This window comes from Mesorhizobium sp. M0618, assembly GCF_040320765.1.
In the GTDB taxonomy this organism is placed as follows: domain Bacteria; phylum Pseudomonadota; class Alphaproteobacteria; order Rhizobiales; family Rhizobiaceae; genus Mesorhizobium.
This window is the reverse complement of sequence record NZ_JAMYQH010000006.1, coordinates 55,830-168,565: the sequence shown is the minus strand read 5'-3', so window position 1 is coordinate 168,565 and position 112,736 is coordinate 55,830. Positions and strand designations below refer to the sequence as shown.

Genomic DNA, 112,736 nt, shown 5'->3' with positions numbered 1-112,736 from the left:
TGCTTGGCGCCTTCTGGAAGATCTGGCGCGGCGTGCGCCAGGCTTCCGCCGTCATCGGCAGGATCAAGCCGGATGCGGTCGTCGGCTTTGGCGGCTATCCGACCTTGCCGCCGCTCTACGCGGCGACACGGCGCAAGGTGCCGACGCTGATCCATGAGCAGAACGCGGTGATGGGGCGCGCCAACCGGGCGCTGGCCGGCCGTGTCGATGCCATCGCCGGCGGCTTCCTGCCGCAGGACACCAGTGCTGCCGGGGTCAAGACGGTGACGACAGGCAATCCGGTCAGGCCGGCCGTGCTGGAAGCGGCCAGGACGAATTATGCGGCATCGACCGGGGAACAGCCGTTCCGCCTGCTGGTGTTCGGCGGCAGCCAGGGCGCTCAGTTCTTTTCCGATGCCGTGCCGGGGGCGATCGCGCTGCTTTCCGATGCTCAGCGCAAGCGGCTGGTCATTACCCAACAAGCTCGCGCCGATGATGTGGCGCGGGTCAAGGCGGCCTATGCGGCACTGGGCGTTGCTGCCGAGGTCTCACCCTTCTTCACCGACATGGCGCAGCGTATGGCGGCTGCTCATCTGGTGATCTCGCGTTCCGGCGCCTCGACCGTTTCGGAGATCGCCGTCATCGGCCGGCCGGCGCTGCTGGTGCCTTACCCCTATGCGCTCGATCACGACCAGGCGGCGAACGCGGCGGCCCTTGCCGCGGCCGGCGGCGGTGAAGTGCATCCGCAATCCTCGCTCTCGCCCGAACGCATCGCAGCGCTCATTGGCGAGCTGATGGACGACCCCGATCGGCTTGTGGCGATGGCGGCGGGCGCGAAATCGGCCGGCCGGCCGAACGCGGCACGGTTGCTCGCTGATCTTACAGAGGCTATTGCGTCCAAAAAAACCATTTCGGATTTCAGGAAGGGGACGCAAGCATGAAGATGCCGCAGACCATCGGCCTTGTGCATTTCATCGGCATTGGCGGCATCGGCATGAGCGGCATTGCCGAAGTGCTGCACAATCTCGGCTACAAGGTGCAAGGGTCCGACCAGGCCGAAAGCGCCAATGTGCAGCGGCTGCGCGACAAGGGCATCGAATGCTTCGTCGGCCACAGGGCCGAGAATCTCGGCGATGCCGAGGTGGTGGTCGTCTCGACGGCGATCAAGAAATCCAACCCGGAGCTGAAGGCCGCGCGCGAAAAGCTGCTGCCGATCGTGCGCCGGGCCGAAATGCTGGCCGAGCTGATGCGCTTTCGCCAGGCGGTGGCGATCGGCGGCACGCATGGCAAGACGACGACGACCTCGATGGTGGCGACGTTGCTCGATGCCGGCGGGCTCGATCCGACCGTCATCAATGGCGGCATCATCAATGCCTATGGCACCAACGCGCGCATGGGCGACGGCGAATGGATGGTGGTCGAGGCCGACGAGAGCGACGGCACTTTCCTGAAACTGCCGGCCGAGATCGCGGTCGTCACCAACATCGATCCCGAGCATCTCGATCACTATGGCAGCTTCGACAAGGTGCGCGAGGCGTTTCGCCAGTTCGTCGAGAACGTGCCGTTCTATGGTTTTGGCGTGATGTGCACCGATCACCCCGAGGTGCAGGCGCTGGTCAGCCGCATCGAGGACCGCCGGGTCATCACCTATGGCGAGAATGCGCAGGCCGACGTGCGCTTTACCAATCACCGCATGGCAGGTGCCATTTCTGAATTCGACGTGGTGATACGCGACCGCAAGACAGGCGGCCAGACTGTCATAGCAGGCCTGCGCCTGCCGATGCCCGGCCGCCACAACGTCTCCAACGCGACGGCAGCGATCGCGGTCGCGCATGAGCTCGGCCTGTCGGCCGAGGCGATCAAGAAGGGCCTGTCGTCCTTCGCCGGCGTCAAGCGCCGCTTCACCCATACCGGTTCGTGGGACGGCGTCGAAATATTCGACGACTACGGCCACCATCCGGTCGAGATCTCGGCGGTGCTGAAGGCGGCGCGCAGCGCCACCCAGGGTCGCGTCATCGCCATTGCCCAGCCGCATCGCTTCACCCGGCTGCATGATCTGTTCAACGAGTTTTCCACCTGCTTCAACGACGCCGACACAGTGATGGTGGCGCCGGTCTACGCGGCCGGCGAAGAGCCGATCGACGGCGTCAGCTCGGACGCGCTGGTCTCGCGCATCCGCGCCGGCGGCCATCGCGACGCGCGCTACATCGAGGGTCCGGCGGCGATCGCGCCCGTCATCCGTGATCTGGCCAAGCCGGGTGACTTCGTCGTCTTCCTGGGCGCCGGCAACATCACCCAATGGGCCTATGCGTTGCCCAAGGAGCTTGGCGGGACCGTCTCATGATGCACGGCCAGGCCCTGATCGACAGACTTGGCGACCGGCTTGCCGGCCTGCGCGGCCGCCTCACGCCGAACGCCGAGATGGACAAGATCACCTGGTTCCGTGCCGGGGGCCTGGCTGAAGCGTTGTTTCAGCCGGCTGATGAGGAGGATCTTGCGGTGTTCCTCAAAGCCGTTCCTGAAGAAATACCTCTTACCGTCGTTGGCGTCGGCTCCAACCTGCTGGTCCGCGACGGCGGCATCGAGGGCTTTGTCATCCGCCTTTCGGCCAAGGGCTTCGGCGAGGCCGAGGTGATTTCGCCGATCAGGATCAAGGCGGGAGCCGCGACCCCCGACAAGCGCGTCGCAGCGGTGGCGCTCGAGGCCGGCATTGGCGGCTTTCATTTCTACCACGGCATTCCGGGTGCAATCGGCGGTGCGCTGCGGATGAATGCCGGCGCCAATGGTGTCGAGACGCGCGAGCGCGTCGTCGAAGTGCGGGCGCTCGACCGCAAGGGCAATGTGCAGACGCTGAGCAATGCCGATATGGGATACGCCTATCGCCATTCAGCGGCGCCCTCAGGGCTGATCTTCACCTCGGCCGTGTTCGAAGGCTTTGCCGAGGACAAAACGGCGATCAAGGCGGCGATGGAGGCCGTGCAGAACCATCGCGAGACCGTGCAGCCGATCCGCGAGAAGACCGGTGGCTCGACCTTCAAGAATCCGGAAGGCACGTCGGCCTGGAAGGAGATCGACAGAGCGGGCTGCCGCGGCCTGATGATCGGCGGGGCCCAGATGTCGCCGATGCATTGCAACTTCATGATCAACACGGGAACCGCGACCGGCTACGACCTTGAATATCTCGGCGAGACGGTGCGCACGCGGGTGCTGGAGAATTCCGGTATCCGGTTGCAATGGGAAATCAAGCGAATCGGCAATTTCCGGCCGGGGCATGCCGTGCAGGAGTTTCTCGGGCAGCTCCTTTAAGGTGCACTTTGGCGCGCGTTGAAGTTCATGTGATGCATGAACTTCAACGAGGCCGAAACGGTCCGCGACCGTTGCCGCAAAGACTCAACGACACGCTTTTCGCATCCATTTTCTCAGAAAGTGAATCTCTCGGAATCGTAAGCACTTGCCAGTGAATCAACTCTCTGATTCTCTGCTCGAAAGCGTTTCCTGATTTGAGTCGTTCGACGCGTTTTCAGCGTTTTCCGTCTGGGGGGCAACCTGCCGGGAGACTCTGACTCAATGTTGCGGAAAATCTGGTTTTGGTCCGCCGTGAGAGAGGGGATGCCGGGGAATGAAAAACAAGCATGTGGCCGTCCTGCTGGGTGGTTTTTCGTCCGAGCGGCCCGTGTCTCTTTCGTCGGGAAAGGCTTGTGCCGATGAACTCGAGAAGGAAGGCTACCAGGTCACCCGTGTCGATGTCGGGCGCGATGTCGGCTCCGTGCTTGCTGGGCTCAAGCCCGATGTCGCCTTCAATGCGCTGCATGGCCCTTTTGGCGAAGACGGCACCATTCAGGGCATCCTTGAGTATCTCGGCATTCCCTACACCCATTCCGGCGTGCTCGCCTCGGCCTTGGCCATGAACAAGGAGCAGGCCAAGCGGGTTGCCAAGTCGGTCGGCATCGTGGTCGCCGAATCGAAGGTCGCCAGCCGCTTCGCCATCCAGAACAAGCATCCAATGAAGCCGCCTTATGTGGTCAAGCCGGTCAATGAGGGTTCGAGCTTCGGTGTCGTCATCGTGCATGAAGGCCAGTCGCATCCGCCGCAGGTTCTTGGCTCGTCGGAGTGGAAATATGGCGATACCGTCATGGTCGAGCGCTACATCCACGGCAGGGAGCTGACCTGCGCGGTGATGGGCGATGTGGCGCTGGGGGTCTGCGAGATCATCCCGACCGGCCATTCCTTCTACGACTATGATTCAAAATATGTCGCCGGGGGATCAAAGCACGAATGCCCCGCAAAAGTTTCACCGAATATTTACCAAAAAATACAAACACTGGCGCTCAAGGCTCACCAAGCGATCGGCTGTCGAGGCGTTTCCCGTTCGGACTTCCGTTATGACGATCGTCATTCCGAAAACGGCGAGATTGTCTGGCTCGAGGTCAACACCCAGCCGGGTATGACGCCGACGTCTTTGGTACCTGAAATCGCCGCCCATGCCGGGCACTCGTTTGGCGATTTGTTAAGTTGGATGGTGGAGGACGCTTCGTGTCTGCGTTGAAATGGGGACAGGGTAGGGAGAGGGGCGCGGCCGGGCCGGCGCTGTTCGGCCTGTCATTGTCGTTGGACCATTTCGTACTGCCGCGCATGCTTCGCCGCCCGGTGCGCATTCTGGCGCGCCTGGGCGTTGGGGAATTCCAGGCGCCGCGCTTTTCCGCGGCCATGATGTCGGCCGTGCTGATTTTCTCGAGCAGTGCCTATGGCGCCTATCTCGGTGGTCATGTCGACGGTATCGTGCAGAGCATCACCGCCCGCACCGGCTTTGCCGTCGATCAGGTCAAGGTGGTCGGCAATCGCCAGACCTCCGAAATCGATATACTCGACAGGCTTGAACTTGATGGCTGGACGTCGCTGATCGGCTTTAATGCCGAGGCAGCGCGCGAACGGATCTCCGGTCTGCCGTGGATCGAGGTTGCGGCGGTGCGCAAGGTCTACCCGCACACGCTGGAAGTACGTGTCGAGGAGCGCGAGGCTTTCGCGCTCTGGCAGCAGGGCGACGAGCTTTCGGTCATCGAGAGGAATGGTGCCATGATCGCGCCGTTCTCGGGCGGCAAGCAGGTGCTTCTGCCGCTGCTGATCGGCACCGGCGCGCCGGCGAGCGCGCCCGATTTCCTGGCCAAGGTCGAAAAATATCCCGAGCTCGCGAGCCGGATCAAAGGTTATATCCGCGTCGGCGAGCGGCGCTGGGACCTGAAGCTGGACAATGGCATCACCGTCAAGCTTCCCGAGGACGACGAGGATCAGGCGCTCGCCGAACTCGTGAAGATGGATCATGACAGCGGCTTGCTGTCGCGTGACATCGCCGCCGTCGACATGCGCCTGACGGACCGGCTGGTCGTGCAGTTGACGGCGGAAGCGGCGACGCAGCGCGAAGCCGCCCTCAACGAGAAACCCAAGAGCCTGAAGCGCAAGCCGGAGACGAAGATATGAACTGGCTTGGCGGTCCTGGCGATGCCGCGTCGCGCCGGTCCGGCACCCTGACGGTGCTGGATGTCGGTTCGAGCAAGGTCTGCTGCATGGTGGCCAAGCTCAAGCCGTGCGATGACGGCAAGCTGCTGCGCGGCCGCTCGCACCGGATCCAGGTGATCGGCATCGGCCATCAGAAATCGCAAGGCGTGAAGTCTGGTGTCGTGGTCGATCTCGATAGGGCGGAACATGCCATCCGCCTTTCCGTCGACGCAGCCGAGCGCATGGCCGGGCTGACGGTCGATTCTCTCATCGTCAACATGACGGCCGGCCGGCTGAAGAGCGAAGCCTTCTCGGCCACCATCAATCTTGGCGGCCACGAGGCCGACGAGGCTGACATCAAGCGCGTTCTCGGTGCTGGCGCCAAGCAGGCGCTGAAGGCCGAGCGCGAGGTGATCCATTCGCTTCCCGTCGGTTTCTCGCTGGATGCCGAACGCGGCGTGCGCGATCCGCGCGGCATGGTCGGCGACGCACTCGGCGTCGACATGCATGTGCTGACCGGCGACGCCGCGCCGATGCGCAATCTGGAGCTGTCCATCAACCGTTCGCATCTGTCGGTCGAGCGCATGGTGGCGACGCCCTATGCCAGCGGCTTGGCGGCCCTGGTCGACGACGAGCTGGAAATGGGCGCGGCCTGCATCGACATGGGCGGCGGCACGACGACGATTTCGGTGTTTTCGGAAGGCAAGTTCGTCCATGGCGACGCCATCGCCATCGGCGGCAACCATGTCACGCTGGACATGGCCAAGGGGCTGTCGACCTCGCTCGATGCCGCCGAACGGCTGAAGGTGATGCATGGCTCGGCGCTGCCGGGCAGCGCAGACGACCGCGACCTGGTTTCGATCCAGCCGATCGGCGACGATGGCGACGTGCCCTTGCAGATCCCGCGCTCGGTGATGACGCGCATCGTGCGCGCCCGCATCGACGAGACGCTCGAACTGCTGCGCGACCGGCTGAACAGGTCCGGCTATGGCAATGCAGTGGGCAAGCGTGTGGTTCTTACCGGCGGTGCCAGCCAGCTTGCCGGCCTGCCGGAGGCGGCGCGCCGCATCCTGGGACGCAATGTGCGCATCGGCCGACCGCTCGGCGTGGCCGGCCTGCCGGAAGCGGCGAAGGGGCCGGCCTTCTCGGCCGCGGTGGGGCTTCTGATCTATCCGCAGATGGCGAGCTTCGAGAGCCATCCTGCGAAAGGAATTTCCGGTCTCAAAATGACCGGAACGGGCGGAAAACTGCATCGCATGAGTCAGTGGTTGAGAGACAGTTTCTAAAATTGACGGGGACAGCCCCATAGGCGGCCGCGGCGGCGAAGCGGCGTGAAAGGCAAAGGACGGAGACAATGACCATCAATCTGCAGAAGCCGGACATCACCGAGCTTAAGCCGCGCATCACCGTGTTCGGTGTCGGCGGCGGCGGCGGCAATGCCGTCAACAACATGATCACCGCCGGTCTGCGCGGTGTCGAGTTCGTGGTGGCCAACACCGACGCGCAGGCGCTGACCATGTCGAAGGCCGGCCGCCTGATCCAGCTCGGCGCGCATGTCACCGAGGGCCTCGGCGCCGGCTCGCAGCCGGAAGTCGGCCGTGCGGCGGCGGAAGAGTGCATCGACGAGATTCTCGATCACCTGACCAACACCCATATGTGCTTCGTCACCGCCGGCATGGGCGGCGGCACCGGCACCGGTGCTGCTCCCGTCGTTGCCCGCGCGGCGCGCGAAAAGGGCATCCTCACCGTCGGCGTCGTCACCAAGCCGTTCCACTTCGAAGGCCAGCGCCGCATGAAGACCGCGGATTTCGGCATCGAGGAATTGCAGAAATGCGTCGATACGCTGATCGTCATCCCCAACCAGAACCTGTTCCGGCTGGCCAATGACAAGACCACCTTCGCCGATGCCTTCGCCATGGCCGACCAGGTGCTCTATTCCGGTGTCGCCTGCATCACCGACCTGATGGTCAAGGAAGGCCTGATCAATCTCGACTTCGCCGACGTCCGTTCCGTCATGCGCGAGATGGGCAAAGCGATGATGGGCACCGGCGAGGCTTCCGGCGAGGGCCGCGCGATGGCCGCCGCCGAAGCGGCGATCGCCAACCCGCTGCTCGACGAGACCTCGATGAAGGGGGCCAAGGGCCTGCTGATCTCGATCACCGGCGGCCGCGACCTGACGCTGTTCGAAGTCGACGAAGCCGCGACCCGTATCCGCGAGGAAGTCGACCAGGACGCCAACATCATCCTGGGCGCCACCTTCGACGAGGAACTCGAAGGCGTCATTCGCGTCTCGGTAGTTGCCACCGGCATCGACAAGTCGGCGGCTGAAATCGCCGCCGCGCCGATCTCGATCCGCACGGCGCCTCCGAAGCCGGCCAACCGCCCGGCGGCTCAGATCGCGGAGGTTCGTCCGGCGCCTGTCCAGCAGGCGGCATACGAGCCACGCGCTGTCGACCCGGTCGCGGAAGCCATCCATCTGGCCGAAGCTAATGCCGCGGCCATGGCGCAGGCGCGCCCGGCCCCGGTCGCCCACGCTGAAGATTTCCGCCCGCAGAGCAAGATCTTCCAGGCACCGCCCGCCCAGCCGATGCCGCAGCCGGTGGTCCAGCAGATGCAGCCGGCCCCGCAGCCGCGCGAGATGCTGCGCGAAGCCCCGCAGCCGGTTGCGATGGCGCCGCAGCGTATGCCGCGCGTCGAGGACTTTCCGCCGGTCGTCAAGGCCGAGGTGGATGCCAAGAGCCGCCCGGTCGATCACGAGAACAACAGCGGACCGATGGGCCTGCTGAAGCGCCTGACCAATGGCCTGACCCGTCGCGAGGAGGAACCCGCACGACTGCAGCCGGCGCAGCCGCGCGAGCCCAAGCTGCGCCAGGCAGCGCCCGAAGTGCGCCGTCTTGCCAGTCAGGATGCGCAGCTGTATGCGCCGCGCCGTGGCCAGCTCGATGATCAGGGCCGCCTGACGCCGCAGGTGAGGACGACTCAGGAAGACGATCAGCTGGAGATTCCGGCGTTCCTGCGCCGCCAGGCCAACTGATTGGTAAACGGACTGTAACATTTGTTAACAGGTAAGCGAGGAATCGCTTGCCTGTTAACGTTTTAAATGATGGGATTTCAACGACTTACCAATTCGCACTCATTCCATTTCGCGGTTACACAGAGTAAGAAACCGTGATTTGGAGTCTCCCTGACGGGACATTATCTTCGCTGCCTACCATCATCGGTTTGCCGGGATTTCGGGGGAAGTCGCCCTGCCAGCCGATTCACACAAGAGCCGCGCCCTCGGGCTGGAGAAGCGGACCTAGGCATTACGGGCTTATGGGGATTGTCTTGCACGACTATCAGACGACATTGAAGACGCGCGCGTCGCTTACCGGCACCGGCGTCCACAGCGGCAAGGAAGTGTCCATCAGCTTCGTGCCCGCGGATGCCGACACCGGCATCGTTTTCCAGCTTTTCAACGGTGCGGAGCAGGGCCGCGAGTTTCGTGCCCTGGTCTCGGAAGTCGGCGCTACCGACCTGTGCACCATGCTTGGTGATCCCGCTGGCGAGCACATCGCCACGGTCGAGCACATCATGGCGGCGCTGTTTGGGCTCGGCATCGACAATGTCGCCATTGAGATCGATGGTTCCGAGGTTCCTATCTTCGATGGCAGCGCCATGGCGTTCGTCGAAGCCATCGACCAGGCGGGTATCGAGACGCTCTCGGTCAAGCGGCGCTATATCAGGGTCATCAAGCCGGTCCGTATCGAGAACGGCGCCTCGTGGGCGGAGTTTCGCCCCTATGACGGGACCCGTTTCGAGATCGAGATCGACTTCGAAAGTCCGGCGATCGGCCGTCAGCTGTTTGCCTCCGACCTCAATGCCGATATTTTCCGTCGCGACATCGCGCGCGCCCGCACCTTCGGCTTCATGAAGGATGTCGAGCGGCTGTGGGCTGCAGGCTATGCGCTCGGCTCCTCGCTGGAGAACTCGCTGGTCATCGGCGACGACAACCGCGTCATCAATATGGGCGGCCTGCGCTATCCCAACGAATTCGTGCGCCATAAAACGCTGGACGCCATGGGCGACCTGGCGCTGGCCGGCGCCCGCTTCATCGGCTGCTTCCGCTCCTATCGCGGCGGCCACAGGATGAATGCCGCGGCCCTGCGCCGTCTGCTCTCGGACCGCACGGCATTCGAAATCGTCGAGACGACACGCCGCGAGCGTGGCCGCAGCGCCGAGATGAACGCCGTCAATGCGCCACTCTACGCGCCCTGGATGATCTGATTTCCCGGGTTTTTCGGGTTCCATGGGCGATAGCGCATGTGGCAGGAATGCACCACTCGCCAGTGAAATTGCATTGACGTCCAAGCTGCGTCCGGCCGCCACAAAAATGTGCGATTGGCCGGAGATAGCGTTGTCGGGCAAGGCGGTTATGGTTTATGGCTGCTGCCGTCGATTAATGCATGTCGTTCAAAAGTGGGGACCAGTTTTGAAACAATGGCATGCAACTGGCATTGAAATGGCGCCGAAAGGGCGAGATCCAATCATGTTCTTCAAGCGAGTTGGTCAATTGAAAGCACCGCAGAGGGCTGTTTTCCTGGCGCTTTCAGTAGTTGTTCCATCGCTCTTTCTGTCGGCCTGCATGTCGTCGGAGAAAGATATCGACCTGTCGACCTATGTCGACCAGACCGAGCCGGCCGATGTTCTCTACAATCAGGGCCTTGCCAATCTCAATGCCGGGCGCCTGCAGGAGGCGAGCAAGAAGTTCGACGCCGTCGACCGCCAGCATCCCTATTCAGAATGGGCCCGCAAATCGATGGTGATGGGCGCTTTCGCCGACTATCGCCAGGGCAATTACGATGAGGCGATCGGCTCGGCCAAGCGCTATCTCACGCTTTACCCGTCGACCGATGACGCCGCCTATGCGCAGTACATCATCGGCTTGAGCTACTACCGTCAGATCAAGGACGTGACGCAGGACCAGAAGGAAGCGCGTCAGACCGTCCAGACGATGCAGGATCTGGTCACGCGCTGGCCGACATCGGAATATGTCGACGACGCCAAGGAAAAGATCCGCTTCGCCAACGACCAGTTGGCCGGCAAGGAAATGCAGATCGGCCGCTACTATCTTGAGCGGCGTGAATACATCGCTGCCGTGAAGCGCTTCCGCACCGTGGTCGAGAACTATTCCAACACCCGCCATGTCGAGGAGGCGCTCGCCCGCCTGACCGAAAGCTATTACGCGATGGGCCTGACTTCGGAGGCGCAGACCGCCGCCGCCGTGCTCGGCACCAATTACCCTGACAGTTCATGGTACAGGGATTCATACAAGCTCTTGCAGAGCAATGGGCTTGCACCGCGCGAAAATGCCGGGTCGTGGATATCCAAGGCCGGAAAGATGATCACCGGCGCCTGATCCCAAGCAGACGTTGCAGGCTTCACCAACGCGCCGTCTGCCTGGTTTTGTTGCTTGTCGCGGGTTCTAGCCGCAAAACCGCACGACACTTTTGTGGAACCTGCCTGGAGCACTCGGATCGAAGCGTGCGCTTTTTCGGATTGATCCGGTGCTCAAACAAAAAGATAGTGCGGCGCTGCGACTCCAAACCGTCGCGTGCCGTTCTAGATTTGGGTTCTGATGCTTTCCAGACTGTCGATCCGCGATATCGTCCTGATCGAGAAGCTGGATATCGACTTCCAGCCGGGTCTTTCGGTGCTGACCGGCGAAACCGGTGCCGGAAAATCCATCCTGCTCGATGCCTTGTCGCTGGCGCTCGGAGCGCGCGGCGATGCTTCGCTGGTGCGCCATGGCGCGGCGCAGGGGCAGGTCATCGCCGTCTTCGACGTGCCGCGTAACCATCCGGCGCGTACGCTGCTTGCCGACAATGCGATCGAGGATGACGGCGACATCATCCTGCGCCGCCTGCAGACGGCGGACGGCCGCACCCGCGTCTTCGTCAACGATCAGCCTTCAAGCGTCACCCTGATGCGCGATGTCGGGCGCGCGCTGGTCGAGATCCACGGCCAGCATGACGAGCGCGCGCTGGTCGATCCCGGAGCGCACCGCGAGGTGCTCGACGCTTTCGGTGGCCATCTCGGCGCCGTCCGCTCGACCGGCGAGGCATGGCGGCACTGGCGCGCCTGCGAGCAGGAGCTGTCGCGACACCGCGCCAAGGTGGCGGCGGCGGCGCGCGAGGCTGATTATTTGCGCGCGGCGGTGGCGGAACTGACGAAGCTCGATCCGCAGCCGGGCGAGGAGACCGATCTCGCCGAACTGCGGGCGTCGATGATGCGAGCGGAGAAGATCGCTTCCGAAATCCATGATGCGCAGGATGTGCTGTCCGGCCCGTCCTCGCCCTTGCCGCAACTTGCCAGCCTGCTGCGGCGGCTGCAGCGCAAAGTGACGGAGGCGCCCGGCCTGCTCGACGATGTCGTCAAATCGCTCGATGAGGCGATGCTTTCGCTCGACGCGGCGCAATCGGGGGTCGAGGCTGCACTGCGCGCCACCGAATATGATCCGCAGCGGTTGGAGAAGGCGGAGGAGCGGCTGTTTTCGCTGCGTGCGGCCTCGCGCAAGCACAGCGTCGCCGTCGACGATTTGGCGCAGCTGCGCGACACGATGTCGGCCGATCTCGCCGATCTCGATGCCGGCGAGGAGCGCCTGCACGGGTTGGAAAAGCAGGCCACTGCCGCGCGCGAGACCTATGACATTGCCGCCGCGCAGCTGTCCTCGCTTCGTCATGCGGCGGCGGTCGGCCTGACCAAGGCGGTGATGGCGGAATTGCCGGCTCTGAAGCTCGAACGCGCCGCCTTTATCGTGGAAATGAAGAGCGAGGTCGAAAGCCGCATGGAAGAGGGGATCGATCAGATCGAATTCTGGGTGCGGACCAATCCAGGCACGCGGCCCGGGCCGATGATGAAAGTGGCCTCCGGCGGGGAGCTTTCGCGCTTCCTTCTGGCGCTGAAGGTGGCGCTGGCTGACCGCGGCTCGGCACCGACGCTGGTGTTCGACGAAATCGACACCGGTGTGGGCGGCGCTGTCGCCGACGCTATCGGCCAGCGGCTGGCGCGGCTGTCGAAGCGGGTCCAGGTGCTGTCGGTGACGCACGCACCACAGGTGGCGGCGCGCGCGGCGACGCATTTCCTGATCTCCAAATCCGGCACCACCGACCGTGTCGCCACAGGCATTGCCGAAATGGATCGGCCGGCGCGGCAGGAAGAGATCGCGCGCATGCTGGCCGGCGCCACCATCACCGACGAGGCGCGCGCCGCCGCCGAGCGATTGCTGCGCGAGAATACCGCCGTTTCCTGATGGCGCTGCTTCCCGATCGGGGGTGCCTCTAACTGGTGAAATTCGACGCACGAACAGAGTCAGCATATGGCTCCATCCTGCTGTTTCGGCGTGGTTTTGTCAGAATTCAGCTCCCTTCCATCCGAATCCTGATCTATTGTCCCGGGCCAACAGCAGCCAGGTGCAAAACCATGTCCGAAAAACCAGTCGATGCCCTGACCGAAAGCGAGGCCGAAGCCGAGCTGAAGCGCCTCGCGGAAGAGATCGCCGAGCACGATCGGCGCTACCATACCGAAGACGCGCCAGTTATCACCGATGCAGAATATGATGCGCTGGCACGGCGCAACCTTGCCATCGAGGAGCGCTTTCCAGCGCTGGTTCGCGAGGACTCGCCATCGCTGAGGGTTGGTGCAGCACCCGCAGAAGGCTTTACCAAGGTGCGCCACGCCGTGCCGATGCTCAGCCTTGCCAAGGCCTATACCGACGATGACGTCACGGATTTCATCGAACGCGGGCGGCGGTTCTTCGATCGCGACAAGGAGCTCGACATCGCCTTCACCGCCGAACCGAAGATCGACGGGCTGTCGGCTTCGCTGCGCTACGAGAACGGTGTGTTCGTGCAGGGCGCGACGCGTGGCAACGGCGCCGTCGGCGAAGACATCACCGCCAATTTGAAGACTATCGCCGACATCCCTGCGAAGTTGAAAGGCTCGGGCTGGCCCGAAACCATCGAGATCCGCGGCGAGGTTTATATGACCTATGCGGAATTCGAGGCGCTGAAGCAACGCTCGGCAGCGGCCGGCGGCCAGGACTATGTCAATCCGCGCAATACGGCGGCCGGGTCGCTGCGCCAGAAGGATCCGTCCGTCACCGCCAGCCGCAACCTCAAATTCTTCGCCTATGCCTGGGGCTACACCTCGGCGGATCCCGCTCCGACCCAATATGATTCGGTACAGAAATTCGCCGAGTGGGGGTTCAAGATCAGTCCGCTGATGGTGCGGGCGAAATCGGCCGAGGAGTTGATCGCGCATTATCATCGGATCGAGGAGCAGCGCTCGGCGCTCGGCTACGATATCGACGGTGTCGTCTACAAGGTCGACCAGCTGGAATTGCAACGCCGATGGGGCTTCGTCACCGGCGAACCGCGCTGGGCGGTCGCGCACAAATTCCCGGCCGAACAGGCGATGACGACCGTGCAGAAGATCGACATCCAGGTCGGTCGTACCGGTACGCTGGCGCCGGTTGCGCGGCTGGCGCCGGTCACTGTCGGCGGCGTCGTGGTCGAGAACGTCACGCTGCACAATGAGGACTACATCAAGGGCCTGGACAGCACCGGCGAGCCGATCCGAGATGGCATCGATGTGCGCATCGGCGATACGGTCGTGATCCAGCGGGCAGGCGATGTCATTCCGCAGATCGTCAGCGTCGTCATCGACAAGCGGCCTGCTGATGCGGTGCCTTACGAGTTCCCTCACACTTGCCCGATCTGCGGCTCGCCGGCGACGCGCGAGATCAACGAAAAGACCGGCAAGGAAGATTCCCGCCGGCGCTGCACCGGCGAACTGATCTGCCCGGCGCAGGCGGTGGAGGGATTGCGCCACTTCGTGTCACGCGGTGCCCTGGACATCGAAGGGCTCGGCGCGGAAAACATAGACACGTTCTTCAATGCGGGATTGATCAAGACCGCCGCCGATATCTTCACGCTCAGGGACCGCCGTCCGGCTGTCACCAGGGCGCTGGCCGAGCGCCGTGAGGAGCAGGCAAGGCAGCGCGAGGCCGCATCGGGCAAGACACGCAAGAATGTGCGCAGCGTCGAGGATCGCAACTATGAGGGCCTCGACAAGCTGTTCGCCGCCATCGATTCGCGCCGCGAGCCGGAGCTGGACCGCTTCATCTTCGCGCTCGGCATCCGCCATATCGGTGAAACGACGGCCGCCGTGCTTGCCCGCACCTTCTCGACCATCGAGGAGCTGATCCGCGTCGGTAAGGAGACAGCGGCAGCGGAGAATCCACATACGGTTTTCCCCTCGGTCAACGGCATCGGCGATACCGTGATCGATGCTTTGCGCGACTTCTTCGGCAATGAGCGCAATGACGACGTGCTTGACGCGTTGCTCCGCCAAGTCAAGCCGAAGCCATATATCGTCAACGTCTCGGCCGACAGCGAGGTCGCCGGCAAGACGGTCGTGTTCACGGGCTCGCTGGAGAAGATGACACGCTCCGAAGCCAAGGCGATGGCGGAGCGCCTCGGCGCCAAGGTCGCGGGCTCGGTTTCGGCGAAGACCGATCTTGTCGTGGCCGGGCCAGGTGCCGGCTCCAAGCTGAAGCTCGCCAGCGAACTCGGCATCGAGGTGATCGACGAGGATGCCTGGCTGGTGCGGATCGGCAAGGCATGACCGGACCGTTCAGCGGCTTCGGCCCCAAAGCCATTCCGTTCCTCAAGGCGCTGGATTTCCACCAGAGCCGCGAGTGGTTCCTGGAGAATCGCGACCTCTTCGAACACGAGTTGCGCGATCCGCTCAGTGATCTCGTCGAGACGCTGACCGAGCGCTTCGCGGAGGCAGGTCTCGGCCTGCGCGGCGACCGCAAGAAGTCGCTGTTCCGGATCAATCGCGACGTGCGTTTCGCTAGGGATAAGCGGCCCTACAACAGGCATTTGTCGGCCATCCTGTCGCCCGACGGCACCAAGATGGAGCAGGGCGTGTTCTACGTCCATATCGGGCTTGAACGCTGCTTTGCCGACATTGCCTGGTGGCAGCCGGAGCCGGCGCTGCTGCTGGCGATGCGCAAGGCTATTGCGACGAAGCCGGACAATTTTCGCGGCCTCGTGGCGGCGTTGAAGAAGAACCGGCTTGAACTCGAGACCGAAGGTCGTATGAAGCGTACGCCACGCGGCTTCGAGGAAATCAGCGATCCCGATCTGGTCGCCGCCATCCGCCACCGGCATTTCTATGTCCAGCATGTCATCGATCCGGCCGGAATCCATACGGCTGATCTGGTCGACGAACTCGTCGATTTCACCTTGCGCGCCAAGCCGCTGCTCGACTGGGGCAGGGCGATCGAGGGCAAGGTTCTCGCCTTCTAGCCCTTCGACAAGGCGCCTTGTCGATCATTTCCGCTGATCATTTGGCTCAAGCGAATTCGTGTGACAGCGCAGGCCGCGCCACCTACATACCGCCATTCCCTTGTTGTTGTCGTTATCCCACTTTTGGGCGACATGCATCAGGAGTGGTTGATGGCGACCGACGTAATTTCCGAGAGCGGCGATAGAAGCGATTTCTGGCAGGGCGTGCGGCTGTCGATGCCAGTCGTGGTGGCGTCGGCGCCGTTTGCGGTGCTGTTCGGTGCGCTCGCCGTCGACAATGGTTTCTCGGTCCTGGAAGCCTTCCTGATGAGCGCGCTGGTCTATGGCGGCGCCAGCCAGATGGTCGGCATCCAGCTGTTCGGCCAGCATGTGGCGCCGTGGCTGATCGTGCTGTCGATCTTCGCCGTCAATTTCCGCCACGTGCTCTATTCCGCAGGCATCGGCCGGCGCATCGCGCACTGGCCTGTCATCCAGCAGGCACTTGGTTATTTCATCCTCACCGATCCGCAATTCGCGGTAGCCGAAGCGCGGGCGCAATCGGGCCAGACGGTCGGCTTTGCCTGGTATCTGGGGCTTGGCTTGCCGGTCTATCTGTTCTGGATCGTCGAAAGCGCGCTTGGCGCACTGTTCGGCAAGCTGATCCCCGACACGCATGCGCTCGGCATCGATTTCCTGCTGCCGATCTATTTCCTCGGTCTCGTGCTGGGCTTTCGCAAGCGGCCGCTGTGGCTGCCGGTGGTCGTCGCCAGCGCCGCCGCCTCGATCATCGCCTACAAGACGGTGGGCTCGCCTTGGCATGTCTCGATTGGCGCTGTTGCCGGTGTGCTGCTGGCGGTCATCCTGCCTCCCCATCACAGCGGCGTAAAGGCACGGCCATGAGCACGACCTTCTGGATCATCATCGCCGGCGCAATCGCGACCTATCTGACGCGAATCGGCGGGCATCTGGTCATCTCCCGCTTCGAAACCATCCATCCGCGCGTCGAGGCCGGTCTCAACGCCGTGCCGGCGGCGGTGCTGACGACGCTGGTGGCGCCGGAACTGTTGAATGCCGGGCCGGCGGAATGGGCGGCTCTGGTGGTCACCGCGGTCGTCTCGCTGCGCGGTGGGTTGATGGCGATGTTTCTGGCGGGTGCGGCGATGTTGATCGTGGCGCGGCAGTTCGTCGGGTAGGGCGTGTCGAGATTCAGGTGATGACGGCCTGCAAACGGCGGCTTCCTGCGCTTCCGGTGCTCACGTACCCAAAAGTACGCTCCGCTCCGGTTCTCGGAACCCATCGTTTTCGGCTCGTCCTGACCTGAATCTCGACACGCCCTCGGCGCCTCAGAAAATCAAATCTTCGCGTCGTGCGGCAGCGGCGCTGTCGCCTTCTCCAGCCAGGCCAGCGTTTCGCCGTCGAGCATCGGGCCGATCTCGGTCAGCACGCGCGCATGGTACGTGTCCAGCCAGTGTAACTCGTCGCGCGTCAGGAGGTCCGACTGCACCAGTCTTGTGTCGATCGGCGCCAGCGTCAGCGTCTCGAAGCCGTGCATGGCGATGTCGCCGCCCTCGATCTCTTGCGCCGGCGTCACCAGGATCAGGTTCTCGATGCGGATGCCGTAGGCGCCTTCCTTGTAGTAGCCCGGCTCGTTGGACAGCATCATACCTTCGAGCAGCTTTTCGGTGCCGGTGCGGGCGATACGCTGCGGCCCTTCATGCACGGCCAGATACGAGCCGACGCCATGGCCGGTGCCGTGGGCGAAGTCGCAACCGTGCTTCCACAGCGCCATGCGCGCGACGGCATCGATCTCGGAGCCGCGCGTGCCGGCGGGAAAGCGCAAGGTGGAAATGCCGATCATGCCTTTCAGCACCAGGGTGAAGCGTTCGCGCATCTCCTGCGTCGGCTGTCCGATCGGCACGGTGCGCGTGATGTCGGTAGTGCCGTCCTGATACTGCGCGCCGGAATCGAGCAGGAACAACTCGCCGGCTTGCAGCTTGCGGCTGGTGGCGCGCGATACGCGATAATGCATGATGGCGCCGTTCGGGCCGGCGCCCGAAATGGTGTCGAAGGAGACATCGCGCAGCGGCATCTGCGTTTCCTCGCCGGTCTGCCGGCGCTGTTCCTCCAGCCGGGTGACCACCGATATCTCATCGAGCGATCCGGGTTTTTGCCGCTCCAGCCAGCACAGAAGCTTCGCCACGGCCGCACCGTCACGCCGATGCGCGGCGCGCGAGCCGTTGATCTCGGCCTGGTTCTTGGTGGCGCGCGGGATGCGGGCGGGGTCCGCTGCTGCAACGACGACGCCTCCATTGGCCTCGACCAGCATGCGCAGCCTGTCGGCCGCCAGCACCGGGTCAAGCGCGATTTTCGCGCCACTCTTGGCAAGCGATGTGATCGCCGCTTCGAATTCGCCGGACCCATGCGGCTCGGCGAGTTGGGTGAGATAGGCCGCGACCTGGCGCGAGAATTTGCGCTTATCCATGAAAAGCTGGTGCGACCCATCGGCGGCAAGAATGGCGAAGCCGAGCGCCAGCGGCGTGTGCGGCACGTCGCCGCCGCGGATGTTGAAGGCCCAGGCGATGGAGGAGGAGTCGGTCAGCACGGCATGGGTGGCGCCGTCCTTTGCGATCGCCGCCGCCAGCCGCGCCAGCTTGTCCTTGGCGAGCTCGCCGGCAAAGCCGATCGGGTGAAGCTCGACGGGAGCCACCGGCGCGTCGGGCTGATCCTTCCAGATGATGTCGATCGGGTTCTTGTCGAGCGGCACCAGCACCGCACCTGATTTGTCGGCCGAGGCCTGCAGCGCCTTGACCTCGCTGATCGTGTGCAGCCATGGATCGAAGCCGAGCCGTGCGCCCTTGCCAAGATTGTCTTTCAGCCAGACAGCCGGGGGATTGTCGACCAGGCTTTCGATCGAAAAGACGTCGAGGTCGACCTCGCTGCGCACCTGCAGCGTGTAGCGCCCGTCGACAAAGACGAAGGCGCGGTCGCGCAGGACGATGGCGACACCGGCCGAGCCGCTGAAGCCGGTCAGCCATTTCAGCCGCGCCGAGCGGTCGGCGACATATTCGCCCTGATGCTCGTCGGCACGCGGCACGATGAAGCCGTCCAGCCCGTTGGCTTCAAGCCATTGGCGCAGCAACGCCACACGCGGTTTGCCGACGGCCGGGTCGCCCGCGGAATCGAAGGTCTGGAACATTGTGGGCCTCCTGCGGTCAGCGCAACCGTAGCGTAAGGTCGCGGAAATCGGAATCGATTTCCGGCTGGGCGCAACCTGCTACAGCATCGCTTGGCTGACAACCGGTGGAACTTGGTCCAAGCTCGGTCGTTGCCGGCCTGCATGCCTCAATGCTTCAGATGGATCGTCACCCAGCCTTCGCGGTGCAAGGTGCGCACGTGGCGAAAATTCTGGCCGACATAGGCCGAGATGACGGCGTCCCGCTGGCGCTCGAGGATACCCGACAGCACGATCGAACCACCAAGTGCGATGTGACCAGCCATTTGCGGCGCCAGCCGCATCAGCGGCCGTGCCAATATGTTGGCGACGATGAGATCGAAGGGCGCGCGCTTGCCGAAGATCGGATGGTGAAAACCAGGCGCGGTTGCTGTTTCCACCAGTGCCTTGACGTGGTTGAGCCGCGCATTGGCGGCAGCCACCCGCACCGCCACCGGATCGATGTCGGTGGCCAGCACAGGAATATGCGCCAGCTTGGCGACGGCGATCGCCAGCACCGCACTGCCGGTGCCGAGGTCGAGCGCATTGCGCGGATGCTCGCGCCGAACCACTCTTTCCAGCATTTCCAAGCAGCCGACTGTGGTGCCGTGGTGACCGGTGCCGAAGGCGAGGCCGGCCTCGATCTCGATGGCGAGTTCGCCGCTGTGGCGTTTCCTGCGGTCATGCGCGCCGTGGACGAAGAAACGGCCGGCACGCACCGGCTTCAGCTCTTCCAGAGAATGCGCCACCCAGTCGATGTCGGGCAGGGCCTCGCGCTCGATCGGGTTCGACAGGGAAAGGCCGGCAAGGATGTCCTTCAAGCGGGTCTCGACCGCATCGACGTCGCCATCGGCATAGAGCGACACTTCGTGGATGTCCTTGTCCTCGTCGACCTCCAGGACGGCGATAGGCAGCCCTTCTTCCTCGAAGGCCGCCTCGAGCGCCGCGAAAATGCTGACGGACTCGGTCTTTCCGGTGGTGAAGTAAAGGCGCGTCTGGGTCATGAAATGGTAATCAGCCTTTCGCCGCCAGCCGCTTCAGCTTGGCGATGGCCGTATCGGCGCTTTCGCCGTAGGCGATGGTGCCGGCAAAGTCGCCATTGGCGTTGAGCAGCAGCACCGAGGCGGTGTGGTCCATCGTGTAGTCGCCGTCGCCGGTGTCGACCTTCTTCCAGTAGATGCCGAACGACTTGGCCATGGCATGGACCTTGTCCGGAGCGCCCGTGATGCCGACGATGCGGTCGGAGAAATTGCTGACATAGGCGTTCATCACTTCCGGCGTGTCGCGCTCGGGATCGACCGAGACGAAATAGGCGTGCAGGTTCTTGCCGTCGTCGCCGAGCGTCTTCAGCCAGCCGGCCAGTTCGAACAGCGTGGTCGGGCAGACCTCGGGGCAATGGGTGAAGCCGAAGAAGACGACGCTGGGCTGCCCCCTGAAGGCGGCTTCGGTGATCGGCGTGCCTTTCTGGTCGACCAGGGTGAAGGCGGCACCGAAAGGTTCGCCGCCATAGTGGCCGCGGTACCAGTCGAAGGTCAGCCAGCCGATGCCGGCCGCCATCAGGACGAGAATGCCGACCAGGATAGAACGCATCATCATCAAAGTCCGTCTGCAGAAATCGCCGCGCCGGCTCAATGCCGCGCCTGTGCGACAGTCTTAGCGGTTCGGCCTCGCACAGGCAAAGTGCCGCGTTGCCGCAACCGCAGTGGTGTTGACCTATCTGCTTGCAAAGCCGGGCTGCTCGCCCCACCTGTGACCGGCAACTCGAACCGCAGGAGGCTAGTTTGCGACGACTGATTGGGCGACGACTGATTGGGCGAAAACTGATCGGCGGCGCGTTGGCCGCGTGCGTTGTCCTAGGCGCCGGTGCTGCTGTCGCCGAGGAAGTCGGCAAGGTCGGCGTCGACTGGCTTGGCAACGACATCATCGTCGAGGCGATCAAGGATCTGAAAGTGGAGGGCGTGACCTGCCATGTCTCCTATTTCGATCGCGGCATCATCGATCGCCTGCACAAGGGCAACTGGTTCGAGGATCCGTCCGATTCCTCGATCTCCTGCCGCCAGACCGGTCCGATCACCATCGGTGACATCGACATGAGCGAGGGCGGCGAGGAGGTGTTCAAGCAAGGCATCAGCCTGATCTGGAAGAAGCAGGTGGTGAACCGCATCTACGACAAGCCCAATGAGACGCTGATCTATCTCTCGCATTCGCGCCAGGTGCAGAACGGCTCGGCCAAAATGTCGGTCACCACCGTGCCGCTCTACGGCCAGAACGTGGTGTGGAGCAAAGGCAAGCCGTAACAGGCGGCCCAGTTCCTTCCCGGAACTGGCCGGACGGACGAATGGTCCCGCTTGCGGGACCATTCGCTCGGCGAATCCTTGCTGGAAAGGATCTGACGGACGATTGGCCCCGCTTGCGGGACCAATCGCCTGGGGGTAAAGCCGCCGGCATGGACCGTTCCGAAAACCTCGTCCCGAAAGACCCCGAGCCACGCATCCATCCGACCGCGGAGCTGAAGGCGTGCAAGCTCGGTCGCTATGCCTCGATCGGCGAGCGAGTGGTGCTGCGCGAGGTGAATGTCGGCGACTTCTCTTATTTTGAACGCCACTGTGAAGCGATCTACACGACGATCGGGAAATTCTGCTCGATCGCCGCCAACAGCCGCATCAATGCGCTGGAGCATCCCATAGAGCGGCTGACCCAGCACAAGCTCAGCTACCGGCCGAACGAGTATTTTCGCTGGCTGGGCGTCGATGCCGCCTTCCGCGAGCGGCGGCGGGCGAAAGCGGTGACCATCGGCCATGATGTCTGGATCGGCCACGGCGCGGTGATCATGCCCGGGGTCACCATCGGCAATGGCGCAGTGGTTGGCGCCAACGCAGTGGTGACGCGTGATGTGCCTCCCTACGCGATCGTCGCCGGCGTGCCGGAGAAGGCACTCCGGCCACGCTTCGCTCCGGATATCGCGGCGCGGATCGAAGCTCTCGCCTGGTGGGACTGGCCGGTCGAAAAGCTCGCCAGAGCGGTTCCCGACATGCAGGCAATGCCGATCGAAGCGTTCCTCGATCGCTGGGAAAACGACGCCGTCTGACCAGTTCAAGTGCGTAGCGTTGAGACGGAGTCGGGCGACGCGCTTCAAGGCCCGCCGGACTGAAACCCCTTCCGCCATGCGGGGGTGGCGCAGCGGAAGGGGCTGGAGTTAAACCGCTGTGAAGCGGAAGGAACAGGCACTCTCGCCTGCAGGGTCATTGTGACATTGAACCCATAAGGCGTGTTTTCCAGGCTATTCTCCCTATGCGTGTAGGCAATTGTACCTGAGGTATTTGCTTGCATCGGGAACCTGAAACGGTCGCTGGTTGTTTCTCATCGCGCCGCAGCGTCGAGGGATTCGATAGATGGAAAAGCATTTCACCAAGGTCGCCAACTGGGTCGCCCGCATAGCCGGCCTGCCGCCGACATTCGCCGTCTGTTGCCTGATCGTAACCGTCTGGGCGGTGAGCGGTCCGTTCTTCGGTTTTTCGGACACCTGGCAGCTCGTCATCAACACGGGCACGACCATCATCACCTTCCTGATGGTCTTCCTGATCCAGAACACTCAGAACCGCGACGGCGCGGCGATCCAGGCCAAACTCGACGAACTGATCCGGGTCGGCAAGGGCCACAACCACTTCATAGGCATCGAGCATCTGACCGAATCCGAAGTCGAGGAAATCCGCGCCAAATGCGAGCGTGCGGCAAAGCGGCATGACGAACAGATCGCCGACATGGCAGCGAAGAAGGTTGTGACGAGGAAGCGCGGGTCGAAAAAGCAGGCGGCCTGAAGATCAGTCCTTCATGAACGCCGCGAAACTGTCCTTGTGGTCCGGATGCCAGCGCGACAGGGCTGGGCGGTTCTCAATGATATCGCCGATCGCCCAGGCCATGCGCTTTTCATCCAGCGGGCGGGCCGCCTCATTGTCCGGGCACAGGATGTAGAAATCGCCTCTGGTCAGGGATTCCAGCATGAAATCCACAACCTGTTCGCCGGTCCAGGCGCCGGCCGGTTTTTCCGTCGCGCCCTCGGTCAGGCCGGTAAAGGTGAAGCCGGGGATCAGCAGATGGGCAGCGACATGGGCGCCGGGTTCGTTGCGTAACGCATGCGCCAGGCCCTCGGTGAAGGTTTTCACCCCTGCCTTGGAGACATTGTAGGCAAGGTTGCCGGGCGGCGTGGTGATGCCTTGCTTGGAGCCGGTGTTGACGATCAGACCCGGCCCGGCCGAGGCCAGCATTCGCGGCGCGAAGGCCTCCACGCCATGCACGACGCCCCAGAAATTGATGTCCAGCAGCCGTTTCCAGGCGTCGCGGTTTTCCCATGGCTTTCCGGGATTGTCGCCGACGCCGGCATTGTTCATCAGCAGCGACACGCCGTCGAAGGCGCCGAACGCCCTCTCGGCGAGGCGGTCCACCTCATCCGCCTTCGAAACGTCGGCGGCGACGGCAAGCACGGCATCGTCGCCGGCAATCGCAGAAACGGCGCGCGAGGCGTCGTCAAGCCGCGCGCCGCCAATGTCGGCCAGCACGATCTTCATGCCCATCAGTGCAAGCCGCTTGGCGGCCGCCAGACCGATGCCGCTGGCGGCGCCGGTGATCACGGCGGCATTGCCTGGGGCAAGCGCGGGCAGGGCGGTCTGGATCTCGGCGTCGGTGATCATGGGCGATGGGTTCCTTGTTCGATGGCGCCGAACTTAGCGCCGGAGCCGGCCGGTGCAAGCCTCTGCTCGCCTTGTCGGGTTGACCAGTGCGGTCGAGGCTGCGCATGTTGCCCTTTGCCTCCGCAAAAGAGATTTTGCCCTGGGGACAAAACAAACTTTAGCCCTGGGGGCAAACGGAGATTTCCTGATTGACGGACTGGGTTGCAATCCTGAAGGAACAGACCGCCATTGGCGACCAGATGGGCCGCGAGGTGCCGCAGATGCTGGCCAATCCCGACATCAGCGAAACGCAGGTGAAGACGCTCTTTTCCGCCTTGGAGAAACAAGCCGAGTTCGTCGAGAAGCTGCGTATGGCGCTGGAAAAGTTCGGCCATGATTTCTCGATCATCAAGGCCGCGGAACGGCTGGAGGAGCGCTATGCCGACCTTGCCGCATCGGTAGCGGAAAAACTGAAAGCGATGCGCAAGTAACGCAACTCTGGGAAAGACGTGCAACGCTTTGCCTTGAAAATGCGTGAAGACAGCTACTTTTCAATCACCCGCGCAAAGCGCGTATCCGGTACGAGCCATATCATCGCGACCAGCACATAGAGCGCGACGCCGATCCACTGGCTGACGAAGGTCAGCACGACGGCTGCGATGTAGACAGCCAGGGAGAGCTTCCCCTTGCGGTCAGTACCCAGCGCCTTGGCAAAAGCGGTATCATTGCCGTGAAGCCGATGCAGCGCGGCGGCGAGTATGGTGTAGGCGATGGCGCATAGCGCGAGGTCGGTGCCATAGACCGCGACCGGCACCGGCGCAAAGTGGTTCTCGCCCATGAAGGCTGTGGTCACCGGCATCAGCGACAGCCAGAACAGCAGATTGAGGTTGGCCCACAGCACGCGCCCGTCGACCCGCTGCACGGCGTGGAACATGTTGTGCAGGTTGTTCCAGTAGATGCCGACATTGATGAAGGACAGCACGTAGCAGAAGAAGATCGGCCACAACGGCACCAGGGCGGAGAAGTCCTCGCCGTGCGGCACTTTCAACTCAAGCACCATGATGGTGATGATGATGGCCACGACACCATCGGTGAATGCCTCGACCCTGCCTTTGCCCATGGATCCCACCTTTGCCCGCGATGAATTGTCGAAAGAGAGAGTAAACGCTAGCGGATGTTGGGGAGCCAATAAATGGCAACCGGGGAATTCCTCAACCATGTCCAAGGAAAATCCGGCATCAGTCCCGCTGGTCAGGACGATTACGGCCGCCCACCGTTGACTTTTCTTGGCTTGGCCGCTCCTCTTGCAGGGCAGTCTTGGCCGAAGCAGATGTACGGCTGGGATTCGAATGGAGGGGACTGATGAGATTTCGTTTTCTGCTTGTGGTCGCGACCATCCTGGCCGCGGTCTTCGGGACGTCGGCCGCGGCCTTCGCCTACAGCGCCCACACCTCGACCAACCTCAACGTCCGCAGCGGGCCGGGAGCGGGATACGCCAGGGTGGGAACGCTGCCCGCCGGCTTCAGGGTCAATGTCACCGGCTGCCAGCCGGGCTGGTGTAGAATCCACGGCGGCGGCGTGAGCGGCTGGGCCAGCGCCGGTTATCTCGAACGCTCCCAGATCGTTCGCCCGCCGATCATCATCGTGCGCCCGCCGCATCGGCCGCACTGGCAGCACAGGCCGCACCGTCCTCCGCACCATCGCCCGCCGCACAAGCCGCGCCCCGGCAAGTGCAAGATCGCGCCCGGCTTCCCCTGCAGGTGAGGCCGACCGGTTGAGCGATAGATGACGGATCGGAGCCGCTGGCCCCGATCCGAGCCTGTTCAGCCGGCAGATATCCCGCTCAAGCAATGTCCACGGTGCTGTCAGGAGCCTCCCTGTCGGCTGGAACGTCGTGGATGAAACCGCGTTAAATCCTCGATCCCCGAAATTGGTGACGAGGTTGGCCATGGCCATTCGCAATTTTGCGCATACGCACGAAGGAGCAGGTGGCGATGCTCTTGCAATCCCCACCGTCGCCGCGATGATTGCGGTGCTGTTTGCCGGCAGCACGGTGCTGACGCCGCTCTATATCGTGTACAAGCAGCAATTCGGCTTTTCACAAATCACCCTGACGCTGATCTACGCCGTGTATGTCGTCGGCAATCTGGCGGCATTGGTGATGTTCGGCGGGGTGTCCGATGTCGTCGGGCGCCGGCCCGCGAGCCTGGCGGCGATGCTTGTCGCCATCGTCAGTGCGCTTGTCTTCCTGTTTGCCGGAAACGTCGTCTCGCTCGACGTCGCCCGCATCCTGAGCGGGCTTGGCATCGGCGTCGGCGCGGGGACCGGAACTGCGTGGATTGCCGAGCTTCTTCCCGGCGCGGACAAGTCGCGCGCCAGTGTGATCGCCACCAGCACCAATTTCCTCGGCCTCGGCTTCGGCGCACTGATTTCGGGACTTCTGGCTGAATATGAGCCATGGCCGTTGCGGCTGATCTTCATCGTCTATCTGGCAGCACTTTTGGTGGTAACGATCCTGGTCTGGCGCACTCGCGAAACGGTGGCGAAGCCGGGCGGCCTGCGGCGGCTTTCCTTGCGGCCGCAACTTTCCGTCCCGGAGGAAATCCGTGCGCGCTTCGTCGCGCCGGCGGTGACCGGCTTCGGCGCGATGGCGCTGGTCGGGTTCTACGCCGCGTTGGCGCCGAGCATCCTGGCGCAGCAGCTGCATGTGACCAACCACGCCGTCGCCGGCGCGCTGTTCTTCGAACTGGCGATCGTCACCGCGATCAGCATTGTCGTTCTGATGCACATGAAGAGCAACAAAGCGATGCTGGCTGCGCTGGCATTGATGATGCCAAGCGTCTCGTTGGTGGTGGCGGCGCAGACACTGGCCTCGATGGCACTGATGGTTGCTGCGACGGCCTGTTGCGGCGTTGCGGCGGCGCTTGGTTACCGTGGCGGGCTGCAAGTGGTGAACGAGATCGCGCCGAAGGCTCGTCGCGCCGAAGTGGTGTCCAGCTTCTTCATCTGCTGCTTTGTCGGCAACGCCTTGCCCGTCATCGGCATCGGCATCGTTTCGACCTATGCAAGTCCTATAGCCGCCAGCCTGGCATTCGCCGGCGTGATCGTGGCGTTTGCGTTGGTGGCACTGGCTTTTGAGCTGAAACAACACGGGCGTTGAGCCCTGGAGCTGTCCAGCGGAACCGGGTTGGCTTCAGCCGTTCGGTGTTTCAGGCGAAAGATGCGCGCGTCCGCGCGGCACGCCAAGACCGGTGTCCGGCGGCTCGCCGGCGGCCGGCCTGTTCTCGATCATGTGCGTGGTGCGCCAGCGGCCGAAACGGTAGTAGGCAGCGGCCAGTATAAGCGAGCTGATTGAACCGGCCGGGAAACTCCACCACAGCGCTTCCTCGCCGATCACGCCACGCATGAAATAGGCAAAGCCGGTGCGCACGATCAGCACCGAAATGACCAGGATGATCAGCGGCGGCATCACGGCACCCGTGGCTCTTACGGTGGCAAACAGCACGATGGTTATGCCGAACAGAATGAACGACCACGAGGCGACATTGTTGATGTGGACGGCGATGTCGATCGCCGCGCTGTCGCTGCTCAGGAACAGGCTCAGCACCGAACGGTCGAAAACCGACAGCACGGCAACCAGCGCGCCGGTCAGGACCAGGTTGAAGCCTACACCGGAGGCGGCGATGCGGCCGATCCGGTCCCAGCGCCCGGCGCCGACATTTTGCGCCGCCATCGAGGACACCGCGGCGCCGATGGCGAGCGCCGGCATCTGGATATAGGTCCACAGCTGGGCGGCGATGCCGTAAGCGGCGGCGACCTGCGAGCCGTTGGAGTTGACCATGCCCATCACTGTCAATGCAGCCGCCGAGATGACAATCATCTGCAGACCCATCGGCACGCCCTTGAAGACGACGATGCGAAGCAAGGTGGGATCGGGCCGCAGCAGAGCGAGGTTGGCGCCGGCCAGCCGCAGCGGATGCTTGCGCACATAGAGCACGATCAGGATGGCGATCACGCTTACCGTCTGGCCGATCAGCGTCGACGTGGCGGAGCCTGCGATACCGAGCTCGGGAAACGGCCCGATGCCGGCGATGAGCAATGGGTTGAGCACGATGTCGAGGGCGACGGCCAGCGCCATGAAGAAGAAGGGCGTGCGTGAATCGCCGGCACCGCGCAGCACGGTCATGACGAAGGACAGAAGGTTCATCATCGGCACGGCGACGAAGATGATGCGCAGATAGGAGCGCGCCAGCGGCAAGGCATCGGCCGGTGTGCCGAGCGTGTTGAGAATGGCGTCGACCCAGATCCAGCCGCAGACCGCGAAGACAACCGAGACGAGGAAGAAGAACGTCGCGCTGGTGCCGACGATGCGGCGCGCCTCGGGCAGGTCGCGGGCACCGACCGACTGGGCCACCAGGATGGTGGCCGCCATGCCGATGCCGAACACAGTGCCGAGGATCAGGAACAGGACGAGGTTGGCGTTGGAGGTGGCGGTCAGCGCCGATTCGCCGAGGAAACGGCCGACCCAGACGGCGTTGATCGAACCGTTGAGCGACTGCAGCACGTTGGAGCCGAGCACCGGCAGGGCGAACAGCAGAAGCGTGCGCGGGATCGGGCCGCTGGTCAGGTCGCCGGTGCGCCGGCGCGCGGGCATTTTTTCGTCCATGGCGGGCAGCTCGGCGGATGGTGATTTGGATCCAGTCCACGATGATATCGCAGGCGGGACCGAGATGCACCCTTGCGAACGCGCCGCACGGTTGAAAGGCCGCTGCCCCGTTCATGCCCAGCCGCGAGCCCCAGCGGACGCGCCAAGCGCGCCCGCCCGGGCAGTGGTGGTTACTTCTTGGTCAGACCCGGCAGCGTGACCTGATAGACCAGGAACATGGTGTCGACATTGGCGCCGTCTTCGGCCTTGTAGGGCGCGCCGACCTGAAAACCGTCCTGGGCGAGGAAGTCGTTGTCGTTGGCGACGAACAGGAAGTAGTCGTCGGGCAGCTTCGGATCCAGAACGCTGACCACTGACATCGCCTCCCACTTCTCGGACAGGTTATCCTGGTCGTTGGGCGCGCCATTGTGCAGGCCGAAGCGGCCGAGCTCGGCACTGTCGTTGATGTCGATGAATGGCGTCAGCTTGGCCGGTGTCACCGATGGGTCGACGACGCCCTTGGGGGCGACCGGCTTGTCAGCGGCGTCGAAGGCGCCGCCGGCGATGTCGGTCGCGGCCGAGACGTCGACGACGAAGATCTGGCGCACAAGCGAGGTGTCGCCCTTCAGCCCCTGGCCGTTGCCGCTGTCGCGCGCCAGCATCAGGAAGGTCTGATCCGACAGTGCCACGATCTCGCTCTGCGCGGCGACCTTGGTCTTGCCCTTGGCATCCTTGAACACCGGCAGCGGCACGACATACTCATGCGCCAGCTTGAGATGGCCGAGGTCGGATGCGTCGTAGACCAGGGCGCGGGTGTTCTGGCGCGTGGCGGGCGAATCGCCGCCGTCCTGCCGGGGCGCCGACTGCAGCACGGCGATCAGGAACTTGCCGTCTGGCGTCATTGCCATGCCTTCGAGGCCTTGGTTGTTCTGGCGGCCGGTTTCGGGATCCTTCGGATCGGGCTCGGCGGCACCGGGTCCCGGATTGTCCGAGGCGAAGTTCGGCGTGCCGTGGCGCATCGGCACGAGGGCGGCCGGTGGCTGGGTTGCCGACAGCAGATGCCCGTCGGCGGAAAACCGATAGATGTTCGGGCCGTATTCGTCGGAGATGAACATCGAACCATCGGGCAGCCGCACGATCGCCTCGTTGTCGAGCGCCAGCTTGCCATTGTCGGCTTGCGGCAGGATCGGCATGTCGCCGCTTGCCGCGCGCACGCCGTTGAGCGGATCGAGGCCTGTGGCATCAGCCCCCTTGTCGTCGGTAAGAAGCATGGTGTCGGCGAGCGTTGCCTTGACGCCGGTCTGCCGCTGGCCGGCAGCAGGTGCCGCATCTGGTGCCACCGGGGTAAACTCGATGCCGATGGTGTTGAGGCGCGGCCGGTAGTCGGTGGTACCGACGACATTGTAGCCGCGATCCGGCAGCAGCCAGAGCGAACCTTTGTAGCCAGCGGCCTCATGCGTCCAGCCTGATGTGTCGATCGACATGCCGGAGCCCGAACCAAACGTCTCGCCGAACTTGTCGCGCTGAGCGGCCGGGATGCGACCGACGCCGACCAGCCCTTTGTTGACAAAGCTCGTGCCGCCGACGGTCGCGGTGCTGTCGGCGAGGGCCGGCGTCAAGGCGGTGAACAAGGCCAGCGCGACGCCGAGCGACGCGGTTCGATACAGGTGTTTCATGGATAATCCTCTTTGTGCCGGATGTGCCGCGGGACGAAAAAACTGAAAGAGGCGCGACATCGATGATGCCGCGCAGGCCTCCCCGAAACGCGGTCTACGGCGCGAACATGATGCTTGCGTGACAGCGCGCAGTGCATGCCGGCGGTCTTCTTCACGTGCCGATAGAAACGTGCGCCTGGCGGAAGATCATTCCGTCAGTCTCAGACCGGCAAAAAAAGCCGCGCGCGCTGGTCCTGGACACTTATGTCTAGTGGGTATATAGTCCGGCCTTCGGACCAACCGTGGAGGGGAAGCCTTGAAGTCGCACTACCGCGCAGTCGTCATCGGGGGTGGCGTGGTGGGAGCCTCGGTGCTCTACCATTTGACGCGGTTCGGCTGGAGCGATGTGGCGCTGATCGAGCGCGCCGAACTGACGGCCGGTTCGACGTGGCACGCGGCGGCGGGCTTCCATGCGCTCAACGCGGATCCCAACGTGGCGGCGCTGCAGGACTACACCATCAATCTCTACCGGGAGATCGAGGCCGAATCCGGCTGGGATATCGGCCTGCACATGACGGGCGGCGTCAACATCGCCAGCGATCCCGCGCGCTGGGAGTGGCTGAAATCAGCTTGGGCGGTGTTCCAGTCGGTAGGCATCGAGACCGCGCGCCTCGTCACGCCCGACGAGATCAAGGCGATCTGCCCGATCGTCGACGTCTCCGGCGTGCTTGGCGGTCTGCATGATTCCAACGAAGGCCATCTCGACCCGTACGGTACGACGCACGCCTATGCCGGCGCTGCAAAAAAGCGCGGCGCCGACATCATACTGCGCAACCGGGTGGTCGAGTTGAAGCCGCGCGCCGACGGTCGCTGGGATGTCGTCACGGAGCAGGGCACCATCATCGCCGAGCATGTCGTCAATGCCGGCGGGCTGTGGGCAAAGCAGCTCGGTCGCATGGCCGGCGTCGACCTGCCGGTGACGCCGATGGAGCACCATTATTTCATCACTGAGGACATTCCCGAGATCGCGGCGCTGGACAAGGAAATCGGCATCGCCGTCGATCTCGACGGCTTTTCGTATCTCCGGCAGGAGCGCAAGGGCGTGCTGCTGGGCGTTTACGAGCAGAACCCGAAGCACTGGAAAATGGATGGCGCGCCATGGGACTACGGCATCGAACTGATCCCGGAAGACATCGATCGCATCAGCCCGGAACTCGCCAAGGCGCATGAGCGCTTCCCTTGCTTGGCGACGGCCGGCATCCGCAAATGGGTCAACGGCGCCTTCACCTTCACGCCGGACGGCAATCCGATTGTCGGGCCGGTGCGCGGGCTGAAGAATTACTGGGTCGCCTGCGGCGTCATGGCCGGTTTCAGCCAGGGCGGCGGCGTCGGCAAGTCGCTGGCCGAATGGATGATTTTCGGCGAACCGCAGGCCGACATCTTTGGCATGGACATTGCCCGCTACGGCGCCTTCGCCGCCAACCGGGAATATCTCAAGCAGACGACACGCCAGTTCTATTCGCGCCGCTTCGTCATGACCTTTCCCAATGAGCGGCTGCCCGCCGGCCGGCCGCTGAAACGCCCCGGCGCCTATGACGGCATGACGGCCGCGGGATGCGAATGGACAGCGTCGTGGGGGCTGGAAATCCCGGCCTATTTCGCGCCGATGGGATTTGCCGAGAACACGACGCTGCGGCGCTCCAACGCCTTCGACATCGTCGGCGACGAGGCGCTGCAGGTGCGGCGCGCCGCCGGTCTCGTCGATATCTCGGCCTATTCGCGCTATGCGGTGGCGGGGCCAAGTGCGGAAGCCTGGCTCGACCGGCTGCTCGCCTGCAGGCTGCCGAAGCCGGGGCGGGCCGGCCTGGCGCCGATGCTCGGTCATGACGGACGGCTGAAGGGCGACCTCACCGTCTTCAACTGGGGCGGCGGCAGCTATTGGCTGATGGGCTCCTACTATCTCCGGGAATTCCACATGCGCTGGTTCGAGAGCCATGCGGCTGAAGGCGTCACCGTCGACGACCTCTCCGACACGATGAGCGGCTTTCTGCTGACGGGGCCGAACGCGCGCAAAATACTGGAGCGAACGACGCATCAGGATGTTTCCGGCGCAGCGCTGCCGTTCATGGCCTGCGGCGCATTTGATATCGGCATGGTGCAGGCACGTGTTGCGCGGCTGTCGATATCAGGCGAACTCGGCTTCGAAATCAGTTGCCCCGTGACCATGCATGCCACTCTGCGCGACACGCTGCTGGGCGCTGGCGAGGATCTGGGCCTTGCCGAAATCGGCTACTATGCGCTCAATGCGCTGCGGCTGGAGAAGAGCTTTGGCATCTGGTCGCGCGAATTCACGCAAGGCTACACGCCGGGCCAGACCGGTCTCGACCGGTTCATCGCTTTCGGCAAGAGCGACTTCATCGGCCGCGAAGCGGCGTTGAAGGAGCGCGACGCCGGTGCCTCGCAGCGGATCGTGACGCTGGAGATCGACGCTATTGATGCCGATGCCAGCGGTTTCGAGCCAGTCTGGCATGACAGTCGGCGCGTCGGTTTCGTCACCTCGGGCGGATTTGGTTACACGATCGGCAAGAGCGTCGCACTGGCGTTGGTGGACGACGATTTTGCCGAGGAGGGGACGGCGCTTTCGGTGCACATTGTAGGCGTCGAGCGGCCGGCACGCGTCATCGCGGCCTCGCCCTACGATCCCGAGGGCAAGGCGATGCGGCAATGAGGAGAATACACCATGGTCGATGACGCGGCACGGGACAGCAGGCGCGAGCGCCGGCGTGGACGCACGGGCGAGGCAGGCAGCGAAAGCAGCCGCCGGCCCAATTACCATTCGCTGAAGAATCCGTTCCTGCCGCAGCCGATCTTCTCGGATGATCAGGTCGCCGCCATCCATGACACGGCGTTGCGCGTGCTGGAAGAGCTCGGCATCAAGGTGCTGCTGCCGCAGGCGCGTGAGCTTTTCGCCAATGCCGGCGCCCTGGTCGATCCGGACACCGACATGGTGCGCATCGGTCGCGACATGGTGACGGCGGCACTGGCCTCGGCGCCGAACTCGATCCACGCCCATGCCGGTTCCCGCGCGCGCGATTTGACGCTCGAACTTGGCTCGATGGCGTTCCTGGCCGGGAGCGGAGCACCGAACGTCACCGATCTCGAGCGCGGCCGGCGGCCGGGAACACTGGCGGATTTCGAGGATCTCATGCGGCTGGTGCAGCATTTCGACGTGCTGCATATGCTGGGGCCCTGCATCGAACCGCAGGATGTCGACAACCGCTTTCGGCACTATGCCGTCAACCGCGCGCAGCTGACGCTGTCGGACAAGTTTCCATTCGTCTTCGCGCGCGGTACGCCGCAGGTCGAGGACGGGTTCGAGATGCTGCGGCTGGCGCGCGGCCTGTCGCAGGACGAGTTTCTGGCAAATGCATATTGCTACACCGTCATCAACACCAACTCGCCGCGCCAGCTCGACATCCCGATGGCGCAAGGCATCATCGATTTCGCCCGCGCGGGCCAAATCTCCGTCATCACGCCGTTCTGCCTGGCAGGCGCCATGGCGCCGATCACGGTGGCCGGCGCGTTGACGCTGCAGCACGCCGAAGCGCTGGCCGGGCTGACGCTAGCGCAGATCGTGCGGCCGGGTGCGCCGGTCGTCTATGGTTCGTTCTCCTCCAATGTCGACATGAAATCCGGCGCGCCAGCCTTCGGTACGCCCGAGCATGTCAAGGCGACGCTGGGCGCCGGTCAGCTGGCGCGCTTCACCGGGCTGCCGTGGCGGTCCGGCGGCGGCAGTGCGGCCAACATCTCCGACGCGCAGGCCGCGCACGAGACGCAGTTCGCGCTGTGGGGTTCGGTGCTGGCCGGGGCGACGATGTGCATCCATGCCGCCGGCTGGCTGGAGGGGGGCTTAAGCGTTTCCTTCGAAAAGCTGGTCACCGACATCGAGGCTTTGCAGACAGTGGCCGAGCTCTGTGCCCCGACGCCTGGCGACAGCGATTCCATCGGTTTCGAAGCGATCGCCGAGGTGCAGCCGGGCGGCCACTTCTTCTCGGCCGGCCACACCATGGCGCGCTACCGCACCGCCTTCTACGAACCGCTGGTGGCCGACTGGTCGAATTTCGGCAACTGGACGCAGAGCGGCTCGAAGACGGCGAGCGAGCGCGCCACCGGTGTCTGGAGGCGGGTGCTTTCCGATTTCGCGCCGCCGGCAACGGCTGCCGCCACCGCCGGCGTGCTGGATGAGTTTATCGCGCGGCGCACGGCAGAGGGCGGAGCGGCGCCGGTATCTTAAGACTTGCTCTCGCTGATCGCCCTCATTGTGGCGCGATCCGGAACCTGCAGCGCCTCCCGCGCATTCAAGGTTGCGGCCGGTGCACTGCGCACCGGTGTGCTGTTTGAGGGGACGACGACATCGGCGGTCCTGCTGCCACCATCAATCACTGTCGCGCGCCACCAGTTCCAGCGGCCAGACCTCGCGCATGATCCGTGGACCTTCCGGGCCGGCGAAGGCGGGAAGCGACGCCAGCAGCATTTCGGCGAGGCGTTGTCCCATTGGCTCCAGCGCCGGGCGGAAGGCGGTCAGAGCCGGGGAAAAATAGCGGCAGAGCGGCGTGTCGACGATGACGGTCACCGCCATGTCGTGGCCCGGCCTGATGCCCATCTCGGCCAGCGCCTTGCAGCCGCCCAGCGCCATTGCATCATTGTTGAAGATGATGGCGGTTGGCGGGGCCTTGGAGCGCATCACCTGAGGCGTCACCTCGTAGCCGCCGGCCTCGTTGATGAAGCCGGAGGCGATCAGCTCGGGGTCGATCTCGATGCCGTGCCGCTTTAGGGCCTTGCGGTAGCCGGCCAGGAACAAATAGCCGAAGTTGAGGTCGAGCGACGGACGGACGGCGGCGATGCGGCGGTGGCCGCGCGCCACCAGGCGGTCGACGGCGTCGGCGCCGGCCTTCTCGAAATCGAGGTCGAGGGAAGGATAGGACTTGGCCCCGGAGCGACTGCGGCCGAGCGTGGCGAAGGGAAAGCCGGCTTGCGTGAGATAGTCGATGCGCTCGTCCTCGCGCCGCGTCCAGGCCAGCAGCACCGCGTCGGCGCGGCGCGTTTCGACGACACGGCGCAGGCGCTCCTGCTGGTAGTCGCCTGGCGCCCCCATGACCACGGTCAGGTCGAGCCCGCTTTCGGCAAGCCTGGCCTGCAGCCCGATCAGGAATGGAATGAAGAACGGCTCACCATATTGCTGGTCACCGGGATGCGGCTGCAGCATGAAGGCGATCGAATGGGTGGCGCCTTGCCTCAGGCTGCGGCCGGACTGGTTCGGCGAATAGTTGAGCGTCCTGGCCGCCTCGAGCACGCGCTGGCGCGTGTCGGCATTTACATCGGCGCGACCGTTCAGCGCTCGCGACACCGTGCCGATCGATATGTTCAAGTGACGGGCAAGGTCGTGAATGCTGGATGCCAAGTGACTGTACTCCCCTTGCTTGGCTAGCACCGGTAGCCGCTCAGGCCAAGGCGACAGGACGATTTTCGCCAACGGCCAATTGACATTCTACGCCTTCGGGTGTGTTCTCGTAAACGTTTACGGAAAAACGTTTACGGTCCTGCCGTGGATGCCGTGACGATCGGTCTGGAGGGACCGAGCGGAGGAGGAGCGCTGGATGATCGATGTCGTCCTGGTCGGCTGCGGAGCGATGAGCAAGGCCTGGCTCGATGCCATCAGGCAGATCCGCGGGCTCACCCTTGTCGGCCTCGTGGATATCGATGCCGAGAGGGCACGGGCGAGGGCGCGCGAATACGATCTCACCAATGCCTTCATCGGCAGCAATCTCGACGCCGTGCTCGACCAGACCAAACCGCAAGCGGTGTTCGACGTGGTGGTTCCAGCCGCCCGGCGCGAAGTCGCTTTTTCCGCTTTTGCCCACAATTGCCATCTGCTGACGGAAAAGCCGCTCGCCGACAGTCCGGAAAATGCGCGCGCCATCGTCGAGGCCGCGCGCCGCGCCGGGTGCATTCACGCCGTCGTGCAGAACCGTCGCTATGTCGCCAATGTCAGGCGCATCCGCAGGTTCCTGGATTCCGGCGCCATTGGTACGCCGACCAGCATCCACGCCGACTTCTTCGTCGCGCCGCATTTCGGCGGCTTTCGCGAGGAGATGGCGCATGTGCTGCTGCTCGACATGGCGATCCACACCTTCGACGCCGCCCGCTACATGGTCGCCGGCGAGCCGGCCAATGTCTATTGCCAGGAATGGGAGCCGGCCAATTCCTGGTACCGGCAGGGATCGTCGGCCAGCGCCGTCTTCGATCTCGGCCGCGGCAAGGTCTTCACCTATGCCGGCAGCTGGTGCGCCGCCGGCTTCCGCACCAGTTGGGAAAGTACATGGCGCATCGTCGCCGAGCGCGGCAGCCTCATCTGGGACGGTCATGACGACCTGAGGGCAGAAGCAGTGATGCCGGGCCGCGACGGGATGTTCGACAAAACCCAGTCGATCGCGGTGCCGCCGCTCGATGCGTCCGATCGCGTCGGCGGCCATCTCGGCATTCTCCAGGATTTCGTGCACGCCATCGAGACCGGCACCGAACCGGAAACGCGCGGCGCCGACAACATCAAGAGCCTGGCCATGGTTTTCGGCGCCATCGAAAGCGCCGAGACCGGCCGCCGCGTGACAATCGCAGAGGACGCACAATGACGCCGAACCCGCTTCTCGACATCCGGATCGGCACCATGGTGCGGGCCAATCTCGACGACCCGGCGGCTTACGTCAAACAGATCCTGCCGCACGGCTTCGAGAGCATCCAGCCCTTCTTCTGGCAGACGCTTGGCGGCAAGGACCTGCCGCTTCTCGCCGGCCAGATCCGCGAGGCGATCGGCGATGCCGACGTCACCGTGTCCTCGCTCGGCGTGTTCGGCAATCCGCTGGAAGACGGCGAGGTCGATCGCGGCGTGCTCGCAGCGTGGGAAACCGTGATCGACAATGCGCATCTGTTCGGCACCTCGATGGTCAGCGGCTTCACCGGCCGTCTGCGCGGCAAGCCACTGCCGGAGAGCCTGCCGCGCTTCAAGGAAGTCTGGGGGCGGCTTGCCAAACGCGCTGCGGACAAGGGCGTGCGCATCGCCTTCGAGAACTGCGCCATGGACGGCAACTGGGCCGCCGGTGACTGGAACATCGCCCACAATCCGGACGCCTGGGAGATGATGTTCAACGAAGTGCCGGACGACAATCTGGGCCTCGAATGGGAGCCCTGCCACCAGCTCGTCTATCTGATCGATCCGATGCCGCAGATCCGCAAATGGGCGCCGCGCATCTTCCATGTGCACGGCAAGGACGCGACGGTGCGCTGGGATGTCATCCGCGAGCATGGCGTGTTCGGCCGTTTGCCGTTCGTGCAGATGCGCACGCCAGGCTTCGGCGACAGCGACTGGACGCGGGTGATCAGCGAATTGCGGCTGGCCGGGTACAAGGGTGCCATCGATATCGAAGGCTGGCACGACCCGGTCTATCGCGACGATCTCGAGATCACCGGGCAGGTGCGGGCGCTGGAATATCTGAAGCAATGCCGGGGAGGCGCCAGCTACCTGCCGAACCCGATGTGATCGGCCGGCGGGAGGAGCCGGCCGGGATGTCTGTAGCGAGCATTTCCGAAGCGAATGTCGAAACCCCTCGCTTGCGAGGACAAAAAGGGAGGATAAGTGCATGAGCATGACGATGAGAAGGACCGTTCTGCGCTCGACCGTCGTGGCCGCCGCCACGGTGCTTGCCGCTGCGATCTCCACCTTGCCCGCGCAGGCGCTCGACGCCAAATGGTGCAAGGATGTCCACATCCGCTTCTTCGTCGGCGGCGCCGAGGGCGACGCTTTCGGCACCATCGTCTATAATGGCGCCAAGCAGGCAGAGACCGATCTCGGGCCGAAGGTCGACTACATCTTCTCCCAGTGGGACATCGAAAAGATGGTGCAGCAACTGCGCGAGGCCGTCGCGGTCAAGCCCAACGGCATCGCCATGATGGGCCATCCGGGCGACGCGTCGATCATGCCGCTCGCCGAACAGGCGCACAAGGACGACATCAAGATGATGTATCAGAACGTGCCGGTGCCGAAGGTGATGGCGGCATTTGGCGGCGGCTATGTCGGCGCCCAGCAGGAACAGCAGGGCCGCGCGCTCGGCGCCGAGGCGTTCAAGCTCGGCAAGCTGAAGGCCGGCGACAAGGCGATCATGATCGGTCCGTTCGAAAACGAAAGTCGCGGCGCGCGCGAGCGCGGCACGGTGGCGGCGCTCAAGGAGGCCGGCGTCGAGGTCATCCAGTTGTCCTCACCGCCGAGCGGCGAATGGGCGTCCGATCCCAATCTGGCCATTCCGGTGATCACCGCGGCGCTGCTCAACAATCCCGACGTCAAGGCGGTCGGCTATCCCGGTGGGCAGATGCTCGGCAATGTCTCGACCTACATGCAGGCGGCGGGACGCAAGGCGGGCGAGATCTTCAATTTCGGCTTTGACACCAGTCCGCAGATCGTCGAGGGCTTCAAGGGCGGCTGGGTGCAATTGACCGCCGACCAGCAACCGTTCCTGCAGGGCTATCTGCCGATCCTCAGCCTCTGCCAGCAGGTGGTGCTGGGGCTGGCGCCGATGAATGTCGACACCGGCGCCGGCTTCGTCACGCCCGAAAATTACGAGATCGTCGCCGAGCTCGCCAAGCAGGCGCTGCGCTGACCTCCCAAGCCGCCGGCCGGGATCTCAGGCCCCGGCCGGTGGGACCGCTGGCGACGAAGCCGGCAAGCGACAATCAAAGCGAGGATCCGATGGCAGAACGCCTCATCGAACTGCGCGACATCAGCAAATCCTATGGCCAGGTCTATGCACTGGGCGGGGTCAATCTCAGCGTCGACCGCGGCGAGGTCGTCGGCCTGCTCGGCGACAATGGCGCCGGCAAGTCGACGCTGATCAAGATCCTCTCCGGCGTGGTCAAGCCGACCAGTGGCGAAATCCTCGTGCGCGGCAAGCCGGTGACCGGGTGGAGCGCCGCGCGTTCCCGCGAGGCCGGCATCGAGACGGTGTTCCAGGACCGGGCGCTGGCCGTGCAGCAGACCATCGTTCGCAACATCTTCATGGGCCGCGAGCTGACCGGATTCCTGGGCTTTCTCAGGGTCAACAAGGAGATCGAGGAGGCAAGCCGGCTGATGCGCGAGATCGGCTTCACCTCGAAAGTGTTCACGCCGCAGTCGATCGTCGGCCAGCTTTCGGGTGGCGAGCGCCAGGGCGTGGCGATCGCCCGCGCCATCTACAAGCAGGCGGAGTTGATCGTCCTCGACGAGCCGACGACGGCGTTGTCGCTGACCGAAACCGCCAAGGTGTTCCATTTCGTGCGTCAGGTGCGGGCGAGCGGCCGCTCGATTCTGTTCATCGGCCACAACATCCATCATGTCTTCGACATCGCCGACCGCTTCGTCGTGCTCGACCGTGGCAAGGTCGCACTGACGACCGACCGCAGCGAGGTCAAGTCGGCCGAAGATCTCATCAACTTCATGGAAGAGGTCGCGCATCCCGGCGGATTGGCCGGGCTGCACGATGCCGGCGACGCGGAGCAGAGAGCACGATGAGCAAGACCATGGAGCCCGACCTGCACGAGCCGTCCGCCGGCATTCCCCGCCCCAGTGCCCAGAAAGAGTGGAAACACCCATCCGATCACTGGATGCGCGGCTTCATCCTCGACAACCGTGCCGCGCTCGGCACGCTCGCCGTGTTCATCGTCATGATGACGGTGTTCCTGATCGCCAACCCGACCGTCTTCACCACCTGGTATCTCTACCGCTCGGTGCTGACGACGCTCCCCGTTGCGCTGTTCGTGGTGGTGCCGCTGGTCTTCGTCGTCACCTGCGGCGAGATCGACTTGTCGTTTCCGGCAACAATGGGTTTTGCCTCATGGGTCTTCGCGCTGGTCGTGCAGGCCGGCTACGATCCGTTTCTCGGCATCGCCGCGGCGCTCGTCACCGGCATGCTGCTCGGCTTCCTGGTAGGCTCGCTGGTCGTCTATGGCGGACTGTCGTCGCTGATCGCCACGCTCGGCATGAATTTCCTGCTGCGCGGCCTGATCCAGATCATCAACGAAGGCAAGTCGATGGCGCTGACCAGCCTCAGCGACAGCTGGGCCTACACGATCTTCTCAAGCCAGCTCCTGGGCATTCCGGTGCAGATCTTCTGGGCCATCGGCTTCGTCGTACTGTCGGCGATGCTCTATAACAGGCATCGCTTCGGCGCGCAGGTGAGGGTGGTGGGCGACAATCCCGACAGCGCCCAGCAAATGGGCATCGACGTCAAGCGCGTGCGGGTGAAAGTGTTCGTCTTCGTCGGCATCGGTGCGGCGCTCGCCGGCACCTTCTCGGTGATGATCAACTTCACCTGGTGGCCGACCGCCGGCGACGGCTATCTCCTGCCGGTGCTGGCCTCGGTGTTCGTCGGCGGCACGCCGACCTGGGGCGGCATCGGCACGGTCGTCGGCGGCGCCATCGGCGCCGTCACCGTGTCCTTCATCCAGACCGGCGTCGTCGCGGCGGGGTTGAGCGGCTTCTACGTCCAGTTCTTCAACGGCCTGATCATCATCCTGTCGCTGCTCGGGCATAAATGGAACCAGGCGCGGTATCGGTGAGGGATTGTTTCGTTGGCGGACCGCATGCCTTGACGATTGGCGGAGACATCAATCACTTCGTCATCCACGGGCGAAGCAGGAGCGCAGCTCCGTCGCGAAGACCCGAGGATCCATGCCGCGACCTTCGCCCAGGAATGCAGCGGAGCAGAATTCTGCACCGTGGTGACGCGTTTGAGTCCCGGCATGGATCCTCGGGTCTGCGCCGCGTCGCTACGCTCCTTGCTTCGCCCGTGGATGACGAAGGTGGGGCTTCCGCCGGGAAAGCGCCATCTTCACACCGCCGCGACGAACCCGTCCAGCACGCGTTTTTGGCCGGCCTTGTCGAAATCGATGGTCAGTTTGTTGCCTTCGATGGCCGAGATGTTGCCGTTGCCGAATTTCTGGTGGAAGACGCGGTCGCCGACATTGAAGGGCGATGGCGTGTCGGCGACGGATTTGGCGACCAGTTCGCCGTCGATGGTGCGGCCTTTGACCGAGGTGCGGCCGGCGCCGTAGCCGGAATCGGTCTCGCCATAGCCGATGCGCTCGACCTGGTGGCCGGAGCGCGAGCCCCAGTTGCGGTCGGTGGCTTCGGTGCGGTTGGCCTGCGCGCGCTGCCAGCCCGGCGTCGCATAGGTGTTGGAGAAGGCGCCGGATTTTTCGCTGTCGGCGCCGACATTGTCGAAGCGCGAGGCGCCATAGGGGTTCTGCCGTCCTGTGCCCTGGCCGCCGCGGCCGGAGGCAAAGGAACCGCCACCGTAGGAATTGCCGTAGCCGCCGTAGGAGTTGCCGCTTTCGGCGACCTCGACATGGGCATTCGGCAATTCTTCGAGGAAACGCGACGGGATGGTCGACTGCCACAGGCCATGGATGCGGCGGTTGGATACGAACCACAGATGCAGGTTCTTCTTGGCGCGGGTCAGGCCGACATAGGCAAGGCGGCGCTCTTCCTCCAGCCCGGAGCGGCCGCCTTCATCGAGCGCGCGCTGATGCGGGAACAGGCCTTCCTCCCAGCCGGGCAGGAAGACGGTCTCGAATTCGAGGCCCTTGGCCGAATGCAGCGTCATGATCGAGACGGCGTCGAGCCCGGCGTTCTGCTCGGCGTCCATGACGAGTGCGACATGCTCGAGGAAGGAGCGCAGCGATTCGTACTCCTCCATCGAGCGGATCAGCTCTTTCAGGTTCTCCAGCCGGCCGGGCGCTTCGACCGAGCGGTCGTTCTTCCACATGTCGGTGTAGCCGCTCTCTTCGAGAATGGTCTCGGCGAGTTCGGTATGCGGCGTGGTTTCCAGCGCCTTCTGCCAGCGCTCGAAATTGGCCGCGACCTCGCGCAGTGCCGCGCGCGGCTTCGGTTTCAACTCGTCGCTTTCGGCGAGCTTGGCGGCGGCTTCCAGCATCGGGATGCGCAGCGCGCGCGCCGTGTCGTGGATCTGGCGGATGGTGGCTTCACCAAGGCCGCGCTTGGGCACATTGACGATGCGCTCGAAGGCTAGGTCGTCGGCGCCTTGGGCGACGACGCGGAAGAAGGCGAGCGCATCGCGGATTTCCATGCGCTCGTAGAAGCGGGGGCCGCCGATGACGCGGTAGTTGAGGCCGAGCGTGACGAAGCGGTCCTCGAACTCGCGCATCTGGAAGGAGGCGCGGACCAGGATCGCCATGTCGTTGAGATTGTGCTTTTGCCGCTGGTAGGTCTCGATCGTCTCGCCGACGGCGCGGGCTTCCTCCTCGGAATCCCAAGCGGCGTGGACATGCACCTTGCCGTCCTCCGGCTCGTTGCGGTCGGTGAACAGCGTCTTGCCGAAGCGGCCCTCATTGTGGGCGATGAGGTGGGAGGCCGCGCCAAGGATGTGCGCGGTCGAGCGGTAGTTGCGCTCCAGCCGGATGATGGTGGCGCCGGGAAAATCCTTGTCGAAGCGCAGGATGTTGTCGATCTCGGCGCCGCGCCAGCCATAGATGGATTGGTCGTCGTCGCCGACGCAGCATATATTCACGCTCACGGGCTGTTCCGCGCCTGCCGGCGCGGGCCCTCCGCGGGGGCCTCGCAACGGCTCGGACGGACGGTCGTCCTTGCGGCCTTCGGCCGATTGGAGATTAGTCGCCGAAGGCTTGCGCCCGGCATCCGGCCTTTGCGCCAGGAGCCGCAGCCACATGTACTGGGCGGTGTTGGTGTCCTGGTACTCGTCGACGAGGATGTATTTGAAGCGCTTATGGTATTCCTTGAGCACGTCCGGATTGGCGCGGAAAATGCGGATCGGGTGGCAGAGCAGGTCGCCGAAATCGCAGGCGTTCAGCGTCTTCAGCCGTTCCTGATAGGCCTTGTAGAGTTCGCGGCCCTTGCCGTTGGCGAAGGCGCGCGCATCGCCCTCGGCGATGTCGGCGGGGCCTTGCCCCTTGTTCTTCCAGCCGTCGATCATCTGGGCGAACTGCTTGGCCGGCCAGCGCTTGTCGTCCAGACCTTCGGCCTGGATCAGCTGCTTGATCAGCCGCACGACGTCGTCGGTGTCGAGGATGGTGAAGTCGGAGCGCAAACCGGCGAGTTCGGCATGGCGGCGAAGCAGCTTGACGCCAATCGAGTGGAAGGTGCCGAGCCATGGCATGCCCTCGACATTGCCTTCGCCGATCAGCACGCCGATGCGGATCTTCATCTCGCGCGCAGCCTTGTTGGTGAAGGTCACCGCCAGGATCTGCGACGGGAACGCCTTGCCGGTGGCGAGGATGTGAGCGATGCGCGTGGTGAGCACGCGGGTCTTGCCGGTGCCGGCTCCGGCCAGCACCAGAACCGGGCCTTCCGTGGTTTCCACCGCCAGCCTCTGCTCGGGGTTCAGCCCCTTGAGATAGTCGGGCGCGTTGTTGTGTCCGCTGCGGGCAGCCATGGCGCGCGCGGCGATGCCCGACGGGGCCGTGGGCCGCGCATTGGGTTCGTCGAAAAAGGGCATGTCTTCGGAAAAGCCGGACATTGCCCCGAATGTAGTGATTCGGTGGGGAAAGACCAGAACTGTCTACGTTTTGTTCCGCTAAAATGCCCGATTGCTGCCCCGCGCTCCCACTGCGGTCGATGTTATCCCAAATTGCTATGGATCATTACGGCTTGCGCTTGAGGCCCGTGCTTGACAGGCGGGACCGTCAGGAGAAAGTTGTGCTTCGGGCAGCGACGCAATGCCGGGTTGCCATGGCCGCGCCGTGAAGCGCAACAGTCGAAGCCGCGAAGCGCAACAGTCGAAGGAGTATCATCTTGGCTGTCACCATCACCTCCCTCATTCTTTTCCTCATCGGCCTGGCACTCGGCGGCGGCGGCATCCGCCTGGCGATGCTGGGCGGCAGCTGGTACTATGTCATTGCCGGCCTTGCCTTCCTGATCGCCGCCTGGCTGCTCTACCGGCGCAGGTCCACCGCACTGTGGCTCTACGCGGTGATCGTGCTCGGCACGCTGGCCTGGGCGGTCTGGGAAACCGGCTTCGATTGGTGGGAACTCGGGCCGCGCGGCGGCATCATCGTGCTTCTCGCTTTGTGGCTGCTGACGCCGTGGGCGAGGCGGGGTCTTGCCGGCCCTGACGGGCGCGCACCGCTGATCCTTGCCGTGCTGGCCTCGCTGGCCGTCGCCGGTTATTCGATGACATCGGACCCGAAGGACATTGCCGGTGAACTCGGCACCGACAAGGTGGTCGCCAACGCCAATCTCGGCAATGATGTGCCGGCCGGCGAGTGGCACTATTACGGCCGCACGCAGTTCGGCCAGCGCTATTCGCCGCTCGACCAGATCACGCCTGACAATGTCGCCAAGCTGCAGCCGGCGTGGACCTACCAGACCGGCGACGTGAAGGGTCCGGACGACGTCGGCGAGACCACCTATCAGGTGACGCCGCTGAAGATCGGCGACACGCTCTACATCTGCACGCCGCACAATTTCGCCATCGCCATCGACGCCGCGAGCGGCAAGGAGAAATGGCGCTTCGACCCCAAGATCAAGCTCGACAAGGACCGCCAGCACCAGACCTGCCGCGGCGTGGCCTATTATGCCGATGCGGCCATCACTGCCGGCCAGCCGTGTGCTGCCCGCGTCTACCTGCCGACCTCGGACGCGCGGCTGATCGCGCTCGATGCCGCCAACGGGCAGGTCTGCCCGGCTTTTGCCGAAGGCGGCACGCTGAACCTTCTGACCAACATGCCTTATCCGAAGTCGGGCTATTATTACTCGACCTCGGCACCGCTGATATCAGGCGGCAAGATCATCGTCGGCGGCGCGGTCAACGACAATTATTCGACGCAGGAGCCGTCCGGCGTCATCCGCGCCTACGACGCTGCCACCGGCGCGCTGGTGTGGAACTGGGATTCCGGCAATCCGGACCAGACGACGCCGCTGGCGGCCGGCCAGACCTATACCGCCAACTCGCCCAACATGTGGTCGACGCCGAGCGCCGACGAGAAGCTCGGCCTGCTCTACGTGCCGCTCGGCAACCAGACGCCGGACCAGCTCGGCGCCGGGCGCAGTGACAATGTCGAGAAGTTCTCGTCGTCGATCACCGCGCTCGACCTCAACACCGGGCAGTTGCGCTGGGTGCGGCAGACCGTGCACCACGACCTCTGGGACATGGACGTGCCGGCGCAGCCGAGCCTGATCGACATCACCAAACCCGACGGCACGGTGGTGCCGGCGCTGGTCGGACCGACCAAGCAGGGCGACCTCTATGTGCTCGACCGGCGCACCGGCGAGCCGGTGATCGCGGTCAACGAAGTGCCGGCGCCCGGCGGTGCCATCGAGGGTGATCACACCTCGCCGACGCAGCCGGTCTCGGATCTTACCTTCATGCCGAAGCCGCTCACCGGCGCCGACATGTGGGGCCTCACCATGTTCGACCAGCTGGCCTGCCGGATCGAATTCCAGGGCCTGCGCTATGAGGGCCGCTATACACCACCTTCCGTCCAGGGCTCGCTGATCTATCCCGGCAATTTCGGCACCTTCAACTGGGGTGGCGTCGCTGTCGACCCGGTCCGGCAGGTGCTGTTCGGCATGCCGACCTATCTGGCGTTCAAGTCGCAGCTCATCCCGCGCGATCAGGTGCCGCCGCCGGACGAGGGGCGCGGCAGCGAGCAGGGACTGAACCGTAACGAGGGCGCGCCCTATGCGGTGGTGATGGGACCGTTCCTGTCGCCGCTCGGCATTCCTTGCCAGGCGCCGCCCTGGGGCTATGTCGCCGGCGCCGATCTGAGGACCGGCAAGATCGCCTACAAGCACCGCAACGGCACCGTCTACGACATGACGCCACTGCCGCTGCCGCTGAAGGTCGGGGTGCCCGGCATCGGCGGGCCGATGATCACCGCCGGCGGCGTCGCTTTCCTCGGTGCGGCGGTCGACGACTATCTGCGCGCCTATGACCTGACATCGGGCAAGCAGCTCTGGCAGGCGCGGCTGCCGGCCGGCGGACAATCGACGCCGATGACCTATACGGTCGCCGACGGCCGCCAGTTCGTGGTCATCGTCGCCGGCGGCCACGGCTCGGTCGGCACCAAGCCGGGCGATTATGTGATGGCCTACGCGCTGCCGAAGTAAGGGGGGCGCGACCTATGACCTAGCCGAGCCCCAGATGGCTCTTCAGGCTGGGCACCGAGCCGAGCACCTGGTTGGTCAGCTCGGGGCCGGCGGCGGCTTCGGCCTGCTGGACCAGCGTTTCGCCGGCCTTCTGGATCTGCGCCAAATCGAGGCCGGATGCCTTGAGCGCGGCGAGGCCGTTGACCAGCGCGCCGGCCTTTTCGCCGAGAACGCCGCCAAGCGCGCCCTGCAGCGACGACAGGAAGCCGCCACTGCCGCCGGCCGGAGGGGCGGCCATGACGTCATATTGGTGGGCGAGATCGTCGGCGCCGGGGATCTTGGCAAAAAACGACGAGGCGCTTGTGCCTTCCGCCTCGTGCTCGAGCACCGAAAAAATGGTGCCGACGACTTTTTCCGTCGTCGCCTGGTCGAGGCCCGCTTTCTGCGAGACGGTGTTGACGATATCCTGGACGTTCATGATCTGACCTCAACCCTGGGTGGATGCGGGGCGGTTTCCGGTCTACCGCGAACCCTGACCAACGATCGTCTGCCTGCATTCACAACCATCGAGCGCAGTGCCAAAGCGGTGGCCGCGGCAAGGACTAACGCGCTGGCGAGGAGCGGGGAAGGCATGGTCATCGGCATCGCTCCTTCTGGATCGGGACGTGAAGGCACGCTGGTCACGGTGCCATCGGTAGCAGGCAGCTTCCCCCACTATTGTGGCAGCGCCAGCAGGATTTATCGCCGATGACCAAAAAGTGATGACACGGGGGCCTGCGGTGCCGGCTTTACTGGCTGCCGGTGGGCGCCACGAGGCGAGCGCCGGTCGGGAAGAGGGTCGACTGGGCCATACTGGACCATACAGGCTCGGTCCCTATGTAGCTGGGTTTCCAAGCTTGAAGCCGAGGAGCACAGCCATGACGAAACCTGACGCCAACACCAAGCCTGCCATTACCCAGGCGATGATCGATGCCTATGACGAATACACGCATCTGACGCTCGATCGCCGCCGTTTCATGGAGCAACTGACCCGGCTTGCCGGATCAGGCGCGGCGGCGGCCGCAATTGCACCGCTTCTGGCGGCGAATTCCGCCCAGGCGGCAATCGTTGCCGACAACGATCCGCGGGTGAAGGGTGAGGACATCAGCTACCCCGGCAGCAGTGGCGAGATGAAGGGTTATCTCGTCAGGCCGGCGGGCCAATCGGGCAAGCTCGGCACGGTCATCGTCGTGCATGAGAACAGGGGTCTCAACCCGCATATCCGCGACGTAGCGCGACGCGTGGCGCTGGAAGGGTTCGTGGCGCTTGCGCCGGATTTTCTGTCGCCGCTCGGCGGTACGCCTGTCGATGAAGACAAGGCGCGCGACATGTTCGCCAAGCTCGATCCGGCGCAGACCATTGCCAATGGTGTAGCGACCGTCGCTTTCCTCAAGGCTGACAAGGACGGCAACGGCAAGGTCGGTGCCATCGGCTTCTGCTGGGGTGGCGGCACGGTCAACATGCTGGCCGTCAACGCGCCAGATCTCAATGCCGCCGTCGCCTATTACGGCATGCAGCCGAACGCCGCCGATATGTCCAAGATCAAGGCGGCCTTGCTGCTGCACTATGGCGGACTGGACGAGCGCATCAATGCCGGCATCGACGCCTTCAAGAAGGAACTCGACGCGGCGCATGTCGAATACACGGTCTATGTCTATGAAGGCGCCAACCATGCCTTCAACAACGATACGTCGGCGGCTCGCTACGACAAGAAGGCGGCCGATCTTGCCTGGGGACGCACGATCGCCTTCCTCAAGGAGAAGCTGGCGTAGTTTCCGGCGTCGTTTCAGCGCGCCGGTTTGTGGAAGGCGATGCCGGCGACCACCAGCGCAATGCCGAGGCAATCGGTGAGGCTTGGAATCTGGCGCAGCACGATGACGCCGATCAGCGTCGCGGTGACCGGCAACAACGACAGCATCAGCGCGAAGCTGGCGCGCGGCAGCCGCGACATGGCGAGCTGGTCGCAGATGTAAGGGATGACCGACGAGCAGATGCCGACGCCGATGGCGGCGAGCAGCAGCGGCGGCGAGAAAAAGGCCGGCAATGCGTCGGTGAGGCCGATCGGCAGCACGACGACGAAAGCGATCGCCATGGCGGCACCAAGGCTGGCGATGCCGCCGCCCGCGCCTGAAGCGGCGATGCGGTGCCCGAGCACGATGTAGCCAACAAACAGCGCGCCGTTGAGGAAGGCCCAGAACAGTCCCAGAGGATCGCTCGACCACTTGACGTCGATGAGCAGCAAGGTGCCGGTGACGGCAACGGCAAGGGCGGCGAGATTGCGCGGGCTCCTGAGCCCGATCACCGCGACGCCGATGGTGCCGACGAATTCGATCGCCGCCACCAGCGAGATCGGCAAGCGGTCGAGCGCCAGGTAGAACGAACAGTTCATCACCGCCAGACAGGCGCCGAAGGCCAGCAACAGCAGCCGGGTCGAGCGATCGGCGCGGGCGAAGGTTCGCCAGGGACGGGTCAGCGGTGCGAAGATCAGCGCGGCGGTGGCGATGCGCAGCCATGCCATGCCAAGCACGCCGACATGCGGGAAGAGCAGCACGGCGAATGCCGGCCCGAGATAGTGGAAGACGGCGCTGACGCCGAACCAGACATGCGGCGGCAGTTTTTCCGTCAGCCTGCCGAGGGTGGAACCGGAAGGGGCAGGGTCTGCCGCAGGAGCTTGCGTTTGATCATCCATCGGATCAGTATCGCAGGCGGATTTGCCTGTTTATATGGGTGATGATTGGCTCTTCTCGCCATCTTTCTCCCGGAAGCAAGGAGTTTCCCATGAAGCGCCTTCGAACTGAAAGCGCCGACCTCGATGCCGCGGATATGAAAATCCTGCGCCTGCTGGAGACGGACGCGCGCATCAGCACGGCGGAACTGGCACGCTCGGTCGGCCTGTCGGCGCCGAGCGTGGCCGAGCGCATCAAGCGGTTGCAGGAGCGTGGCGTCATCGAGGCCTATTCGGTCAGGATCAACCCCGCGGCACTCGGCCTGCCGCTATCGGCATGGCTTCGCATCCGTCCGGTACCGGGGCAACTGGCTGCCGTGGCCGAAATCATCCGCGAGCTGCCGGAGATCGCGCAATGCGACCGGGTGACCGGCGAGGACTGTTTCATCGCGCTGGCGCATGTCGGCTCGGTGGCCGAACTCGAGCGAGTGATCGACCGCATTATCCCTTATGCGATGACCAACACGGCGATCATCCAGTCGTCGCCGGTGGTGGCGCGTTCACCGCTGGCGGCGGTGAAGCGCCCGACTTGAGGGCGAGGATCGTCGATGCGAAGGTTTCAAGCGTGGCCGCGCTTCATGCGCGCCTGCTTCAGGATGGCGCGCCAGCGGATCATGTCGAACGGGATCGGCTCGTTGTTGTTGGCGATGTGGAAGATCTCGTTGTTGACGTTCTTGAGCGAGCGCCAGAAATCATAGTCGGTGATGCGCGGATCGGCGGCAAGCCTGTCCACCTCGACCTTGATGTCGGTTTTCATGCACGTCCCTCGAACCGCCTGTGCCCCGCCGCCTGCATCGCAACTCGGATCGGACCGTTTTCAAACGGCCCGCTGAGTCGTTCAATGGCTCAAATGGCTTGTTCACGTTAAAACCTCGGTAAGGTTAACGCGGACGCCAGAGAGCTTCAAGCGGTCTTGCGACGAATGCCGATCGAGCGGCCGGCGCGCTCCGGCATCGGCAGTGCCGAATGGGCGGCGCGCATGGCTTCGACCTTGGCAAGCACATCGGCTGGGAAGGGCGCCACCTTCGGCCCGGACATGTCGACATGCAGTGACAGGGTCTCGGAGGTGGCGGCGAGCCAGCCGTCGACATGGCGGATTTCCTGGTAGGCCCGCAGCCGCTTGTCGTCATGGTCGATGAGCTGGAAGGAGACCGTGACCTTGTGGTCGAGATGCAGTTCCTGGACGTAGCAGACATGGACTTCGGCGGTGTAGATGGTGAGCCGCCGCTGGCTCACGTAATCCAGCCCCATGCCCATCGCCTCGAAGGCTTCGTCCGAGCAGCGGTCGAACAGCACGTTGTAGTAGGCCATGTTGAGATGGCCGTTGTAATCGATCCAGTCCTTTTCGATGTCCATGGGTTGGGAGACGAAGGGGGCGGGGATGGGCATCGAAACTTCCTTATGCTGGCGCTGGACAGAGCGTGGGTGGGTAAGTGTCTTTCATTCTGACGCAATTCCGGACGGAAAACCGCTTCGCACTTTTCCTGGAATTGCTTTAGTCATCCATAGACGCACAACAAGCGTGGACGCTGGTCCATTCGCGGAGGAATTCATGGCTCTGAGCGACCTCAACCCGGTCGAACGCAACGAGGAAGGCATCGCTGCCGTGCTCGGCATCCTCAAGCAGCGGCTGGGCGAGCGCTTCCAGACCGGCCAGGCAATCCGCTCCCAGCACGCGCACACCACCACCTATATTCCGACGCAGGCGCCCGACGGGGTCGCTTTCCCAGAGACAACGGCCGAAGTGCAGGAGATCGTGCGCGCCTGCGCCGCACACCGCGTGCCGGTCATCGCCTTCGGTGTCGGATCGTCGCTGGAAGGCCACACCAACGCACCGGGTGGCGGCATATCGCTCGACACCTCGCGGATGAACCGCATTCTTGCGGTCAATCCGCAGGATCTCGATTGCACAGTCGAACCCGGCGTCACCCGCGAGGATCTGAACCGGCATCTGCGCGACACTGGCCTGTTCTTTCCAATCGATCCGGGCGCCAATGCCTCGCTCGGCGGCATGGCGGCGACGCGGGCATCCGGCACCAATGCGGTGCGCTACGGCACGATGCGCGAAAACGTGCTGTCGCTGACCGCCGTCATGGCCGACGGCGAAACGGTGACCACCGGCAAGCGGGCGAAAAAGAGTTCGGCCGGCTATGATCTGACGCGGCTGCTGGTCGGCTCGGAAGGCACGCTCGGCATCATCACCTCGCTGACCTTGAAGCTGCAAGGCATCCCGCAGGCGATCTCCGGCGGCGTCTGCCCGTTTCCGAGCGTCGAGGCGGCCTGCAATGCTGTCATCGCGACGATCCAGATGGGCATCCCCGTGGCGCGCATCGAACTGGTCAACGCGTTGCAGATGCGGGCGATGAAGAACTATTCGAAGCTCGACTATCCCGAAAGCCCGTGCCTGTTCGTCGAGTTTCACGGCAGCGATGCCGGCGTTGCCGAACAGGCCGAGACCTTTGGCATGATCGCGGAAGAGAATGGCGGCGGGCCGTTCCTGTGGACCAGCGTCGCCGAGGAGCGCACAAAACTGTGGAAGGCCAGGCACGACGCCTACTGGTCGTCGCTGACACTGCGGCCGGGCGCCAAGGGGCTGTCGACCGATGTCTGCGTGCCGATCTCGCGCTTTGCCGAATGCGTCATGGAAACCGAAGCCGACATAGCGGAGATGGGTCTGATCGCGCCGATCGTCGGCCACGCCGGCGACGGCAATTTTCACGTGCTGGTGCTGATGGATGTCAACGATCCCAAGGAGATCGCATTGTCGGAAAAGTTCGTCTCGCGGCTCAACATGCGGGCGATCGCCATGGACGGCACCTGCACCGGCGAGCACGGCATAGGCCAGGGAAAGATCGGCTTCCTGCGCCATGAACTCGGCCACGGCGTCGACATCATGCGCACGATCAAGCAGGCCCTGGATCCGCTTGATATCATGAACCCGGGCAAGATTTTGCCGGGGGACTAGGCGAGTCCTCCAGCGCAAGGCCGCAGGCGGCTCGTCTTGACCATGCCACCATTTTCGGGCCGAGACTTCGGCGAGCAGCGAGGCCTGAAACAGACAGGCGTGCCAGCGGAGGAAAAGTGTCATGGCGATTTCACGCAAGGAAGAGGCGCGTGCGCTGAGCGCCGACGAACAGGAACTGGTGGAGAAATCGCACCATCCTTCGGTGCAGGAGCTTTCCGACGCCGATGTTGCCGGTCTGGTCAAGCTGTTGCGGGACCGGCGCGACAAGGCGCAGACCGAGGCGCATCGGCGCCGCCGCGAAATGCGGGGCAAGGGAGCGCCGAAAGGTGCTGCGCCCTCAAAGTCCGATGGCGGTTCGCAGGTAAAGCTGGCGGTGCTAGCCATGGCGATGCGGCGGCTGAATGGCGAGGCCGAGCGGCGCCGGCAACTGGCGGCCAGCGTTTCGCTGGTTGGGAATGCGCGCAAGGTGCTGGCCATGAAGCAAAATGCGCCGGCGGACGGTCCCGCGCTCAATTCGCGGACGGCTCACAAGGGCATGCGCGCCGTGGCTAGCAAGCGGGCGCCGAAGCTGGTCCGGCCGGCGGAATTCGGCCGGCAGCGCAAGGCGGGCAAGGTGGCACAAGCGAAGCGCGACGCACGCTGATCTTCGCCGATAGAGGCCGTCAGCCGTTCTTTACCGGGCGGCGGGAAGCTTCTCCTGCGCGCCCTCGACAAGCGCCTGCAGCATGGGGCGGGTTGGCGCGAAGAACGTTGTGCCGGTCTGCGGCGTCGAGAAATCGAGCAGGCGGTCGTAGGCGCCCGGCGGGTCGCCGATATACATGCGCTGCAGCATTTTTTCGATGACCCAAAGATATCTGGAATAGCCGATGAAGTAGGTCCCGAACTCGTTTTGTCCGGGCCTGCCGAACGGCATGTTGTCGCGCAATATGTCGTACTCGTTGCCATCGGCATCCTCGATGGTGGCCAGCGACTTGTGTGATTTGCGCGGCGCGTCGTCATCGTCGATTTCGATGTTGTCGATCTTGGTGCGGCCGATGATCGCTTCCTGCTCGGGCGTCGGAATGCGCGCCCAGGCCTGCATGTCGTGCAGATATTTCTGGACGACGACATAGCTGCCGCCAGCGAAGTCGGCGTCTTCATCGCCGACGAGCGCAGAGGCGGGCAAATCGAGGCCGGTCGGGTTGGCGGTGCCGTCGATGAAGCCGAGCAGGTCGCGCGCATCGAAATAGCGAAAGCCGGAAACCTCGTCGACGACGCTCACGCCGTCGCCGAGATTGTCGAGCAGAATGCGCTCGAACTCGAAGCACATGTCGGGGCGTTCGGAGCGGATGTGGAAGAGAAGATCGCCAGCGGTCGAGGGCGCCGAATGAACGGATCCCTTGATCGGCGCAAACGGTTTCAGTTCAGCGGCCGCCGATCTGGAGAAAGACGATCCCAGAGATCGCGGCCGATGCCGGCAATGCACGAAAGCCGCCCGGAAAGATCGCGGAACCCGACGGTTTTGACGAGATCGTCGAGCCCACCAAGCACGGAGGCCACCTTGGCGAGCGCGGTCTGCTCGCCGGCGACGGTGACGACAAGAAAGACCGCCGAAAGCGACAGCGGAGCGTCGACGCTTTGCGCGTTGATCGGCACGCGATCCCAGTTCTTCCCAGACATCCGAATTCTCCGCTTTGCGAGGATTTGTTTCAGATCATCCGGGATCGCGCAACACTGGATGAATTGCCTCTTTATCGACACGCGGATGCGGGTAGAGTGCGGCAGAATTTCAATCAACCCATTCGGAGCTGATGCTCGCACGCCTGTTCGTGATCTTTGGTGGCCTGTTCGTGCTGGTGCTATGTGCGGCGCTGGTGGTGCCGTATTTTGTCGACTGGACCGGCTACCGCGCCCAATTCGAGCGCGAGGCGAGCGCCATTCTCGGCCGCAAGGTGACCGTGCAGGGCGACGCCACGGCAAGGTTGTTGCCGTTCCCCTCGGTGACCTTCTCGAACGTCGCTGTCGCCGGCGGCCCCAATGGCCAGCCGGCCATGACCGTCGAGACGTTTTCGATGGATGCGGAACTGGCGCCCTTCCTGCGCGGCGAAGTGCTGATCTTCGACATGCGGCTGGTGCGGCCGAAAGCGACCATCGACATCGCCAACAATGGCACGGTCGACTGGGCGATGCGGCCGTCCTCGCCCTTCGACCTCGATCAGATCTCGATCGAGAAGCTGACGGTGACGGAAGGGCAGATCGAACTGCGCCATGCCGCCGGCGGGCGCAGCCATTTGTTTTCCGAGATCAATTCGACCATCTCGGCCAAGTCGCTGGCCGGGCCATGGCGCATGGACGGCACGCTGCGGCTGGACGGGTTGCGCACCGCGGTCACCGCGTCCACCGGCAAGGCTGAAGGCAACGGGCAGATGCGGCTGCGGCTGAAGGCCGATCCGGACGCCTATCCGCTGGTCATCGAAGCCGACGGCAATGCTGGCATTGTCAATGGCGCTGCCGTCTATTCCGGCCAATTCAAAATCTCCGGTGCGGACAAGAACAGCGCCGAGCTGCGCAGCACCGACGGTGAGACGGTGAAGGTTTCCGCCGGCAAGCCCGATCCGGGCTTTCGGCTGAACGGCAAGTTTTCGCTCGACCACCAGAAGTTGGGCGTCGACGAATTCCGCTTCGAGACCGGGCCGCTCGACAACCCCTACACCGCCGATGGCAAGGCTTCTGTCGATCTCGGGCTGAAACCGAGTTTCGCCATCGAGGCCAATGGCGCGCAGGTGCAGTTCGACGAGGCGGTGGGCGCCGAGGCCGGCGCCGGCCTGACGCTGGACCAGCGCATCGCGGCGTTTGAGCAGGCGCTGCTCGACATGCCGAAGCCGACCATTCCCGGCACCGTCGAGGTCAAGCTGCCGGCGGTGGTGGTCGGTGACACCACGGTGCGCGACGTGCACCTTTCCGCCGAGCCGGTCGATGGCGGCTGGTCGGTGAAATCGCTTGCCGCGACCTTGCCCGGCCGCACCACGCTGGAAGCCGATGGCATGCTCGTGCTCAATTTGGAGGGTCATTTCGGCTTCAACGGTTCGCTGCTGCTGGCCGTGGCGCAACCTTCCGGCTTTGCCGCCTGGCTGTCGAAGGATGTCGACGAGGCGATCCGCCGTTTGCCCGCCGCCGGCTTCAAGGCCAAGGTCGACCTCTCGCAGAAGCGCCAGGCCTTCAGCGATCTTGAACTGATCCTGGGCAAGGCGAAGTTTTCCGGCCGCATCGATTCCAGCCAGCCCGACGATGCCAAGCCTTCGGTGCTGATGCGGCTCGAAGGCGATGACCTCGATGTCGACGGGCTGGCGGCCTTCGCCTCGATCTTCGTCAGCGACAAGGGCGCCAATCGCTTTGCCGACCGCGACCTCGATTTCCAGATCAAGGCAGGGCCGGTCAATGCGGGAGGATTGACCGCCGACACGGTCGACACGGCGCTCAGGCTGCGCGATGGGCTGCTCGAAATCGACCGGCTGTCGGTGGGCGGGCTGGCCGGCGCCTCGATCAGCGCCACCGGCCGGATCAAGGATTTCCCGGCGAGCCCGACCGGCAAGCTCGATGCGTCGGTGATTGCCGTCGACCTGAAGCCGCTGATCGACGTCGCCGCCCAGCACTATCCCGACAGTGCCGTGCTCAAGGGACTGGCGAGCCGTGCCGCCGCCTACCCCGAGCTGTTCCAGGATGCGCGCATCGACCTGGTGGCGAGTGCGGCCGACAATGGCGACGGCACCACCGGCCTGGCGGTGAGCGGGCAAGGCAAGGCGGGCGGCTCGGCCTTTTCCGCGTCGCTGTCGGGGAAGGGGGCGGTGGGCAAGCTTCTGGAAGCGCCGGTGGCGCTGACCTTCAACGCCAAGAACCCTGACGCCACCGCGCTGCTGGCGCTCTACGGCCTGCCGGCGCTGCCGCTCGGCATGCTGGGCGAGGCAAGCACCGACATTCAGGCCAAGGGCACGTTTGGCGGCGGCCTGGCGACGAATTTCAGCCTTGCCGGCAATGACTTCAAGGCCGGTTTCGAGGGAACGATCGCCGATACGCCGCAAGGCTTCGCCGCCAAGGGCAAGCTCAGCCTCGATGCCGCCGACATCGAGCCATGGCTGATGACGTCAGGCATCGGCCTGGCCGGCATGGGGGCGGGCATGTCGACGTCGCTCGCCGCGCAGGGCGACTATGGCAACGGTCTGCTGGTGCTGGACGAACTCAGCGGCGCCATCAACGAAGCGGCGGTGTCCGGCGACGTCAATATCGATGTAAAGGACGGCGTGCCGCATCTGGCCGGGGCGCTGGCGCTCGACGAACTCGACCTCGATCCGATGGCGGTGGCGCTGTTCGGCGATTCCGCCTTTCTTGCCGACAAGGAAGGGGCCGACAAGGAAGGGGCAGGTAAGGGTGGCGTGTGGCCGGCGACACCGTTCAGCCAGAAATCCAACCTGCCGTTCACCGCCGACCTAGACCTGACGACGGCAGCGCTCGCCGCCGGTCGGTTCGCCACCGCGTATGATGCCGCCTTTTCGCTCAAGCTGGACCAGGAAGGCATCCGCGTTTCGGATTTGAAGGCGAAATTGCTGGGCGGGGCGCTCACCGGCCTGTTCGAACTGAAGAACATTGACGGCACCGGCCTGTTCTCTGGCCAGATGAAACTGGCGGGCGCCGATCTGGCGACCGTGCTGCCGGATGCCGGCATCAGCGGCATCGGCGATTTCTCGACGGCACTGTCAAGCAGCGGCAAATCGGTCGAAGGGATGGTGGCCGCCTTGTCGGGCTCCGGTACGGCGGCGTTGAAGGGCGTCAAAGTTGCTGGTGTCAATCCAGATGCGTTCGGTGCGTTCCTCGCCAAGGCGGATGCGATCGGGCGCGACATCGATGTCGCCAAGACTGCCGGTTTTGCACCTGATATCGCCGCCGATGGCAGCCTTGCCGCCAAGGATACCGACGTCGCCTTCACGGTTGCCGGCGGGACGCTGCGGGCGCCGCCGATCAGCCTGGAGAATCCGGCGGCGACCTTGTCCGCCGACGTCACGGCGGATCTCAACGCGGTCACGGTGTCGGCCAAGGGTGCGATCACCTATCGGCCTGGCGACGAGGCACTGGTCGGCTCCGAGCCGGTCGTGAATTTCACCGCCGAGGGGCCGTTCGGCGCGGTAAAACGAGCATTCGACAGTGAGCCGCTGGCGCAGTTCCTGACCCAACGCGCGCTGGAAAAGGAACAGCAGCGCGTCGAGGCGATGCAGGCCGCGCTGCTTGAGAAGCAGCGGCTGCGGCGCGAGGTGCGCTACTACGCGGCGCTGCAGACCGAACGGGACAAGGCCGCCGAGGAATTGCGCAGGCAAGAGGAGGCGGCGCGGCTGAAAGCCGAGGCTGATGCCAAAGCCAAGGCCGAAGCGGATGCCCAGGCCAAGGCTGAAGCGGACGCAAAGGCCGAAGCGGACGCAAAGGCCAAGGCCGCTGCCGATGCGAAGGCGGCTGCCGAAAAGCAGGCCGCCGACGAGGCGGCCAAAGCGCAGGCCGAGCAGGAGCGGCAGAAGGCGGAAGAGGCGGTGCGCATCGCGGCGCAGGAAAAGGCAAGGCTCGAGGCCGAGCGCAAGGCCGCGCAGCAGGCTCCGAAGGTGGAGCGGGCACCGCGGCCGCAGGCCAATGACAATCCGCCGCCGGCCAAGCCGAAGTCCAATCCGTTCACGATCGACAATCTGCTGAAGTCGCTGCAGTAGTAGTCGACGGCGGTTACCCACGGTCCCGATCGAGCAGCCGGCGCAGCATCGGTTCGATACGCGACAGTTCGTCGAGATGCACCGCCGACAGTTCGGCCAGGCAATCGTCGGCGCGCTCGGTCAGTTGCAGCAGCACGCGACGGTGGTCGTCCTTGTCCTGATCCCTTGTGACCAGCCCCGCCTCGCCGAGGCGGTTGACCAGTTCGACGGCGCTGTGGTGGCGAATGCGCAGGCGTTCCGCAAGGTCGCCAACCGTCGCCGGCCCGCCGCCGGGGAATCCCTTGATCGCCAGCAGCGCCTGATGCTGGCGCGGGGTCAGGCCGGCGTCTTCCGCCTGGACCTGGCTGAATTCGAGGAAGCGGCGGATCAGGTAGCGAAACTCCGATAGCCGCTGGTAATCGGCTTGGCTGATGGCGGGGCGTGATTTTTGTGGCTGCGACATATCAGACATGTGTTCGTTTTCCGGCGAAAGCTCAAACGGATTTCGGGCGAAACCGGCTTGAATATTTATATCGTGTTACGATACATAACCACCAACAAGCCCGGCTGGCCGCTTCGACCGTGCCGCATCTCAGACATACGGCGCGCCGCCAGGAAGCAAACTGCCATGAAGACCCCTCACTCGAACCCGGAGCATCTGCGCGATTTCACCACGGATGCCAGGGTGCTGTTCGTCGCCGCCATTGCCGTGGTGGTGGCGACAGCTGGACTGGTTGCCGGCATCGCGCTTTTGAAGCTGATCCGGCTGGCCACCAACATCGCCTATTTTGGCCAGTTCACGCTCGCCGATCTGAAGCTCGAGGACACGCCGCTTGGCTATGCCTCCGTCATCGTCCCGGTGATCGGCGCGCTGATCATCGGCCTGATGGCGCGCTTCGGCAGCGAGAAGATCCGCGGTCACGGCATTCCCGAAGCCATCGAGGCAATCCTGCTCGGGCGTTCCAGGCTCGATGCCAAGGTGGCCATCCTGAAGCCGCTATCGTCGGCGATCTCGATCGGCTCCGGCGGACCGTTCGGCGCCGAGGGCCCGATCATCATGACAGGCGGCGCGATCGGCTCGCTGATCGCGCAGATGCTGCCGGTCAGCGACAACGAGCGCAAGACGCTGCTGGTGGCGGGTGCGGCAGCAGGCATGACCACGGTGTTCGGAACCCCGATCGCCGCCATCATGCTTGCGGTCGAACTGCTGCTTTTCGAATGGACCCCGCGCAGCTTCATCCCGGTGGCGGTCGCGGCTGTTATCGCCGAGGTGGAGCGCACCATGCTGCATCTGCCCGGACCGATCTTTCCGTTTCAGGGCGGCATGGAGGTGTCCTTTGTCGGCCTTGCCGGCTGGGTGGCGATCGGCGTTTGTGCAGGACTTCTGTCGGGGCTGCTGACGCAGATGGTCTATGCCTGCGAGGACGGTTTTCAGAAGCTGCCGATCCACTGGATGTGGTGGCCGATGCTTGGCGGACTGGTGGTCGGCATCGGCGGGCTGATCGAGCCGCACGCGCTCGGCGTCGGCTATGACAACATCACCGACATGCTGGACGGCCGCACCGTCGCGACGGCGGCCCTCCTGCTGCTGGTGGTCAAGGCGATCATCTGGTCGGTAGCGCTCGGCTGGGGAACGTCGGGAGGTGTGCTGGCGCCGCTGTTGATCATGGGCGGGGCCATGGGCGCTGTGCTCGCCGGCGTTCTGCCTGCCGCGGATCCGGGTTTCTGGGCGCTGCTGGCGATGGCCGCCACGATGGGCGGCACGATGCGTGCGCCGCTGACCGCCACGTTCTTCGCCGTCGAACTGACCGGCAACACACATATGCTGGTGCCGCTGATTGCTGCCTGCGCCGCCGCGCACGCCGTCACCGTGCTTCTGATGAAGCGGTCGATCCTGACCGAAAAGATCGCCAGAAGGGGACATCATCTGGTTCGCGAATACCGCGTCGACCCTTTCGCCCTGACCAGAGTGCGCGAGGTGATGACGTCACAGGTCGAAAGCGTGCCGGCGACGATGACGCTGCATGGCGCGGCAGCGTTCCTGACCGCGCCGGAAACACGGCATCCGAGTTTTCCGGTGGTGGATGAGAACGGGCATGTGCTGGGCCTCATCGATCCGCCGGCTATATTGCGCTGGAGACGCGCCGGCACGCACCGCACCACCACGCTTGGCGCGTTGCTGGCCGGCAGCAAGGTGACGCTGGCCTATCCGGATGAATATCTCGAAGGCCTCTCCGACAAACTGCTGATGGCCAACGTCTCTCATCTGCCCGTCGTCACCCGTGAGGGCTTGCAACTGGTGGGCTATGTCGGCTGGAAGGATTTGATGCGCGTGCGGTCCAGGAAACAGGCCGAGGAGCGCGAGCGTTCGACCTTGCTTGGCTTCGGCACCAGACACAGGAAAAAGGACGACGCGGTCGAAAGCCTTTAGATTCTCTCTCCTCGCTTCGCCCATTCCAGCACATAGAGTCTCAACGCCGAGGACAGGTTGGTGTCGCGGGGCCGCGTCTCGTCGACTTCGGCGACAAGAGCAGCGAGGGTCAGCTTTCTGGTCGCCGCGATCGCGACGAGGTCGTCATAGAAGGGCTTTTCAAGCGAGTAGCTGGTGCGGTGACCACGAATGGTCACCGAGCGCTTTTCGACCGCGCTCACTGGTGATAGCTCACTGGTCGTCTTCGGCGCCGGATGGCTCGCGACGGTGCCCAGCGACGAAGTTTTCGGCCTTGTCGGCGACTATGCGGTCGCGTTGCTTCTCTGCCTTGGAGCGACCGTACAGTGCCCGGTTCTGTTCGGCGACTCGCACTTTCTCGTCCCGCGCCTTCTGCTTGCGAGCCTGGCGGAGATTGACGATTTCGGCCATGCCGCAGGCCTATTTCTTGCGGAAGGCGTCGAGCGAGACCACTTCGGCGCCCTTGGTGGCGGCGTCCGCAGCTGCGGGCTTCTTCTCCGCCTCGGCGGCGGCCTTCTTCTCGGCCTTCGGCTTTTTCTCGGAGACGATGGTCAACGGCTCCGGAGTTGGCGCAGCCGGTTCCTCGGCTGCCGCGCCATCCGTCTTGACGTCGAATTCGAGCTCGAAATTGACCGACGGATCATAGAAGCCGCGTACGGCCGAAAACGGGATTTCGAGCTTTTCCGGCACATCGGAGAAGGACAGGCCAACCTCGAAGCCGGTATCGGTCACCTTCAGGTCCCAATACTGGAACTGAATGACGATGGTCATCTGCTCGGGATAGCGCTCGCGCAGCCGCGAAGACACGCGTACGCCCGGCGCGCCGGTCAGGAAGGTGATGAAGAAGTGGTGGTTGCCGGGGAGGCCGGTGCGCGCGACCTCGGCCAGGACCTTGCGCATGACGCCGCGCAACGCCTCCTGGGCCAGAATGTCGTAGCGGATGTGGTCGTCGGCCATGTGGCGGTCGGGTTCCGTTGAATCGTCCGCATAGCTGTAATCAAGCTTGAGGGCGGCGTAAACCGCATATAGATCACCCTCGCGCGGAAGCGAAGACTATTGCCAGCGATTTGATCGCTCAGGCGCTGGCGAGCGCGCTTTGCTTTTCGGACGATGCCGCGGACCGGCGCTTGCCGAAGGCGCGCAGGAATGTGCGCACGCCATTGGTCGCGGATTGCAGCACCTCGTCCTCGCGCGGCGAGCCGCCAAGCATGAAGGTGGTCTGCAGTTCGGCATTGACGAGGCCAAGGAACTGGCGTGCCGCCACATCCGGGTCCTCGATCGTGAGATAGCCGCCATAGGCGAGGCGGGCCAAGCGGGCGGCGATTGCCGGCCATGTTCTGCCCGGTCCCTGTTCGCGCCATTCGGCAAACAGTTCGGGATAGCGCTCGCCTTCGGTCTGGATCAGCTTGCGCAGGAATTTTCCGTCGCGGTTGCAGATGCAATTCTGGTTCAAGCGCACGGCAAAGCCGATCAGATCGGCTTCGAGATCCTTGGGCTGGTCGGGGAAGGTGGCAATGGTGGCGAAGATGCCGGCATTGCAGCGTTCGGTGAGGTCGCGGACCACGGCGACGAACAGTTTCTCCTTGTCGCCATGATGGTTGTAGATCGTCTGGCGCGAAACGCCGGCTTCGGCCGCGATCAGATCGATGTTGGCGCCGGCGAAACCTTCGCGGCAAAACACGGCAGCCGCGGAATCGACGATCGAGAGGCGCTTGGCCTCATGGCCGCGTGGCGGGAAAATGTCAGGAGAAACGTGCAGCTTCATAAAAAACTATATAGAGGTGATTGACGATTTAGACAAGAGTGTCTAAATTTGTGGACACAAGATAAAGAGATTTCGCGTGAGAGAGACGAAAGAATTCGCTCTCGAGGTGTCGGAAGCTCACGGGATGGAACGTCCTAGGTTAGACGTCGCCTGGCGGCGGCAACCAGATTTGAAAGAAGCCTTTATCATGAGTCCCAAATTCCTCCGCATCGCGGTCGTGCTCGGCTTGTTGTCCGCCATCGGCCCGTTCGCCATCGACATGTATCTGCCCGCGCTGCCGTCGATCGGCGCGGATCTGCATGCCAGCACCGCTGCGGTGCAGATGAGCCTGTTGATCTTCTTCCTGTCGATGGGGTTTGGCCAGATCGTCGTCGGGCCGATTTCCGACATGGTCGGCCGCAAGCTGCCGCTTTATGGCGGTCTTGCGCTGTTCATGGTTGGCGGCATCGGTTCGGCAATGGCGCCGACCATCGAATGGCTGATCGCTTTCCGTTTCCTGCAAGGGCTTGGCGCCAGCGCCGGCATGGCCGTTCCGCGCGCCATCGTGCGCGACCTGCACACCGGTAATGAGGCCGCCAAGCTGATGTCCTTGCTGATGCTGGTGTTTTCGGTGTCGCCGATCCTGGCGCCGCTGACCGGCAGCGTGATCATCGAGAATTTCGGCTGGCGCGCCGTGTTCTGGACGGTGACGGGCGCGGCTCTGCTGGCCACCATCCTTCTGGCGACATCGCTCAAGGAGACGCGGCCGGTGGAAGACCGCGCCGGGTCCTCCTTCGGCACCGCGCTGTCGGCCTACCGCTTCCTGATGGGTGACCGCAACTTCCTTGGCCTGACGGCGATCGCCGGCTTCGGCATTGCCAGCTTCTTCGTCTATCTGTCGAGTTCGTCGTTCATCCTGATCGACCATTATGGGCTGTCGCCCTCGGTCTACAGCGTGTTCTTCTCGATCAACGCGGTCGCCTTCATCGGCATGTCGCAGATGACGGGGCTGCTGGCCGAGCGCTTCGGCCTGAGGCGCGTGGTGCGCGTCGCGGTGACCGGCTATGCGACGACGATGGTGGTGCTGTTCGCGGTGATGGCGACGGGTATCGACCGGCTCGACGTGATGGCGGCACTGCTGTTCGTGGGCTACGGCTTCCTTGGCCTGGTCATTCCGACCACCTCGGTGCTGGCCATGGAAGAGCATGGCGAGATCGCCGGCACGGCGTCGGCGCTGATGGGCACGCTGCATTTCGCCATCGGCGCACTCGCCATGGGCGTCGCCGGCGTGTTCTTCGACGGTACGCCGCTGCCGATGGTGGCCGGGATCACGCTCTGTGCGGTGATTTCCTTCACGCTGGCCAAGGTCACGCTCGGCCGCTCGCGCGAGGTTGCCGAGGCACCGGCGGAATAAGCACCCAAAAACAAATGAAAAAGGCCGGGTTCATCCCGGCCTTTTCATGCCAATCCTGCCTCGATCAGCATGAAGCGCAGCCGCTCCTCGACCGTCGCCAAAGGCAGCGGGACGAGTTCATAGCCCAACTCCGTGTAGACGCCGACCAGCGCATGGTGGGTACGCTCGGCCTCCTCAAGCGTCTGCTTTCTCTCCTCATCCTGCGCGAAGATCTCCGGCCAAAGCGGGGCGACGAAGACGCGCTGATGATAGCGGAAGCGCCCGGCGGCGGCGTTGGCGTGTTCGGGTAGCGGCAGGCCGCTCAGCCTGAGGTACCCAATCGTGTCCGGAACGCCGCGATCGAAAAAAACAGGACGCCCGGTCTGTTGTCGCGCAATTTGATACGAGCGCATCTCCCATGCCAGCATCAACTCGGCGAACAGGGCGCGATCACGCCAGGGCAAAGCGGATCCGCCAATGGCGGACTGGTCGCGGATAATGCCGCGCCCGGCTTCCACCGAGGTGGCAAAGCCTGCGTGGCGCAGGGCTTCGATCAGGGTGGTCTTGCCGGATCCGGGACCACCGGTCAGCACGAAGAATCGATCGGAATCGTTTTGTTTTGTCCATAGAGACGGGCACGCGGCGGTGCGCCTTCGCGGCCCATAGCCGTTGGACGGACCGGCCAGCGGGTGTTGCCGTTGTGCGTAGCCATGTTGAGGAGGGGAGAAGTGGAGGTTTCTGTTGCCAGGTACCTCCGAACCCCGCCTAGAAGTGCGAACCTCTAGGGCTTGATTTGAAGCTATCGCACCGCTTACGCGGCGAGACGTGCTTCCGCATAGTTGTCATTTGCAACTACAGGTTTAGCCCGATGACGGTGGTACCATGCCGGGCAAAAGTACGATCTTTACACCTTCGTCGATCCTATTTCGCCCCCAGCAGAAACCGCTCTGTCATCAGCAGCGGCTTTTGGTGGAGGCGCCGGGTACCGCCCCCGGGTCCGAACGGCTTATTTCATCGCCCATTTATCGCCATAGTCGGTCAAGCCGACAAACTGAATATAGGGGGCCATCGCAAGAAATGGAAGGCCGCAATGGCACTTTGTCCCCCTGACAAAACCGCAAGTCCAAAGGGTTGACTTGGGCGCGGTCTCAACCGAAGCTTTGCCCCGGTGAGGAGTTACCGACCTAGCGCACATGTTGCAGCAGCGCGCCACAGCCCTCATCGATCGGATCCGTGGCGCCGACGAGGGGAATTTTGATGGCCGACTATCTTGCAGACGTGAAGAAATACGATGCCGGCGCCAGTGCTGATGCGGTTGAAAAGATTGTCAAGCACCTAGGCATCGCGCTCAGGAACCGCGATTCCTCGCTGGTATCCTGCACCGACCCGAAGGAACTCGGGCGTGTCAGGGACAACTGGGTCGCCAAGAAGCTCGGCATCAGCGATGCAGCGAAGGCCGATGCATCCATCGAGAAGACTTGCAAGGCAATGGCTGCCGACAACACCAAGAGCCGGGTGACTTTCTACTACCTCGTCGCGAAGGACCTGGGCAAGCTCGGCTCCCTCTGACGACCGCGCTTCAATTCGCAGGGCTGGCACGGTCCATGCGCCAGCCCTGATGTTGTTGGGGACTGGCTGGCTTCGGGCAGGGCTTGCGCTGCTTTGTGGTGTTCGATTGCCTGTCCGTAAGCTATGATGGCTGGACAACCGAATCGAGCCGGAACCGATGCGCCAGTATCTCGACCTCCTGCAGCACGTGCTGGACAACGGCGCCGATCGCGGCGACCGCACCGGTACCGGAACCCGCTCCGTCTTCGGCTACCAGATGCGTTTCGATCTGGCGCGCGGCTTTCCCGTCACCACGACCAAGAAGCTGCATCTCAAGTCGATCATCCATGAGCTTCTGTGGTTCCTGGCCGGCGATACCAACATCAAATACCTCACCGACCATGGCGTTTCGATCTGGGACGAATGGGCCGACGGGAATGGCGATCTCGGCCCGGTCTACGGCAAGCAGTGGCGTTCCTGGCCGGATGGCCATGGCGGCTCGATCGATCAGATCGCGAATCTCCTCAAGGAGATACGCAAAAACCCTCAATCGCGGCGGCTGATCGTTTCGGCATGGAATCCAGCCGAGGTGGAAGCGATGGCGCTGCCACCCTGCCACTGCCTTTTCCAGTTCTATGTTTCGGAAGGGCGGCTCTCCTGTCAGCTTTACCAGCGGTCGGCCGATATCTTTCTCGGCGTGCCGTTCAACATCGCGTCCTATGCCCTGCTGACCGTGATGGTGGCGCAGGTCACCGGGCTGAAACCCGGCGATTTCGTCCACACACTTGGCGATGCGCATCTCTACTCGAACCATTTCGAGCAGGCGCGCGAACAGCTGCGGCGCACGCCGAGGGCGCTGCCGACGATGTGGATCAACCCCGAGGTGAAGGACCTGTTCGCCTTCCGCTTCGAGGATTTCCGGCTGGAAAACTACGTCGCCGATGCATCGATCAAGGCGCCGATAGCGGTATGACGCTAGAGCGGACCGCGCTTCAAGCCATAGCCAATGCGAAGCTGCAAGACGCAGAACTTTTGTTTCAGAACGAACGCTATTCGAATGCTTACTATCTTTTCGGGTACGCTGCGGAAATTGCCATCAAGTCACGAATTTCGCGGCTTTTTCAGCCGGATACCATTCCTGATAAGAAATTCGTCCAAGACTTTTACAGCCATGACCTCAACCGGCTTGTGGCGTTGGCTGGCTTGTCTGTGGATCTTACCGAAAGCCGGACGGCGTCGCCTGTATTCGATGGCCATTGGTCGGCGGTCTCAGATTGGAATGAAGCTTCGCGTTACGATATGATAGATGTGTTCGAGGCGACGGCCATGCGAAACGCGATGGTCGACGAAGAGCAAGGAATATTCAGATGGCTTCAGGATCGTTGGTAAGGATCGACATCGACGCCGGCATCAACCTAATTCGTGCTCTTGATGAAAAGGGATTCGGAGTTGCAGCTGCACTATGGTTGTACAACAGTGACGTCGACAATTGGCGCATGATTATCGCCTATCGCGGCCCACGAAAGGATCTCGAAAAAAAATATCTCGATGCGGCAACCATTGCTGCTGACTGGCGCAAGGCACGTCCACAAGAGCCTATTTTAGATCTTAGCAAGGTGAAGATCACATCAGCGGACGACCGGCTCATCGCCGGCTTGGGTATCGCCATGCGGGTTGATGGTCTAGGTGAGGTGCGATTTTCTCACAACACCATCAATGGCATCTATGTCGAAGATGCCTTGATCCATAGGCTTGCGGCCTAAGCCCAATAAATTAGGACAGGCCCTAGTCGATGCCTACCATCACGTCCGAGGCCTTGACCACGGCATAGGCCTGCTTGCCCTTTTCGAGCTTGAGATCGGCGACGGCCTCGTTGGTGATCGAGGCGGTGACGATGGCCGCCGCCAACGCCGATCATGACATGCGAGGTGGTGGCTCCTTGACGATCTCGGCGATCGTTCCCCGGAGGGGATGTTGCGGGCACTGATCTTTCCAGGGTTTCTTTGCCGGTCTTTCCAGGACAATTGGTGTCGTACGGACGCTTTCATGGGGCGCCGGGCCTTCCCTTGTTATATTCATGCGGATATATCGGTCGGAGACTTAGGGCTGACTAGCTTTCAAACCGAGGAGAGTTCCCATGCTGCGCAAAGGTTTTGGATCAAGGGCGATCGCCATTGGCGCTTTTGCGGCGATGTTGATGGCGGCGGTGCCGGCAGCACATGCGGAAGACAAGGTGGTGGTGTTTGCCGCGGCCAGCCTCAAGGACGCGCTCGACGCCGTGAACAAGGCCTGCGAGGCCGATGTCGGCGAGGCGGCGACTGTCTCTTATGCCGCGAGCTCGGCGCTGGCCAAACAGATCGAGGGCGGGGCGCCTGCCGACGTCTTCATCTCGGCCGACGTCGACTGGATGAGATATCTCTCCGACAAGAAGCTGACCAAGCCGGACACCGAAGTGAAGCTGCTGGGCAATCAGATCGTGCTGGTGGCGCCGAAGGACTCGGCGGTCGACACCAGGATCGAGAAGGGTTTTGACCTCGCCAAGCTGATCGGCGACGGCAAGCTCGCCATGGGCGATTTCAAGGCGGTGCCGGCCGGCAAATACGGCAAGGCCGCACTTGAATCGCTCGGCGTCTGGTCCTCGGTCGAAGGCAAGGTGGCGCAGGCCGAAAACGTGCGCGCGGCGCTGAAGCTGGTTTCGACGGGCGAAGCAGCGCTTGGCATTGTCTATGCCACCGACGCGCATGCCGAAAAGGGCGTCAAGGTGGTCGGCACCTTCCCGGAGGATTCGCATCCGTCGATCATCTATCCGATTGCCCAGACCGCCGATTCGAAGGACAAGGACACGCCGGCTTTCCTGAAATGCCTGCAGTCGGCCAAGGCGGCCGCGCTGTTCAAGGATCAGGGATTTACGGTGCTCGCGCCGAGCAACTGAGTTCCAGGGGCTTCATCTGACATTATGAACTGGCTGCTGGACCTCACTCCCGACGAATGGAATGCGGTCCGGCTGTCCATCAAGGTGGCAACGGTGGCGATGCTCGCCAGCCTGCCGCCAGGCATCTTGGTTGCGCTGCTGCTTGCCCGGGGACAGTTCTGGGGCAAGACCGTTCTCAACGGGCTGGTGCATCTGCCGCTGATCCTGCCGCCCGTGGTGACCGGCTACCTGCTGCTGCTCACCTTCGGCCGGCGTGGCCCGGCCGGCGCTTTCCTGGCAGAGCATTTCGGCATTGTCTTCTCCTTCCGCTGGACAGGTGCGGCGCTGGCCTGCGGCGTCATGGGCTTTCCGCTGATGGTGCGGGCGATCCGATTGTCGATCGAGGCGGTGGACCGCAAGATGGAAGCGGCGGCGGGAACGCTCGGCGCCAATCCGCTGTGGGTGTTTGCCACCATCACGCTGCCGTTGATCCTGCCCGGGCTGATCGCCGGCGCCATCCTCGCCTTCGCCAAGGCGATGGGCGAGTTCGGCGCCACCATCACCTTCGTCTCCAACATTCCCAATGAGACGCAGACATTGCCGTCGGCGATCTACACATTCACGCAGGTGCCGGGTGGCGATGAAGGGGCGCTCCGCCTGACGCTGATCTCCATCGTCATCTCCATGGCAGCACTTGTGGCCTCGGAGGTGCTGGCGCGGCGTGTCGGCCGGCGACTGGACATCGAATGAGCGTTCTCGTCGACATCAGTCATCGGCTCGGCGGTTTCGCCATCGACGCCCGCTTCGAAAGCGCTGGGCGGCTGACGGCGCTGTTCGGAGCGTCTGGGTCGGGCAAGACGACGCTGATCGACATGATTGCCGGGCTAATCCGGCCCGACAAGGGACGCATCGAGGTCGACGGCCGTGTGCTGGTCGATACCGGTGCCGGCATTTTCGTGCCGAAGCACAAACGCCGCATCGGCATAGTGTTCCAGGACGCACGGCTGTTTCCGCATTTGAGCGTTGCCGGCAATCTTCGCTACGGCCGCTGGTTCACGCCGCCGGCGGAGCGCTACGCCGATATCGATGCCGTCGTCGACCTGCTCGGCATCGGGCCGCTCTTGAACAGGCGGCCGGCAAAGCTCTCGGGCGGCGAGAAACAGCGCGTGGCGATCGGCCGGGCACTGCTTGCCAGCCCCAGACTGCTGCTCATGGACGAACCGCTGGCCTCGCTCGACGAAGCGCGCAAGGCCGAAATTCTGCCCTATGTCGAAAGGCTGCGCGACGAGACGAAAATCCCGATCGTCTATGTCAGTCATTCAGTCGCCGAAGTGGCGAGGCTGGCCAGCGACGTGGTGATGCTGGCGCAGGGCAATGTCGTTGCCAGCGGGCCGACCGAGGCGGTGATGCAAAGGCTCGACCTGTTGCCGGCGGAGGAGCGCGGCGAGGGCGGCGCCGTGCTGGACACCAGGGTGCTGCGTCACGACGAGACTTTCGGCATGACCGTGCTCGGCTCGGCCGCGGGCGAGTTCCGGGTGCCACAGCTGGCGATGAAGACAGGTACGCCGGTGCGCATCCGTATCCGCGCCCGCGATGTGATGATCGCCACCGAAAAGCCGAGGGGTCTCAGCGCGCTCAACATCCTGCCGGGGACCATTACCGCGATGAGCCCCGGCGAAGGGCCCGCGGTCGAGGTCGGTATCGACTGCAATGGTGCAACCGTGCTTGCCCGCATCACTGAACAGTCGCGGCAGGCGCTGAAGCTCCATCTTGGCGGCAAGGTTTTCGCGGTGATCAAGACGGTGAGCTTCGATCGGGCGAACACCGGCGCCGGCCTGCCCGCCGAGGTGGATGGGTGATCCCGCTATGTCTTTTTGGAATAGCGGTTTCGCCAGGGAGCTTCTAGTATGAGGTTGGACCGCGGAGAGTAATGATGCCGTCGCTGAGCTTGCGGATAAATCTCGACCCCGACGGGCGCGTCGGGCCGGGCAAGATCGAACTCCTGGAACAGATCGCCGCCTTCGGCTCCATTTCGGCCGCCGCGCGCGGCATGGAGATGTCCTACAAGCACGCCTGGGACCTGGTCGAGGACATGAACCGGGTGTTCGGCAAGCCGCTGGTGGCGGCACAGACCGGTGGCCGCAAGGGCGGCGGCGCGCAACTGACGGCTGTGGGGCTGGCGGTGGTCAGCCGTTTTCGCGCCATCGAGCGGGCGGCGGCTTCGGCGGCAGCGACGCATATGGAGGCATTGCAGGCGGAGATTGATGCTGGGTGAGGGGGAAGGGAGTAGGGGAGTAGGGGAGTAGGGGAGTAGGGGAGTAGGACTTATTGCTTTTCACCGGGCTTGCGCAGCAAATAGCTGTCCATGATCCAGCCCTTCTGCCGACGAGCTTCTTCTCGAACCTTTTCGATCTCTGCGCCGATGTCACCGATCCTGCCGGAGAGAGTGATCTCGTCTTCCGTTCCGAGATAGGCGCCCCAATGGATGACGACATCCTTGTCTACAAGCGTGTTGAAAGCGCATTTGCCGTCCAGCAGCACGACCGCGCTGCCGGCATTGTCCGGCATGCCTTCCTCGGTCAGGCGGCGGCCTGTGGTGATGAGGACGGAATCGCCGATGCGGTTCAGCGCCATCTTGTGGCTGGCGGCAAGTGCCTGGACGGCGGTGATGCCGGGGATCACCTCAAGCTCGAACGCCACATTGCCTCGCAGGCGCACGCGCTCGAGGATGCGTAACGCGCTGTCATAGAGCGAAGGATCGCCCCAGATCAGGAAGGCGCCGCAGCCGTCGCCTGCAATCTCGTCGCGGATCAGGCCTTCGTAAATGGCGGCGATGGCTTCATGCCAGTCATCGACGGTCGAGCGGTAGGAGGGGGCCGGCCCATCTTCCATTGGCAGGTCGCGCAGCGGCACGTCGAATTCGACGCGGCGCGACTTCGGATTGGTGACGAAGCGGTCGCATATCCGGCGGCGCAGTTCGGCCAGCTCATTTTTTTTCGCGCCTTTGTCGGGAATGAACAGCACATCCGCCTGGTTCAGGCCTGATATGGCCTGAACGGTCATGTGGTCGGGATTGCCGGCGCCGATGCCGATGACGAGAAGCTTGCGCATGGGCGAACTCCTGCCCGATCGGAACCCGTTAGTCCAGACCGCGCTGGCGCGTGTCCAGACCGCGCTGGCGCGTGTCCAGACCGCTGCTGGGTGTCCAGACCGCTTGCTCCAGACCCTTTTTGGTGCGCTAGCGGATGCGGAAGGGCTTTGAAACGCCACATTGAAACGGCTAGGGTCCTGCAAGCATTCTAGCCGAGGGGGCTTCCATGTTGCGATATGTTCTGACCGCCGTGCTGGCCCTGTCGGCTGCGCCCGTATTTGCCAATGATTCGGTTGCCGAACTTGGCACTGGCGGCCTGATCCTGTCGCGCAGCGATGCCGTGGCGATGCAAAGCGAGGACCTTTTCATCTCGCCGGAAAAGGTCACGGTCGACTATGTCTTCCACAACAACACCGATCGCGATGTCGAGGCCATCGTAGCTTTCCCGATGCCCGAAATATCGGGCAATCCCGAAGAAATCCCGGCGATTCCCGAAAACCAGAGCGACAATTTCCTCGGCTTCGAGGTGACGATCGACGGTGCCGCCGTCAAGCCGCAGCTGGAGCAGAAGGTGTTGGCGCTAGGCATCGACATCAGCGCAGAGCTGAAGCCGCAAAACGTGCCGTTCTACCCATTCGGCGATGCGGCGAAGGCGGCGCTGGCCATGTTGCCGCAAGCGGTTGTCGATAACTGGGTCAGCCGCGGCATCATCATCGAGGACACCGGCAGCGACGGCACCGAGACGACCAAGGTCTACACGCCGTTCTGGCAATTGCGTTCGACCTACTGGTGGCGCTCGACCTTTCCGGCCAACAAGGACGTCCATGTTTCCCACCACTACAAGCCGAGCGTCGGCGGCACGTCTTCAGTCAGCTTCTTCTACGACGGCAAATTCCAGGGTCAGTATGCGGCCTACAAGGCCCGCTATTGCATGGACGACACATTCGAAAATGCGGTGCGCAAGGCGGCCAAGGACGACCCTGACGGCTACCCCAAATATGTCGAGAACCGCATCGCCTATATCCTGACCACCGGCGGCAACTGGGCCACCGGCACGATCGGCAAGTTCAAGCTGACGATCGACAAGGGCAATCCGAAAGCCCTGGTCTCGTTCTGCGGCGACAATGTCAAAAAGACCGGACCGACGACCTTCGAGATGACGGCGGGTGATTTCTACCCTGAGCGCGACATCGACATCCTGATCCTCGAGCCAACGGACGACAATTGATGCATGTCGCAATTTACGTTGCCATCGCCGAGAACGGCGTGATCGGGCGGGACGGCGGGCTCCCGTGGCGGCTCTCCACCGATCTCAAGCGCTTCAAGGCCGATACGATGGGCAAGCCCATCATCATGGGCCGCAAGACCTATGAGGGCATCGGCCGGCCGCTGCCGGGCAGGTTGAACATCATCGTCACCCGCGACAAGACCTGGCGCGCCGAGGGCGTAGAGGTGGCACATTCGCTCGAAGCCGCGATCCAACTGGCGACGGAGCGCGGGCGCCGCATGGTCGGTGTGGACGAGGTGTGCGTCATCGGTGGCGGCGAAATCTATGCCCAGGCCATGCTTCTGGCCGATCGGCTGCATGTCACCCATGTGCTGGCAGCGGTCGAAGGGGACGCGCATTTCCCGCCGATCGATCCCGATTCCTGGCGTATTGTCAGCTCGCACGACGTCCCGGCCGGGGAAAAGGACAGCCACCCGACGCGCTATTCGGTTTACGAGCGGCGTCGAGAGAGACATTGACTGAAAAAAGGGGCATTGAAGGGGCATTGAAGGAAGACAAAGGGTCGCGACCGGACAAATCGGACGAAGTCGGCAGCGCATCGCGTTGAAAGCGCCTCGTGGCGTCCCTATAGAAGAACAATACTGGATTTTGCGCCGTAATACCGGCGCTTGAGGGAATTCCAAGCGAAAGGACATTCATGCCCTGGAACGACAAAAGCGGCGGTGGCGGCGGCCCATGGGGTGGCGGCGGCAACAATCAGGGACCCTGGGGGCAGGGTCCAAAGGGACCCAGCGGGCCACAGGGCTCGCCTCCAGATCTCGAAGACATCATCCGCCGCGGCCAGGACCGGCTGCGGCGCGCTCTTCCGGGTGGCGGCGGCGCGAGCCCGGCTATCTTCGCCCTGATCGCGGCTGCACTTGTGGTGCTGTGGGCGTTCAAGGCGGTTTATACCGTGCAGCCCGACGAGGTCGCGGTCGAATTGCGCTTCGGCAAGCCGAAGACCGAACTGTCGCAGCCTGGCCTGCATTTCCATTGGTGGCCGCTCGAAACCGTCGAAACGGCCAAGATTTCCGAGCAGCTCGTCGACATCGGCGGCGGCGGCGCGACGAGCGGCAACACGTCCGGGCTGATGCTTACCGGCGACCAGAACATCGTCAACGTCCAGTTCTCGGTGGCCTATCAGGTCTCCGACCCGAGCGCGTATCTCTTCGATGTGTCCGATCCCGACGGCATGCTGCGGCAGGTTGCCGAAAGCGCCATGCGTGAAGCCGTCGGCCGCCGGCCGGCGCAGGACATCTTCCGCGACGACCGCCAGGGCATTGCCGCCTCGGTGCGTGAAATCATCCAGACGACGCTGGACGGCTACAAGGCCGGTCTCAACGTCAACGCCGTCTCGATCGAGGATGCGGCACCGCCACGTGAAGTGGCCGATGCGTTCGACGAGGTGCAGCGCGCCGAGCAGGACGAGGACAAGTTCGTCGAGCAGGCCAACCAGTACTCCAACCAGAAGCTCGGGCAGGCGCGCGGCGAGGCCGCACAGATCCGCGAAGACGCGGCCGCCTACAAGAACCGGGTCGTGCAGGAAGCCGAGGGTGAGGCGCAGCGCTTCATCTCGGTCTATGACGAATATGCCAAGGCGCCCGATGTAACGCGCAAGCGCCTCTACCTGGAAACCATGGAGAAGGTTCTGAAGGATTCGAGCAAGGTCATCGTCGAGCAGGGCAACGGGCAAGGGGTCGTTCCCTATCTGCCGCTGCCGGCATTGCAGCCGAAAGCGCCGGCACCCGCTGCGCCCAGTGGCGTTACGGGAGGTAACCAGTGATGGCCAACCGTCTTCCCATCATCGTCGTCGCAGCAGCGGTTATCCTGTTCCTGCTCTATTCGTCGGTCTTCGTGGTCAATGCGCGTCAGCAGGCGCTGGTGCTCAGGTTCGGCGAGATCGTCGACGTCAAGAGCGAACCCGGCATCTACTTCAAGGCGCCGTTCTCGTTCTTCGACGCCGATACGGTGCAGCTGATCGAGAACCGGGTGCTGCGCTTCGACCTCGACAACATCCGCGTCCAGGTCTCGGGCGGCAAGTTCTATGAGGTCGATGCCTTCATCGCCTACCGCATCTCGGATCCGCGGGTCTTCCGCTCCGCCGTGTCCGGTCAGATCGAATTGGCCGAGGCCCGGCTCAGGACGCGTCTCGACGCTGCCTTGCGCCGTGTCTATGGTCTGCGTGATTTCGAGGCAGCACTCTCCGAAGAGCGCGGCGTGATGATGCGCGAAGTCCGCGACCAGCTCAGGCCCGATGCCACATCGCTCGGCCTGCAGATCGAGGATGTCCGCATTCGCCGCACGGATCTCACGGCCGAAGTCTCGCAGCAGACCTTCGACCGCATGAAGGCGGAACGCCTGGCGGAAGCTGCCCGGCTGAGGGCACGCGGCAACGAAGCGGCGCAGCGCATCACGGCCCGCGCCGATCGCGAAGTGGTCGAGATTGTCGCCGAAGCGCAAAAAGAGTCGGAAATCCTGCGCGGCGAGGGCGAAGCCCAGCGCAGCGCCACCTTCGCGGGAGCCTATCAGCGCGATCCGGCCTTCTTCGACTTCTACCGGTCGATGAATGCCTATGGCACGGCGCTGGACAACACCGGAACGACGATGGTGCTGTCGCCGAACTCGGAGTTCTTCCGTTTCTTCCGCAATCCCGACGGCAGCGAGGGGCCGGCAAAGCCGGCTTCGCCTGCGCCAAACGCTCCGGCGACGGCACCCGCCGCGCCGGCGGCACAGCCCAGCACCGGCCAGTAGCGGCCGGTGCAGGATTTTCTTGCCGCCATGGGCCTGGTCCTTGTCATAGAGGGTCTGGTCTATGGCGGTTTTCCCGGCCTGGCCAGGAAACTTGCCACCGAAGTGCTGTCGCTGCCCGAGAACGCGCTGCGGATCGCCGGGCTGGCGGCGATCGTGATCGGCGTCGGCATCGTTTGGCTGGTGCGGGGCGCATGACGGCGGCGATGATTTATCCTCTGCCGATAGTCATAGCCGCAAACGTGCCGTATTTTTTGCCAACATGGCGTGACGCGGCGTTTTCGTCGAAGCGCTTTTCTTTTCAAGGATACCGGGAGGCTTCTCGATGACATCCAATACAATTCTGTGCGCGGCTCGGCGGACATTCATCGCCGGCGCGGCGGCACTTCTTGTCAGCGCCGTCGCTGTCCCGTCCTTCGTGACGCCGACATTTGCCGCCGATGGACCCGCTTCGGTCGCCGATCTGGCGCAAGGCCTGCTCGGCGCGGTGGTCAACATATCGACCTCGCAGACGGTCAAGGGCACCGAAGGCCCGGGCGCCGTGCCGATGCCCCAATTGCCCGAGGGGTCGCCCTTCCAGGATTTCTTCGACGATTTCTTCAAGAACCGCGGCGGTGACAAGGACAACGGCTCGCAGAAGGTGCAGTCGCTGGGCTCCGGCTTCGTCATCGATGCCGAGCAAGGCATCGTCGTCACCAACAACCATGTCATTGCCGATGCCGATGACATCGAGGTCAATTTCTCCGATGGTGTCACCTTGAAGGCGACGCTGGTCGGCACCGACACCAAGACCGATGTCGCCGTGCTCAAGGTCGATCCGAAAGGCCACAAGCTGACGGCGGTGAAGTTCGGCGATTCCACCAAGATGCGCGTCGGCGACTGGGTGATGGCGATCGGCAATCCGTTCGGCCTCGGCGGCACGGTGACGGTCGGCATCGTCTCTGCCCGCAACCGCGACATCAATTCCGGCCCCTATGACGACTTCATCCAGACCGATGCCGCGATCAACCGTGGCAATTCCGGCGGACCGCTGTTCAACAGCGCGGGCGAAGTCATCGGCATCAACACGGCGATCATTTCGCCTTCCGGCGGTTCGATCGGCATCGGCTTCTCCATCCCCTCGCAGCTCGCGTCCGGCGTCGTCGACCAGTTGCGCCAGTTCGGCGAGACGCGGCGCGGCTGGCTGGGCGTGCGCATCCAGCCGGTGACCGACGACATCGCCGAAAGCCTCGGCATGGCGACCGCCAAGGGCGCGCTGGTCGCCGGCGTGATCAAGGGCGGCCCGGTCGACAATGGCACCATCCAGGCGGGCGATGTCGTCATCAAGTTCGACGGCAAGGACATCCATGAGATGCGCGATCTGCCGCGCGTCGTCGCCGAAAGCCCGGTCGGCAAGGCGGTCGATGTGCTCATCGTGCGCAAGGGTGTCGAGCAGACCGTGAAAGTAACGCTCGGCCGGCTCGAGGACGGCGAAAAACTCGCCAGCGGCGAGGAGGGCAGCAACACCGATCAGGACAAGGGTGACAAGGCTCCAGCCGTTTCCACTGCTTCGGTGCTCGGCATGACGGTCGGCGAACTGAACGACGAGACACGCAAGAAGTTCAGCATTGCGGCCGATGTTTCGGGCGTCGTCATCACCGACGTCACCAAGGACTCTGCAGCCGCCGAACGCGGCATCCAGCCCGGCGAGGTGATCACCGAGATCGCACAGGAATCGGTTGCCACCCCCAAGGATGTCATGGACCGCATCGGCGCCTTGAAGGAACAGGGGCGCAAGAATGCGCTGCTGATGCTGGCCTCGAAGACCGGCGAGCTCAGGTTCGTGACGATCCGAATGGACTGAGGTCCGCCAGATCCGGCGAAATCCTCATCTTAAATGAAAAGGGCGGCTAGCAAGCCGCCCTTTCTCCTTGTTCCCAATCGGCGCGGGAGAGCCGGTAGAACACATGGCGCTTGAGCGCGGGGTGGCTGTCGGGAATGCCGGGATGATCGAAGTCGGCCGGTGGATCGGCTCTCATGCCGAGGCGCTCCATGACGGCGGTGGAGCGGCGGTTGTCCGCGACGGCGAAGGAGACGATTTCGTCAAGGCCGAGTGTTTCGAAGCCGTAGGCAAGCCATGCCTGAGCCGCCTCGGTGACGTAACCTCTGCCCCAGAATTCAGGCGCCAATCGCCAGCCGATCTCGATCATGCTGGCTGGCAGGAGGTCCATGTGATCGGTTCCGGTTATACCGACAAAACCGATACATTCCCCCGATGCGGCGATTTCTGCGGCCGCAAAGCCAATGCCGTCGCGATCGATGGCGGCGCGGAACTGATCCATCTTGGCATCCGCCTCGGCGCGGCCACGGCGGAACGGAAAGAACTCCATCACCCGGTCGTCGGAGTTGATGCGGTGGAACAGGTCGCGGTCGCGATCCTCCCAGTTGCGCAGGATCAGGCGCTCGGTGCGCATTGGTTTCATTGCACAAAGTCCTCCTGCCTGTAGCCTTGCACATAGAGCAGTGCGGTCAGGTCGCCATGATCGATGCGGACCTTGGCCTGTGCCGCCACCGTCGGCTTGGCATGGAGCGCGACACCGGTGCCGGCAAGGCGGATCATGTCGAGATCATTGGCGCCGTCGCCGACGGCGATGGCGTCGGCGGGCGTCAGGCCGAGGCGCGCTGAAATTTCGATCAGCGCGTCGGCCTTGGCGGCGCGGCCGAGGATCGGTTCGCCGACCAGCCCGATGAAGCGGCCGTCCTGCTCGAGCAGGCGATTGGCGCGGTTCTCCTGGAAGCCGAGCATGGCGGCGATGCGCGTCGTGAAGACCTCGAACCCGCCAGACACGAGTGCCGTCCAGGCGCCGTTGGCGCGCATGGTCCGGACCAGAACACGGCCGCCCGCGGCCAGCGTCAGGCGATTGGCGACGATGCGATCGACCACGGCGGCGTCGAGGCCCTTGAGCAACGCCACCCGTTCACGCAAAGCCGGTTCGAAGGCGATCTCACCATTCATGGATCGCGCGGTAATCGTGGCAACCCGATCCTTGACGCCGATCTCATCGGCCAGCTCGTCGATGCATTCCTGGTCGATCATGGTCGAATCCATGTCGGCGATCAGGATTTTCTTGCGGCGGGTTTCTGCCTCTTGGACGATCACGTCGACCGCCTCGCTGGCGAGTGCCGTGCGCAAGACGGCGCTCGTGACGGCGTCGTCGGCTGCCTCAGGCAGGACGAGATCGCAGGCAATACCTTCGGCCAGCCAGACAACAGCGCTTGCGCCGACCGACCGTGAGGCCATATTCGCAAGCGACAGCGACAAAGCGCGCTCAGTGGGACGGGAAACAAGCGTGGCGATGAGCGGCATGAAACATTCCGGCGGGCAGGCGGGCGAGGGCCGCGTGAAGAACGCGATCCTGATAGCCGGGCCGACCGCCAGCGGCAAGTCGGCGCTTGCGCTCGATCTGGCCGAGCGCAAGGGTGGTGTGATCGTCAACACCGATTCCATGCAGGGCTATTCGGTGCTCGACGTGCTGACCGCCCGGCCTGAGGCGGCCGACCTCGCCCGCGCACCGCATTATCTTTATGGCCATGTCCAACCGGCCACCGCCTATTCCACCGGCGCCTGGCTGCGCGACGTGAGGAAGTTGATCGACGACGGCACATTCTCCGAACGGCCAGTGATTTTTGTCGGCGGCACCGGGCTCTACTTTCGTGCGCTGGCCGAGGGCATTTCTGAAATGCCCGACATTCCGCAGCGGGTCCGCGACCGTTGGCGCTACGAATTGAAGGAGCAGGGCGCCGTCAAGCTGCACAGCCTGCTGCTGCGCGAGGATTCGGCGGCCGCCATGATGCTCAAGCCAACCGACAGCCAGCGCATCGTGCGGGCATTGGAGGTTCTCGATGCGTCTGGCCGTTCGATCCTGGAATGGCAGGCGGAACGCGGCCAGCCGCTCATCGACAGGGAAAGCGCGCGTTTCCTGGTGATCGATCCGGATCGGGCGGCGTTGGTCGCTCGCATCGACAAACGCTTCGACCAGATGCTGGACAAGGGCGCGCTGGACGAGGTCAAGCGGCTTGCGGCACTTGGTCTCGATCCCGAATTGCCGGCGATGAAAGCGATCGGCGTTCGCGAACTGCAGGCAGCGATGGCCGGAGAGATTGGCTTTCCCGAGGCAATCGAACGCGCCAAGATCGCGACCAGGCAATATTCCAAGCGGCAAACCACCTGGTTCAGGCATCAATTGGGGCCGGAATGGCTGAGGTTGCGCCCCGGTGATGATCTGGAAACCACGATCTCAGCGCTTGCTTCCGATGCAACCTGAAAAGTTTACCTGCAAGGAAAGGTTCCCGTTGTGGTTGTCCAAATTAACCCTCCGTAAGCCCGCCCATGCCATAAGATCAGTGGGCACTTTTCCAACGGGGAGCAGATGCGTTTCCACAAGGCGGAATCAGCATTTTTCGTCTTTATATTCGTGATCCTGGCCGCCGGCCTGGTGACGCTGCATGCTTACGGACTTCTGCAGTCCTTCGCCGACGAGTTGCATACGGCTTCGGGTCTGGACAAGGTCATCTATCTCAACAAGCTCTTGTTCGCGACCGGCGTGCTCCTGGCCACCGCGCTGTTCTTCGGCATTTTCTTCATCTATCCGCTGATCCGCAAACAGGCGACGGAGGAAGGCAAGCTGCGCGCCATGACGGTCTCGCTCAGCGCGCGCTCGGAAACACTCGAGCATGCGGCGCTGACCGACGGCCTGACCGGCATGCAGAACCGGCGCTATTTCGATGATGCGCTGAAGGAGTATCTCGAGGAGTTCCGGCGCATCGAAAAGCCCGTCGGTCTGATGATCCTCGATCTCGACCATTTCAAGCAGGTCAACGACACCCACGGCCATGACGTCGGCGACGAAGTGCTCAAGGCCGTCGCGAACTGTCTCAAGGACATGACGCGCTACCACGATGTGGTGGCGCGATTGGGCGGCGAGGAGTTCGCCGTGGTCACGCCCAATATGGACGCCGAGCTTCTGGGCAAGTTTGCCGAGCGCATCCGCAAGGCGATCGCCAACATGTCGGTGCTGTCAGGCAATGTCCGCCTCAAGATCACCACCAGCGTCGGGCTCGCCGTCTGGGACCGCAAGGAAACAGCCGAAGAGTTCTATCGCCGCGCCGACCGCCAGCTTTACGAAGCGAAGAGGCAAGGCCGCAACCGCGTCTGCGCCTAAATCCCATCACTGAATTCGTGAGGCTGACCGTCTGGCGCCGTTTTCTGCGCTTCCGATGCTCACGGACTCAAATGTCCGCTCCGCTTCGGTTCTCGAAAACAGCACCACCCGACTCAGCCTGACGAATTCCCTGACGGGATTTACCCAGGCTTTTCCAATGGATATCGGAAGCCCTGACTTGGGTGCTCAGACCCATCCGCCGATGTGCGTGACGCCCAAACTCAATCGTTTTGCGGGCGCAGGCCGAAGGTTGCGGGCTTGAGGCCGTAGCGCATGTCGAAATCGTCGTCCGATGGCGCGCGTGCGGCGGGTGGCTTGCGGTAGTCGGGATCGCCGGCCTGGCGGCCTGAATCGACGACCTCGGCGAAGGCCATCGCCTGCTGCGTTGATTTCGGCACGTTGCGCAGTCGTTCCACGATCGCCACCAGATCGACATCGTCGCCCGGCTTCGACGAGGCGGCCTCTTCGCGCTTGGCGGTGCCAGGAAGCAGGTGGCTCGGCAGTTTTTCGAACTTCAGCCGCATGGTCGTCGCTACGCCTTCGCCAAAGGCGATGGCTTCGCGCTGGCCCATGGAGGACAGGAAGGCAAGCGTCGAGGCGGAAGAATCGGCAATCGCCGAGCGGATGATCGCCTGGTCCTGCTCATTGGCAAGCCGCATGGCGAAAAAAGTCGAGCATTGCGACAGGATGGTCGAGTCGAGCTCGCCAGGGCGCTGGGTGACGACGCCGAGATAGCAGCCATATTTGCGGCCTTCCTTGGCGATGCGCGACAGCGCGTGCCTTGTCGGCGCGAAGCCGAGGCGCGGGTCGGCCGGCATATAGCGGTGCGCTTCTTCGCACAAAAACAGAAGCTGCAGCTTGCCCTCGCTCCACAGAGCGAGGTCGAAGGCCAGGCGCGCCAGCACCGAGCAGACCGAATTGACCACTTCCGACGGCATGCCGGCCATTTCGAAGCAGGTTACCGGGCGGCCATGATGCGGCACGCGGAAGATGTTGCCGATCGTCTCGTGGATGGTGTCCTCGATCAGGCGCGAGTTGAACATGAAGCGATAACGTGGATCGGCCGCCGCCGATTCGATGCGCGTCTTCAGCGATTTGAGCGTCGGGCGATCGGTCTTGCTTTCGAGCATGCCCATGCGCTCATCGATCTGCTTGAGCAGGTCGGCGATGCGGTAAGGCACCGGCGTATCGGCGGTCAGCGCATCGCTGCCGCGCCTGATATAGGAGCCCGAATTCGGGTTGCGGTAGAGATTCTTGGCGGCCGGAATGAGGTCGCGCAAGGCGTCGATTTCTTCCGGCTCGGTCTCGCGGCCCCGGAACAGCACCTCGGCGAATTCCTCCAGCGTGAACATCCAGAACGGAAGATCCAGGGTTTTGGAATCGACCCTGACGCAGTATTCGGGCAGCGATGCAGCGAACTCGTTGTGCGGATCGAGGATCAGGATGCGCAGATCCGGCCTTGCTGCGATCGACTTGCGCAGCAGCAGCGAGACGGCGGTGGATTTGCCGACGCCGGTCGTGCCGACAATGGCGAAGTGACGCGCCAGCGTATCGTCGATGGCGATGTTGGCGGCGATCGTCTCGTCCTGCGCTAGCGTGCCGATCGTGATCGAATGACGCCCCGCGAGGTCATAGACCGCCTGCAGGTCGCGGGTGCGGATGCGATGCGCAACGGCGCCGATATGCGGATAGGTGGTGATGCCGCGGTCGAAGACCGGTTTGGCGCCGGGCTCTGCTCCGTCACGGACTTCGCCGATCAATTCGATGCTGACCTCGATGGCGTTCTGGCCCTCATTGCTCCACGCGCGATCCGACTTACCGATTGCGTAGACCAGGCCGACGGTTCGCGTCGATCCGAGATTGATGGAAATCATCTTGCCGACCGTCCACAGGCCGGTCACCGCGCCGTCGGCGTCGTTCGCGTAGGCGCTGATGGTGGCGCGCGCGCCATCGCATTGCACGACATTGCCGAGGATGCGCTTGTCGTTCTGCTCTGCGTCGCGGCGCTCCTGCGATGTCGGTGCTCCAACGGAGGCTTCGCGTTCGACATACATGGACAGGCCAATCCCCATTTCCCTGGAACATCGATCCTACCCGAATGGGGTTAAGGCCCGATGAGGTCGGATGGTGTAGAGAGCATTAAGGGGCCCGTGAAAATTGTCGCAAGGCGGCTCTTCTCCGGCGTCTATTTTTCGCTATAATAGACATATGGATGATATAGCGAACGACATTTCCTCGACGATCGGCCGCAGGATACACGCCGAAAGGATCGTGCGCGACTGGTCCCTGGCCGAACTCGCGGAGCGTTCCGGCGTCTCGAAGGCCATGCTCAGCACGATCGAGCGGGGCAAGACCAGCCCGACGGCGGCGCTTCTGGTGCGCATCGCGTCGGCCTTCGGCATGACGCTGTCGACCTTGATCGCACGCGCGGAATTGCAGGGCGGCGGGATATTGCGCGAGGCCGACCAGCCGGTGTGGCGCGATCCCGACACCGGCTATGTCAGGCGGCATCTTTCGCCGGCTGGCGATATGCCGCTGGAACTGATCAAGGTGCATCTGCCGGCGGGCGCCAAAGTCAGCTTTCCGGCGGCCTCCTACGCTTTCATCAAGCAGCAGATATGGCTGATTTCCGGGCGGCTCGAATTCATCGAAGGTGAGGCGGTGCACAAGCTTGTATCAGGCGACTGCCTGGCGCTCGGGGCGCCGTCGGACTGCACCTTCCATGCCCTCGAGCCCGGCGCCGACTATCTCGTCGCGCTGGTCAGGGGCTGACACAATGGCAAGAAGACCAAAGCGCTCCCATAATGGGGGGCCGCCTCTCGATGAGTACAAGAGCCCGCCATGGGGCAAGGGCGATCCCTACATCTTTCTTGCCTGGCAGGCCGCCCATGCCAAGGCGTGGAAGGCGCCGAGCCACGAGGTCATGCTGCTGCGCATGGACAGAGCCGAGCGGCTTGGCCTGACCTATGAGGAGTACACGCTCGAGATCCTCGAGCGCGGGCGGCATCTCGGGCACGAAGACGCCGACCGCATCAGCGCCATCAAGGCGGCGCGAAAGCGACGCCGCGCGCGCCATCTGGACTGACAGCAATGCGCCCGCTTCTATCTCAATCACAGGATATCCTGCACATGAACTCGATCGAGATCGCAACCCTGAACCCGGCTGCCGAGACGCAGGACATGCTGGCCGAATTGCTGGTCGCAACGGTGGCGGCCGGCGGTTCGGTCAGCTTCATGCATCCGTTGGCGCCGCAGGCGGCAAGGACGTTCTGGGAAAAATCGCTGGCCGCGGCGGCAAGGGGCGAAAGATCGGTGCTTGGCGCCTGGGATGGCAAAAACCTGGTCGGCACCGTGACCTTGCTGCTCGACTGCCCGCCCAACCAGCCGCACCGGGCCGAGATCGCCAAACTGATGACATCAGTCGACCACCGGGGCAGGGGTGTGGGAACGCGCCTGATGCGGGCCGCCGAGAGCCTTGCGGTGGAGAAAGGCCGCACGCTGCTGGTTCTGGACACGGCAACCGAGGAGGGCGCTTCCGGCCTCTATGAGCGGCTGGGCTTCACGCTGGCCGGCGAGATACCGGACTATGCCCTGAAGCCGCATGGCGGGCTGACCGGCACGCTGATCTACTGGAAGCGGATCAGGCCAATCTCGTAACCAGTCATGCCGGCGCCGAACCGGAGAGGCGCGACAGCAGCCACTTCCGGAAATCCTGCTCGGCACCGGTCAGGCGCGCGGTCGACGCCTTGGTCAGGAAATGCCCCGATGTGCTGGAAAGTTCATAGTCGGAAAGCCTGACCAGCGTCTTGCTGTCGAGCGCCGCATCGACCAGCGGCCGCGAGCCCAAAAGCACGCCGGCGCCGGCGCTCGCCGCCTCCATGGCGGTAACGAAACTGTCGAAGCGGTGCGATCGCCTGGGATGGCCAGCCAGTCCAGCGGCGGCGAACCATTCCGCCCACATCTCGCGCGCGCCGGCGACCAGAAGCAGCGGTTGGGAAGGCCAGTCGTCGTCGCCGGCGAGCGCAGGTGCGGCCACCGGCACGAGCCGCTCGGCGGTCAGCCTGTCGGCTTCGCGGCCGGGGAAGGATCCGTTGCCGAAGCGGATGTCGAGCACCGAGCCCGGCAGATCGTAGTCAGCAGGGCGATGGATCGTCACCAGATCGAGCTGGATGCGCGGCAGTGACTTTGCCAGATCGGGCAGCGCCGGAACCAGCATGAGCAAGGCAAAGGAGATCGGCGCCCGGATGGTCACGGTCTGGACGGCACGCGGCTCGAACAGTTCCGCGGTGCTGTTGCCGATGGTGGCGAAGGCCGACTGGATGTGAGGCAGGTAGGCTGCTCCCTCCGGCGACAGTGCGACGCCCCGCGCCAGCCGCGAAAACAAACGTGTTTTGAGCCGCTCCTCGAGAAACCGGATGTGCTGGCTGACGGCTGCCTGGGTGAGACCGAGCTCGGCTGCCGCCGCGCTGAAATTCGACAGCCGCGCCGCCGCCTCGAAACTGCGCAGCCAGTCCAGAGGCGGCACCGGTGTATTTGTACGAGCCATTATTATTCTGCGGTCATTGGCTAAAAAATGATAATTTGAGTTATGTCTGTCGCGCGATCAACATGCAATAGAAACCCTGCGGATCAGGCTGCGGGGGACGCAATGGACAGGAACGGATCTCCATGCTCACCCAGGCGCGGATCGGCGACGAAGGCAGAACAATCGACCTTGGCTGGCAGGACGGGTCGCGCAGCCGTTTTCACGCCATGTGGCTGCGCGACAATGCGCTGGACGACAAGACGCGCAGCGCCGGCAATGGTCAACGGCTCATCACCATTCTCGACATTCCCGCCGACACCAGGATCGGCGCCGCGTCGATCAAAGGCGGCGCCCTGGAAGTCAGCTTCGTGCCCGAGCAGAAGACGGTCAGCTTTCCCGCGGCATGGCTGAGCGCCAATGCCTATGATCGTGACGCAGGCCGCCAGCCCGGCTGGACAGGCGAGGCCACCGTGCGATGGACCAAGGCCTCGATGCAGAATTCGGTGCCGCGCGCCGGCTATGTTGCGGCCAGCCGCGATCGCGCTGTGCTGGGGCAATGGCTGTCGGCGGTGAAAACCTGTGGCTTCGCGGTGATGGACGATCTGCCGACCGAATCCGGGGCACTGTGCAAAGTGTCCGATCTTTTCGGCTACATCAGGGAAACCAATTACGGGCGCTGGTTCGAAGTGCGCGCCGAGGTCAATCCGAACAATCTCGCCTACACGAATCTCGGCCTCCAGGCGCACACCGACAATCCCTATCGCGACCCTGTGCCGACGCTGCAGATCCTGTCCTGCATCGAGAATACGGTTGAGGGCGGCGAGTCCAGTGTCGTCGATGGGTTTGCAGTCGCGGCTGCGCTGCAGGCTGAGAACCCGGAAGGCTTCCGGCTGCTGAGCTCATGCCCGGCGCGCTTCGAGTATGCCGGCTCTTCCGGCGTGCGGCTGCACGCGAAGCGGCCGATGATCGAGCTCGGGCCCGATGGCGAGCTGATTTGCATCCGCTTCAACAACCGCTCGCTGGCGCCGACGGTCGACGTGCCGTTCAGCGATATGGAAGCGTACTACGCCGCCTATCGCCGGTTTGCGGAACTGATCGAGGATCCATCCTTCGAGGTGACGTTCAAGCTCGAAGCGGGGCAAGCGTTCATCGTCGACAACACCCGCGTCATGCATGCCCGCAAGGCGTTTTCCGGTACCGGTAAGCGCTGGCTGCAGGGTTGCTACGCAGACAAGGACGGTCTGCTGTCGACGCTCGCGGCAATCGAGCACGGGTTCAAGGAGGCCGCGGAATGAGCGGCCAGGATTTGAACGCGGACACCATCGTCGAGTTCATCGCCGACATCTTCGAGCGCCGGGGCGCCGAATCCTATCTCGGCGAACCCGTCACCATGTCGGAGCACATGCTGCAGGGTGCCTGGTTCGCTGAAAAGGACGGCGCGCCGGACGAACTGGTGGCGGCGGCGCTGCTGCACGACATCGGCCATTACACCAGCGAGTTCGGCACCTATTCGCCCGAGGATGTCGAGGACAAGCATCATGACGAGGCCGGCGGCGAGGTGCTGGCGCCGTTCTTTCCACCTGTCATCGTCGAATGCGTCAGGCTGCATGTCGCCGCCAAGCGCTATCTCTGCGCCACCGACCCGACCTATTTCGGCAGGCTTTCGCAGGCCTCGGTGCACACGCTGTCGCTGCAGGGCGGGCCGATGAATGCCGAGGAGGTCGCCGAGTTCCGCAAGAACCCCTTCCATGAGGAAGCGGTCCGGGTCCGCATCTGGGACGAGAGCGGCAAGATCGCCAACATGAAGACACGGACATTTCGCGATTACGTGCCGCTGCTGCAGCGGGTGGTGATGCAGTTCGCCGCGGGTAAGCCGGCGTAAATTCCCTAGGGAAGGAGGCAGGGTGCAAGCCGTGCCTCCTTCTTTCTTCCGGCTTCGCCGGAATGGCGCTCGCCTACCCCTTGTGGTGCACCTGCTGCAGCCCGTAGACCGGCGTCGCGATCCCTTCATGCCGCGCCTTCAATTGCAGCGACAGAAATTGCGAATAGTGACGTGACTGGTGCAGATTGCCGCCGTGGAACCACAGCGCTTCCTGTTGCGTCGGCTTCCACATGTTGCGCAGCTCACCTTCCCAGGGGCCGGGATCCTTGGTGGTGTTCGAGCCGAGGCCCCAGCATTTGCCGACCTTGTCGGCGGTTTCGCGAGATATCAGATCGGCGGCCCAACCGTTCATCGAGCCGTACCCGGTGGCGTAGACGATGAGGTCCGCAGGCAGTTCCGACCCGTCGCTGAGCAGAACAGAGTGCTGCTTGATTTCCTCGACGTCGACGCCGCTCTTCAGCTTGATCGAACCATCGATGACCAGCTGCGAGGCGCCAACATCGATATAATAGCCGGAGCCGCGCCGGAGATACTTCATGAACAGGCCGGATTCGTCGTCGCCCCAGTCGAGCATGAAGCCGGCCTTTTCCAGACCCTTGTAGAATGCCGCGTCGCGCTTCTTCATCTCGGCATAGGCCGGGATCTGGAACTCGTGCAGGATCTTGTAGGGCAGCGAAGCGAAGATGAGATCGGCCTTGGCGGTGGTGATGCCATTCTGCAGCGCCTGCTCCGAATAGAGCGAACCCAGTCCAATTTCCATCAACGTGTCGGACCTGGAGATATGGGTGCTCGAGCGCTGCACCATGGTCACGTCGGCGCCGGCTTCCCAAAGGGCCGCGGCAATGTCGTGGGCGGAATTGTTGGAGCCTATGACGACGGCCTTTTTGCCGGCATAGGCGTCGGGACCCGGATGCTTCGAGGAGTGGTGTTGGTCTCCCTTGAAGGTCTCCATGCCCTTGAATTTTGGCAGATTGGCCTTGCCGGACTGTCCGGTGGCCAACACCAGCTGCTTCGGCTTCAGCGTGATGTCCTTGCCGTCGCGGTGGACGAGAACGGTCCATTCCTTCGTCTTGTCGTCATAGGACGCGCTTTTGGCCTCGGTCGAGGACCAGTAATTCAGCTCCATCACCTTGGTATACATTTCCAGCCAGTCGCCGATCTTGTCCTTGGGCGAGAAAACCGGCCAGTTCTTCGGGAAATCGATATAGGGCAGATGGTCGTACCAGACCGGGTCATGCAGGCAGAGCGACTTGTAGCGCTTGCGCCAGCTGTCGCCGGCCCGCTCGTTCTTCTCGATGATGATGGTCGGCACGCCGAGCTGCCGCAGCCGCGCGCCGAGCGCGATGCCGCCCTGGCCGCCGCCGATGATGACCGTATAGGGCTGCGTCTTGAAGCCGAGCTCGGCGGCTTCCCTCTCGCGTTCTTCTTTCCATGTCGGACGGTTCTTGCCCGAGCCGTGCCTGGCGCCCATCGGCCGCGCAAAGCCTGCCGGCTCCTCGTGGCCTTTCAGCTCGGCCATGGTGGTCAGCAGCGTCCAGATCTTGCCGTCCTTCAGCCTGATATGACCGAAGCCGCGTGCCACTTCCGTCTCGAAGCTGATCCAGCCCTCGATCAGCCCGCCGCTCTCGGTCGCGTCCTCGCCCTTGGCGATTGAAAAATGCGATGGCCTGGTGTTCGACAACTGGCTTTTCAGCATGTCGCGGACCTGGTCGCGGCCTTCCATGGTCTTGATGTTCCAGGTGAAGGTAACAAGGTCGCGCCAGTAGCAATCCTCCTGAAAGCAATCGACCGCCTTCTCGATGTCATTGGCAGCAAGCGCGGCGCCGAATTGATCGAGCAGGTCGGACAGTTTCTTGCTAGGGGCCGTGTTCTTGCTAGAGGGCTTGTCGAGCATCAGGTTTCCTCCCGTGAAATCCAGATCGTCATGGTGGTGGCTCCGCCGGGCTCGCCGCCGGACGATCAAGTATCGTCAGAGATGGCGGCCCTCGTCACGCCCCACCATAGTTTCCAGCGATTTCAATGGTCTATCCTATAAATGAGATCGCCGGACGGTTTCGGAATCGCCCGGGCGCCGGAAACGAACGTCCCATTTGTGAATGCCGCGCCGGTCGCGCAAAATTGATGGTCAAATGCCGCAATGCGGTCACCGAGGCCGATGACAACCGATCGGTGAGAAGCCGGGAAGGGGTGGCGGGCAACAGGACGGTTCCCGGGATTTTCTGGATGCGGAACTCTGGAGCCCGTTATGATCATCATACCTTTTATCCAAGCGTCTTCATGTCGCTCCCTTGGCCGGCGTGGACGCGCAGCGGCAATGGCCGCGGTCATGGCCTTGAGCGCGACCCTGACCGGCCCGCTGGTGCTGCCCGGAACGCAGGCGCATGCGGCGGAAATTGCCGTTACCGTCCGCGAAAGGCTTTCGAACTATGGCGGATGGCGAACCTCCAGCCGCTTCGGCGATGTCTGGGTTCCCTCGGTCCGTACCGAATGGCGGCCCTACACCGAAGGCAGGTGGGTCTGGACCGACGATGGCTGGTACTGGCAGTCCACCGAGCCATTCGGCGATGTCGTCTATCACTATGGCCGCTGGGCCTACGATCCCGATTTCGGCTGGGTGTGGATCGCCGGCGATCAATGGGCGCCAGCCTGGGTGGTCTGGCGCCAGGGCGGCAATGATGTCGGCTGGGCGCCGGCACCACCCGACGTAGATGTCGCCTTCGCCGATTCCTGGTGGTGTTTCGTGCCGGTGGCGGCGATCGGCGCGGTCGATCTGGTCAGAGTGGTACGGCCTGCCACTGAGAACGTCGGCATCGTGCGCAACACGACGATCATCAACCAGACGGTCCTGGTCAACAAGGCGCCGCACGTGCGGCTTGGCAATCAGGTGGTTGCAATCAATGCCGGACCCCGGCTGCAGCAACTCCCGAAGCCCGTCATCGAGTCGATCAAGGCGGCAAAATTGGTTCCTCCGCGCAAAGGCGTGTTTGCCAGTGCACGGCTCGATGCTTCCAGGGGCGCCGAGATCAAGAGACTTGCCGGCAATACAAAGGGGAACGGGCAAATCGTGGCGGGCTCCAAGACTGCGATCGGCGGCAAGGCCATTTCCCCCGGCGCGGTGGCTGCCAGCAATCCGGCCGTCGTGAAGCCTGGCGACGCCGTGAGCAAGCGGATGGTCGCCGGCAACGGCGCGAAGGCCGATGCGCTCAAGCTGCATGTCGACAGGACCGCGGGCGACGGACGCATCGTTGTCAAATCGTCGCCCAAACCGGTTTCGCCCAAGCCGGTTTCGGGGCAGCGTCTTGCACTCGGTGGCGGGCAACAAAAGCCGCATCAGCAAGCGTTGGCAATGCACATGCCCCAGCACCATGGCCCGGCAAGGGTGGCACCCCACCATCCGCCAGAGAAGATGGAGGCCAGGAAGGCGTCCAAATGCGATCCACGCGTTTCCCGCTGCAAGGCGCCGGGCTGACACCGCAGTCGCGCCTGTACGCTGTGCGCGCCGGCGCGATTTTTCCCGTTGACAGGCTGCCTTGCCCGCCCTTAGTGTCCGCCACCATGAAAACGGCACTCATTCTCGTAGGAAAGCGCGTGGGCAAGGCGGTGTAACCGCCGGGCAAAAACCCCCCATGCGCAAGACACAGGCTCCCTCGGGGGCCTTTTTTATTGCCTGAAACACGACTAAACGACCAGCAAACGCCCAATGGCGACAGTACGGGACCAGACCGATGAGCAACGGACAGAACGAGCGGCGCGAGATGACAGGTGCCGAAATGGTGGTGCAGGCGCTGAAGGACAATGGCGTCAAGCATGTCTTCGGCTATCCCGGCGGCGCTGTCCTTCCGATCTATGACGAGATCTTCCAGCAGGACGATGTCGAGCACATACTGGTGCGCCACGAGCAGGGCGCCGGCCATGCAGCCGAAGGCTATGCGCGCTCGACCGGCAAGGCCGGCGTCATGCTGGTGACCTCCGGTCCCGGCGCCACCAATGCCGTGACGCCGCTGCAGGACGCGCTGATGGATTCGATCCCGCTGGTCTGCCTGACGGGGCAGGTGCCGACCTCGCTGATCGGCTCCGACGCTTTTCAGGAATGCGATACGGTTGGCATTACCCGCCCCTGCACCAAGCACAACTGGCTGGTGAAGGACGTGAACGAGCTCGCTGCGACCATCCACGAGGCTTTCCATGTCGCGACCACCGGCCGCCCCGGTCCGGTCGTCGTCGATATCCCGAAGGACGTGCAGTTCGCCAGGGGATTCTACGTCCCGCCGCAGATCGCGCCGCGCACCAGCTACCAGCCAAAGGTCCAGGGCGACCTGGAAAAGATCAAGGCGGCGGTCGAGCTGATGGCCGGTGCCAAGAAGCCGATCATCTACAGCGGCGGCGGCGTCATCAATTCCGGCCCGGAAGCGAGCCATCTGCTGCGCGAACTGGTCGATCTCACCGGTTTCCCGATCACCTCGACGCTGATGGGCCTCGGCGCCTATCCAGCATCGGGCAAGAACTGGATGGGCATGCTCGGCATGCACGGCACCTATGAAGCCAACATGGCCATGCATGACTGCGACGTGATGATCTGCATCGGCGCGCGTTTCGACGACCGCATCACCGGGCGGCTGACCGCCTTCTCGCCGAACTCGAAGAAGATCCACATCGACATCGATCCGTCGTCGATCAACAAGAACGTCCACACCGAGGTCCCGATCATCGGCGATGTCGGCCGGGTGCTGGAGGATATGGTGCGTTTGTGGCGTGCGAGCGCCAAGGCCGACAAGAAGGCGCTCTACCCCTGGTGGGAGCAGATCGCCAAATGGCGTGCGCGCGACTCGCTCGCCTACAAGATGAACAACGACGTGATCATGCCGCAATACGCCATCGAGCGGCTCTACGAACTGACCAAGGGTCTGGACACCTACATCACCACCGAGGTCGGCCAGCACCAGATGTGGGCGGCGCAGCACTATCATTTCGAGAAGCCGAACCGCTGGATGACGTCGGGAGGGCTGGGCACGATGGGTTACGGCCTGCCGGCGGCACTCGGCGTGCAGATCGCGCATCCAGGCGCGCTGGTAATCGACATTGCCGGCGACGCCTCCGTGCAGATGACGATGCAGGAGATGAGCGCGGCCGTGCAGCACGACGCGCCGATCAAGATCTTTATCTTGAACAACCAGTATATGGGCATGGTGCGGCAGTGGCAGCAGTTGCTGCACGGCAACCGGCTGTCGCATTCCTACACCGAGGCGATGCCGGACTTCGTCAAGCTGGCCGAGGCCTATGGCGGCCACGGCATTCGCTGCGAGAAGCCGGACGAGCTGGACGACGCGATCAAGGAGATGATCTCGGTCAGGAAGCCGGTGCTGTTCGACTGCCGCGTGGCGACGCTCGCCAACTGCTTCCCGATGATTCCGTCGGGCAAGGCGCACAATGAGATGCTGTTGCCCGACGAGGCGACCGACGAGGCGGTGGCCAATGCCATCGACGCCAAGGGCAGGGAACTGGTGTAGCCGGCAGAACCAAGGCAGGGCTGTCGCGAGAAAGCCCTGCGAAACAGAGAATTAGCTCAAGAGCTTGAAAAACGAGATTCATGTCATGAACGCACAGCTACAACCGACCGGCTCCGCCTATTTCATCGCCAAGGAGACGGAAAAGCCGGAAAACCACACGCTTTCCGTGCTGGTCGACAACGAGCCGGGCGTGCTTGCCAGGGTCATCGGCCTGTTTTCCGGGCGTGGCTACAACATCGAGAGCCTGACCGTCTCCGAGACCGAGCATGAAAAACACCTGTCGCGCATCACCATCGTGACGCGCGGCACGCCGCATGTGCTGGAGCAGATCAAGCACCAGCTCGAGCGCATCGTGCCGGTTCACCGCGTCGTCGACCTGACCGTGCGTTCGCATGAATCCGGCCAGGAGCGGCCGCTGGAGCGCGAACTGGCGCTGGTCAAAGTCGCCGGCACCGGCGAGGCCCGGGTCGAGGCGTTGCGCCTGGCCGATGCGTTCCGCGCCAGCGTCATCGACGCCAACACCGAGCATTTCATCTTCGAGATCACCGGCAAAGGCTCCAAGATCGACCAGTTCATCGCCATCATGAAACCGCTCGGCCTGGTCGAAATCTGCCGCACCGGCGTGGCAGCGTTGAACCGCGGCCCGCAGGCGATGTAGGACTTCGGCGGGGCTGGCGTCGAACGCGTCAGCCAGTTTCCATGGTGAGGCCGTCCGTAGCCTTTGCGGGGTCGCCGAGAAGAGACAAGATGCTGACTTGTCAGGGAAGATATCCATGTCGCTCGACGCATTCCTTGCCCTGCTTGTCTACGCCTTCGTGACGTCGATCACGCCGGGGCCAAACAATCTCATGCTTTTGGCATCGGGCGTGAATTTCGGCCTCGTCAGAACCGTTCCGCACATGCTGGGCATCAGCATGGGTTTCCTCGTGCTGCTGCTTGCCGTCGGTCTTGGCCTCGGCGCTGTGTTGACGGCGTTTCCGGCGCTGCATACGGCGCTCAAGATCGCTGGCGGCGCCTATCTTTTGTACCTCGCCTGGAAGATCGCCATGTCGCGCACGCTGACCGGCAAAGGCGAGACGAAAGCGCGGCCCATGCGCTTCATCGAGGCAGCCGCATTCCAGTGGGTCAATCCCAAGGCGTGGGTGATGGCGATCACCGCCATGGCCGTCTATGCCAATGCCGAGCACCCGTTCCTGTCGGTGGTGTTGATCGCCGTGGCTTTCACCATCGTCAATTTGCCGAGCGTCTCGGTGTGGGCTGGGTTCGGCACCGCACTGCGCGGTTTCCTGTCGGACCCGGTGCGGCTGAAATGGTTCAACATCGCCATGGGCGTGCTGCTGGCGGCGACGCTTTGGCCGATGCTGAGGTAGGCCCGGGGCGCATCATCTGATCTTTAAGGGACAGGATCCGGAGTCTCGGGCGTACCGCCCAGATCGGGATTGAGCCCGTGTTGCACATCCGTTGTGCAGTGCACATTAAATCTTCGTAATGCCGCCTTTTGGCCCTTTTCCGACAAAGGCGTGTCCTATCTATTCGGCGAAATCGCGGCAACGGGCCGCGTTGGAAAGAACCATCGGACCACGACGTGTCGGGTGGAGAGGGCCTTTGACCATGCGTGGAAAAGTCGTTCTTTCGTTGCTGGCCGTCGCCTGCCTGGGTGCGGCCGGGTGGCTTTATCTCTCGCCTGATGCGCTGGGCAGGGTCCAGCAGGTTATCGGCGCAAAGCAGGTTGCCGCGCCGGACAAACAGGCCACGGCTTCGGACAAGAAGGCCGACAATGCCGGGCGCTCGGCCTCGATCCTCTCGGCCGTCGCCTCGACAGCCGATTTCCCGATCCGGCGCTACGCGATCGGCTTCGTCTCCTCTCCAGCCGTCGTCAACATCAATGCGCGCGTGTCCAGCCAGATCGTGTCCATCGACGTCAAGGACGGGCAGATGGTCAAGACCGGCGATCTGCTGTTTTCGCTCGATGACCGGGCGCTGAAGGCGCAGCTTGCCAAGGATCAAGCGGCGCTGGCCAAGGATCAGGCGATGCTCGCCAGCTCGCAGTCCGATCTCCAGCGCGCCAAGGATCTGGTCGCCAAGCAGGCCGGCACGCAGCAGACCTACGACCAGGCCGTCGCCGCGCAGAAGGCTGCCGCAGCGACTGTCGATGCCGACAAGGCGACAATCGACGCCGACAATGTCCAGCTTGGCTTCGCCACGATCACGGCGCCGATTTCCGGCAGGCTGGGCGCTGTCAGCGTCGCCGTCGGCGATCTCGTCACCGTCAGCAATGGCAACAGCAGCACGGCGACCCCGCTGGTGACCGTCACCCAGATGGACCCGCTGCAGGTCAACTTCAATCTTCCCGAGAGCAATCTGGCCCTGCTGCACAAGGCGCTCGCCAACCCGCAGCAGGACGCGGTGACGCTGACCAAGGATGGCGACCCGACGCCGATCGGCAAGGGTACGCTCGATTTCGTCGATTCCAGCGTCGACACCGCGTCGGGCACGATTGCCACACGGGCAAGCATTCCCAATGCTGACCTTTCGCTATGGCCGGGCCAGTATGTGAATGTCGTGCTCGACGCCGGCATCATGCCGCAGATGACATCGGTTCCGACGGTCGCGGTGCAGCCTAGCCAGAAGGGTCCGTTCGTCTATGTGGTCAAGCCGGATAATACCGTCGAGATGCGGCCGGTACAGGTGGCGCTTACCGAAGGCGACAACAGCGCCATCAGCCAGGGGCTGAAAAGCGGTGAGAAGGTCGTCACCGAAGGCCAGACGAGGCTGAAGGACGGCGCAGCGGTGCATGAGGGCAAGGCCACGGCGAATGCTGCTCCCAAGGTGGCCGAGGCGACCAACGCCGGCGAGGCGGCCCAATGATCTCCGAATTCTGCATACGCCGGCCCGTCGCCACCCTTCTGATGTCGTTCGCTCTCGTGCTGGGCGGGCTGTTTGCCTACAAGTTCCTGCCGGTGGCGGCACTGCCCAGTGCGGAATTTCCGGTGGTCAACGTCTCGGCTTCGCTGCCCGGCGCCTCGCCGGAAACCATGGCGACATCGGTGGCGACGCCGCTGATCAAGCAGTTTGCCACCATCGCCGGCATCGATTCGATCTCGACCACGAACTCGCTTGGCCAGACCTCGATCGCCATCCAGTTCGTGCTCAACCGCGACATCGATGCGGCGGCGGCCGATGTGCAGGCGGCGATCGCGCGCACGCAGAAATCATTGCCGCCGCAGATGACGGCGCCGCCGAGCTATCGCAAGGTCAATCCGGCCGACGCGCCGATCCTTTTGATGTCGCTGGTCAGCGACACGGTTCCGCTGACCGATCTCGATGCTTTCGCGGAAAATGTCATCTCGCCGTCGCTGTCGACCATCGACGGCGTGGCGCAGGTCTCGATCTTCGGTCAACAGAAATACGCGGTGCGCATCCAGATCGACCCGACCGCGCTTGCCGCGCGCGGCATCTCGATCGATCAGCTGCAGGCGGCGGTCGCCTCGGCCAACAGCAACACGCCGCTGGGCGTGCTGCAGAACGACAAGCAGCAGCTCACCATCACCGCCAACACGCAGCTGACCGACGCCGCCGGCTTCTCCAACATCATCATCGCCACCAAAAACGGTCATCCCGTGCGGCTCGGCGAGGTGACCCGCGTGGTCGATTCGGTGCAGACCACCACCACCGCAAGTTGGTACGATGGCACCCGCGCGATCATCATGGCCGTGCAGCGCCAGCCCGATGCCAACACTGTCGACGTCGTCGACAAGGTCAAGGCGATGCTGCCGTCCTTCAAGGACCAGATGCCGGCCGCGGCCGACATCAAGCTGCTTAACGACCGCTCCAGTTCGATCCGGCAGGCGGTCAGCGACGTGCAGTTCACGCTGTTGCTCACCATTGCCCTGGTGATCATGGTGATCTTCGTGTTCCTACGCCGGGTGACGGCGACGATCATTCCGGCCGTGGCTGTGCCGATCTCGCTGATCGCCACGCTCGGCGCGATGTTCCTGTTCGGCTTTTCCATCGACAACATATCGCTGATGGGCCTGACGCTGGCGGTCGGCCTCGTCGTCGACGACGCCATCGTGATGCTTGAAAACATCTTCCGCCATATGGAGGAGGACGGGCTGTCGGCCTTCGACGCATCGCTGAAGGGCGCGCGCGAAATCGGCTTCACCATCATCTCGATCTCGATCTCGCTGGTGGCGGTGTTCATCCCCGTGCTGCTGATGGGTGGCGTCATCGGGCGCATCTTCAACGAGTTCGCCGTCGTGGTGACGGTCGCCATCCTGGCGTCGATGTTCGTGTCGCTGACGCTGACGCCGATGCTGTGCTCGCGGCTGCTGTCGGTAACCAAAGCCGACCGTGACAAGCATGGCCCCGGCCATAAGCAGGACCTCGTCACCCGCGGCTACGACAGGGTCTTGAGCTTCTGCCTGCGCCACACCTTCCTGGTGTTCCTCGTCTTCGTCGGCACCGCGGCAGCGTCGGTGTGGCTGATCCAGACTTCGCCGAAGGGTTTCTTCCCGCAGGAGGACATCGGCCAGATATCGGTGACCACCATCGCACGTCAGGACATCTCTTTCGATGCCATGTCCAGGCTGCAAGGACAGGTCGCCAGCGTCTTCTCGCATTCGCCCTATGTCGACCATGTGGCGTGGTCGGCGGGCAGCGGCAACAATGCGCTCAATCAGGGGCAGCTTTTCGTCCAGCTCAAGGGCAAGGACCAGCGCCCCGATATCGAGAAGGTGCTTTCGGATCTGCGCAAGCAACTGGCCGGCGTGGCGGGCATCGAGACCTACATGCAGCCGGTGCAGAATTTGAGGCTGGGCTCGCGGTCGTCGGCAAGCGCCTACCAGCTCGTGGTTCAGGGCCTTGATACCGGCCTGACCGATATTTGGGCGCAGAAACTGAACGACGCGATGGCTGCCGACCATGCGAACTTCACCGACGTCACCAGCGACCTGCAGAACAATGCGTTGCAGGCGACGCTGGTGGTGGATCGCGACAAGGCCGCCCAGCTCGGTATCGACACCGACACGTTGCGCTCCGCCCTCTATGGCGGGTTCGGCACCGACCAGGTTTCGACAATCTTCGGTTCGGCCGACAGCTACGAAGTCATCACCGAGCTCGATCCCAAGATCGAGTGGTCGCCCGAGCGGATGCTGGCCATCCAGATGAGAACGGCGAGCGGCAGTCTTGTTCCGCTCGGCGCCTTCGCCCGGGTCGATCGCACGGCCGGCGCCCTGACTGTCAACCAGCTCGGCCAGCTTCCAGCCGTGACCATCTCCTACAATCTGCCGCAGGGCGTGGCGCTGGGCGACAGCGTGACGCGCATCAATGCGCTGAAGGAGCAGATCGGCATGCCGACGGTGATCTCGACCACCTTCGCCGGGACGGCCAAGACCTTCCAGGATTCTCTTGCCAACCAGGGTTTTCTGGTCGGCGGCGCAATCCTGACCATCTACATCGTGCTCGGCATCCTCTACGAGAGCTTCATCCACCCGCTGACGATCCTCACCGGCCTGCCGTCGGCCGTGTTAGGAGCGGTCGTTGCGCTGCGCTTCGCCGGCATGGATCTGTCTGTCATCGCGGTGATCGGCATCCTGATGCTGATCGGCATCGTCAAGAAGAACGGCATCATGATGGTCGATGTCGCGCTTGAACTGCGACGAGACGGCATGTCGGCGACCGAGTCGATCCACAAGGCCTGCCTGATGCGGTTCAGGCCGATCATGATGACGACGCTGGCGGCACTGATGGGCACATTCCCGATTGCGCTCGGCACCGGGGCCAGCGCCGAATTGCGCCAGCCGCTGGGCGTTGCCGTTGTCGGTGGTCTGCTTGCCTCGCAGGCGCTGACCCTGTTCGTGACGCCGGTGATCTATGTCTACATGGAGAATTTCTCTGGCTGGCTGGTCGGGCTTTGGTCGAAGCGCAAGGGCGAGCCAAGCCCGGTCGAAGCGGGGGATCAGCCGTCGCTATTCGAGGCCAGGGAAGACATGCTGCCCGAACCGCAGCGGGCGGCGGCCGAATGATGTGACAGGGCCAGCGCCATGTGCCGTTGGCCCAAGCCGTTGCGCTTGCGGCGGCATCACTGGAAACGTAGTTTGCGGCCATGTCACACGATCATGACCACGACAACGAACTCGATCCGTTTGCCGCCCGGGTGCGCGCGCTGGAGACCATCCTCACTCAGAAGGGGCTGATCGATCCGGCCGCGATCGACGTCATCGTCGATACTTACGAGACGAAAATCGGGCCGCGCAACGGCGCCAGGGTGGTGGCCAAAGCCTGGAGCGATCCTGCCTTTGCCGACTGGCTGAAGCGCGACGCGACGGCGGCGATCGAATCGCTCAGCTATACCGGCCGTCAGGGCGAGCACATGCAGGCGGTGTTCAACACCGAGGAGACGCACAATCTCGTCGTCTGCACGCTGTGCTCCTGCTATCCGTGGTCGGTGCTCGGCCTGCCGCCGGTCTGGTACAAGGCGCCGCCCTATCGTTCGCGTGCCGTCATCGATCCGCGCGGCGTGCTGGAGGAGTTCGGGCTGACGCTGCCGGCGGACAAGAAAATCCGCGTCTGGGATTCGACTGCGGAGCTGCGCTATCTCGTCGTGCCGATGCGGCCCGACGGCACCGAGGGCTGGAGCGAGGAGCGGCTGGCGGAACTGGTCAGCCGTGATGCGATGATCGGGACCGGCCTGGCCCAAAGACCTGAAATGGAGGGGCAGCCGGCATGAACGGGCCGCAGGATCTCGGCGGGCAGATGGGGTTCGGTCCCGTCGCGCCCGAACAGGACGAGCCGTATTTTCATGCTGCATGGGAGAGGCGGGCGCTCGGCGTGACGCTGACTGCCGGCGCCATGGGAGCCTGGAACATCGACGAGAGCCGGCATGCGCGGGAATCACTGCATCCGGCCGACTATTATGCCTCCAGCTACTACGAGATCTGGATCAAGGCGCTGGAGGTGCTGCTCAAGCGCCATGGGTTTGTCAGCGAGCGCGACTTGGCTGAGGGCCGAGCGATTGATCCGGCTGCGACACCGAAAAGGGTGCTGAAGGCGGAAAACGTGCCTGCCGTGCTGGCCAAGGGTGGGCCTTGCGACCGGCCGGTGGCACAGCCAGCGCGGTTCAAGGCCGGCGATCCTGTACGGACCAAGAACTTCAACCCGAGCGGCCACACGCGGCTGCCGCGCTATGCGCGCGCCAAGCAGGGGGTGATTGAGGCGGTGCACGACGGTTTCGTGTTCCCCGACAGCAACGCGCATGGACACGGCGAAAATCCGCAATGGGTCTACACCGTGGTTTTCGAAGGGCCGGAAATCTGGGGCGAGGGCGCCGACCCGACGCTAAGCGTGTCGACAGACGCCTGGGAGAGCTATCTTGAGCCGGCGTGATACGGATCTGCCCGAGCTGCCGCCGGGCGTCGATGCGCGGGTGTTTGCCGAGCCATGGCAGGCCGAGGCTTTCGCCATGACGGTGGCGTTGCACGACAAGGGCCTGTTTTCGTGGAGCGAGTGGGCGCAGGCACTGTCGGAAAAAGTGAAGAGACCGGGCGCCGCAGCGGACGGCCATGATTATTACGAACATTGGCTGGCGGCGCTGGAAAGCCTGCTTGCCATCAAAGGGCTGGCCGCGAAGTCGGATGTCGACGCTATGGCTGAAGCCTGGGAGCGCGCCGCGCATGCCACGCCGCACGGCAAGCCGATCCTGCTGGAAAACGATCCCCAGCCGATTCGATAAGGTGTGGGGCGAGCTTGTATGTTCCCTTTACGTTCTTGTCTGCGCCTGATAGCCTGACCCGTCGGCGGCATTGAAGCGTCCCGGCGCATCGATGATGGTGGCCGCTGTCTTGTCTTTCCCTTGCGAATCCGGTCTCTCGCGCTGATGGAATTCTCTCCCCAACAGGACGACGCGCTGAAGGCGGTCGCCCAATGGCTGAAGACCGGCCAGCCGCAGCTGTTCCGGCTGTTCGGCTATGCCGGCACCGGCAAGACGACCTTGGCGCGGTATTTCGCCGAACATGTCGACGGCCAGGTGCAGTTCGCCGCCTTTACCGGCAAGGCGGCGCAGGTGCTGCGCTCCAAGGGTGCAGTCAATGCGCGCACCATCCATTCGCTGATCTATCGGCCGAAGGGCGAGGAATCGGTATCGGACGAGGTCACCGGCAAGACGTCGATGTCGCCGACCTTCTCGCTCAACCGCCAGAGCCCGATTACGCGGGCGAAACTGGTCGTCATCGACGAATGCTCGATGGTCGACGAGCAGCTCGGCCGCGACCTGATGAGTTTCGGCACGCCGATCCTGGTGCTGGGCGACCCCGGCCAGCTGCCGCCGATCTCGGGCGGCGGCTTCTTCACCGACCACGAGCCGGATTTTTTGCTGACCGAAATCCACCGGCAGGCGCGCGACAACCCGATCCTGCGGCTGGCGCTCGATGTGCGCGAGGGCCGTGAATTCATGCGTGGCGACTATGGCACGGCGCAGGTGATCGGCAAGGAAGACGTCACCCAGGAGCTGGTGCTGAAGGCGGACCAGGTGCTGGTCGGCACCAACCGCACGCGTCGCCGCTACAATCAGCGGCTGCGCGAGCTCAAGGGCTTCAACGCCGATTATCCGCAAGCCGGCGACAAGCTGGTCTGCCTGCGCAACGATCCGGCCAAGGGCCTGCTCAACGGCTCGCTGTGGAAGGTGATGACCTCGTCGCGCGAGACGGTGAAGCCCGGCATCAACCTTCTGGTGTCGCCGGAAGAGGACGATCCGGATCGTGGCGTCGCCAAGATCAAGCTGCTCAAGGCGGCGTTCGAGGATCCCGATGCCGATATCCCCTGGCAGCAGAAGAAGCGCTTCGACGATTTCGACTATGGCTACGCGCTGACCGTGCACAAGGCGCAGGGCTCGCAGTGGAACGAGATTGTGCTGTTCGATGAAAGCTGGGCCTTCAAGGAAACCCGCCAGCGCTGGCTCTACACCGCCATCACGCGGGCGGCCGAACGGCTGACGATCGTCAGGTAGGGGCTCCGGATGCTGTTGCCCCGATAGGCTGTGCGGCAAGCCATTGCCAGGCGGCAGCCTCGTCCTCCGCCCTGAAATGCCTGATTTCGATGGGCGGTGAGGACGGCAGAAAGCGTTGTGCGTCCGCTATCCAGTCCGGTTCGCCGATGGTTGCGCAACGGCCGACATGTTCCAATGCATGAATGGCACCCTGCTTCAGGGTCTCGTCCGCGATGTCGGCCCAGTCGACGCCATCGTGGTCGACGAGGCGCACCAGCACATCGATGCGCGGGTGCAGGGCATAGGCTGCCTCCAGCAGCCCGAAAAGATTTTCACCGTCGGCCGCGGAAACGTGCCCGACGACATCGATGGCGAAAAGGTCGTCGCGGCTGGTCTCGATACGGCGGATTGCCGGAACCTCATCGAGAAAATTCATCGGTGCGTCCTTTCCCGGGTTCGCTCATCAGGCTTGGAACACGCGAAACCCCCAGTCTGTTCCCACCAAAGGCATTACTGTTCCCGTCAAAGGCATTATAGGTGGGCGCGTTGAATGATTTCCGAGGCCACCCGCATGCCTGCAAAGCTCTCCGTCAACCTCAATGCCATCGCCATGCTGCGCAACCGGCGCGACCTGCCGTGGCCAAGCGTGACCGGCCTCGGCCGCATTGCGCTGGCGGCCGGAGCGCATGGGCTGACGGTGCATCCACGCCCCGACGAGCGGCACACAAGACACTCCGATCTGCCTGAGATTCGGTCGCTGATCGACGACGAGTTTCCGCGCGCGGAATTCAACATCGAGGGCTATCCGACCGAGGATTTCCTGGTGCTTGTGGAAAAGCACCAGCCCGAACAGGTGACTTTGGTGCCGGACGATCCGGCCCAGGCGACATCGGACCATGGCTGGAACTTCGCCACCCGGGCCGCGTTCCTCACACCGATCGTCAAGCGTCTGAAAAAGGGGGGCTTTCGCGTGTCGCTGTTTTCCGATCCGGACCCCGATTGGGTGGCGGCCGCCCGCGATGTCGGCGCCGACCGTATCGAACTCTATACGGGTCCATATGGTAGCTATCACACAGATTCCGCCAAAGCGGCCAAGGAACTGGAAAGACTGGGAAAAACCGCCGACGCCGCGCTTGCTGCCGGGCTTCAGGTCAATGCCGGGCACGATCTGGTGGTCAGCAATCTGCCCGCACTTGCCAAGCGCATTCCGGCATTGGCCGAAGTGTCGATCGGACATGGGTTGACAGCCGACGCGTTGGAGTATGGCATGGCCGGCACGGTGGGTCGGTTCCTCAAGGCCTGCGGATGGTAGCGATGGCAGCCTCGCGTGGCAGGCATGGCAGCCATTACGCGACGGCACTTGATATTGCATTGCAGCAAGCGTAGAGCACCGCGCGCTTATCGGAGTGTCGTCCATGGCCCTTACCAATACTGGTAGTGAGGCAGAACCCGTCGAACAATCGAGCCATTCGGAAGTCGAGCAGCACAGCACCAAGGTTCTGATGCTGGGCGCGCTCGGTGTCGTCTATGGGGATATCGGCACCAGCCCGATCTACGCCTTTCGCGAGGCGCTGGTGGCGTCGTCGGGCGGACAAGTCGCCCAGCGCGGCGATATTCTGGGCGTTTTGTCGCTGATCATCTGGTCGCTGACGATCATCGTCACCATCAAATACATCATGTTCGTGCTGCGGGCGAACAACCGCGGCGAGGGCGGCGTGCTGTCGCTGATGGCGCTGGCGCGCGGCAGTTTCCCCAAGCGCTCGGCGCTGATGCTCGGCATCGGCATTGTCGGGGCATCGCTTTTCTTCGGTGATGCCGTCATCACGCCGGCGATATCGGTGCTGTCGGCGGTTGAGGGCATGAATGTCGTCACGCCGACCTTCCAGCCCTATGTCGTGCCGCTGACACTGGTCATTCTTGCCATGGTGTTTGCGGTGCAGCGCTTTGGCACGGGCGGGGTGGGATTGGTCTTCGGTCCCGTGACGGCGGTGTGGTTCCTGGCGATCGGCCTTTCAGGTCTCAACCACATCATCGCCGATCCGGAAATCCTGTGGGCGGTGAGCCCGCACTACATCGTCGCCTTCCTGATCAATTCGCCCGACGTCGCTTTCGTGACCATCGGCGCCATCTTCCTCGCCGTCACCGGCGCGGAAGCACTCTATGCCGATCTCGGTCATTTCGGCCGCAAGCCGATCGTGCTCGCCTGGCTGTGGGTCGTGTTTCCGTGCCTGCTGCTCAATTATGCCGGGCAGGGCGCTTTCGTGCTGGCCAAGAACGGCGTCGTCGGCCATCCGTTCTTCGAAATGAATGAAGGCTGGACGCTGATCCCGATGGTCGTGCTGGCGACCGCCGCGACGGTCATCGCCAGCCAGGCGGTGATCTCGGGCGCCTTCTCGCTGACCAGGCAGGCGGTGCAGCTCAACATGCTGCCGCGCCTTGAAATCCTGCACACCTCGGAGAAACAGTCCGGCCAGATCTACATGCCGCGCGTCAACCTGCTGCTGGCGCTGGTGGTGATGATGCTGGTCGTCGGCTTCGGCGAATCCAGCAGGCTGGCGTCGGCATACGGCATCTCGGTGACCGGCAACATGCTGGTGACCACAGTGCTCTTGTTTGTGGTCATGACGCGGATTTGGAAATGGCGGCTGTGGGTGGCGGTCGCCATGACGGCGCTGTTCGGCTTCATCGACGTCGGCTTTTTTGCCTCCAACATCGTCAAAGTGTTCGAGGGCGGCTGGGCCTCGCTGGCCGTGGCCTTCACCATCGTGCTGGCCATGTGGACCTGGGTGCGCGGCAGCCGCTATCTGTTCGACAAGACCCGCCGCAACGAAATCCCGCTCGATTTCCTCGCCGGCAATCTCCTGAAGAAAAAGCCGCAGTTGGTGTCCGGCACCGCGGTGTTCCTGACGAGCGATCCACTCAGCGCGCCAACCGCGCTGATGCACAGCCTGAAGCACTACAAGGTGCTGCACGAGCAGAACGTCATCCTTTCGGTGGTGACCGCGCCGCAACCGGTGGTGCCCGACAGCGACCGGGTCAAGATGGAGACGGTCAACGAGCTGTTCATGCGGGTGACGCTGACCTTCGGCTACATGGAGCAGCCGAACATCCCGCGCGCGCTGGCGATCTGCCGCAAGCAGGGCTGGAAGTTCGACATCATGACGACCTCGTTCTTCCTGTCACGGCGTTCGCTCAAGGCCTCGCCCAATTCCGGCATGCCGGTGTGGCAGGATCGGCTGTTCATCGGCCTGGCGCGCACGGCGGCCGATGCGACGGAGTATTTCCAAATCCCGACCGGGCGCGTGGTCGAGATCGGCACGCAGGTGGCGATCTAGGACATGTCCTGGCGGATCGGCGAATGGACTGTGCTTCACGGCACAGTCCATGTCACTCCGCTTCAACCGGCCAGCGCGGCCTTGTTTGCCTCGAGGAACTGCTTCAGCGTCTTCGACTTTCGGCCGGAAAGCGTCTCGACCGCGTCCGTCACCATGGCGATGCGGCCGGAACGCGTGTTGGCGTCGAACGACACGATGATGCGGGCAAAGTCCTCGGGAACGCCAGCCGCCTTCACGCCCTCGGTCAGGGCTTCATCCGGAACCTGCACGACATCTAGCGGCTTGCCGGTGACCTCGCTTACCAGGGCGGCAATCTCGGCCGTCGTGTAGGCCTGCGGGCCGGTCAAGGTGTAGGTCTCGCTTTCGCTTGATGCGGCGGCGAGGCCGGCGGCGATCGCTGCCGCCATGTCGTCGCGCGCACCGTGCGCCATGCGGCCGTCGCCGGCGGACGTGTACCATTTTCCCGAAGCGATCGCGTGCGGCAGGGCCATGAACAGGTTCTCCTGGTACCAGCCGTTGCGGAAGATCGTGTAGGGGATGCCGCTCGCCTTGATCGCCTGCTCGGTGCCGTAGTGATCATTGGCAAACAGCACCGGCGAAACCGGTTCTGGATTAGGCATCGAGGTGTAGAGAAGGTGGGAAACACCGGCCTTCTTCCCGGCGGCAACCGCGTTCTCGTGCTGCCTCAGGCGCTTGCCGTGAAGCAGGTCGATCTCGCCGGTCGAGATGATCAGCACCCTGTCGGCGCCCTTGAACGCAGCCTCCAACGATAGTGTGTCGTCGAAGTCAGCCGCCCTTGTGATGACGCCTCGCGCCGCCAGGCCGGCGAGGTTTTCCGGATTGCGGGTGGCGGCGATGATCCGTGCCGCTGGAACCTTGAACGTGTCCAGCAGATGGTTGATGACGCCGCGGCCGAGCTGGCCGGAAGCGCCGGTGATGAGAAGGGTTTCGGTCATGGAAGATCCTGACATTGCGCCGCTAAGGCGGTTCGAGTGGCAGTCTCAAAAAGAGACCAGCACTAAAATAGGAATTGACCCATGGCCGTAAAGAAGGCAGTTTTTCGGGAGGTAGGCAGGCGCAGGGAACCAGCGGTGGACAGCAAGATCGTCAATCTGAGATCGAAGATGGAGGTCTACAAGGCGATCTCCGGCGGCGGCAATTTTGCAAATTGTCCAGTCCGCGATGTCATCCAGGGGGTGAGCGGGAAATGGAGCTCGCTGCTGATGATGGCGCTGGCCGAAAAGCCCTATCGGTTTGGCGAATTGCGGCGGCTGGTGCCCGATATCTCACAGCGCATGCTGACGCAGACGCTCCATGATTTGCAGCGTGACGGCTATGTGCATCGCGAAGTGTTCCCGACCAAGCCGCCGAGCGTCGAATACAGCCTGACCGATCTCGGGCATTCGATGTTCGGCGCCTTGCATCAGCTGATCCTATGGGCCGAACTCAATCATGACGCGGTGCGCGACGCGCGTTCCGGCTTTGATGCCATGCAGGCTTGAACGGCAGCTAAAACCCGCGGCTTGATTTCGTCGGGCGGCTGAAGGATTGTCCCGGCCAGTTCGGCTTGGGGGCATTGGCATTTCCTACGACATAGCAATTGCCGGCGCCGGGCCGGCGGGATTGGCCATGGCGCTCTATCTCAAGCGTGCCGGGCATCGGGTCACGGTCTTCGAGCGCTTCGATGAGCCGAAGCCGGTCGGCTCCGGGCTGATTCTGCAGCCGACAGGGCTGACGGTCCTGGCCGATCTTGGCCTGCTTGACGACATACTCGCGCTGGGCAGCCGTATCGACCGCCTGCATGGCGCCGATGCTTCCACGGGCCGTACGGTGCTCGATGTCCGCTACGATGCGCAACGCGGTGGCCGCTTCGGGCTGGCGGTGCACCGGGCGGCCTTGTTCGGCGTGCTTTTCCGCGCCGCGCAGCGCGAGGCGATCGCCATCGAGACCGGCGTCGAGATCGAGGCTCTGGAGACCGGCGAACGGGCGACGCTGATCTGTGGCAACGGGCGAAGGGTAGGGCCATTCGATCTGGTCGTCGACGCCAGCGGTTCGCGCTCGAAACTGCGCCGCGAAAGCGCCCCAGGCGAGCCGCGGCCACTCACCTATGGCGCGTTCTGGGCCTCGCTCGGCTGGCGCGGCGATGGTTTTGACGAGCACGCGCTGCTGCAACGCTACGACAAAGCGAGCGTGATGATCGGCGTGCTGCCGATCGGCCGGCCGCAGCCGGGCGCTGAAAAGATGGCGGCCTTCTTCTGGAGCCTGAAGCCATCGGATGCCGATGAGGTGCGCGTCCGCGGCCTGAACGCCTGGAAGGAAAGGGTGGTCCGGCTGTGGCCGCAGAGCGAGGCGTTCACCAGCCAGATCGACAGTTTCGACCAGCTCTCGCTGGCCCGCTACGGCCACCACACGATGAAGCTTCCGGCCGGTAGGCGATTGGCCGTCATCGGCGACGCGGCGCATTCCACCAGTCCGCAACTCGGGCAAGGGGCGAACATGGCGCTGCTCGACGCGGCGGCGCTCAGCCATGCGCTGGTGCGGACAACGAGTGTCGAGGCAGCACTGGAGGCCTATGCGAAGGCGCGGCGCTGGCATGTCCGCATCTTCCAGGCGCTGTCGCTGGCATTCACGCCGTTCTACCAGTCGGATTCGGTGGCGCTGCCCTTCATCCGCGACAGGCTGGTGGCGACGGTGGCAAAAATCCCGCCGGCGCCGCAGTTTCTCGCCTCGATGGTGGCCGGTACGGTGATCGATCCGTTCAAGCGGATTGGGCTGACCGAGGCGCGGTGGCTGGATCGTTTTGCCGGATGAGCCCTGAAAGGTGCGATCCCTTCGCTTGCAGGAAAGCATGCAGGCGCTGCGGATAGTCCGGCGCCACGGCTTGCCTGATCGACGGGCGTTCACTCAACGCCTTGCGCCAGGCTCGGACGAGCGGTTTGCCGTCCAGAATGCCGAAATCACCGATGCGGTCGAAGACATCGAGATAACGGAAGACCGGACCGTAAACGGCGTCGACCAGCGAAAAGTGCTTGCTGGCGAACCAGGGTCCGCCGGGCTCGTCCGCCAGCTCGGCTTCGAGGCGATCGAACATGGCGGACAGCGCGCTGGATTCGGCAAGGAAGCCAGCCTCGATCGAGGCTGAATAGAACCGGCCGATGGCGTTGAGGGTTGCCGAACCGAACTCGATCCAGGCGCGATGACGGGCGCGGGCATAGGGATCGACAGGGTGGAGGGGATTGGCCTGCGTCTCTTCGAGGAATTCCAGGATGACCGCTGACTCGAAGACCACCGTTTCCTCGCCATTTCGCTGCACGCGCAGCAGCGGCACCTTGCCTAGCGGCGAGATCGCCTTGAACCAGTCCGGCTTGTTGGCGAGGTCGATATCGATGCGCTCGAACGGCACGCCCTTTTCGGCCAGCGAAATCGCGGCGCGCTGCACATAGGGGCAGAGGTGATGGCTGACGAGAATGAGCTTGTCGGCGCGTGTGCAGGTTTCGTGTTTCATCGGATCGGCTTTCCAGGGTTAATGCAATTGCATCTATATAGATGCACATGCATCGACCGTCAAGCTTGATGCAATTGCATCTATCGTCTAGGAATGCGCCATGACCGAGAAAGCCACGCCTTCGCCCGAAGCCATCAAGGCCTGGGCTCGCCTGATGCGCGTTTCGCGCCAGCTGATGGAAAGCGCCGAAGAGGCGTTGAAGGCCGCCGGCCTGCCGCCGCTTGCCTGGTACGACGTGCTGCATGAGCTCGCCGAGGCGGGTGAGGGCGGGCTGCGGCCGTTCCAGCTCATCGAGCGCACGCTGTTCGCGCAATACAACATCTCTCGGCTTCTGGCCCGGCTCGAGGCCGATGGGCTCGTCGAGAAACTGCCGGTGGCCGATGACGGCCGTGGCCAGACCATCCGCATCACCGCCAGCGGGCGAGAGACACGCCGCCAGATGTGGGCTGTCTACGGACGCTCGATTGCGGAACTGGTAGGCGCCAAATTGTCGGCGGATGGGCTGACCATGGTCTCGGCATTGCTTGGACGGCTGCGTCAACCGCCGGCCGGCGACTAGGCGAGGCTTGTCGCGCGCGGCAACGCTCATCCACTTGCAGATATTTTGCTCTCGTCCTCTTGCGTGCGGCCTTGGAATGCGCAATATGCCGAACCGTAACGTACGGTACGGATTGCCGAGTGATCGGTGGCCTGCCTTTCGAGAGAAGAGCGTGTTGCACATCTTGCCCGATATGGACACCAGCGAAGCGCTGACAGAACGGCAGAAGGCCGTCCTCGACGCGGCGTTGCGGCTGCTGGTCGAGGAGGGCGATCATCTGACCATGACCGCCGTGGCGCGCCGCGCTAGCTGCTCCAAGGAAACGCTCTACAAATGGTTCGGCGACCGTGACGGGCTGCTGACGGCGACGGTGCAGTGGCAGGCCTCGAAAGTGCGGGTGGCGCCGGTTGACGGCAAGGGGCTCGATCTTGCCTCGCTGACCGCAAGCCTCGAACGCTTTGCCTCGGACTGGCTTAAGGTGATCTCCAGCGACACCTCGATCGCCCTCAACCGGGTGGCGGTCAGCCATGCGGGCTCGGGTAAGGACAATCTCGGCGCCGTCGTGCTTGAGAACGGCCGCTTCGCATTGGCCAAACGGTTGAAGCCGGTGCTTGAGGCCGGCCGACGGACCGGGCTTTTGGATTTCACGGATGCCGAGACGGCGTTCCGCACCTTTTTCGGGCTGGTCGCCCGCGACGTGCAGATCCGTCTGCTGCTTGGCGACCGGCTGGAATTGACTGAGGCGGCGATCGGCGGCGATGCCGCGCGCGCGACGCAGCAGTTTCTCGCTCTTCATGGAGCAACAACCGGCCGCAAGGCCCTCTGATTTGTAAAAACGGGAAGGAAGACAAAATGCGCGTCTATTACGATCGTGATGCCGATCTCAATCTGATCAAGGGCAAGAAGGTCGCCATCATCGGCTATGGCAGCCAAGGCAGGGCGCATGCGCTCAACCTCAAGGATTCCGGCGCCAAGGAGATCGCCATCGGCCTCAAGGCCGGCTCGGCGACCGCCAAGAAGGTCGAGGCCGACGGGCTCAAGGTGATGAGCGTGGCGGACGCCGCCAAATGGGCCGACCTGATGATGATGGCAACGCCGGACGAACTGCAGGCCGACATCTACAAAAACGAGATCGCGCCGAACATCCGCGACGGTGCCGCAATCGCCTTCGCACACGGCCTCAACGTGCATTTCGGCCTGATCGAGCCGAAGTCGACGGTCGACGTCGTCATGATCGCGCCGAAGGGCCCCGGCCACACGGTGCGCGGCGAATACCAGAAGGGCGGCGGCGTGCCGTGCCTGGTCGCCGTCAACCAGGATGCCTCGGGCAATGCGCTCGACCTGGCGCTGTCCTACGCCTGCGGCGTCGGCGGCGGCCGTTCGGGCATCATCGAGACCAATTTCCGCGAGGAATGCGAGACCGACCTGTTCGGCGAGCAGGTCGTGCTGTGCGGCGGTCTGGTCGAGCTGATCCGGGCCGGTTTCGAGACGCTGGTGGAAGCCGGCTACGCGCCTGAGATGGCCTATTTCGAGTGCCTGCACGAGGTCAAGCTGATCGTCGACCTGATCTATGAAGGCGGCATCGCCAACATGAACTACTCGATCTCGAACACCGCCGAATGGGGCGAATATGTCTCCGGTCCGCGCATCATCACCGCCGAGACCAAGGCCGAGATGAAGCGCGTGCTGAAGGACATTCAGACGGGAAAATTCACCTCGGAGTGGATGCAGGAATATCGCGCCGGCATGTCCCGCTTCAAAGGCATCCGCCGCAACAATGACAGCCACCAGATCGAGGAAGTCGGCGCCAAGCTGCGCGCGATGATGCCCTGGATTTCCAAGAACAAGCTGGTCGACAAGGCCAAGAACTGAGCGAAATCCACAAGCGCTCGAAAACAGCGGCTTCCATGAACAAAAAACGGCGCCAAGTGGCGCCGTTTTTTCATTCTGTCGGTCGGCTCAGCTACAGGTCAGCTCAATAGGGTGAGTAGCACTGCTGGCGCGGGCCGTTGTAGGGCTGGAAGGTGTTGTCGTAGGCCCGGTACGACCGGTAGCGGTTGTAGCACCATTGGACATGGGCGCTCGAAAGCCGTCCCGCGCGGTAGTAGCGGCGCGGCGCCGGCCGGTCATAGTAGTCGTAATTGTTGTACATGCTGCCGAGGCCAAGCCCCAGGCCAAGGCCCAGGATCGCGGCACTCGCGCCATCATCGTAGTAACGGCCGCCGCGATAGTGATGGCGACCATGGCGCCAACGCCAGTTGTCTCCACCATTCCAGTTACCGCCGCCGCCCTGCCAGTGTCGACGGCCGCCGTCCCAATTGCCCGACCGGCGCCATCTCCAATCGTCGTTGTTGAACTGACGGTTGTTGCCGCCGGCCCAACTGTCGCGAACCGGCGTGACATTCGGCGCCGCCGTGCTGGTTGGTATCGACAGATCCGGCTGCATGATCGGTCCGGCGGCGGACGGTGCCGTGACGCCGGACAGGATACCGAGGGCTATCAGCCCCGATTTGACCGTGGAAGAAAAGAGCGAACTCATTGCACTCTCCAAGAGTTACAGGCCCCACGCCCACCCGAGGAATGGGCAACAATGGATGTTTGCATCTGAACGGCGGATGAACGGAAAGGTTCCGTCAACCATGACGCGAACGCGCCCAGGACCAATCGATCTCAGATGGTGGTTTTGCGCGCTTGTTTTCCGAAGCACTTGCGGGCAAAGGTCATGGCATGTCGCTGCGCCTTGCCACCTTCAATGTCGAGAACCTGATGAACAGGTTCGATTTTTCCGGCTATCGCAACCAGCTCAACGAGGATCGAACGCTGGCGCTGTTCGATATCCAGAGCGAGGCGGAATACAGGATCCTGGAGCAGGCCCGCGCCATCGCCCAGTCCGACGACACGCGCCAACTGACGGCGCTGGCAATCGCTGCCACCCGGGCCGACATCATCTGCATGCAGGAGGTCGACAACATCGAAGCGCTGAAGGCCTTCGAATACGGCTATTTGTTCAAGATGGTGGGGCAGGGCTACCGGCAGAAATACACCACATCGGGCAATGATTCGCGCGGTATCGACGTTGCCGTGATGATGCGCAACGAGACCGCGCAGGGCCAGCCGATCGAATTCGTGCGCATGACCAGCCACGCCTACGTCACCTACGAGCAGTTCGGGCTGCACACGCCGGAACTCGAGGTACTGGGCAATCAGGCCAATGAGCGCATTTTCCGGCGCGACTGCCTGGAGATCGACGTCACCGTGGGCGGCGTGCCGCTGACGCTCTATCTCGTGCATTTCAAGTCGATGGGCTCGCCGCGCAACGGACTTGACGGGCGCGAGGCGACGATGCCGGTGCGCATCGCGGAGGCGCAGGCCGTGCGCCGCATCATCGAGGAGCGCTTCGGCAAGGACTATGCCGCCGACAAGAATTGGGCGATATGCGGCGACATGAATGATTATCGCCAGCGCGTGAAGGTGGCCGGCGATGCGATCGACGGCTACCGCTTCGAGGTGGTCGACGAAGCCCTGTCCTGCATCAACGTGCTGACGGCAGGCGGCTTTTGCGAAAATGTCGTCGAGCGGCGGCCGGAGATGAACCGCTGGAGTTTCTACCACACGCGAGGACCCGAAGAGCGGCATCTGTGCCAGCTCGACTACATTCTGTTGTCGAAGGGGCTCGCCGCCAGCAACGCAACGGCCGTTCCCGACATCATCCGCAACGGCCAGCCCTGGCGCACCATTTTTCCGCCCGGCCAGGAGGTCGAGCGGTTTCCGCGCGCCGGCTGGGACCGGCCGAAGGCATCGGATCATTGCCCCGTGGCGATCACGCTGGACATTGTCCGGTAAGCAGTATTGGGGCCTGATACGGTATGAGTTTCGACCTGCCGCGCAACGTCATCCTGCCGGTCGACGACATCGACGTCCGGCTCGATCCCGGTCCGCACCCTTTCGCAAGGGACAATGCAGAGGCGATCGCCGAGAACTGGCAGCACGAAATCGCCGCCAATCCGGCGCTGTTCGACGGCATGGTGGTGCTGCTGTCGCAACTTGCCTACCGCGACAGCCGTCTCGTCGGCCGCTGCCATGCGGTCAATTACTCGACGTTCATGCTGTGGCGGAAGCGGCGCGAGAATTCGGGCGCCGAGCATGCCTATGCCCATGCCATGCTGGTGGCCGGCGACAATGCGCTGGTGGCGATCCGCATGGGTCCTCACACAGTCAATGCCGGCCGCGTCTATTTCGCTGCCGGCTCGTTCGAGCCGGTCGATTTTCGCGATGGGCTGGTCGATGTCGATTTCAACATGATGCGTGAGGTGCGCGAGGAAACTGGGCTCGACCTGTCAGGTGCTGAACGCGGCAAGCGATACCACGCCATGTCGACCAGCAGCGGCACGGTGATCTTCCGCCGCTATCACGAGACGGCGCCCGCAGACGAGATCGCCAGGCGCATCTCAGCCTTCGTCGCCACCGAGACCGAGCCGGAGATCCAGGGGCCGGTGATCATCCGCCATGCGGCCGACCTGCCGGATGGGCTCTCGCCGCACATGAAG

Annotated in this window: 105 protein-coding genes, 1 other RNA gene and 2 pseudogenes (2 of these 108 cut by a window edge); 75 read left to right on the top strand and 33 right to left on the bottom strand. The window is 63.5% G+C overall.

The features are described from left to right. The 14 genes from murG to NKJ04_RS09290 form a co-directional block, all read left to right on the top strand. Window positions 1-920: the 3' portion of an undecaprenyldiphospho-muramoylpentapeptide beta-N-acetylglucosaminyltransferase gene (gene murG, locus NKJ04_RS09355; RefSeq protein ID WP_023813141.1), read on the top strand. It extends 208 nt beyond the left edge of the window; 920 of the gene's 1,128 nt are visible here — the last part of the coding sequence; the start codon falls outside the window, past its left edge; its stop codon occupies window positions 918-920. Beyond that, complete coding sequence (gene murC, locus NKJ04_RS09350) at window positions 917-2,323, top strand: UDP-N-acetylmuramate--L-alanine ligase (RefSeq protein ID WP_023813140.1); 1,407 nt, start codon at window positions 917-919, stop codon at window positions 2,321-2,323. The genes murG and murC overlap by 4 nt, the downstream gene beginning before the upstream one ends. Beyond that, window positions 2,320-3,285: a UDP-N-acetylmuramate dehydrogenase gene (gene murB, locus NKJ04_RS09345; protein ID WP_352551793.1), complete on the top strand. Its 966-nt coding sequence runs from the start codon at window positions 2,320-2,322 to the stop codon at window positions 3,283-3,285. Before murC ends, murB begins: the two co-directional genes overlap by 4 nt. A gap of 313 nt (window positions 3,286-3,598) precedes the next feature. Then, window positions 3,599-4,525: a D-alanine--D-alanine ligase gene (locus tag NKJ04_RS09340; protein ID WP_352551794.1), complete on the top strand. Its 927-nt coding sequence runs from the start codon at window positions 3,599-3,601 to the stop codon at window positions 4,523-4,525. Continuing rightward, window positions 4,513-5,454 carry a cell division protein FtsQ/DivIB gene (locus NKJ04_RS09335; RefSeq protein ID WP_023813137.1) on the top strand — a complete coding sequence of 314 codons (942 nt, stop codon included), beginning with the start codon at window positions 4,513-4,515 and terminating at the stop codon, window positions 5,452-5,454. The genes NKJ04_RS09340 and NKJ04_RS09335 overlap by 13 nt, the downstream gene beginning before the upstream one ends. Then, window positions 5,451-6,758 carry a cell division protein FtsA gene (gene ftsA / locus NKJ04_RS09330; protein WP_352674475.1) on the top strand — a complete coding sequence of 436 codons (1,308 nt, stop codon included), beginning with the start codon at window positions 5,451-5,453 and terminating at the stop codon, window positions 6,756-6,758. The genes NKJ04_RS09335 and ftsA overlap by 4 nt, the downstream gene beginning before the upstream one ends. Window positions 6,759-6,826: 68 nt before the next feature. Next, window positions 6,827-8,506: a cell division protein FtsZ gene (gene ftsZ / locus NKJ04_RS09325; RefSeq protein WP_352674473.1), complete on the top strand. Its 1,680-nt coding sequence runs from the start codon at window positions 6,827-6,829 to the stop codon at window positions 8,504-8,506. A gap of 281 nt (window positions 8,507-8,787) precedes the next feature. Then, entirely contained in the window at window positions 8,788-9,738 is a 951-nt protein-coding gene (gene lpxC, locus NKJ04_RS09320) for a UDP-3-O-acyl-N-acetylglucosamine deacetylase (RefSeq protein ID WP_352674471.1), read from the top strand. Window positions 9,739-10,000: 262 nt separating this feature from the next. Beyond that, complete coding sequence (locus NKJ04_RS09315) at window positions 10,001-10,870, top strand: outer membrane protein assembly factor BamD (RefSeq protein WP_352674469.1); 870 nt, start codon at window positions 10,001-10,003, stop codon at window positions 10,868-10,870. A 219-nt stretch (window positions 10,871-11,089) separates the two neighbouring features. Continuing rightward, the gene (gene recN / locus NKJ04_RS09310) at window positions 11,090-12,763 is read left to right on the top strand and encodes a DNA repair protein RecN (RefSeq protein ID WP_352442242.1); all 1,674 of its coding nucleotides are present in this window, start codon (window positions 11,090-11,092) and stop codon (window positions 12,761-12,763) included. 170 nt (window positions 12,764-12,933) lie between these two features. Continuing rightward, complete coding sequence (gene ligA, locus NKJ04_RS09305) at window positions 12,934-15,138, top strand: NAD-dependent DNA ligase LigA (protein WP_127296004.1); 2,205 nt, start codon at window positions 12,934-12,936, stop codon at window positions 15,136-15,138. Further along, window positions 15,135-15,827: a DUF2461 domain-containing protein gene (locus tag NKJ04_RS09300; RefSeq protein ID WP_352674466.1), complete on the top strand. Its 693-nt coding sequence runs from the start codon at window positions 15,135-15,137 to the stop codon at window positions 15,825-15,827. Before ligA ends, NKJ04_RS09300 begins: the two co-directional genes overlap by 4 nt. 150 nt (window positions 15,828-15,977) lie before the next feature. Then, on the top strand, window positions 15,978-16,706 hold the full coding sequence (locus tag NKJ04_RS09295) for an AzlC family ABC transporter permease (protein WP_352674464.1): 729 nt from the start codon (window positions 15,978-15,980) through the stop codon (window positions 16,704-16,706). Beyond that, window positions 16,703-16,999 (top strand): AzlD family protein, encoded by a 297-nt coding sequence (locus NKJ04_RS09290; protein ID WP_352442244.1) that lies wholly within the window; start codon window positions 16,703-16,705, stop codon window positions 16,997-16,999. The genes NKJ04_RS09295 and NKJ04_RS09290 overlap by 4 nt, the downstream gene beginning before the upstream one ends. 158 nt (window positions 17,000-17,157) lie before the next feature. Here NKJ04_RS09290 and NKJ04_RS09285 read toward each other — a convergent pair whose 3' ends face one another. The 3 genes from NKJ04_RS09285 to NKJ04_RS09275 all read right to left on the bottom strand — a co-directional run bounded on the left by NKJ04_RS09285 (window position 17,158) and on the right by NKJ04_RS09275 (window position 20,610). Then, window positions 17,158-19,002 carry an aminopeptidase P family protein gene (locus NKJ04_RS09285; RefSeq protein ID WP_352674462.1) on the bottom strand — a complete coding sequence of 615 codons (1,845 nt, stop codon included), beginning with the start codon at window positions 19,000-19,002 and terminating at the stop codon, window positions 17,158-17,160. Between the two features lie 146 nt (window positions 19,003-19,148). Then, complete coding sequence (locus tag NKJ04_RS09280; protein ID WP_352674460.1) at window positions 19,149-20,021, bottom strand: 50S ribosomal protein L11 methyltransferase; 873 nt, start codon at window positions 20,019-20,021, stop codon at window positions 19,149-19,151. 10 nt (window positions 20,022-20,031) lie between these two features. After that, complete coding sequence (locus NKJ04_RS09275; protein ID WP_128303538.1) at window positions 20,032-20,610, bottom strand: SCO family protein; 579 nt, start codon at window positions 20,608-20,610, stop codon at window positions 20,032-20,034. A 188-nt stretch (window positions 20,611-20,798) separates the two neighbouring features. Between NKJ04_RS09275 and NKJ04_RS09270 the strand changes: the two genes are divergently transcribed. From NKJ04_RS09270 to NKJ04_RS09260, 3 genes are all read left to right on the top strand, one after another. Continuing rightward, window positions 20,799-21,314, top strand: a complete 516-nt coding sequence (locus NKJ04_RS09270; protein WP_352674458.1) for a CreA family protein — start codon at window positions 20,799-20,801, stop codon at window positions 21,312-21,314. 149 nt (window positions 21,315-21,463) lie between these two features. Further along, on the top strand, window positions 21,464-22,105 hold the full coding sequence (locus NKJ04_RS09265) for a transferase hexapeptide repeat family protein (protein ID WP_352674456.1): 642 nt from the start codon (window positions 21,464-21,466) through the stop codon (window positions 22,103-22,105). Between the two features lie 304 nt (window positions 22,106-22,409). Next, window positions 22,410-22,835: a low affinity iron permease family protein gene (locus NKJ04_RS09260; protein WP_352674454.1), complete on the top strand. Its 426-nt coding sequence runs from the start codon at window positions 22,410-22,412 to the stop codon at window positions 22,833-22,835. Window positions 22,836-22,838: 3 nt separating this feature from the next. On the opposite strand, the gene NKJ04_RS09255 is transcribed toward NKJ04_RS09260, so the two are convergent. Beyond that, window positions 22,839-23,705, bottom strand: coding sequence for an SDR family NAD(P)-dependent oxidoreductase (locus tag NKJ04_RS09255; RefSeq protein ID WP_128303508.1), 867 nt, complete (start codon window positions 23,703-23,705; stop codon window positions 22,839-22,841). A 188-nt stretch (window positions 23,706-23,893) separates the two neighbouring features. Between NKJ04_RS09255 and NKJ04_RS09250 the strand changes: the two genes are divergently transcribed. Then, window positions 23,894-24,175 carry a hypothetical protein gene (locus NKJ04_RS09250; RefSeq protein ID WP_023813121.1) on the top strand — a complete coding sequence of 94 codons (282 nt, stop codon included), beginning with the start codon at window positions 23,894-23,896 and terminating at the stop codon, window positions 24,173-24,175. 53 nt (window positions 24,176-24,228) lie between these two features. On the opposite strand, the gene NKJ04_RS09245 is transcribed toward NKJ04_RS09250, so the two are convergent. Beyond that, window positions 24,229-24,804, bottom strand: a complete 576-nt coding sequence (locus NKJ04_RS09245) for a TMEM175 family protein (protein ID WP_127293041.1) — start codon at window positions 24,802-24,804, stop codon at window positions 24,229-24,231. Window positions 24,805-25,046: 242 nt separating this feature from the next. Here NKJ04_RS09245 and NKJ04_RS09240 point away from each other — a divergent pair, with 242 nt between their 5' ends. Beyond that, a complete protein-coding gene (locus NKJ04_RS09240) occupies window positions 25,047-25,448 on the top strand; it encodes an SH3 domain-containing protein (protein ID WP_023813119.1) in 402 nt (133 codons plus the stop codon). Window positions 25,449-25,632: 184 nt separating this feature from the next. After that, window positions 25,633-26,844 (top strand): MFS transporter, encoded by a 1,212-nt coding sequence (locus NKJ04_RS09235; protein WP_352674452.1) that lies wholly within the window; start codon window positions 25,633-25,635, stop codon window positions 26,842-26,844. Between the two features lie 33 nt (window positions 26,845-26,877). On the opposite strand, the gene NKJ04_RS09230 is transcribed toward NKJ04_RS09235, so the two are convergent. Further along, window positions 26,878-28,350, bottom strand: coding sequence for an MATE family efflux transporter (locus NKJ04_RS09230; RefSeq protein WP_502897894.1), 1,473 nt, complete (start codon window positions 28,348-28,350; stop codon window positions 26,878-26,880). A 170-nt stretch (window positions 28,351-28,520) separates the two neighbouring features. Then, a complete protein-coding gene (locus NKJ04_RS09225; RefSeq protein ID WP_352674449.1) occupies window positions 28,521-30,005 on the bottom strand; it encodes an esterase-like activity of phytase family protein in 1,485 nt (494 codons plus the stop codon). A 295-nt stretch (window positions 30,006-30,300) separates the two neighbouring features. Between NKJ04_RS09225 and NKJ04_RS09220 the strand changes: the two genes are divergently transcribed. Then, on the top strand, window positions 30,301-32,712 hold the full coding sequence (locus NKJ04_RS09220) for a GcvT family protein (protein ID WP_352674447.1): 2,412 nt from the start codon (window positions 30,301-30,303) through the stop codon (window positions 32,710-32,712). 12 nt (window positions 32,713-32,724) lie between these two features. Then, window positions 32,725-34,278 carry a trimethylamine methyltransferase family protein gene (locus tag NKJ04_RS09215; RefSeq protein ID WP_352674445.1) on the top strand — a complete coding sequence of 518 codons (1,554 nt, stop codon included), beginning with the start codon at window positions 32,725-32,727 and terminating at the stop codon, window positions 34,276-34,278. Window positions 34,279-34,419: 141 nt separating this feature from the next. On the opposite strand, the gene NKJ04_RS09210 is transcribed toward NKJ04_RS09215, so the two are convergent. Beyond that, complete coding sequence (locus NKJ04_RS09210; protein WP_023813114.1) at window positions 34,420-35,445, bottom strand: LacI family DNA-binding transcriptional regulator; 1,026 nt, start codon at window positions 35,443-35,445, stop codon at window positions 34,420-34,422. Window positions 35,446-35,641: 196 nt separating this feature from the next. Here NKJ04_RS09210 and NKJ04_RS09205 point away from each other — a divergent pair, with 196 nt between their 5' ends. From NKJ04_RS09205 to NKJ04_RS09185, 5 genes are all read left to right on the top strand, one after another. Next, window positions 35,642-36,673 carry a Gfo/Idh/MocA family protein gene (locus NKJ04_RS09205; protein ID WP_352674443.1) on the top strand — a complete coding sequence of 344 codons (1,032 nt, stop codon included), beginning with the start codon at window positions 35,642-35,644 and terminating at the stop codon, window positions 36,671-36,673. Continuing rightward, window positions 36,670-37,578, top strand: a complete 909-nt coding sequence (locus tag NKJ04_RS09200; RefSeq protein ID WP_352442257.1) for a sugar phosphate isomerase/epimerase family protein — start codon at window positions 36,670-36,672, stop codon at window positions 37,576-37,578. Before NKJ04_RS09205 ends, NKJ04_RS09200 begins: the two co-directional genes overlap by 4 nt. 100 nt (window positions 37,579-37,678) lie before the next feature. Beyond that, the gene (locus tag NKJ04_RS09195) at window positions 37,679-38,692 is read left to right on the top strand and encodes a substrate-binding domain-containing protein (RefSeq protein ID WP_352674441.1); all 1,014 of its coding nucleotides are present in this window, start codon (window positions 37,679-37,681) and stop codon (window positions 38,690-38,692) included. 89 nt (window positions 38,693-38,781) lie between these two features. After that, window positions 38,782-39,579 carry an ATP-binding cassette domain-containing protein gene (locus NKJ04_RS09190; RefSeq protein WP_023813110.1) on the top strand — a complete coding sequence of 266 codons (798 nt, stop codon included), beginning with the start codon at window positions 38,782-38,784 and terminating at the stop codon, window positions 39,577-39,579. Then, a complete protein-coding gene (locus NKJ04_RS09185; RefSeq protein ID WP_128303519.1) occupies window positions 39,576-40,625 on the top strand; it encodes an ABC transporter permease in 1,050 nt (349 codons plus the stop codon). The genes NKJ04_RS09190 and NKJ04_RS09185 overlap by 4 nt, the downstream gene beginning before the upstream one ends. Before the next feature lie 272 nt (window positions 40,626-40,897). On the opposite strand, the gene NKJ04_RS09180 is transcribed toward NKJ04_RS09185, so the two are convergent. Beyond that, on the bottom strand, window positions 40,898-43,561 hold the full coding sequence (locus NKJ04_RS09180; RefSeq protein WP_352674440.1) for an ATP-dependent helicase: 2,664 nt from the start codon (window positions 43,559-43,561) through the stop codon (window positions 40,898-40,900). Between the two features lie 275 nt (window positions 43,562-43,836). Between NKJ04_RS09180 and NKJ04_RS09175 the strand changes: the two genes are divergently transcribed. Beyond that, window positions 43,837-46,152 carry a glucose/quinate/shikimate family membrane-bound PQQ-dependent dehydrogenase gene (locus NKJ04_RS09175; protein WP_352674439.1) on the top strand — a complete coding sequence of 772 codons (2,316 nt, stop codon included), beginning with the start codon at window positions 43,837-43,839 and terminating at the stop codon, window positions 46,150-46,152. A 19-nt stretch (window positions 46,153-46,171) separates the two neighbouring features. Here the strand turns inward: NKJ04_RS09175 and NKJ04_RS09170 are convergent, their stop codons facing one another. Then, complete coding sequence (locus tag NKJ04_RS09170) at window positions 46,172-46,609, bottom strand: YbaK/EbsC family protein (protein WP_352674437.1); 438 nt, start codon at window positions 46,607-46,609, stop codon at window positions 46,172-46,174. A 439-nt stretch (window positions 46,610-47,048) separates the two neighbouring features. On the opposite strand from NKJ04_RS09170, the gene NKJ04_RS09165 reads away from it, so the two are divergent. After that, window positions 47,049-47,942, top strand: coding sequence for a dienelactone hydrolase family protein (locus NKJ04_RS09165; RefSeq protein ID WP_352674435.1), 894 nt, complete (start codon window positions 47,049-47,051; stop codon window positions 47,940-47,942). Window positions 47,943-47,956: 14 nt separating this feature from the next. Here NKJ04_RS09165 and NKJ04_RS09160 read toward each other — a convergent pair whose 3' ends face one another. Continuing rightward, window positions 47,957-48,859 (bottom strand): EamA family transporter, encoded by a 903-nt coding sequence (locus NKJ04_RS09160; RefSeq protein ID WP_352674434.1) that lies wholly within the window; start codon window positions 48,857-48,859, stop codon window positions 47,957-47,959. An 89-nt stretch (window positions 48,860-48,948) separates the two neighbouring features. On the opposite strand from NKJ04_RS09160, the gene NKJ04_RS09155 reads away from it, so the two are divergent. Next, a complete protein-coding gene (locus NKJ04_RS09155) occupies window positions 48,949-49,428 on the top strand; it encodes an Lrp/AsnC family transcriptional regulator (protein ID WP_352674433.1) in 480 nt (159 codons plus the stop codon). Between the two features lie 26 nt (window positions 49,429-49,454). Here NKJ04_RS09155 and NKJ04_RS09150 read toward each other — a convergent pair whose 3' ends face one another. Both NKJ04_RS09150 and NKJ04_RS09145 read right to left on the bottom strand, forming a co-directional pair. Then, window positions 49,455-49,652, bottom strand: coding sequence for a hypothetical protein (locus NKJ04_RS09150; protein ID WP_013531006.1), 198 nt, complete (start codon window positions 49,650-49,652; stop codon window positions 49,455-49,457). 146 nt (window positions 49,653-49,798) lie between these two features. Continuing rightward, window positions 49,799-50,284 carry a thioesterase family protein gene (locus NKJ04_RS09145; protein WP_352674432.1) on the bottom strand — a complete coding sequence of 162 codons (486 nt, stop codon included), beginning with the start codon at window positions 50,282-50,284 and terminating at the stop codon, window positions 49,799-49,801. A gap of 163 nt (window positions 50,285-50,447) precedes the next feature. Here NKJ04_RS09145 and NKJ04_RS09140 point away from each other — a divergent pair, with 163 nt between their 5' ends. Together NKJ04_RS09140 and NKJ04_RS09135 are read left to right on the top strand one after the other, a co-directional pair. Beyond that, a complete protein-coding gene (locus NKJ04_RS09140) occupies window positions 50,448-51,860 on the top strand; it encodes an FAD-binding oxidoreductase (RefSeq protein ID WP_352674430.1) in 1,413 nt (470 codons plus the stop codon). A 121-nt stretch (window positions 51,861-51,981) separates the two neighbouring features. Then, window positions 51,982-52,503, top strand: coding sequence for a hypothetical protein (locus tag NKJ04_RS09135; RefSeq protein ID WP_352674429.1), 522 nt, complete (start codon window positions 51,982-51,984; stop codon window positions 52,501-52,503). Between the two features lie 30 nt (window positions 52,504-52,533). Here NKJ04_RS09135 and NKJ04_RS09130 read toward each other — a convergent pair. Continuing rightward, a pseudogene (locus NKJ04_RS09130) lies at window positions 52,534-53,519 on the bottom strand (Dyp-type peroxidase). A gap of 131 nt (window positions 53,520-53,650) precedes the next feature. Here NKJ04_RS09130 and NKJ04_RS09125 point away from each other — a divergent pair. Then, complete coding sequence (locus tag NKJ04_RS09125; RefSeq protein WP_352674428.1) at window positions 53,651-57,583, top strand: AsmA family protein; 3,933 nt, start codon at window positions 53,651-53,653, stop codon at window positions 57,581-57,583. 13 nt (window positions 57,584-57,596) lie between these two features. Here NKJ04_RS09125 and NKJ04_RS09120 read toward each other — a convergent pair whose 3' ends face one another. Further along, entirely contained in the window at window positions 57,597-58,034 is a 438-nt protein-coding gene (locus tag NKJ04_RS09120) for a MarR family winged helix-turn-helix transcriptional regulator (RefSeq protein WP_352674427.1), read from the bottom strand. Between the two features lie 156 nt (window positions 58,035-58,190). On the opposite strand from NKJ04_RS09120, the gene NKJ04_RS09115 reads away from it, so the two are divergent. Beyond that, window positions 58,191-59,993, top strand: coding sequence for a chloride channel protein (locus tag NKJ04_RS09115; protein WP_352674426.1), 1,803 nt, complete (start codon window positions 58,191-58,193; stop codon window positions 59,991-59,993). Here the strand turns inward: NKJ04_RS09115 and NKJ04_RS09110 are convergent. From NKJ04_RS09110 to NKJ04_RS09095, 4 genes are all read right to left on the bottom strand, one after another. Next, entirely contained in the window at window positions 59,990-60,214 is a 225-nt protein-coding gene (locus NKJ04_RS09110) for a ribbon-helix-helix domain-containing protein (RefSeq protein WP_352674424.1), read from the bottom strand. The genes NKJ04_RS09115 and NKJ04_RS09110 overlap by 4 nt on opposite strands. Before the next feature lie 10 nt (window positions 60,215-60,224). Continuing rightward, window positions 60,225-60,422 carry a DUF4169 family protein gene (locus tag NKJ04_RS09105; RefSeq protein ID WP_352674423.1) on the bottom strand — a complete coding sequence of 66 codons (198 nt, stop codon included), beginning with the start codon at window positions 60,420-60,422 and terminating at the stop codon, window positions 60,225-60,227. A 9-nt stretch (window positions 60,423-60,431) separates the two neighbouring features. Next, the gene (locus NKJ04_RS09100) at window positions 60,432-60,968 is read right to left on the bottom strand and encodes an SspB family protein (RefSeq protein WP_027160604.1); all 537 of its coding nucleotides are present in this window, start codon (window positions 60,966-60,968) and stop codon (window positions 60,432-60,434) included. A 118-nt stretch (window positions 60,969-61,086) separates the two neighbouring features. Further along, the gene (locus NKJ04_RS09095; RefSeq protein ID WP_352674422.1) at window positions 61,087-61,776 is read right to left on the bottom strand and encodes a TetR/AcrR family transcriptional regulator; all 690 of its coding nucleotides are present in this window, start codon (window positions 61,774-61,776) and stop codon (window positions 61,087-61,089) included. Between the two features lie 187 nt (window positions 61,777-61,963). Here NKJ04_RS09095 and NKJ04_RS09090 point away from each other — a divergent pair, with 187 nt between their 5' ends. After that, window positions 61,964-63,169: a multidrug effflux MFS transporter gene (locus tag NKJ04_RS09090; protein ID WP_352442267.1), complete on the top strand. Its 1,206-nt coding sequence runs from the start codon at window positions 61,964-61,966 to the stop codon at window positions 63,167-63,169. A 44-nt stretch (window positions 63,170-63,213) separates the two neighbouring features. Here the strand turns inward: NKJ04_RS09090 and NKJ04_RS09085 are convergent, their stop codons facing one another. Further along, entirely contained in the window at window positions 63,214-63,741 is a 528-nt protein-coding gene (locus NKJ04_RS09085; RefSeq protein WP_352674420.1) for an AAA family ATPase, read from the bottom strand. Between the two features lie 134 nt (window positions 63,742-63,875). Beyond that, window positions 63,876-64,235, bottom strand: a transfer-messenger RNA (tmRNA) gene (ssrA, locus tag NKJ04_RS09080). 170 nt (window positions 64,236-64,405) lie between these two features. Between ssrA and NKJ04_RS09075 the strand changes: the two genes are divergently transcribed. The 4 genes from NKJ04_RS09075 (at window position 64,406) to NKJ04_RS09060 (ending at window position 66,459) form a co-directional block, all read left to right on the top strand. Next, on the top strand, window positions 64,406-64,717 hold the full coding sequence (locus NKJ04_RS09075) for a DUF2853 family protein (protein WP_023813086.1): 312 nt from the start codon (window positions 64,406-64,408) through the stop codon (window positions 64,715-64,717). Between the two features lie 157 nt (window positions 64,718-64,874). Continuing rightward, window positions 64,875-65,669, top strand: a complete 795-nt coding sequence (locus NKJ04_RS09070; protein ID WP_352674419.1) for a thymidylate synthase — start codon at window positions 64,875-64,877, stop codon at window positions 65,667-65,669. Further along, entirely contained in the window at window positions 65,666-66,085 is a 420-nt protein-coding gene (locus tag NKJ04_RS09065; RefSeq protein WP_352674417.1) for a hypothetical protein, read from the top strand. Before NKJ04_RS09070 ends, NKJ04_RS09065 begins: the two co-directional genes overlap by 4 nt. Next, window positions 66,064-66,459, top strand: coding sequence for a hypothetical protein (locus NKJ04_RS09060; RefSeq protein WP_155930600.1), 396 nt, complete (start codon window positions 66,064-66,066; stop codon window positions 66,457-66,459). Before NKJ04_RS09065 ends, NKJ04_RS09060 begins: the two co-directional genes overlap by 22 nt. Before the next feature lie 22 nt (window positions 66,460-66,481). Here the strand turns inward: NKJ04_RS09060 and NKJ04_RS09055 are convergent. After that, window positions 66,482-66,684, bottom strand: a pseudogene (locus tag NKJ04_RS09055) (TOBE domain-containing protein). Between the two features lie 149 nt (window positions 66,685-66,833). Between NKJ04_RS09055 and modA the strand changes: the two are divergent. The 4 genes from modA to NKJ04_RS09035 all read left to right on the top strand — a co-directional run bounded on the left by modA (window position 66,834) and on the right by NKJ04_RS09035 (window position 69,882). Next, entirely contained in the window at window positions 66,834-67,628 is a 795-nt protein-coding gene (gene modA, locus NKJ04_RS09050; protein ID WP_352674416.1) for a molybdate ABC transporter substrate-binding protein, read from the top strand. A 24-nt stretch (window positions 67,629-67,652) separates the two neighbouring features. Next, a complete protein-coding gene (modB, locus tag NKJ04_RS09045) occupies window positions 67,653-68,357 on the top strand; it encodes a molybdate ABC transporter permease subunit (protein ID WP_352442877.1) in 705 nt (234 codons plus the stop codon). Next, the gene (gene modC / locus NKJ04_RS09040) at window positions 68,354-69,466 is read left to right on the top strand and encodes a molybdenum ABC transporter ATP-binding protein (RefSeq protein ID WP_352674414.1); all 1,113 of its coding nucleotides are present in this window, start codon (window positions 68,354-68,356) and stop codon (window positions 69,464-69,466) included. Before modB ends, modC begins: the two co-directional genes overlap by 4 nt. Before the next feature lie 74 nt (window positions 69,467-69,540). Beyond that, complete coding sequence (locus NKJ04_RS09035) at window positions 69,541-69,882, top strand: winged helix-turn-helix domain-containing protein (protein ID WP_023813079.1); 342 nt, start codon at window positions 69,541-69,543, stop codon at window positions 69,880-69,882. Between the two features lie 50 nt (window positions 69,883-69,932). Here the strand turns inward: NKJ04_RS09035 and cobF are convergent, their stop codons facing one another. Next, the gene (gene cobF / locus NKJ04_RS09030) at window positions 69,933-70,718 is read right to left on the bottom strand and encodes a precorrin-6A synthase (deacetylating) (RefSeq protein ID WP_023813078.1); all 786 of its coding nucleotides are present in this window, start codon (window positions 70,716-70,718) and stop codon (window positions 69,933-69,935) included. Between the two features lie 206 nt (window positions 70,719-70,924). Here cobF and NKJ04_RS09025 point away from each other — a divergent pair, with 206 nt between their 5' ends. The 6 genes from NKJ04_RS09025 to NKJ04_RS09000 all read left to right on the top strand — a co-directional run bounded on the left by NKJ04_RS09025 (window position 70,925) and on the right by NKJ04_RS09000 (window position 76,556). Beyond that, window positions 70,925-71,926, top strand: coding sequence for a DUF4424 domain-containing protein (locus NKJ04_RS09025; RefSeq protein WP_352674413.1), 1,002 nt, complete (start codon window positions 70,925-70,927; stop codon window positions 71,924-71,926). After that, a complete protein-coding gene (locus NKJ04_RS09020; RefSeq protein ID WP_352674411.1) occupies window positions 71,926-72,444 on the top strand; it encodes a dihydrofolate reductase in 519 nt (172 codons plus the stop codon). Before NKJ04_RS09025 ends, NKJ04_RS09020 begins: the two co-directional genes overlap by 1 nt. Window positions 72,445-72,623: 179 nt before the next feature. After that, on the top strand, window positions 72,624-73,748 hold the full coding sequence (gene hflK, locus NKJ04_RS09015) for an FtsH protease activity modulator HflK (protein WP_023813074.1): 1,125 nt from the start codon (window positions 72,624-72,626) through the stop codon (window positions 73,746-73,748). Continuing rightward, window positions 73,748-74,716 (top strand): protease modulator HflC, encoded by a 969-nt coding sequence (gene hflC / locus NKJ04_RS09010; protein WP_023813073.1) that lies wholly within the window; start codon window positions 73,748-73,750, stop codon window positions 74,714-74,716. Before hflK ends, hflC begins: the two co-directional genes overlap by 1 nt. A gap of 6 nt (window positions 74,717-74,722) precedes the next feature. Continuing rightward, window positions 74,723-74,911: a DUF2065 domain-containing protein gene (locus NKJ04_RS09005; protein ID WP_023813072.1), complete on the top strand. Its 189-nt coding sequence runs from the start codon at window positions 74,723-74,725 to the stop codon at window positions 74,909-74,911. Between the two features lie 127 nt (window positions 74,912-75,038). Then, window positions 75,039-76,556 (top strand): DegQ family serine endoprotease, encoded by a 1,518-nt coding sequence (locus NKJ04_RS09000; RefSeq protein ID WP_352442872.1) that lies wholly within the window; start codon window positions 75,039-75,041, stop codon window positions 76,554-76,556. 46 nt (window positions 76,557-76,602) lie between these two features. Here the strand turns inward: NKJ04_RS09000 and NKJ04_RS08995 are convergent, their stop codons facing one another. Continuing rightward, on the bottom strand, window positions 76,603-77,175 hold the full coding sequence (locus tag NKJ04_RS08995) for a GNAT family N-acetyltransferase (RefSeq protein WP_352674409.1): 573 nt from the start codon (window positions 77,173-77,175) through the stop codon (window positions 76,603-76,605). Beyond that, window positions 77,172-78,059: a phosphoserine phosphatase SerB gene (gene serB, locus NKJ04_RS08990; RefSeq protein ID WP_352674407.1), complete on the bottom strand. Its 888-nt coding sequence runs from the start codon at window positions 78,057-78,059 to the stop codon at window positions 77,172-77,174. The genes NKJ04_RS08995 and serB overlap by 4 nt, the downstream gene beginning before the upstream one ends. Here serB and miaA point away from each other — a divergent pair. Then, complete coding sequence (gene miaA, locus NKJ04_RS08985; RefSeq protein WP_352674406.1) at window positions 78,049-79,017, top strand: tRNA (adenosine(37)-N6)-dimethylallyltransferase MiaA; 969 nt, start codon at window positions 78,049-78,051, stop codon at window positions 79,015-79,017. The genes serB and miaA overlap by 11 nt on opposite strands. Window positions 79,018-79,122: 105 nt before the next feature. Next, complete coding sequence (locus NKJ04_RS08980; protein WP_128305783.1) at window positions 79,123-79,914, top strand: GGDEF domain-containing protein; 792 nt, start codon at window positions 79,123-79,125, stop codon at window positions 79,912-79,914. A gap of 221 nt (window positions 79,915-80,135) precedes the next feature. Here the strand turns inward: NKJ04_RS08980 and NKJ04_RS08975 are convergent, their stop codons facing one another. Further along, window positions 80,136-81,968, bottom strand: coding sequence for an ATP-binding protein (locus NKJ04_RS08975; protein WP_352674403.1), 1,833 nt, complete (start codon window positions 81,966-81,968; stop codon window positions 80,136-80,138). A gap of 154 nt (window positions 81,969-82,122) precedes the next feature. Here NKJ04_RS08975 and NKJ04_RS08970 point away from each other — a divergent pair, with 154 nt between their 5' ends. The 3 genes from NKJ04_RS08970 to NKJ04_RS08960 are packed head-to-tail and all read left to right on the top strand — an operon-like array spanning window position 82,123 to window position 83,571. Then, window positions 82,123-82,686 (top strand): XRE family transcriptional regulator, encoded by a 564-nt coding sequence (locus NKJ04_RS08970; protein WP_127293128.1) that lies wholly within the window; start codon window positions 82,123-82,125, stop codon window positions 82,684-82,686. A 4-nt stretch (window positions 82,687-82,690) separates the two neighbouring features. After that, window positions 82,691-82,999, top strand: a complete 309-nt coding sequence (locus tag NKJ04_RS08965; RefSeq protein ID WP_352551875.1) for a hypothetical protein — start codon at window positions 82,691-82,693, stop codon at window positions 82,997-82,999. 44 nt (window positions 83,000-83,043) lie between these two features. After that, window positions 83,044-83,571, top strand: coding sequence for a GNAT family N-acetyltransferase (locus tag NKJ04_RS08960; protein ID WP_352551877.1), 528 nt, complete (start codon window positions 83,044-83,046; stop codon window positions 83,569-83,571). 4 nt (window positions 83,572-83,575) lie between these two features. Here NKJ04_RS08960 and NKJ04_RS08955 read toward each other — a convergent pair whose 3' ends face one another. Next, entirely contained in the window at window positions 83,576-84,460 is an 885-nt protein-coding gene (locus tag NKJ04_RS08955; protein WP_352674401.1) for a LysR family transcriptional regulator, read from the bottom strand. Window positions 84,461-84,582: 122 nt separating this feature from the next. On the opposite strand from NKJ04_RS08955, the gene tmpA reads away from it, so the two are divergent. After that, window positions 84,583-85,734: a 2-trimethylaminoethylphosphonate dioxygenase gene (tmpA, locus tag NKJ04_RS08950; protein ID WP_352674399.1), complete on the top strand. Its 1,152-nt coding sequence runs from the start codon at window positions 84,583-84,585 to the stop codon at window positions 85,732-85,734. Next, entirely contained in the window at window positions 85,731-86,321 is a 591-nt protein-coding gene (tmpB, locus tag NKJ04_RS08945) for a (R)-1-hydroxy-2-trimethylaminoethylphosphonate oxygenase (RefSeq protein ID WP_127293138.1), read from the top strand. The genes tmpA and tmpB overlap by 4 nt, the downstream gene beginning before the upstream one ends. 73 nt (window positions 86,322-86,394) lie before the next feature. Here the strand turns inward: tmpB and NKJ04_RS08940 are convergent, their stop codons facing one another. Both NKJ04_RS08940 and NKJ04_RS08935 read right to left on the bottom strand, forming a co-directional pair. Beyond that, window positions 86,395-88,215, bottom strand: coding sequence for an NAD(P)-binding domain-containing protein (locus NKJ04_RS08940; protein WP_352674397.1), 1,821 nt, complete (start codon window positions 88,213-88,215; stop codon window positions 86,395-86,397). Window positions 88,216-88,337: 122 nt separating this feature from the next. After that, window positions 88,338-88,577, bottom strand: a complete 240-nt coding sequence (locus NKJ04_RS08935; RefSeq protein ID WP_352674395.1) for a hypothetical protein — start codon at window positions 88,575-88,577, stop codon at window positions 88,338-88,340. A gap of 58 nt (window positions 88,578-88,635) precedes the next feature. Between NKJ04_RS08935 and NKJ04_RS08930 the strand changes: the two genes are divergently transcribed. From NKJ04_RS08930 to NKJ04_RS08885, 10 genes are all read left to right on the top strand, one after another. Then, window positions 88,636-89,790, top strand: coding sequence for a DUF6600 domain-containing protein (locus tag NKJ04_RS08930; protein WP_352442862.1), 1,155 nt, complete (start codon window positions 88,636-88,638; stop codon window positions 89,788-89,790). Window positions 89,791-90,046: 256 nt separating this feature from the next. Next, window positions 90,047-91,828, top strand: a complete 1,782-nt coding sequence (locus NKJ04_RS08925) for an acetolactate synthase 3 large subunit (RefSeq protein ID WP_081734942.1) — start codon at window positions 90,047-90,049, stop codon at window positions 91,826-91,828. 85 nt (window positions 91,829-91,913) lie between these two features. Then, window positions 91,914-92,486 carry an acetolactate synthase small subunit gene (gene ilvN, locus NKJ04_RS08920; RefSeq protein WP_023757090.1) on the top strand — a complete coding sequence of 191 codons (573 nt, stop codon included), beginning with the start codon at window positions 91,914-91,916 and terminating at the stop codon, window positions 92,484-92,486. A 115-nt stretch (window positions 92,487-92,601) separates the two neighbouring features. After that, window positions 92,602-93,198 (top strand): LysE family translocator, encoded by a 597-nt coding sequence (locus tag NKJ04_RS08915; protein WP_127293144.1) that lies wholly within the window; start codon window positions 92,602-92,604, stop codon window positions 93,196-93,198. Between the two features lie 241 nt (window positions 93,199-93,439). Beyond that, window positions 93,440-94,696, top strand: a complete 1,257-nt coding sequence (locus NKJ04_RS08910) for an efflux RND transporter periplasmic adaptor subunit (RefSeq protein ID WP_352674394.1) — start codon at window positions 93,440-93,442, stop codon at window positions 94,694-94,696. Further along, complete coding sequence (locus tag NKJ04_RS08905; protein WP_352674392.1) at window positions 94,693-97,854, top strand: efflux RND transporter permease subunit; 3,162 nt, start codon at window positions 94,693-94,695, stop codon at window positions 97,852-97,854. Before NKJ04_RS08910 ends, NKJ04_RS08905 begins: the two co-directional genes overlap by 4 nt. A gap of 80 nt (window positions 97,855-97,934) precedes the next feature. Then, window positions 97,935-98,558: a nitrile hydratase subunit alpha gene (gene nthA / locus NKJ04_RS08900; protein ID WP_023813053.1), complete on the top strand. Its 624-nt coding sequence runs from the start codon at window positions 97,935-97,937 to the stop codon at window positions 98,556-98,558. Further along, complete coding sequence (gene nthB / locus NKJ04_RS08895) at window positions 98,555-99,214, top strand: nitrile hydratase subunit beta (protein ID WP_352674390.1); 660 nt, start codon at window positions 98,555-98,557, stop codon at window positions 99,212-99,214. Before nthA ends, nthB begins: the two co-directional genes overlap by 4 nt. After that, window positions 99,201-99,560, top strand: a complete 360-nt coding sequence (locus tag NKJ04_RS08890) for a nitrile hydratase accessory protein (protein ID WP_352551890.1) — start codon at window positions 99,201-99,203, stop codon at window positions 99,558-99,560. Before nthB ends, NKJ04_RS08890 begins: the two co-directional genes overlap by 14 nt. Before the next feature lie 144 nt (window positions 99,561-99,704). Further along, window positions 99,705-100,832: an ATP-dependent DNA helicase gene (locus NKJ04_RS08885; RefSeq protein ID WP_027034850.1), complete on the top strand. Its 1,128-nt coding sequence runs from the start codon at window positions 99,705-99,707 to the stop codon at window positions 100,830-100,832. On the opposite strand, the gene NKJ04_RS08880 is transcribed toward NKJ04_RS08885, so the two are convergent. Continuing rightward, complete coding sequence (locus NKJ04_RS08880; RefSeq protein WP_352442857.1) at window positions 100,825-101,247, bottom strand: SpoIIAA family protein; 423 nt, start codon at window positions 101,245-101,247, stop codon at window positions 100,825-100,827. The genes NKJ04_RS08885 and NKJ04_RS08880 overlap by 8 nt on opposite strands. Before the next feature lie 135 nt (window positions 101,248-101,382). Between NKJ04_RS08880 and NKJ04_RS08875 the strand changes: the two genes are divergently transcribed. After that, window positions 101,383-102,123 carry a pyridoxine 5'-phosphate synthase gene (locus NKJ04_RS08875; protein ID WP_023813048.1) on the top strand — a complete coding sequence of 247 codons (741 nt, stop codon included), beginning with the start codon at window positions 101,383-101,385 and terminating at the stop codon, window positions 102,121-102,123. A 103-nt stretch (window positions 102,124-102,226) separates the two neighbouring features. Beyond that, window positions 102,227-104,146, top strand: coding sequence for a potassium transporter Kup (locus NKJ04_RS08870; RefSeq protein WP_352551893.1), 1,920 nt, complete (start codon window positions 102,227-102,229; stop codon window positions 104,144-104,146). Between the two features lie 62 nt (window positions 104,147-104,208). On the opposite strand, the gene NKJ04_RS08865 is transcribed toward NKJ04_RS08870, so the two are convergent. Further along, a complete protein-coding gene (locus NKJ04_RS08865; RefSeq protein ID WP_352612395.1) occupies window positions 104,209-105,102 on the bottom strand; it encodes an SDR family oxidoreductase in 894 nt (297 codons plus the stop codon). A gap of 135 nt (window positions 105,103-105,237) precedes the next feature. Here NKJ04_RS08865 and NKJ04_RS08860 point away from each other — a divergent pair, with 135 nt between their 5' ends. Next, the gene (locus tag NKJ04_RS08860; RefSeq protein WP_127293162.1) at window positions 105,238-105,648 is read left to right on the top strand and encodes a winged helix-turn-helix transcriptional regulator; all 411 of its coding nucleotides are present in this window, start codon (window positions 105,238-105,240) and stop codon (window positions 105,646-105,648) included. 46 nt (window positions 105,649-105,694) lie between these two features. Continuing rightward, window positions 105,695-106,957, top strand: coding sequence for an FAD-dependent oxidoreductase (locus NKJ04_RS08855; RefSeq protein ID WP_352674388.1), 1,263 nt, complete (start codon window positions 105,695-105,697; stop codon window positions 106,955-106,957). On the opposite strand, the gene NKJ04_RS08850 is transcribed toward NKJ04_RS08855, so the two are convergent. Further along, complete coding sequence (locus tag NKJ04_RS08850; RefSeq protein WP_352612396.1) at window positions 106,905-107,651, bottom strand: glutathione S-transferase family protein; 747 nt, start codon at window positions 107,649-107,651, stop codon at window positions 106,905-106,907. The two genes, NKJ04_RS08855 and NKJ04_RS08850, sit on opposite strands and share 53 nt — an antisense overlap. A 100-nt stretch (window positions 107,652-107,751) precedes the next feature. On the opposite strand from NKJ04_RS08850, the gene NKJ04_RS08845 reads away from it, so the two are divergent. From NKJ04_RS08845 to ilvC, 3 genes are all read left to right on the top strand, one after another. Continuing rightward, window positions 107,752-108,210: a MarR family winged helix-turn-helix transcriptional regulator gene (locus tag NKJ04_RS08845; RefSeq protein WP_352674386.1), complete on the top strand. Its 459-nt coding sequence runs from the start codon at window positions 107,752-107,754 to the stop codon at window positions 108,208-108,210. A gap of 151 nt (window positions 108,211-108,361) precedes the next feature. Beyond that, window positions 108,362-109,015 carry a TetR/AcrR family transcriptional regulator gene (locus tag NKJ04_RS08840; protein WP_352612397.1) on the top strand — a complete coding sequence of 218 codons (654 nt, stop codon included), beginning with the start codon at window positions 108,362-108,364 and terminating at the stop codon, window positions 109,013-109,015. A 26-nt stretch (window positions 109,016-109,041) separates the two neighbouring features. Continuing rightward, a complete protein-coding gene (ilvC, locus tag NKJ04_RS08835) occupies window positions 109,042-110,061 on the top strand; it encodes a ketol-acid reductoisomerase (RefSeq protein WP_013531065.1) in 1,020 nt (339 codons plus the stop codon). A gap of 103 nt (window positions 110,062-110,164) precedes the next feature. On the opposite strand, the gene NKJ04_RS08830 is transcribed toward ilvC, so the two are convergent. Then, window positions 110,165-110,728, bottom strand: coding sequence for a BA14K family protein (locus NKJ04_RS08830; RefSeq protein ID WP_023812414.1), 564 nt, complete (start codon window positions 110,726-110,728; stop codon window positions 110,165-110,167). Between the two features lie 188 nt (window positions 110,729-110,916). On the opposite strand from NKJ04_RS08830, the gene NKJ04_RS08825 reads away from it, so the two are divergent. Together NKJ04_RS08825 and NKJ04_RS08820 are read left to right on the top strand one after the other, a co-directional pair. Beyond that, window positions 110,917-112,032: an endonuclease/exonuclease/phosphatase family protein gene (locus NKJ04_RS08825; RefSeq protein ID WP_352674384.1), complete on the top strand. Its 1,116-nt coding sequence runs from the start codon at window positions 110,917-110,919 to the stop codon at window positions 112,030-112,032. A 23-nt stretch (window positions 112,033-112,055) separates the two neighbouring features. Further along, window positions 112,056-112,736, top strand: partial view of a hypothetical protein gene (locus NKJ04_RS08820; RefSeq protein WP_352674382.1) — the 5' portion only. 36 nt of this gene lie beyond the right edge of the window; the window shows 681 of its 717 coding nt (coding positions 1-681); its start codon is at window positions 112,056-112,058; its stop codon lies off the right edge, out of view.

Bases quoted from the DNA above. Each gene is read 5' to 3' on its own strand.
- NKJ04_RS08935 (WP_352674395.1), bottom strand. From the start codon at position 88,577: ATGATGATCATAACGGGCTCCAGAGTTCCGCATCCAGAAAATCCCGGG.
- modC (WP_352674414.1), top strand. From the start codon at position 68,354: ATGAGCGTTCTCGTCGACATCAGTCATCGGCTCGGCGGTTTCGCCATC.
- NKJ04_RS08870 (WP_352551893.1), top strand. From the start codon at position 102,227: ATGGCCCTTACCAATACTGGTAGTGAGGCAGAACCCGTCGAACAATCG.
- NKJ04_RS09060 (WP_155930600.1), top strand. From the start codon at position 66,064: ATGGCTTCAGGATCGTTGGTAAGGATCGACATCGACGCCGGCATCAAC.
- recN (WP_352442242.1), top strand. From the start codon at position 11,090: ATGCTTTCCAGACTGTCGATCCGCGATATCGTCCTGATCGAGAAGCTG.
- modB (WP_352442877.1), top strand. From the start codon at position 67,653: ATGAACTGGCTGCTGGACCTCACTCCCGACGAATGGAATGCGGTCCGG.
- NKJ04_RS08885 (WP_027034850.1), top strand. From the start codon at position 99,705: ATGGAATTCTCTCCCCAACAGGACGACGCGCTGAAGGCGGTCGCCCAA.
- modA (WP_352674416.1), top strand. From the start codon at position 66,834: ATGCTGCGCAAAGGTTTTGGATCAAGGGCGATCGCCATTGGCGCTTTT.
- hflK (WP_023813074.1), top strand. From the start codon at position 72,624: ATGCCCTGGAACGACAAAAGCGGCGGTGGCGGCGGCCCATGGGGTGGC.
- NKJ04_RS09280 (WP_352674460.1), bottom strand. From the start codon at position 20,021: ATGACCCAGACGCGCCTTTACTTCACCACCGGAAAGACCGAGTCCGTC.
- NKJ04_RS08865 (WP_352612395.1), bottom strand. From the start codon at position 105,102: ATGACCGAAACCCTTCTCATCACCGGCGCTTCCGGCCAGCTCGGCCGC.
- NKJ04_RS08995 (WP_352674409.1), bottom strand. From the start codon at position 77,175: ATGAAACCAATGCGCACCGAGCGCCTGATCCTGCGCAACTGGGAGGAT.
- NKJ04_RS08940 (WP_352674397.1), bottom strand. From the start codon at position 88,215: ATGCTCGACAAGCCCTCTAGCAAGAACACGGCCCCTAGCAAGAAACTG.
- NKJ04_RS09120 (WP_352674427.1), bottom strand. From the start codon at position 58,034: ATGTCTGATATGTCGCAGCCACAAAAATCACGCCCCGCCATCAGCCAA.
- NKJ04_RS08955 (WP_352674401.1), bottom strand. From the start codon at position 84,460: ATGGCTCGTACAAATACACCGGTGCCGCCTCTGGACTGGCTGCGCAGT.
- NKJ04_RS09140 (WP_352674430.1), top strand. From the start codon at position 50,448: ATGGCTCTGAGCGACCTCAACCCGGTCGAACGCAACGAGGAAGGCATC.
- NKJ04_RS09105 (WP_352674423.1), bottom strand. From the start codon at position 60,422: ATGGCCGAAATCGTCAATCTCCGCCAGGCTCGCAAGCAGAAGGCGCGG.
- NKJ04_RS09215 (WP_352674445.1), top strand. From the start codon at position 32,725: ATGGTCGATGACGCGGCACGGGACAGCAGGCGCGAGCGCCGGCGTGGA.
- nthA (WP_023813053.1), top strand. From the start codon at position 97,935: ATGTCACACGATCATGACCACGACAACGAACTCGATCCGTTTGCCGCC.
- NKJ04_RS09095 (WP_352674422.1), bottom strand. From the start codon at position 61,776: ATGAAGCTGCACGTTTCTCCTGACATTTTCCCGCCACGCGGCCATGAG.
- ftsZ (WP_352674473.1), top strand. From the start codon at position 6,827: ATGACCATCAATCTGCAGAAGCCGGACATCACCGAGCTTAAGCCGCGC.
- NKJ04_RS08845 (WP_352674386.1), top strand. From the start codon at position 107,752: ATGACCGAGAAAGCCACGCCTTCGCCCGAAGCCATCAAGGCCTGGGCT.
- NKJ04_RS09240 (WP_023813119.1), top strand. From the start codon at position 25,047: ATGAGATTTCGTTTTCTGCTTGTGGTCGCGACCATCCTGGCCGCGGTC.
- NKJ04_RS08975 (WP_352674403.1), bottom strand. From the start codon at position 81,968: ATGTATGTCGAACGCGAAGCCTCCGTTGGAGCACCGACATCGCAGGAG.
- miaA (WP_352674406.1), top strand. From the start codon at position 78,049: ATGAGCGGCATGAAACATTCCGGCGGGCAGGCGGGCGAGGGCCGCGTG.
- NKJ04_RS08970 (WP_127293128.1), top strand. From the start codon at position 82,123: ATGGATGATATAGCGAACGACATTTCCTCGACGATCGGCCGCAGGATA.
- NKJ04_RS09235 (WP_352674452.1), top strand. From the start codon at position 25,633: ATGGCCATTCGCAATTTTGCGCATACGCACGAAGGAGCAGGTGGCGAT.
- ftsA (WP_352674475.1), top strand. From the start codon at position 5,451: ATGAACTGGCTTGGCGGTCCTGGCGATGCCGCGTCGCGCCGGTCCGGC.
- NKJ04_RS09000 (WP_352442872.1), top strand. From the start codon at position 75,039: ATGACATCCAATACAATTCTGTGCGCGGCTCGGCGGACATTCATCGCC.
- NKJ04_RS09170 (WP_352674437.1), bottom strand. From the start codon at position 46,609: ATGAACGTCCAGGATATCGTCAACACCGTCTCGCAGAAAGCGGGCCTC.
- NKJ04_RS09125 (WP_352674428.1), top strand. From the start codon at position 53,651: ATGCTCGCACGCCTGTTCGTGATCTTTGGTGGCCTGTTCGTGCTGGTG.
- NKJ04_RS09020 (WP_352674411.1), top strand. From the start codon at position 71,926: ATGCATGTCGCAATTTACGTTGCCATCGCCGAGAACGGCGTGATCGGG.
- NKJ04_RS08915 (WP_127293144.1), top strand. From the start codon at position 92,602: ATGTCGCTCGACGCATTCCTTGCCCTGCTTGTCTACGCCTTCGTGACG.
- NKJ04_RS09180 (WP_352674440.1), bottom strand. From the start codon at position 43,561: ATGTCCGGCTTTTCCGAAGACATGCCCTTTTTCGACGAACCCAATGCG.
- NKJ04_RS09025 (WP_352674413.1), top strand. From the start codon at position 70,925: ATGTTGCGATATGTTCTGACCGCCGTGCTGGCCCTGTCGGCTGCGCCC.
- hflC (WP_023813073.1), top strand. From the start codon at position 73,748: ATGGCCAACCGTCTTCCCATCATCGTCGTCGCAGCAGCGGTTATCCTG.
- NKJ04_RS09265 (WP_352674456.1), top strand. From the start codon at position 21,464: ATGGACCGTTCCGAAAACCTCGTCCCGAAAGACCCCGAGCCACGCATC.
- NKJ04_RS08930 (WP_352442862.1), top strand. From the start codon at position 88,636: ATGGCCGCGGTCATGGCCTTGAGCGCGACCCTGACCGGCCCGCTGGTG.
- NKJ04_RS09090 (WP_352442267.1), top strand. From the start codon at position 61,964: ATGAGTCCCAAATTCCTCCGCATCGCGGTCGTGCTCGGCTTGTTGTCC.
- NKJ04_RS08850 (WP_352612396.1), bottom strand. From the start codon at position 107,651: ATGAAACACGAAACCTGCACACGCGCCGACAAGCTCATTCTCGTCAGC.
- NKJ04_RS09255 (WP_128303508.1), bottom strand. From the start codon at position 23,705: ATGATCACCGACGCCGAGATCCAGACCGCCCTGCCCGCGCTTGCCCCA.
- NKJ04_RS09230 (WP_502897894.1), bottom strand. From the start codon at position 28,350: ATGGACGAAAAAATGCCCGCGCGCCGGCGCACCGGCGACCTGACCAGC.
- ilvC (WP_013531065.1), top strand. From the start codon at position 109,042: ATGCGCGTCTATTACGATCGTGATGCCGATCTCAATCTGATCAAGGGC.
- NKJ04_RS09190 (WP_023813110.1), top strand. From the start codon at position 38,782: ATGGCAGAACGCCTCATCGAACTGCGCGACATCAGCAAATCCTATGGC.
- NKJ04_RS09245 (WP_127293041.1), bottom strand. From the start codon at position 24,804: ATGGGCAAAGGCAGGGTCGAGGCATTCACCGATGGTGTCGTGGCCATC.
- NKJ04_RS09135 (WP_352674429.1), top strand. From the start codon at position 51,982: ATGGCGATTTCACGCAAGGAAGAGGCGCGTGCGCTGAGCGCCGACGAA.
- NKJ04_RS09200 (WP_352442257.1), top strand. From the start codon at position 36,670: ATGACGCCGAACCCGCTTCTCGACATCCGGATCGGCACCATGGTGCGG.
- tmpB (WP_127293138.1), top strand. From the start codon at position 85,731: ATGAGCGGCCAGGATTTGAACGCGGACACCATCGTCGAGTTCATCGCC.
- NKJ04_RS09145 (WP_352674432.1), bottom strand. From the start codon at position 50,284: ATGCCCATCCCCGCCCCCTTCGTCTCCCAACCCATGGACATCGAAAAG.
- lpxC (WP_352674471.1), top strand. From the start codon at position 8,788: ATGGGGATTGTCTTGCACGACTATCAGACGACATTGAAGACGCGCGCG.
- NKJ04_RS08980 (WP_128305783.1), top strand. From the start codon at position 79,123: ATGCGTTTCCACAAGGCGGAATCAGCATTTTTCGTCTTTATATTCGTG.
- NKJ04_RS09340 (WP_352551794.1), top strand. From the start codon at position 3,599: ATGAAAAACAAGCATGTGGCCGTCCTGCTGGGTGGTTTTTCGTCCGAG.
- NKJ04_RS09155 (WP_352674433.1), top strand. From the start codon at position 48,949: ATGAAGCGCCTTCGAACTGAAAGCGCCGACCTCGATGCCGCGGATATG.
- NKJ04_RS08910 (WP_352674394.1), top strand. From the start codon at position 93,440: ATGCGTGGAAAAGTCGTTCTTTCGTTGCTGGCCGTCGCCTGCCTGGGT.
- NKJ04_RS09300 (WP_352674466.1), top strand. From the start codon at position 15,135: ATGACCGGACCGTTCAGCGGCTTCGGCCCCAAAGCCATTCCGTTCCTC.
- NKJ04_RS09260 (WP_352674454.1), top strand. From the start codon at position 22,410: ATGGAAAAGCATTTCACCAAGGTCGCCAACTGGGTCGCCCGCATAGCC.
- NKJ04_RS09035 (WP_023813079.1), top strand. From the start codon at position 69,541: ATGCCGTCGCTGAGCTTGCGGATAAATCTCGACCCCGACGGGCGCGTC.
- NKJ04_RS09065 (WP_352674417.1), top strand. From the start codon at position 65,666: ATGACGCTAGAGCGGACCGCGCTTCAAGCCATAGCCAATGCGAAGCTG.
- NKJ04_RS09185 (WP_128303519.1), top strand. From the start codon at position 39,576: ATGAGCAAGACCATGGAGCCCGACCTGCACGAGCCGTCCGCCGGCATT.
- NKJ04_RS08830 (WP_023812414.1), bottom strand. From the start codon at position 110,728: ATGAGTTCGCTCTTTTCTTCCACGGTCAAATCGGGGCTGATAGCCCTC.
- NKJ04_RS08905 (WP_352674392.1), top strand. From the start codon at position 94,693: ATGATCTCCGAATTCTGCATACGCCGGCCCGTCGCCACCCTTCTGATG.
- nthB (WP_352674390.1), top strand. From the start codon at position 98,555: ATGAACGGGCCGCAGGATCTCGGCGGGCAGATGGGGTTCGGTCCCGTC.
- NKJ04_RS09100 (WP_027160604.1), bottom strand. From the start codon at position 60,968: ATGGCCGACGACCACATCCGCTACGACATTCTGGCCCAGGAGGCGTTG.
- NKJ04_RS08960 (WP_352551877.1), top strand. From the start codon at position 83,044: ATGAACTCGATCGAGATCGCAACCCTGAACCCGGCTGCCGAGACGCAG.
- NKJ04_RS08875 (WP_023813048.1), top strand. From the start codon at position 101,383: ATGCCTGCAAAGCTCTCCGTCAACCTCAATGCCATCGCCATGCTGCGC.
- serB (WP_352674407.1), bottom strand. From the start codon at position 78,059: ATGCCGCTCATCGCCACGCTTGTTTCCCGTCCCACTGAGCGCGCTTTG.
- cobF (WP_023813078.1), bottom strand. From the start codon at position 70,718: ATGCGCAAGCTTCTCGTCATCGGCATCGGCGCCGGCAATCCCGACCAC.
- ligA (WP_127296004.1), top strand. From the start codon at position 12,934: ATGTCCGAAAAACCAGTCGATGCCCTGACCGAAAGCGAGGCCGAAGCC.
- NKJ04_RS09285 (WP_352674462.1), bottom strand. From the start codon at position 19,002: ATGTTCCAGACCTTCGATTCCGCGGGCGACCCGGCCGTCGGCAAACCG.
- NKJ04_RS09315 (WP_352674469.1), top strand. From the start codon at position 10,001: ATGTTCTTCAAGCGAGTTGGTCAATTGAAAGCACCGCAGAGGGCTGTT.
- NKJ04_RS08825 (WP_352674384.1), top strand. From the start codon at position 110,917: ATGTCGCTGCGCCTTGCCACCTTCAATGTCGAGAACCTGATGAACAGG.
- NKJ04_RS09275 (WP_128303538.1), bottom strand. From the start codon at position 20,610: ATGATGCGTTCTATCCTGGTCGGCATTCTCGTCCTGATGGCGGCCGGC.
- NKJ04_RS09075 (WP_023813086.1), top strand. From the start codon at position 64,406: ATGGCCGACTATCTTGCAGACGTGAAGAAATACGATGCCGGCGCCAGT.
- NKJ04_RS09150 (WP_013531006.1), bottom strand. From the start codon at position 49,652: ATGAAAACCGACATCAAGGTCGAGGTGGACAGGCTTGCCGCCGATCCG.
- NKJ04_RS08965 (WP_352551875.1), top strand. From the start codon at position 82,691: ATGGCAAGAAGACCAAAGCGCTCCCATAATGGGGGGCCGCCTCTCGAT.
- NKJ04_RS09290 (WP_352442244.1), top strand. From the start codon at position 16,703: ATGAGCACGACCTTCTGGATCATCATCGCCGGCGCAATCGCGACCTAT.
- murB (WP_352551793.1), top strand. From the start codon at position 2,320: ATGATGCACGGCCAGGCCCTGATCGACAGACTTGGCGACCGGCTTGCC.
- NKJ04_RS08880 (WP_352442857.1), bottom strand. From the start codon at position 101,247: ATGAATTTTCTCGATGAGGTTCCGGCAATCCGCCGTATCGAGACCAGC.
- murC (WP_023813140.1), top strand. From the start codon at position 917: ATGAAGATGCCGCAGACCATCGGCCTTGTGCATTTCATCGGCATTGGC.
- NKJ04_RS09225 (WP_352674449.1), bottom strand. From the start codon at position 30,005: ATGAAACACCTGTATCGAACCGCGTCGCTCGGCGTCGCGCTGGCCTTG.
- NKJ04_RS09195 (WP_352674441.1), top strand. From the start codon at position 37,679: ATGAGCATGACGATGAGAAGGACCGTTCTGCGCTCGACCGTCGTGGCC.
- NKJ04_RS09115 (WP_352674426.1), top strand. From the start codon at position 58,191: ATGAAGACCCCTCACTCGAACCCGGAGCATCTGCGCGATTTCACCACG.
- NKJ04_RS09070 (WP_352674419.1), top strand. From the start codon at position 64,875: ATGCGCCAGTATCTCGACCTCCTGCAGCACGTGCTGGACAACGGCGCC.
- NKJ04_RS09295 (WP_352674464.1), top strand. From the start codon at position 15,978: ATGGCGACCGACGTAATTTCCGAGAGCGGCGATAGAAGCGATTTCTGG.
- tmpA (WP_352674399.1), top strand. From the start codon at position 84,583: ATGCTCACCCAGGCGCGGATCGGCGACGAAGGCAGAACAATCGACCTT.
- NKJ04_RS09160 (WP_352674434.1), bottom strand. From the start codon at position 48,859: ATGGATGATCAAACGCAAGCTCCTGCGGCAGACCCTGCCCCTTCCGGT.
- ilvN (WP_023757090.1), top strand. From the start codon at position 91,914: ATGAACGCACAGCTACAACCGACCGGCTCCGCCTATTTCATCGCCAAG.
- NKJ04_RS09165 (WP_352674435.1), top strand. From the start codon at position 47,049: ATGACGAAACCTGACGCCAACACCAAGCCTGCCATTACCCAGGCGATG.
- NKJ04_RS09205 (WP_352674443.1), top strand. From the start codon at position 35,642: ATGATCGATGTCGTCCTGGTCGGCTGCGGAGCGATGAGCAAGGCCTGG.
- NKJ04_RS08925 (WP_081734942.1), top strand. From the start codon at position 90,047: ATGAGCAACGGACAGAACGAGCGGCGCGAGATGACAGGTGCCGAAATG.